Source organism: Caproicibacterium amylolyticum, assembly GCF_014467055.1.
GTDB classification, from domain to species: Bacteria; Bacillota; Clostridia; order Oscillospirales; family Acutalibacteraceae; genus Caproicibacterium; species Caproicibacterium amylolyticum.
On sequence record NZ_CP060696.1, the window covers coordinates 1,433,177 to 1,548,519 of the forward strand.

General features: G+C 46.5%; 106 protein-coding genes and 1 riboswitch (2 of these 107 running past the window's edge). Of the genes, 22 read left to right on the forward strand and 84 right to left on the reverse strand.

Features of this window, described 5'->3' with window-relative positions; genetic code table 11:
* Window positions 1-222, forward strand: partial view of an L-serine ammonia-lyase, iron-sulfur-dependent, subunit alpha gene (gene sdaAA / locus H6X83_RS06890; protein WP_212508381.1) — the 3' end only. Its footprint begins 651 nt before the window's first position; 222 of the gene's 873 nt are visible here — the last part of the coding sequence; the start codon falls outside the window, past its left edge; the stop codon is at window positions 220-222.
* A 2-nt stretch (window positions 223-224) separates the two neighbouring features.
* On the opposite strand, the gene uvrA is transcribed toward sdaAA, so the two are convergent.
* The 3 genes from uvrA to H6X83_RS06905 are packed head-to-tail and all read right to left on the reverse strand — an operon-like array spanning window position 225 to window position 5,788.
* Entirely contained in the window at window positions 225-3,059 is a 2,835-nt protein-coding gene (gene uvrA / locus H6X83_RS06895) for an excinuclease ABC subunit UvrA (protein WP_212508382.1), read from the reverse strand.
* A 2-nt stretch (window positions 3,060-3,061) separates the two neighbouring features.
* Window positions 3,062-5,026, reverse strand: coding sequence for an excinuclease ABC subunit UvrB (gene uvrB, locus H6X83_RS06900; RefSeq protein WP_212508383.1), 1,965 nt, complete (start codon window positions 5,024-5,026; stop codon window positions 3,062-3,064).
* 3 nt (window positions 5,027-5,029) lie between these two features.
* Window positions 5,030-5,788: a JAB domain-containing protein gene (locus H6X83_RS06905; protein ID WP_212508384.1), complete on the reverse strand. Its 759-nt coding sequence runs from the start codon at window positions 5,786-5,788 to the stop codon at window positions 5,030-5,032.
* 208 nt (window positions 5,789-5,996) lie between these two features.
* Here H6X83_RS06905 and H6X83_RS06910 point away from each other — a divergent pair, with 208 nt between their 5' ends.
* Both H6X83_RS06910 and H6X83_RS06915 read left to right on the forward strand, forming a co-directional pair.
* Entirely contained in the window at window positions 5,997-6,956 is a 960-nt protein-coding gene (locus H6X83_RS06910) for an RluA family pseudouridine synthase (protein ID WP_212508385.1), read from the forward strand.
* Window positions 6,957-6,966: 10 nt separating this feature from the next.
* Complete coding sequence (locus H6X83_RS06915; RefSeq protein ID WP_212508386.1) at window positions 6,967-8,418, forward strand: J domain-containing protein; 1,452 nt, start codon at window positions 6,967-6,969, stop codon at window positions 8,416-8,418.
* A 58-nt stretch (window positions 8,419-8,476) separates the two neighbouring features.
* Here H6X83_RS06915 and hisE read toward each other — a convergent pair whose 3' ends face one another.
* The 18 genes from hisE to H6X83_RS07005 all read right to left on the reverse strand — a co-directional run bounded on the left by hisE (window position 8,477) and on the right by H6X83_RS07005 (window position 28,357).
* A complete protein-coding gene (gene hisE, locus H6X83_RS06920; RefSeq protein ID WP_212508387.1) occupies window positions 8,477-8,803 on the reverse strand; it encodes a phosphoribosyl-ATP diphosphatase in 327 nt (108 codons plus the stop codon).
* A complete protein-coding gene (gene hisI, locus H6X83_RS06925; protein ID WP_212508388.1) occupies window positions 8,796-9,149 on the reverse strand; it encodes a phosphoribosyl-AMP cyclohydrolase in 354 nt (117 codons plus the stop codon). The genes hisE and hisI overlap by 8 nt, the downstream gene beginning before the upstream one ends.
* Window positions 9,139-9,867, reverse strand: a complete 729-nt coding sequence (hisA, locus tag H6X83_RS06930) for a 1-(5-phosphoribosyl)-5-[(5-phosphoribosylamino)methylideneamino]imidazole-4-carboxamide isomerase (protein WP_212508389.1) — start codon at window positions 9,865-9,867, stop codon at window positions 9,139-9,141. Before hisA ends, hisI begins: the two co-directional genes overlap by 11 nt.
* Before the next feature lie 36 nt (window positions 9,868-9,903).
* Window positions 9,904-10,476, reverse strand: coding sequence for an imidazoleglycerol-phosphate dehydratase HisB (gene hisB, locus H6X83_RS06935; RefSeq protein WP_212508390.1), 573 nt, complete (start codon window positions 10,474-10,476; stop codon window positions 9,904-9,906).
* Window positions 10,476-11,543: a pyridoxal phosphate-dependent aminotransferase gene (locus tag H6X83_RS06940; protein ID WP_212508391.1), complete on the reverse strand. Its 1,068-nt coding sequence runs from the start codon at window positions 11,541-11,543 to the stop codon at window positions 10,476-10,478. The genes hisB and H6X83_RS06940 overlap by 1 nt, the downstream gene beginning before the upstream one ends.
* A 1-nt stretch (window position 11,544) precedes the next feature.
* Entirely contained in the window at window positions 11,545-12,828 is a 1,284-nt protein-coding gene (hisD, locus tag H6X83_RS06945; RefSeq protein ID WP_212508392.1) for a histidinol dehydrogenase, read from the reverse strand.
* Window positions 12,825-13,463 (reverse strand): ATP phosphoribosyltransferase, encoded by a 639-nt coding sequence (hisG, locus tag H6X83_RS06950; RefSeq protein ID WP_212508393.1) that lies wholly within the window; start codon window positions 13,461-13,463, stop codon window positions 12,825-12,827. Before hisG ends, hisD begins: the two co-directional genes overlap by 4 nt.
* The gene (gene hisZ, locus H6X83_RS06955) at window positions 13,460-14,653 is read right to left on the reverse strand and encodes an ATP phosphoribosyltransferase regulatory subunit (protein ID WP_212508394.1); all 1,194 of its coding nucleotides are present in this window, start codon (window positions 14,651-14,653) and stop codon (window positions 13,460-13,462) included. Before hisZ ends, hisG begins: the two co-directional genes overlap by 4 nt.
* Window positions 14,654-14,746: 93 nt before the next feature.
* Window positions 14,747-19,102: a PolC-type DNA polymerase III gene (locus H6X83_RS06960; protein WP_212508395.1), complete on the reverse strand. Its 4,356-nt coding sequence runs from the start codon at window positions 19,100-19,102 to the stop codon at window positions 14,747-14,749.
* Window positions 19,103-19,184: 82 nt separating this feature from the next.
* Complete coding sequence (ispG, locus tag H6X83_RS06965) at window positions 19,185-20,228, reverse strand: flavodoxin-dependent (E)-4-hydroxy-3-methylbut-2-enyl-diphosphate synthase (protein WP_212508396.1); 1,044 nt, start codon at window positions 20,226-20,228, stop codon at window positions 19,185-19,187.
* 3 nt (window positions 20,229-20,231) lie between these two features.
* Window positions 20,232-21,332: a M50 family metallopeptidase gene (locus tag H6X83_RS06970; protein WP_343063146.1), complete on the reverse strand. Its 1,101-nt coding sequence runs from the start codon at window positions 21,330-21,332 to the stop codon at window positions 20,232-20,234.
* Window positions 21,333-21,345: 13 nt separating this feature from the next.
* Window positions 21,346-22,488: a 1-deoxy-D-xylulose-5-phosphate reductoisomerase gene (locus H6X83_RS06975; RefSeq protein WP_212508397.1), complete on the reverse strand. Its 1,143-nt coding sequence runs from the start codon at window positions 22,486-22,488 to the stop codon at window positions 21,346-21,348.
* A 41-nt stretch (window positions 22,489-22,529) separates the two neighbouring features.
* The gene (locus H6X83_RS06980) at window positions 22,530-23,372 is read right to left on the reverse strand and encodes a phosphatidate cytidylyltransferase (RefSeq protein WP_246419569.1); all 843 of its coding nucleotides are present in this window, start codon (window positions 23,370-23,372) and stop codon (window positions 22,530-22,532) included.
* 2 nt (window positions 23,373-23,374) lie between these two features.
* Window positions 23,375-24,109, reverse strand: a complete 735-nt coding sequence (uppS, locus tag H6X83_RS06985; RefSeq protein WP_212508398.1) for an undecaprenyl pyrophosphate synthase — start codon at window positions 24,107-24,109, stop codon at window positions 23,375-23,377.
* 87 nt (window positions 24,110-24,196) lie between these two features.
* Entirely contained in the window at window positions 24,197-24,751 is a 555-nt protein-coding gene (gene frr / locus H6X83_RS06990) for a ribosome recycling factor (protein ID WP_212508399.1), read from the reverse strand.
* A complete protein-coding gene (pyrH, locus tag H6X83_RS06995) occupies window positions 24,748-25,467 on the reverse strand; it encodes a UMP kinase (RefSeq protein ID WP_212508400.1) in 720 nt (239 codons plus the stop codon). Before pyrH ends, frr begins: the two co-directional genes overlap by 4 nt.
* Before the next feature lie 159 nt (window positions 25,468-25,626).
* On the reverse strand, window positions 25,627-26,610 hold the full coding sequence (locus H6X83_RS07000) for a bile acid:sodium symporter family protein (RefSeq protein ID WP_246419572.1): 984 nt from the start codon (window positions 26,608-26,610) through the stop codon (window positions 25,627-25,629).
* A gap of 106 nt (window positions 26,611-26,716) precedes the next feature.
* Window positions 26,717-28,357, reverse strand: a complete 1,641-nt coding sequence (locus H6X83_RS07005; protein ID WP_212508401.1) for an SH3 domain-containing protein — start codon at window positions 28,355-28,357, stop codon at window positions 26,717-26,719.
* 274 nt (window positions 28,358-28,631) lie between these two features.
* On the opposite strand from H6X83_RS07005, the gene H6X83_RS07010 reads away from it, so the two are divergent.
* Window positions 28,632-29,048, forward strand: a complete 417-nt coding sequence (locus tag H6X83_RS07010) for a sigma-70 family RNA polymerase sigma factor (protein WP_212508402.1) — start codon at window positions 28,632-28,634, stop codon at window positions 29,046-29,048.
* On the opposite strand, the gene H6X83_RS07015 is transcribed toward H6X83_RS07010, so the two are convergent.
* Together H6X83_RS07015 and H6X83_RS07020 are read right to left on the reverse strand one after the other, a co-directional pair.
* Window positions 28,972-29,376, reverse strand: a complete 405-nt coding sequence (locus H6X83_RS07015; protein WP_212508403.1) for a carboxymuconolactone decarboxylase family protein — start codon at window positions 29,374-29,376, stop codon at window positions 28,972-28,974. The genes H6X83_RS07010 and H6X83_RS07015 overlap by 77 nt on opposite strands.
* Before the next feature lie 102 nt (window positions 29,377-29,478).
* Window positions 29,479-29,964, reverse strand: a complete 486-nt coding sequence (locus tag H6X83_RS07020; protein ID WP_212508404.1) for a helix-turn-helix transcriptional regulator — start codon at window positions 29,962-29,964, stop codon at window positions 29,479-29,481.
* Between the two features lie 588 nt (window positions 29,965-30,552).
* Between H6X83_RS07020 and mgrA the strand changes: the two genes are divergently transcribed.
* Window positions 30,553-31,560, forward strand: a complete 1,008-nt coding sequence (gene mgrA / locus H6X83_RS07025) for an L-glyceraldehyde 3-phosphate reductase (protein ID WP_212508405.1) — start codon at window positions 30,553-30,555, stop codon at window positions 31,558-31,560.
* Window positions 31,561-31,845: 285 nt separating this feature from the next.
* On the opposite strand, the gene H6X83_RS14575 is transcribed toward mgrA, so the two are convergent.
* The 4 genes from H6X83_RS14575 to H6X83_RS07045 form a co-directional block, all read right to left on the reverse strand.
* A complete protein-coding gene (locus tag H6X83_RS14575; RefSeq protein ID WP_246419576.1) occupies window positions 31,846-33,417 on the reverse strand; it encodes a hypothetical protein in 1,572 nt (523 codons plus the stop codon).
* On the reverse strand, window positions 33,410-34,117 hold the full coding sequence (locus tag H6X83_RS07035; protein ID WP_212508406.1) for an ABC transporter ATP-binding protein: 708 nt from the start codon (window positions 34,115-34,117) through the stop codon (window positions 33,410-33,412). The genes H6X83_RS14575 and H6X83_RS07035 overlap by 8 nt, the downstream gene beginning before the upstream one ends.
* Window positions 34,118-34,333: 216 nt before the next feature.
* A complete protein-coding gene (locus H6X83_RS07040) occupies window positions 34,334-35,998 on the reverse strand; it encodes an alpha-glucosidase (protein ID WP_212508407.1) in 1,665 nt (554 codons plus the stop codon).
* Window positions 35,999-36,080: 82 nt separating this feature from the next.
* A complete protein-coding gene (locus H6X83_RS07045) occupies window positions 36,081-36,962 on the reverse strand; it encodes a helix-turn-helix domain-containing protein (RefSeq protein WP_212508408.1) in 882 nt (293 codons plus the stop codon).
* 367 nt (window positions 36,963-37,329) lie between these two features.
* Between H6X83_RS07045 and H6X83_RS07050 the strand changes: the two genes are divergently transcribed.
* The 3 genes from H6X83_RS07050 to pepT all read left to right on the forward strand — a co-directional run bounded on the left by H6X83_RS07050 (window position 37,330) and on the right by pepT (window position 40,739).
* Window positions 37,330-38,991: a recombinase family protein gene (locus tag H6X83_RS07050; RefSeq protein ID WP_246419579.1), complete on the forward strand. Its 1,662-nt coding sequence runs from the start codon at window positions 37,330-37,332 to the stop codon at window positions 38,989-38,991.
* Between the two features lie 7 nt (window positions 38,992-38,998).
* On the forward strand, window positions 38,999-39,340 hold the full coding sequence (locus H6X83_RS07055; protein WP_212508410.1) for a sigma-70 family RNA polymerase sigma factor: 342 nt from the start codon (window positions 38,999-39,001) through the stop codon (window positions 39,338-39,340).
* Between the two features lie 181 nt (window positions 39,341-39,521).
* Window positions 39,522-40,739: a peptidase T gene (gene pepT / locus H6X83_RS07060; protein WP_212508411.1), complete on the forward strand. Its 1,218-nt coding sequence runs from the start codon at window positions 39,522-39,524 to the stop codon at window positions 40,737-40,739.
* 56 nt (window positions 40,740-40,795) lie between these two features.
* On the opposite strand, the gene H6X83_RS07065 is transcribed toward pepT, so the two are convergent.
* The 17 genes from H6X83_RS07065 to H6X83_RS07145 form a co-directional block, all read right to left on the reverse strand.
* Complete coding sequence (locus H6X83_RS07065) at window positions 40,796-41,563, reverse strand: type 1 glutamine amidotransferase (RefSeq protein WP_212508412.1); 768 nt, start codon at window positions 41,561-41,563, stop codon at window positions 40,796-40,798.
* Window positions 41,564-41,573: 10 nt separating this feature from the next.
* Window positions 41,574-42,890: a MurT ligase domain-containing protein gene (locus tag H6X83_RS07070; protein WP_212508413.1), complete on the reverse strand. Its 1,317-nt coding sequence runs from the start codon at window positions 42,888-42,890 to the stop codon at window positions 41,574-41,576.
* A 58-nt stretch (window positions 42,891-42,948) separates the two neighbouring features.
* Window positions 42,949-43,917: a class B sortase gene (locus H6X83_RS07075; protein ID WP_212508414.1), complete on the reverse strand. Its 969-nt coding sequence runs from the start codon at window positions 43,915-43,917 to the stop codon at window positions 42,949-42,951.
* A 97-nt stretch (window positions 43,918-44,014) separates the two neighbouring features.
* A complete protein-coding gene (locus H6X83_RS07080; protein WP_212508415.1) occupies window positions 44,015-44,839 on the reverse strand; it encodes a DegV family protein in 825 nt (274 codons plus the stop codon).
* Entirely contained in the window at window positions 44,836-45,612 is a 777-nt protein-coding gene (locus H6X83_RS07085; protein ID WP_212508416.1) for an acetyl-CoA carboxylase carboxyltransferase subunit alpha, read from the reverse strand. The genes H6X83_RS07080 and H6X83_RS07085 overlap by 4 nt, the downstream gene beginning before the upstream one ends.
* 3 nt (window positions 45,613-45,615) lie before the next feature.
* Window positions 45,616-46,491, reverse strand: a complete 876-nt coding sequence (accD, locus tag H6X83_RS07090; protein ID WP_212508417.1) for an acetyl-CoA carboxylase, carboxyltransferase subunit beta — start codon at window positions 46,489-46,491, stop codon at window positions 45,616-45,618.
* The gene (accC, locus tag H6X83_RS07095) at window positions 46,485-47,828 is read right to left on the reverse strand and encodes an acetyl-CoA carboxylase biotin carboxylase subunit (RefSeq protein WP_212508418.1); all 1,344 of its coding nucleotides are present in this window, start codon (window positions 47,826-47,828) and stop codon (window positions 46,485-46,487) included. The genes accD and accC overlap by 7 nt, the downstream gene beginning before the upstream one ends.
* 25 nt (window positions 47,829-47,853) lie before the next feature.
* On the reverse strand, window positions 47,854-48,267 hold the full coding sequence (locus tag H6X83_RS07100; protein ID WP_212508419.1) for a 3-hydroxyacyl-ACP dehydratase FabZ family protein: 414 nt from the start codon (window positions 48,265-48,267) through the stop codon (window positions 47,854-47,856).
* 92 nt (window positions 48,268-48,359) lie between these two features.
* Window positions 48,360-48,809, reverse strand: coding sequence for an acetyl-CoA carboxylase biotin carboxyl carrier protein (gene accB, locus H6X83_RS07105; RefSeq protein WP_212508420.1), 450 nt, complete (start codon window positions 48,807-48,809; stop codon window positions 48,360-48,362).
* Window positions 48,810-48,812: 3 nt separating this feature from the next.
* On the reverse strand, window positions 48,813-50,045 hold the full coding sequence (gene fabF, locus H6X83_RS07110) for a beta-ketoacyl-ACP synthase II (protein ID WP_212508421.1): 1,233 nt from the start codon (window positions 50,043-50,045) through the stop codon (window positions 48,813-48,815).
* 18 nt (window positions 50,046-50,063) lie between these two features.
* Entirely contained in the window at window positions 50,064-50,807 is a 744-nt protein-coding gene (gene fabG / locus H6X83_RS07115) for a 3-oxoacyl-[acyl-carrier-protein] reductase (protein ID WP_212508422.1), read from the reverse strand.
* 86 nt (window positions 50,808-50,893) lie between these two features.
* Window positions 50,894-51,811 carry an ACP S-malonyltransferase gene (locus tag H6X83_RS07120; protein WP_212508423.1) on the reverse strand — a complete coding sequence of 306 codons (918 nt, stop codon included), beginning with the start codon at window positions 51,809-51,811 and terminating at the stop codon, window positions 50,894-50,896.
* Complete coding sequence (gene fabK / locus H6X83_RS07125; protein WP_212508424.1) at window positions 51,799-52,746, reverse strand: enoyl-[acyl-carrier-protein] reductase FabK; 948 nt, start codon at window positions 52,744-52,746, stop codon at window positions 51,799-51,801. Before fabK ends, H6X83_RS07120 begins: the two co-directional genes overlap by 13 nt.
* A 2-nt stretch (window positions 52,747-52,748) precedes the next feature.
* The gene (locus H6X83_RS07130) at window positions 52,749-52,985 is read right to left on the reverse strand and encodes an acyl carrier protein (protein ID WP_212508425.1); all 237 of its coding nucleotides are present in this window, start codon (window positions 52,983-52,985) and stop codon (window positions 52,749-52,751) included.
* A 38-nt stretch (window positions 52,986-53,023) separates the two neighbouring features.
* Window positions 53,024-53,983: a beta-ketoacyl-ACP synthase III gene (locus H6X83_RS07135; RefSeq protein ID WP_212508426.1), complete on the reverse strand. Its 960-nt coding sequence runs from the start codon at window positions 53,981-53,983 to the stop codon at window positions 53,024-53,026.
* Window positions 53,980-54,390 carry a MarR family winged helix-turn-helix transcriptional regulator gene (locus H6X83_RS07140; RefSeq protein WP_212508427.1) on the reverse strand — a complete coding sequence of 137 codons (411 nt, stop codon included), beginning with the start codon at window positions 54,388-54,390 and terminating at the stop codon, window positions 53,980-53,982. Before H6X83_RS07140 ends, H6X83_RS07135 begins: the two co-directional genes overlap by 4 nt.
* A 179-nt stretch (window positions 54,391-54,569) precedes the next feature.
* Window positions 54,570-56,111, reverse strand: coding sequence for a VanZ family protein (locus H6X83_RS07145; protein WP_212508428.1), 1,542 nt, complete (start codon window positions 56,109-56,111; stop codon window positions 54,570-54,572).
* 241 nt (window positions 56,112-56,352) lie between these two features.
* Between H6X83_RS07145 and H6X83_RS07150 the strand changes: the two genes are divergently transcribed.
* Entirely contained in the window at window positions 56,353-57,543 is a 1,191-nt protein-coding gene (locus tag H6X83_RS07150) for a patatin-like phospholipase family protein (RefSeq protein WP_212508429.1), read from the forward strand.
* Window positions 57,544-57,591: 48 nt separating this feature from the next.
* Here H6X83_RS07150 and dhaS read toward each other — a convergent pair whose 3' ends face one another.
* From dhaS to H6X83_RS07165, 3 genes are all read right to left on the reverse strand, one after another.
* On the reverse strand, window positions 57,592-58,152 hold the full coding sequence (gene dhaS / locus H6X83_RS07155) for a dihydroxyacetone kinase transcriptional activator DhaS (RefSeq protein WP_212508430.1): 561 nt from the start codon (window positions 58,150-58,152) through the stop codon (window positions 57,592-57,594).
* A gap of 42 nt (window positions 58,153-58,194) precedes the next feature.
* Window positions 58,195-59,844, reverse strand: coding sequence for a dihydroxy-acid dehydratase (gene ilvD / locus H6X83_RS07160; RefSeq protein WP_212508431.1), 1,650 nt, complete (start codon window positions 59,842-59,844; stop codon window positions 58,195-58,197).
* A gap of 404 nt (window positions 59,845-60,248) precedes the next feature.
* Window positions 60,249-61,085, reverse strand: a complete 837-nt coding sequence (locus H6X83_RS07165) for an AraC family transcriptional regulator (protein WP_212508432.1) — start codon at window positions 61,083-61,085, stop codon at window positions 60,249-60,251.
* A gap of 332 nt (window positions 61,086-61,417) precedes the next feature.
* Here H6X83_RS07165 and H6X83_RS07170 point away from each other — a divergent pair, with 332 nt between their 5' ends.
* The 5 genes from H6X83_RS07170 to H6X83_RS07190 all read left to right on the forward strand — a co-directional run bounded on the left by H6X83_RS07170 (window position 61,418) and on the right by H6X83_RS07190 (window position 67,352).
* Window positions 61,418-63,604: an alpha-galactosidase gene (locus H6X83_RS07170; protein ID WP_212508433.1), complete on the forward strand. Its 2,187-nt coding sequence runs from the start codon at window positions 61,418-61,420 to the stop codon at window positions 63,602-63,604.
* A gap of 82 nt (window positions 63,605-63,686) precedes the next feature.
* The gene (locus H6X83_RS07175; protein ID WP_212508434.1) at window positions 63,687-64,991 is read left to right on the forward strand and encodes an ABC transporter substrate-binding protein; all 1,305 of its coding nucleotides are present in this window, start codon (window positions 63,687-63,689) and stop codon (window positions 64,989-64,991) included.
* A 46-nt stretch (window positions 64,992-65,037) separates the two neighbouring features.
* Window positions 65,038-65,901, forward strand: coding sequence for a carbohydrate ABC transporter permease (locus H6X83_RS07180; RefSeq protein WP_343063147.1), 864 nt, complete (start codon window positions 65,038-65,040; stop codon window positions 65,899-65,901).
* A complete protein-coding gene (locus tag H6X83_RS07185; RefSeq protein WP_212505829.1) occupies window positions 65,898-66,752 on the forward strand; it encodes a carbohydrate ABC transporter permease in 855 nt (284 codons plus the stop codon). Before H6X83_RS07180 ends, H6X83_RS07185 begins: the two co-directional genes overlap by 4 nt.
* A gap of 138 nt (window positions 66,753-66,890) precedes the next feature.
* Complete coding sequence (locus H6X83_RS07190; protein ID WP_212505830.1) at window positions 66,891-67,352, forward strand: hypothetical protein; 462 nt, start codon at window positions 66,891-66,893, stop codon at window positions 67,350-67,352.
* Window positions 67,353-67,757: 405 nt separating this feature from the next.
* Here H6X83_RS07190 and spo0A read toward each other — a convergent pair whose 3' ends face one another.
* The 7 genes from spo0A to H6X83_RS07225 form a co-directional block, all read right to left on the reverse strand.
* On the reverse strand, window positions 67,758-68,513 hold the full coding sequence (gene spo0A / locus H6X83_RS07195; RefSeq protein ID WP_212505831.1) for a sporulation transcription factor Spo0A: 756 nt from the start codon (window positions 68,511-68,513) through the stop codon (window positions 67,758-67,760).
* A 110-nt stretch (window positions 68,514-68,623) separates the two neighbouring features.
* Entirely contained in the window at window positions 68,624-69,679 is a 1,056-nt protein-coding gene (gene spoIVB / locus H6X83_RS07200) for a SpoIVB peptidase (protein ID WP_212505832.1), read from the reverse strand.
* A gap of 216 nt (window positions 69,680-69,895) precedes the next feature.
* On the reverse strand, window positions 69,896-70,276 hold the full coding sequence (locus H6X83_RS07205; protein ID WP_212505833.1) for a hypothetical protein: 381 nt from the start codon (window positions 70,274-70,276) through the stop codon (window positions 69,896-69,898).
* A 151-nt stretch (window positions 70,277-70,427) separates the two neighbouring features.
* Window positions 70,428-71,795: a UDP-N-acetylmuramoyl-tripeptide--D-alanyl-D-alanine ligase gene (locus tag H6X83_RS07210; RefSeq protein WP_212505834.1), complete on the reverse strand. Its 1,368-nt coding sequence runs from the start codon at window positions 71,793-71,795 to the stop codon at window positions 70,428-70,430.
* A gap of 76 nt (window positions 71,796-71,871) precedes the next feature.
* On the reverse strand, window positions 71,872-73,344 hold the full coding sequence (locus H6X83_RS07215; RefSeq protein WP_212505835.1) for a UDP-N-acetylmuramoyl-L-alanyl-D-glutamate--2,6-diaminopimelate ligase: 1,473 nt from the start codon (window positions 73,342-73,344) through the stop codon (window positions 71,872-71,874).
* 19 nt (window positions 73,345-73,363) lie between these two features.
* Complete coding sequence (locus H6X83_RS07220) at window positions 73,364-74,578, reverse strand: glycosyltransferase (RefSeq protein ID WP_212505836.1); 1,215 nt, start codon at window positions 74,576-74,578, stop codon at window positions 73,364-73,366.
* Between the two features lie 10 nt (window positions 74,579-74,588).
* The gene (locus tag H6X83_RS07225) at window positions 74,589-75,653 is read right to left on the reverse strand and encodes a glycosyltransferase family 2 protein (RefSeq protein ID WP_212505837.1); all 1,065 of its coding nucleotides are present in this window, start codon (window positions 75,651-75,653) and stop codon (window positions 74,589-74,591) included.
* 257 nt (window positions 75,654-75,910) lie between these two features.
* On the opposite strand from H6X83_RS07225, the gene H6X83_RS07230 reads away from it, so the two are divergent.
* The 3 genes from H6X83_RS07230 (at window position 75,911) to H6X83_RS07240 (ending at window position 78,320) form a co-directional block, all read left to right on the forward strand.
* Window positions 75,911-77,164: a glycosyltransferase gene (locus tag H6X83_RS07230; RefSeq protein WP_212505838.1), complete on the forward strand. Its 1,254-nt coding sequence runs from the start codon at window positions 75,911-75,913 to the stop codon at window positions 77,162-77,164.
* A 164-nt stretch (window positions 77,165-77,328) separates the two neighbouring features.
* Window positions 77,329-77,943, forward strand: coding sequence for a DUF421 domain-containing protein (locus H6X83_RS07235; protein ID WP_246419057.1), 615 nt, complete (start codon window positions 77,329-77,331; stop codon window positions 77,941-77,943).
* On the forward strand, window positions 77,940-78,320 hold the full coding sequence (locus tag H6X83_RS07240) for a DUF4363 family protein (RefSeq protein ID WP_212505840.1): 381 nt from the start codon (window positions 77,940-77,942) through the stop codon (window positions 78,318-78,320). The genes H6X83_RS07235 and H6X83_RS07240 overlap by 4 nt, the downstream gene beginning before the upstream one ends.
* Window positions 78,321-78,363: 43 nt before the next feature.
* Here the strand turns inward: H6X83_RS07240 and nrdR are convergent, their stop codons facing one another.
* Genes nrdR through H6X83_RS07255 form a run of 3 tightly spaced genes read right to left on the reverse strand, consistent with a single transcriptional unit; the run spans window position 78,364 to window position 80,771 of the window.
* On the reverse strand, window positions 78,364-78,840 hold the full coding sequence (gene nrdR / locus H6X83_RS07245) for a transcriptional regulator NrdR (RefSeq protein ID WP_212505841.1): 477 nt from the start codon (window positions 78,838-78,840) through the stop codon (window positions 78,364-78,366).
* A 56-nt stretch (window positions 78,841-78,896) separates the two neighbouring features.
* On the reverse strand, window positions 78,897-79,742 hold the full coding sequence (locus H6X83_RS07250; RefSeq protein ID WP_246419059.1) for a sugar phosphate isomerase/epimerase family protein: 846 nt from the start codon (window positions 79,740-79,742) through the stop codon (window positions 78,897-78,899).
* Window positions 79,743-79,787: 45 nt separating this feature from the next.
* Window positions 79,788-80,771 (reverse strand): asparaginase, encoded by a 984-nt coding sequence (locus tag H6X83_RS07255; RefSeq protein WP_212505842.1) that lies wholly within the window; start codon window positions 80,769-80,771, stop codon window positions 79,788-79,790.
* 131 nt (window positions 80,772-80,902) lie between these two features.
* On the opposite strand from H6X83_RS07255, the gene H6X83_RS07260 reads away from it, so the two are divergent.
* Window positions 80,903-81,337: a hypothetical protein gene (locus H6X83_RS07260; protein ID WP_212505843.1), complete on the forward strand. Its 435-nt coding sequence runs from the start codon at window positions 80,903-80,905 to the stop codon at window positions 81,335-81,337.
* Window positions 81,338-81,444: 107 nt separating this feature from the next.
* Complete coding sequence (gene abc-f / locus H6X83_RS07265) at window positions 81,445-83,370, forward strand: ribosomal protection-like ABC-F family protein (RefSeq protein WP_212505844.1); 1,926 nt, start codon at window positions 81,445-81,447, stop codon at window positions 83,368-83,370.
* Window positions 83,371-83,400: 30 nt separating this feature from the next.
* On the opposite strand, the gene H6X83_RS07270 is transcribed toward abc-f, so the two are convergent.
* Complete coding sequence (locus H6X83_RS07270) at window positions 83,401-83,637, reverse strand: HPr family phosphocarrier protein (protein ID WP_212505845.1); 237 nt, start codon at window positions 83,635-83,637, stop codon at window positions 83,401-83,403.
* A 182-nt stretch (window positions 83,638-83,819) separates the two neighbouring features.
* Here H6X83_RS07270 and mtaB point away from each other — a divergent pair, with 182 nt between their 5' ends.
* Window positions 83,820-85,103, forward strand: coding sequence for a tRNA (N(6)-L-threonylcarbamoyladenosine(37)-C(2))-methylthiotransferase MtaB (gene mtaB / locus H6X83_RS07275; RefSeq protein ID WP_212505846.1), 1,284 nt, complete (start codon window positions 83,820-83,822; stop codon window positions 85,101-85,103).
* A gap of 1 nt (window position 85,104) precedes the next feature.
* On the opposite strand, the gene H6X83_RS07280 is transcribed toward mtaB, so the two are convergent.
* Entirely contained in the window at window positions 85,105-86,409 is a 1,305-nt protein-coding gene (locus H6X83_RS07280) for a glycoside hydrolase family 10-like protein (protein ID WP_212505847.1), read from the reverse strand.
* Between the two features lie 87 nt (window positions 86,410-86,496).
* Between H6X83_RS07280 and H6X83_RS07285 the strand changes: the two genes are divergently transcribed.
* The gene (locus H6X83_RS07285) at window positions 86,497-86,778 is read left to right on the forward strand and encodes a DUF1294 domain-containing protein (protein WP_212505848.1); all 282 of its coding nucleotides are present in this window, start codon (window positions 86,497-86,499) and stop codon (window positions 86,776-86,778) included.
* 61 nt (window positions 86,779-86,839) lie between these two features.
* Here the strand turns inward: H6X83_RS07285 and leuS are convergent, their stop codons facing one another.
* The 16 genes from leuS to H6X83_RS07365 all read right to left on the reverse strand — a co-directional run bounded on the left by leuS (window position 86,840) and on the right by H6X83_RS07365 (window position 102,654).
* Window positions 86,840-89,251, reverse strand: a complete 2,412-nt coding sequence (leuS, locus tag H6X83_RS07290) for a leucine--tRNA ligase (protein WP_212505849.1) — start codon at window positions 89,249-89,251, stop codon at window positions 86,840-86,842.
* Between the two features lie 34 nt (window positions 89,252-89,285).
* Window positions 89,286-89,645: a ribosome silencing factor gene (gene rsfS, locus H6X83_RS07295; RefSeq protein ID WP_212505850.1), complete on the reverse strand. Its 360-nt coding sequence runs from the start codon at window positions 89,643-89,645 to the stop codon at window positions 89,286-89,288.
* A gap of 5 nt (window positions 89,646-89,650) precedes the next feature.
* On the reverse strand, window positions 89,651-90,232 hold the full coding sequence (gene yqeK, locus H6X83_RS07300; RefSeq protein WP_212505851.1) for a bis(5'-nucleosyl)-tetraphosphatase (symmetrical) YqeK: 582 nt from the start codon (window positions 90,230-90,232) through the stop codon (window positions 89,651-89,653).
* The gene (nadD, locus tag H6X83_RS07305) at window positions 90,232-90,837 is read right to left on the reverse strand and encodes a nicotinate (nicotinamide) nucleotide adenylyltransferase (protein ID WP_212505852.1); all 606 of its coding nucleotides are present in this window, start codon (window positions 90,835-90,837) and stop codon (window positions 90,232-90,234) included. The genes yqeK and nadD overlap by 1 nt, the downstream gene beginning before the upstream one ends.
* Window positions 90,838-90,899: 62 nt before the next feature.
* A complete protein-coding gene (locus H6X83_RS07310; RefSeq protein WP_212505853.1) occupies window positions 90,900-91,208 on the reverse strand; it encodes a YhbY family RNA-binding protein in 309 nt (102 codons plus the stop codon).
* Window positions 91,209-91,234: 26 nt separating this feature from the next.
* On the reverse strand, window positions 91,235-93,214 hold the full coding sequence (gene ligA / locus H6X83_RS07315) for an NAD-dependent DNA ligase LigA (protein WP_484484185.1): 1,980 nt from the start codon (window positions 93,212-93,214) through the stop codon (window positions 91,235-91,237).
* A 72-nt stretch (window positions 93,215-93,286) separates the two neighbouring features.
* The gene (gene yunB / locus H6X83_RS07320; RefSeq protein ID WP_212505855.1) at window positions 93,287-93,931 is read right to left on the reverse strand and encodes a sporulation protein YunB; all 645 of its coding nucleotides are present in this window, start codon (window positions 93,929-93,931) and stop codon (window positions 93,287-93,289) included.
* 142 nt (window positions 93,932-94,073) lie between these two features.
* Window positions 94,074-96,047: a bifunctional 4-hydroxy-3-methylbut-2-enyl diphosphate reductase/30S ribosomal protein S1 gene (locus H6X83_RS07325; RefSeq protein ID WP_212505856.1), complete on the reverse strand. Its 1,974-nt coding sequence runs from the start codon at window positions 96,045-96,047 to the stop codon at window positions 94,074-94,076.
* Complete coding sequence (locus H6X83_RS07330; RefSeq protein ID WP_212505857.1) at window positions 96,044-96,676, reverse strand: lysophospholipid acyltransferase family protein; 633 nt, start codon at window positions 96,674-96,676, stop codon at window positions 96,044-96,046. The genes H6X83_RS07325 and H6X83_RS07330 overlap by 4 nt, the downstream gene beginning before the upstream one ends.
* The gene (locus tag H6X83_RS07335; protein WP_212505858.1) at window positions 96,673-97,326 is read right to left on the reverse strand and encodes a lysophospholipid acyltransferase family protein; all 654 of its coding nucleotides are present in this window, start codon (window positions 97,324-97,326) and stop codon (window positions 96,673-96,675) included. The genes H6X83_RS07330 and H6X83_RS07335 overlap by 4 nt, the downstream gene beginning before the upstream one ends.
* The gene (cmk, locus tag H6X83_RS07340; RefSeq protein WP_212505859.1) at window positions 97,323-97,991 is read right to left on the reverse strand and encodes a (d)CMP kinase; all 669 of its coding nucleotides are present in this window, start codon (window positions 97,989-97,991) and stop codon (window positions 97,323-97,325) included. The genes H6X83_RS07335 and cmk overlap by 4 nt, the downstream gene beginning before the upstream one ends.
* A 107-nt stretch (window positions 97,992-98,098) precedes the next feature.
* Window positions 98,099-99,340 (reverse strand): BaiN/RdsA family NAD(P)/FAD-dependent oxidoreductase, encoded by a 1,242-nt coding sequence (locus H6X83_RS07345; RefSeq protein ID WP_212505860.1) that lies wholly within the window; start codon window positions 99,338-99,340, stop codon window positions 98,099-98,101.
* The gene (locus H6X83_RS07350) at window positions 99,327-100,223 is read right to left on the reverse strand and encodes a MurR/RpiR family transcriptional regulator (protein ID WP_212505861.1); all 897 of its coding nucleotides are present in this window, start codon (window positions 100,221-100,223) and stop codon (window positions 99,327-99,329) included. Before H6X83_RS07350 ends, H6X83_RS07345 begins: the two co-directional genes overlap by 14 nt.
* 335 nt (window positions 100,224-100,558) lie before the next feature.
* Window positions 100,559-101,110 carry a hypothetical protein gene (locus H6X83_RS07355; RefSeq protein ID WP_212505862.1) on the reverse strand — a complete coding sequence of 184 codons (552 nt, stop codon included), beginning with the start codon at window positions 101,108-101,110 and terminating at the stop codon, window positions 100,559-100,561.
* Between the two features lie 17 nt (window positions 101,111-101,127).
* Window positions 101,128-101,778, reverse strand: a complete 651-nt coding sequence (locus H6X83_RS07360) for a DnaJ domain-containing protein (protein ID WP_212505863.1) — start codon at window positions 101,776-101,778, stop codon at window positions 101,128-101,130.
* A complete protein-coding gene (locus H6X83_RS07365; RefSeq protein WP_212505864.1) occupies window positions 101,779-102,654 on the reverse strand; it encodes a DUF5685 family protein in 876 nt (291 codons plus the stop codon).
* Window positions 102,655-102,972: 318 nt separating this feature from the next.
* On the opposite strand from H6X83_RS07365, the gene H6X83_RS07370 reads away from it, so the two are divergent.
* Window positions 102,973-104,175, forward strand: coding sequence for a hypothetical protein (locus H6X83_RS07370; protein WP_212505865.1), 1,203 nt, complete (start codon window positions 102,973-102,975; stop codon window positions 104,173-104,175).
* A 97-nt stretch (window positions 104,176-104,272) separates the two neighbouring features.
* Here H6X83_RS07370 and H6X83_RS07375 read toward each other — a convergent pair whose 3' ends face one another.
* The 9 genes from H6X83_RS07375 to H6X83_RS07415 all read right to left on the reverse strand — a co-directional run.
* Window positions 104,273-105,223, reverse strand: coding sequence for a hypothetical protein (locus H6X83_RS07375; RefSeq protein ID WP_212505866.1), 951 nt, complete (start codon window positions 105,221-105,223; stop codon window positions 104,273-104,275).
* 47 nt (window positions 105,224-105,270) lie between these two features.
* The gene (locus H6X83_RS07380) at window positions 105,271-106,296 is read right to left on the reverse strand and encodes a TasA family protein (protein ID WP_212505867.1); all 1,026 of its coding nucleotides are present in this window, start codon (window positions 106,294-106,296) and stop codon (window positions 105,271-105,273) included.
* Between the two features lie 53 nt (window positions 106,297-106,349).
* Window positions 106,350-106,886, reverse strand: a complete 537-nt coding sequence (locus H6X83_RS07385) for a signal peptidase I (RefSeq protein WP_212505868.1) — start codon at window positions 106,884-106,886, stop codon at window positions 106,350-106,352.
* A gap of 18 nt (window positions 106,887-106,904) precedes the next feature.
* Window positions 106,905-107,537, reverse strand: coding sequence for a BsaA family SipW-dependent biofilm matrix protein (locus H6X83_RS07390; protein ID WP_212505869.1), 633 nt, complete (start codon window positions 107,535-107,537; stop codon window positions 106,905-106,907).
* A 49-nt stretch (window positions 107,538-107,586) separates the two neighbouring features.
* Entirely contained in the window at window positions 107,587-110,994 is a 3,408-nt protein-coding gene (locus tag H6X83_RS07395; RefSeq protein WP_212505870.1) for a hypothetical protein, read from the reverse strand.
* Window positions 110,995-111,072: 78 nt separating this feature from the next.
* A riboswitch (cyclic di-GMP riboswitch) is annotated at window positions 111,073-111,157 on the reverse strand.
* A gap of 242 nt (window positions 111,158-111,399) precedes the next feature.
* On the reverse strand, window positions 111,400-112,053 hold the full coding sequence (locus H6X83_RS07400) for a Crp/Fnr family transcriptional regulator (RefSeq protein WP_212505871.1): 654 nt from the start codon (window positions 112,051-112,053) through the stop codon (window positions 111,400-111,402).
* Window positions 112,054-112,225: 172 nt separating this feature from the next.
* On the reverse strand, window positions 112,226-113,107 hold the full coding sequence (locus tag H6X83_RS07405) for an energy-coupling factor transporter transmembrane component T (RefSeq protein WP_212505872.1): 882 nt from the start codon (window positions 113,105-113,107) through the stop codon (window positions 112,226-112,228).
* Window positions 113,097-113,822, reverse strand: a complete 726-nt coding sequence (locus H6X83_RS07410; RefSeq protein ID WP_212505873.1) for an ECF transporter S component — start codon at window positions 113,820-113,822, stop codon at window positions 113,097-113,099. The genes H6X83_RS07405 and H6X83_RS07410 overlap by 11 nt, the downstream gene beginning before the upstream one ends.
* Window positions 113,801-115,343: the 3' portion of an ABC transporter ATP-binding protein gene (locus tag H6X83_RS07415; RefSeq protein WP_212505874.1), read on the reverse strand. The gene runs 137 nt beyond the window's last position; 1,543 of the gene's 1,680 nt are visible here — the last part of the coding sequence; its start codon lies off the right edge, out of view; its stop codon occupies window positions 113,801-113,803. The genes H6X83_RS07410 and H6X83_RS07415 overlap by 22 nt, the downstream gene beginning before the upstream one ends.

Here is a 115,343-nt window from a genome sequence, read left to right on the forward strand (position 1 = left end):
GTTCCATGCGTACAGCGAAACGTGGCAGGTGCCTTGAACGCAGTTGGCGCTGCAAATATGGCACTTTCCGGCGTAGTCTGCCGAATTCCAGCGGATGAAGTGATTGACGCAATGGGAGAAATCGGCGATCAAATGTCTGCTGATTTACGGGAAACCGGCCGCGGCGGTCTGGCAGCTACCCCTACCGGAAAGAAAATCGCTGCAGAATTATTAAGGCACTAATTTTATTCTTGACAGGCAGGCAGCATGCGGCGCAGATACTGGCCAGTGTAGGATTCCTTTACGTTGGCAACTTGCTCCGGTGTTCCCTCGGCAATAATAGTACCGCCGGCATCGCCGCCTTCTGGACCGATGTCAATAATCCAGTCGGCAGTCTTAATTAAGTCAAGGTTATGCTCGATGACTACCACGGTGTTTCCGTTGTCCACAAGCTTCTGCAGCACTTCAATCAACTTGTGTACATCCGCGATATGCAAGCCGGTAGTCGGTTCGTCTAAAATATAAATGGTTCGTCCAGTCGGGCGCTTGCTAAGTTCAGCGGCCAGTTTGACACGTTGTGCTTCACCACCGGAAAGTGTGGTTGCAGGCTGCCCGATTTTAACATATCCAAGGCCAACATCCTGCAGAGTTTGCAGGCGGCGGGCAATGCGCGGAATCGCGCCGAAAAATTCAACGCCCTCTTCTACGGTCATTTCCAGTACGTCATAGATTGACTTGCCTTTATATTTGATTTCCAGCGTTTCACGGTTGTAGCGTTTTCCGTGGCAGACGTCGCAGGGTACGTAAACGTCAGGCAGAAAATGCATTTCAATTTTGATAATACCATCGCCTTCGCATGCTTCGCAGCGCCCGCCCTTTACGTTAAAAGAAAACCGGCTGGAAGTGTAGCCGCGCAATTTGGCGTCCTGCGTGCTGGCGAAAAGGTTGCGAATATCAGTAAAAACACCCGTGTAGGTCGCCGGGTTGGAGCGGGGTGTGCGGCCGATTGGACTTTGGTCAATTTGAATTACTTTGTCCAGAGCGGAAAGTCCGCGGATTTCTTTAAACTTACCGGGATGCTGTTTGGCACCGTTCAGCTTACAGGCAAGGTATTTGTACAGAATTTCATTTACCAGAGAGGACTTACCAGAACCGGAAACACCGGTAACGCACACAAATTCGCCAAGTGGAATACTCACATTTACATTTTTTAGGTTGTTTTGTGCTGCACCGACAATTTTTAGAAATTTTCCGTTGCCTGTGCGGCGGCTTCCCGGCACCTCTACCCTGCATTTCCCGCTTAGGTACTGTCCGGTAATTGATTTTTCACAGTTTACGATTTCAGAAGGTGTACCATTAAAAACAACCTCACCGCCGTGCACACCTGCGCCTGGGCCAATATCTACAATATGGTCTGCTGCACGCATGGTGTCCTCGTCATGTTCCACAACGATTACGGTGTTTCCCTGGTCGCGCAAATGCTTCAGCGTTGCAAGCAACTTGTCATTGTCGCGTTGGTGCAGACCAATGCTGGGTTCGTCCAAAATATAGACAACACCCATCAAGGAAGAACCAATTTGTGTTGCTAGGCGGATTCGCTGGCTCTCGCCGCCTGAAAGTGTGCCTGCTGCACGGGAAAGCGTCAAATAACCAAGACCAACGCTTTTTAGAAAGCCTAATCGGGAGCGGATTTCTTTTAAAATCGGCTTTGCAATCACAGCATTTCGACCGGTAAGCTCCAGCTTGTCCAGAAAGTCGAGCGCCTGTATTACCGATAAACCGCAGAAATCCGAAATATTCATATCCCCTACGGTAACCGCAAGGCTCATTGGATTCAAACGCCTGCCATGGCAGGCATCGCAGGGAATGGCACTCATATAAGATTCAATTTCTTCTTTAATCCAGCTGCTGGAGGTTCCATGGAATCGGCGCTCCAGATTATTGATAACGCCCTCAAAAACTGTTTGATATTTGCTGGTGCCAAAACCGCTGTTGCGCTCTACTTCAATCTTTTCTCCTTTTGTACCGTAAAGGATGATGTCGATTATTTCGGGCGGAAGATCTTCGATAGGCGTGTCCAATGAAAAATGATAATGGTTTGCAAGGCCAGTCATATACATGGCGGCAATCGTGCTGCCCTCCATGGCCCAGCCGCCACCTTTCACACCGCCTTTGCGAATGCTGAGGGATTTGTCCGGCAGAATCAAATCGGGGTCAATTTTCATGAACACACCCAGACCTGTACACTTGGGGCAGGCACCAGCAGGGTTATTAAAAGAAAACATTTGCGGTGCCAGTTCATCCACGCCAAGTCCGTGCTCAGGGCAGGCGTAATTCTGACTGAACAAAATGTCATCCTGCCCAGTTGGACTGACAACAAGAATGCCGCCGGTCAGTGACGCTGCTGTTTCCACACTGTCCGCAAGTCGTGAGCGAATGTCTTCTTTGACAATCAGACGATCGACCACAATTTCAATGGTGTGCTTTTTGTTTTTTTCCAGTTCAATTTTTTCAGAGAGGTCGTACAAAATTCCATCCACGCGCGCGCGAACAAAGCCGCTTTTCCGCGCAGCCTCAAATTCTTTAACGTGAGTGCCTTTTCGTGCCCGTACGACCGGCGCCAAAATCTGTATTTTGGTTTTTTCGGGCAGTGCCATAACTTTGTCGACAATCTGATCTATCGTCTGCTGCTGAATTTCGCGGCCGCATACCGGGCAGTGCGGCACACCGACACGCGCATACAAAAGACGCAGGTAATCATAGATTTCGGTAACGGTACCAACGGTAGAACGCGGGTTTTTGGAGGTCGTTTTCTGGTCAATGGAAATTGCCGGGGAAAGTCCGTCAATATAATCCACATCAGGTTTCTCCATCTGCCCTAAAAACTGCCGTGCATAGGAGGAAAGGGATTCCATGTAACGGCGCTGTCCCTCTGCGTAAATAGTGTCAAATGCAAGGCTGCTTTTGCCGGAGCCGGAAAGTCCGGTAAAAACAATGAACTTGTCACGCGGGATTTCCAAATCAATATTTTTAAGATTATGTTCTCTGGCACCTTTGATGAAAATGTTTTTTGCCGGCATTGTTATTTTCCTTTCTTCAGGTCCGCAATGCGGTCGCGCAGAGACGCGGCACGCTCAAATTCCAGCTGTTTTGCAGCAGCTTTCATTTCTTTTGTCAAGCGCTCAATTTCCTGCTCCCGTTCAATCGGAGACAATCGCTTTTTCTGTCTGCGGCCCTTTTTCTCCTCTTTATTAGAAGAAATCTCAAGGACCTCTGCGACTTTTTTCGTAATTGTTTTCGGCGTAATTCCATGTTCAGTATTATAGGTTTCCTGCAAACTGCGGCGGCGGTTGGTTTCACGAATAGCGGCTTCCATACTGGGTGTTACCGTATCCGCATACATAATGACATGTCCTTCCGCGTTTCGCGCTGCGCGGCCGATGGTCTGAATCAAACTTCGTTCGCTGCGCAGAAAACCTTCTTTATCAGCGTCCAGAATTGCTACTAAGCTGACTTCCGGAATGTCCAGACCCTCACGCAGCAAATTGATGCCGACCAGTACGTCAAATTCTCCAAGCCGCAGGTCGCGAATGATTTCCTGACGTTCCACTGTGTCAATGTCATGGTGCATATACCGCACACGAATGCCCATATTTTCCAAATATGAAGTTAAGTCTTCTGCCATCTTTTTAGTCAGAGTCGTTACCAGTACACGCTGCTTTTTCTCAGTGCGAAGATTGATTTCCGAAATCAGGTCATCTATCTGTCCGTCTGTTGGCCGTACGTCAATTTCGGGATCAAGCAGACCGGTTGGACGAATCACTTGCTCAACGACCTGCGCCGCCTTTTCCAATTCCATGTTTCCGGGTGTTGCGCTGACAAAAATGGCTTGATTAATGTGACTGTAAAACTCATCAAAATTGAGCGGACGGTTGTCATAAGCACTGGGCAGCCGGAAACCAAAGTCAATTAAATTTTTCTTGCGGGCGCGGTCACCGCCAAACATGCCGCCGACCTGTGGCAGAGTAACGTGAGATTCGTCCACAAACATTAAAAAATCATCAGGGAAATAATCCAGCAGCGTAAACGGCGCACTGCCTGCCGGTCGGCCGGACATTACCCGTGAATAGTTTTCAATGCCTTTGCAGAAGCCAATTTCCTGCAGCATCTCCATATCATACGTTGTTCGTTCCCGAATTCGCTGGGCTTCTATCAGCTTTCCGTGTTCTTCAAAGAATTTCACGCGTTCATTCATTTCCGCTTCGATATCAGAAAGAGCATGCTCCATTTTTTCGCGCGGAACAATGTAGTGTGAAGCAGGATAAATGGCAACATGTTTTAACTCCGCCTTTAATTCTCCCGTAACAGAATTCAGCTCGCTGATGCGGTCTATCTCGTCGCCGAAAAACTCCACCCGAATTACGGTATCGTTGGAGTAGGAAGGAAAAATTTCTACGACATCCCCGCGCGCACGGAACTTGTTTCGAGAAAGTTCAATATCATTGCGTTCATACTGCAGTTCCACCAGCTTTTTCAGCAGTTCGTCACGGTCCTTTTCCATGCCTGGACGCAGGGAAACTACCATGCTGCGGTAATCGATTGGGTCACCCAATGAGTAAATGCAGCTGACACTTGCCACTATGATAACATCTCGCCGTTCTGAGAGCGCAGAGGTTGCAGAGTGGCGCAGCTTATCAATTTCATCATTTACGGCGGAGTCTTTTTCAATGTAGGTATCTGTTTGTGCGATGTATGCTTCCGGCTGATAGTAATCATAGTAGCTTACAAAATATTCTACGGAATTATTCGGGAAGAATGCGCGGAATTCGGAGCACAGCTGTGCAGCCAGTGTTTTGTTGTGTGCCAGAACTAATGTAGGGCGGTTGACCTTTGCAATAACATTTGCCATAGTAAAAGTTTTGCCGGAACCGGTAACGCCCTTGAGCACTTGTTCTCTATCCCCAGCTTGTAAACCGTGAATCAGCTTGTCTATAGCCTGCGGCTGGTCACCCGTAGCAGTATAAGGGGAAACTAATTGGAAGTCCATGCTTTACTCCTGTTCTGTGCTTGGGTCGGCAACATTTCGTTCCGTATCAGATGCTGTACCCAGCCCGATTGCATAATCAAAATATTCACTTTGACTGAGTGAAAGATAATCATTCTGCGAAACAATAATATGATCAACCAACTGCACTTCCACACTGGCCAATGCGTCATAAATCAATTTTGTTGCATGCAGATCCTGCACAGAGGGCAGCAACTCCCCACTGGGATGATTGTGTGCCACAAAGGCAAAAGTTGCTTCATACTGTACAGCAGTCTGCACAATTTTGCGGATGTAAATATTAGCGGTGGTTGCTGTGCCTTCGTTTACGGTGTCGCAAAACAGAAGGCGGTGCCTTGCATCCAGAAGCATCAGCAGCACAAATTCATGTGTGCGTCCAACAAACCAGTTTTGCAGGTAATCAGCAGCGTCAGTTTCGCCGGCAATATAGGTCACCTTTTTTTGCAGGCTGATTTGATACCTGCGGTAAACAGATGGCAGTATTTTTAACAGGAAGGCAGTATTTTCTCCTATTCCTTTAACTTTTTGCAGTTCTTCTTCTGGCGCATCCAGTACACCGGCCAGCGAACCGAATCGCTGCAGCAAACGATGCGCCAACAGATTGGTATCCTGATATGGAATAGCATAAAACAACAGAAGTTCTAAAACTTCATGTTCCTCAAAACTGTCCAGACCATCCTTGCGGCACCGCGCACGCAGCCGTTCACGGTGACCATTATGCAGATTATCCCCTTTCGCCGCCATAGCGAATCTCCTTTTTGTCTTGCCATATTATGCTTCCTATTATACATGAAACGAAGTGCTTTGAAAAGCTTTTTTCGAAAGGATGTTCTTATATTGTGCACATTTTTTTCACAGAGCTGCTCTGAACTTCAATTTTTAGGCAAAATACTTTTTCTTTCTTATACTTTATGCTATAATAATAAAGATAATATTTTGAAGAGGTTACTACATGAAGACAGTTACCATCGAAAAAAATGACGCTGGTCAAAGGCTGGACAAATTTCTTACAAAGTCTTACCCTAATTTGCCGCAGTCAATGCTTTATAAAGCTATCCGAAAAAAAGACATTAAACTTGGCGGCAAGCGCTGTGAAATCAGCACCCGTCTGCAGGAAGGGGATGTCCTTTCCCTTTACCTGAAAGATGAGTTTCTGCAGCAGCAGCCTGAGCAGTTTGACTTTTTAAAGGCACCGGAAAAATTGAACATTTTATACGAGGATGATAATATCCTGTTGCTTGACAAGAAGCCAGGACTGATTGTTCACCCAGATGAACACTATCACTTCGATTCTCTGATTGCCCGCGTACAACATTACCTTTATACTAAAGGTGAGTACAGTCCACATGATGAGAACAGCTTTGCACCGGCTTTGGTCAACCGAATTGATCGAAACACAGGCGGCATTGTTATGGCAGCTAAAAACGCAGAGGCACTGCGCATCTTGAACCAGAAAGTTAAGGATCGTGAGCTTTGCAAGCTGTATCTCTGCCTTGTCGATGGGCACTTGAAATCCAGTGAAGGGATTCTTGAAGGGTACCTTGAAAAGAACGAGAAACAAAACCGTGTCTATATTCATTCTCATCCTGCGCCGGGAGCGCGAACCATCCGTACGAAATACCGTGTTTTACAGGAAAAAAAGAATGCTTCATTGGTCGAAGTAGATCTTTTAACTGGACGTACGCATCAGATACGCGCACATATGGCGAGCATTGGTCATCCACTCTTGGGAGATGGAAAATATGGCACTAATGCAATTAACAAAGCTTGCGGGCTAAAATATCAGGCACTGTATTCCTATAAACTGCGGTTTGATTTTACAACAGAATCCGGCATCCTTTCCTACTTGAATGGGAAAGAATTTGAAGCAAAGGAGATTTGGTTCCTGCCCATTTTTCAGCAGTGGCCCTAAATAAAGGCTTATGGAAAATTATTATGATTTGTTGGGTTTGCAGCCCGGATGCAGCAAAAGGCAGCTGAAAAAGGCATATCATGCGGCAATCCGGCGTTTGGAAACAGGCGACCTGATTGGTGAAGAACGTCTTGAGCAGGCCTACAGAAATATTAATGCTGACAGAAAACATCAAAAACTCGAGAAAAAGAAACATGGTTTTTGGAAAACCTCAAAAGAATCCCGTGCGCGTTTTACAGGGCCGCGCGGCAGTGAAGCTGCTATAAACGTTATTAAGCGGTTTGGATTTCGGGAATTGATATGTGCGCTAGGTGTAATTTTAATTTCTTGGGCATTTTATTTACTTTGTTCTTTCGTAACCCCGAATTTGTTCCCTGTCAGCCAATATCCGCTTCTTGCGAAAACTTTCAGCCAGCGACTAGTTGCTGCTGTTACACAGTTGACGCTATATGTAGTATTGGTTATTGCGTATATCTGTCATTCTCTGCGCCGGCGAACAAATGGACTGCGCAGGTTACGGCTTGGCTTCATTTTTGGCTGTGCCTTATTGATTGTAGCGTTTTTTGTTCCGCAAAACCAAATTGGAAACACAGTTTCTTTGCTAAGGGACATGAAGCCACTCAAGCAGAATACTTTTGCTGTTACAAATAATATCCTGCTTGAAGATGCTTTTTTACAGACTAAAAATTCATTTGGCAACCTGTATACTTATAAAGCTGGAAAATCTAATAAGGTATTCATCCCGGAAAGCCTTTTGGAAGATCCGGAGGGCACAGTCCATCAGGCTGTTGTAACATTTTTGCCGCATACACACGCTGCGGCAAAAGTGAATGTGCGTGCAATGGAAAATCATATGTTTGGCAGTATCGGTGACTGTTTCTTCTTGGATTTTCCTACAAATAAAAACATTAAAAGTATCTATTTGCGCCGCAGCGATGCTACTTTAGTTATAGAGCGTACGGACAGCATTGGTGTGGTAAAGGCAAAACTGAGTGAACTTGATTTAAAGGATAAAAACGGGCAGCCGGTACCATTTACAATTACGGCAGATAAAATGGCAGCTGCGATACTTCCTGATGACCGTTTATTAGTGAGTTTTACAGTGGAAGATGATGATGGGCACAATACTTGTGTAGCGGCAGTAATTGACCAGATAACCGGGGCAATTATGGGCCATTGGCGGTTAAAAGGTGAGTTTCCATTCAAACTGTTTTCCTGTGCGGACAAGTATTATTTATTCACGCAGTCGCTTGTGAAAACCTCGTTTGTTGATCGCGTGTACTATATGCAGATTTATGATCCTGCACAGAACAAGATTGTTCATACAGCTCCGGAAAGCTATTCCCTTGGTTCCGCGCCGCACATCGGTTCTTTTGACAGCAACTGCGTTTGGATTTCCAAGCATAGCAATGGTGAAGACCCAATCGGAAAGTTTACGGTGCCCAAAGATCTGATGAACTAAAAAAGCAGTTCCTGACAATGCAAGATACACCGCATTGTCAGGAACTGCTTTTTATAGTTCAACTGTTGTGGTTAACCTGATGGAACTGCTTTAGATTCCCGGTCTTTTCCGCGCGTTTGTCGAGTTCGGCTTTTACATCGTCTAAGGCGATATTTTCGTTTACCATCATGACCATCAGATGATAAAGTAAATCGGAGATTTCACCGACGGTTTCTTCTTTAACACCGTTTTTGGCAGCAATGATGGTTTCGCTGCATTCCTCCCCGACTTTTTTCAAAATTTTATCGAGTCCTTTTTCAAAAAGGTAGCAGGTGTAGGACCCCTCCTCTTCTGCATCTTTTCGACTAATAACAGTGTCATATAATTCCTGAAATGTATCATGCATTGTCAGTAACCTCCATAATTTTGTGAAAAAAGCAGCTGTGATGTCCTGTGTGGCAGGCTGCGCCGGTTTGAATGACTTTTACCAGCAGCGTATCATCATCACAGTCGCTGGTAATGGAAACGATTTTTTGCAAATGGCCGGAAGTAGCTCCTTTGTTCCACAGTTCCTGTCGGGAACGTGACCAGAACCAAGTATAACCTGTTTCCAGCGTTTTCTGCAGGGATTCCCGGTTCATATAAGCCAGCATTAAGACTTCATTGGTGCTGTATTCCTGTACAACTGCGGGAAGAAGTTCACTTTTCTGAAAATATGTGTTGTAATCAAATGTCTGCAAATCAGGCTTCATTTTGCCCTCCTGCGGCAGCAACCGCATCGGCAAGCTTTAGCGTACCGGAGTACAGGGATTTACCGCAGATAGCACCGTATAGCCCCAGCTTCCGCAGTGCAGTAATATCCTTTGCGTTGCGGATACCGCCGCTGGCAACGATATTGCAGGAAACCGCTCGGTTTAACTTGTCCAGCATTTCAAGATTGGGGCCGGAAAGCATGCCGTCCCGTGAAATATCCGTAAAAATAATGGTTTGTGCGCCAAGCTGCTCCATCTGTTTTGCAAACGCAATATAATCTACAGAAGACGTTTCCAACCAACCCTCTGCTGCCACAAATCCATCCCTTGCGTCAATTCCAATGACGATTTTATCTCCATAGGTGCGAATCGCTTCGGTTGTAAAATCGGGATTGTTCAGTGCGGCGGAACCAAGAATTACGCGGGCAATACCGCTGTTCAGGTAGTATTCAATTGTGTCCATGCGGCGGATGCCGCCGCCGATTTCCACTTTTAATCCGGTATTCTGCGCCACTTGAAATACCAAAGAAGCATTGACGGGATGAGCATCCTTTGCACCGTTCAAATCTACCATATGCAGCCATTTTGCCCCATCGGCTTCAAAGGACTGCGCAGCTTGCAATGCGTTTTCAGCGACTTTCTGTGCAGTTGCATAGTCACCGCGGCGTAGCCGGACGCATTCGCCGTCTTTCATATCAATAGCCGGAAAAATCAGCATATATTTTTCATCCTTTGCTGTGGTATGGAATCTGTTTTACAGAACACCTTTTGTAGAAAGGGTTCCATCACGCTTAGTAACGGCCTGCTGCAGAGCATGACCAAGGGATTTGAAAACAGCTTCAATTTCATGGTGTGCATTTGCCCCGTAAAGGACACTGGTGTGCAGTGTGATGCCGGAGTTGACAGCAAACGCGCGCAGAAATTCTTCGGTCATGCAGCTATCAAAGTCCCCAACGCGTTCCTGTTCAAATTCGCCGTGAAACACCAGATACGGTCTGCCGCTGACATCCAGGCTGGTAAAGGCAAGCGCTTCATCCATCGGAATGTAAAAAGAACCATAGCGGGCAATGCCACTTTTATCCCCCAATGCCTCGGCAAAAGCTTTGCCAAGTACAATCCCGGTATCTTCAACAGTGTGATGGCAATCTACAAACAAATCTCCTTCTGCATGCAGTTTCAGGCCAAATCCGCCGTGTACTGCAAACGCGGTAAGCATATGGTCAAAAAAGCCGATGCCGGTGGATACTTCTACAGAACCGCCGTCCAGGCAGAGTTCAACTGTAATATTTGTTTCTTTGGTTTTGCGGGTTTGTTTTGCTGTACACATCAGGTTTCCTCCTGAAAGAAATTTTCCAGTGCAGTTAAGTACGCAGTGTTTTCTTCTTTGCTGCCCGCCGTTACGCGCAGGAAACCAGGAAACTTCCGCACGGAAATGTTGCGTTCCATAAGATAGGCATGCAGCTCGGCAGCAGGCGGCAGGCGCAGAGTAACAAAATTAGTGCAGCTTTTGTAAAGTTGAAACGCATTTGGGTGGTGTTCAAGTACAGCACTCATGCCAGCCTGCAGTTCATCCCGCGCACTTTTGATTGCTTCTGTGTTCGATTTTAAAGTGTCCTGTTCGCGCAAAGCCAACGCACCGATACGCTGAGTGAGTGTGTTGACATTGTAAGGCGATTTGGCGGAGTGGAAAACGCCGGTCAGCTTTTCGTTTGCAACAGCAAAGCCAAGCCGGATTGCTGCCAAACCCATTTTAGAGCAGGTTTTTAAAATCATCAAATTGTCGTATTGCGATTCTTCACCCAATACAGACTGTGATGCATGCCAAAAGTCCATATAAGCTTCGTCAACTACAACCAATGCGTTCACATTTTGTACTACCTGCAGTACTTGTTCTTTGGTAAGTCCAAGCGAAGTTGGATTGCAGGGGTTACTGAAAAGAAGCATTCGTGCATTGGTTTCTTTTACTTTTTGAATCAATTCTTCCGGTGTTACAGTGAAGCCGTCTCCCTTGCAAACCTCAACACAGTTGGTTTCAGCAAGCTTTGGGTAGAAAGTATACATGGAAAAGTCAGGCGCGGTTGTAACGACGGTTTCCCCTTTCATCAAAAAGTTGGAAACCAGAATGCTGATTAACTCATCAGACCCATTCCCCGCTGTAACATGTGCTGCATCCACATGATAATAATCCGCGAATGCCTCGCACAATTCACCGGCATATGGGTCAGGGTAACGGTTAAAAGAAGTTTGCAGCACAGATTCAGAAGCCTTTTGCAGCAATGCCTGCGGCAGATTCAAGAAAGATTCATTTGCATCCAGATGTATGATTCCGGCAGTTTCTTCTACCGGAATATATGGCTCCAGTCTGCTCAGTTTTTCATTCAGTTGATAGGCCATATTATTTCCTCACTTTAATGCTGTTGGCGTGTGCAGTCAGACCCTCTGTTTGAGCGAGTTTCATGATGTCATCGCTGACCGGTGCCAGTGCTTCTTTTGTGTAATAAATAAAGCTGGATTTTTTGACAAAGCTGTCAACGGAAAGCGGTGAGAAAAAGCGTGCAGTACCGCTGGTGGGAAGCACATGGTTCGGGCCGGCGAAGTAGTCACCCAGCGGTTCCGGCGAATAATTGCCGAGGAAAACACTGCCAGCATTGTCGATTTTGCCGATATACTCCATTGGATTCTTTGCGCACAGTTCCAAATGTTCCGGTGCAAGGTCGTTAGCAAATTCCACAGCTTCATCCATGCTGCTGCAGAGAATGACCGCGCCGAAATGATCCAGCGAATCCTCAATTATGTCTTTGCGAGAAAGTGTTTCAATCTGCTGGTACAACTCTTTTACGGTTTCATCCGCAATCTTTTCACTGGTAGTCAGCAGCACTGCAGAGGCCATGCGGTCATGTTCTGCCTGACTCATCAGGTCAGCTGCAAGGTAAGCGGGCTTCGCAGTTTCATCAGCAACAATTAAAATTTCGCTGGGGCCTGCCACCATATCGATATCTACTGTGCCGTACAGCTGGCGCTTAGCGGTTGCCACATAAATATTGCCGGGGCCAACAATTTTGTCAACTTTTGGGATGGCTTCAGTTCCATAAGCCAATGCAGCCACTGCCTGAGCGCCGCCAACCAGAAAAACACGGTCTACACCGGCGGTCAGTGCGGCGGCCATAATGTTGGGGTTCGGCTTGCCGCCTTTGCCGGGCGGCGTTACCATGATCAGTTCCTCTACGCCGGCAATTTTCGCAGGAATGGCATTCATCAGCACACTGCTGGGATATGCCGCCGTGCCGCCGGGTACATAAAGGCCGACGCGGTGCAAACCACGAATGCGCTGCCCCATCATAACGCCGTCTGCACGCGGCTGAAGCCAGCTCTGCTGTTTTTGGCGGGCGTGAAAATCTTCGATGTTTTTCGCGGCTTTTTGCAGTGCGGAAAGAAATGCGGGGTCACATTCTTTTACCAGTTGTTCCATTTGAGCATGGCTGACTTCTACAGTTTCTGGTATGGAGCCGTCAAATTTCAATGTATACTCACGAACTGCCGCATCACCATTTGCTTTGACATTTTCAAGGATCGCTGCAACAGTGGCGTCTACTTTTTTTCCGGCAGCTTCACTGCGAGAACGGAATTTTTGTACGAAATCGCGGGCAAAGTCACCGCCCTGCCTGACAACCTGAATCATTTCTGTTCCTCCTTTGCCTTTTCCATGCGGGACACCAAATCTTCAATTTCCGCTTTCCGAAGTTTTAGACTGGCAGAATTTGCAATAAGCCGCGCGGAAATGCGGCAAATTGTGTCAATAACCGCGAGTCCGTTTTCTTTCAGTGTTGTGCCTGTTTCCACAATATCAACGATTGCATCGGAAAGGCCCAGAAGCGGGGCAAGTTCCACACTTCCCTCTATCTTGATAATGCGGACATTCATTGCCTTCCCCTCAAAATAGCTGTGAGCTACATTGGGGTACTTGCTGGCAATGATTTTTGTATGATAGCCTGCAAAAAAATCTCGGTCAACTGGACCTGCCAATGCAAACCGGCACTTGCCAAAACCCAAATCGAGCAGTTCATAAAAACTGCCGCCAGCTTCCAAAATTGTGTCTTTGCCAACTACACCAAGGTCACATACACCATGGTTCACATAGGTAATTACATCGGCAGCTTTTGCCAGCACAACTTCAATGGAGCCGTCCCCCACCGGAAGAATCAGTTTGCGGCCTTTGTTGCGGACCGAGTCACAGTTAATTCCGATTTGATCAAGCAGTGCAACGGTATCCTGCTCCAGTCTGCCTTTTGTCAATGCAATGCGAAGCGGTTTCATAAAAGCACCTCCGTAATCTTTGCGCCGACAACGTCAAGTCTGCGTATGCCGATAGAGTGGGCATATGCTTCTGCTTCTGCCTGCGTTTCAGCAACACTGGTTTCGCAGCGCAGCCCCTGCTTCGTGAGCGCGCGTGCGTGGGAAAGTGCTTTAATAGAATAACCATTTTCGCTGTAAACAAGTATCTGAGCGGCTGGCGGTGCACTGAAATGACCGTGTGCCAGTGCTATACGGGTCAGTGCATCTACATTGATGCCAAAGCCGATAGCCGGCATAGGGCAGTTAAAGTGTGCCAACAGATTGTCATATCTGCCACCCATCAGAATCGAGTCGCCATAACCTTCTGTGTAGGCGGTAAAAATAATATCTGTATAGTAGTCGTTGCGCTGCACAAGTCCTAAGTCCACAATGACGCGATTACCTAATCCGAGGTCCTGAACAGCATGGTAAATTTTGTGTAAGTATGAGAGTGTCATTTTTGCTGTTTCGGTTGGGCAAACTTCCTGTGCCTGTTCAAACACTTCTTCCCCACCGAAAAGCCGCGGCAGGCGACGCATTCCGGCCACCGCGGCAGTCTGCGGAATGGCATCCAAAGTGGTATCCAGTGCGGCATAATTTTTCGTTTCGATTGCACTGCGGATGTCTTCCCTCTGTTCTTCTGTAATGGGAAGCTGACGTGCCAGTTCACGGAAGAAGCCCGCATGGCCAAGTTCCAGCCGGAAGTCCGGTGAGCAGGCAGAAAGTGCCTCAACTGCGGTTGTCAAAACCTCCAAGTCAGCACGAATGCCAGAGGCTCCCATCAGTTCGATGCCTGCCTGCGCGTTTTCATCCAGCCGACCGGCAAGGCCGGGATTGCTGCGGTAAACCGGCTGTGTATAAAACAACCGCAGCGGCAGCTGATGATTCTGCAGACGCGTGGCAACAAGGCGCGCAATCGGCATAGTGGAATCAGGCCGCATTACAAGTAAACGACCGCGGCGGTCTGACATCTTATACATTTCTTCCGGACTGATACCGGAGGATTCCGGGTCAAAAACATCATAAAACTCCAAACCGGAGGTCATGACTTCATTGTATCCGCGTGTACGAAATGCGGCAGTCAGTTTGTTTTCCACTGCGCGGCGGGCAAGACATTCCTCAAAGAGAAGGTCACGCGTACCCTCTGGCGTAATCATGTTGTTCTTTTTCATTCAGCCCTCAATCCTTACTTTACTTGCTTTAGCATGCTAATATAATACCATGTTAAATCTTTGCTGTCAACAAGAATTTCATTGTGATGATACTCAGCCGAAAAGGGTCATTTGGCTGCTTTGCGGCAGGCCGTTCAAAGCGCCGGCTTCCTGCAGATTTTCAATCACAGATTTGCTTACTTTACTGCGTGCCTGCAGGTCATCAATCGAAATATACGCGCCGCCGTCTTTTGCTGCTGCCAGCGCGTTTGCCGCCGATTCCCCAACGCCGCTGATAGAAGCGAACGGTAGGCGGATCTGACCGTCTTCCACCAGATACTTTCGCGCGTCGGATTTGTACAAATCAATGGGCAGAACACCTATGCCGCGTGCCAGCATTTCATTGACAATTTGAAGTGTGCCAAATGCGGCTTCTTCCTTGGCACTCGCCTCCTTGCCTTTCTGCTGAATTTCATGCATACGCTGGCGCACCGCGGAGCGCCCCTTTACAACGGTTGCACCGTCAAAATCTTCGCCGCGAACCGTAAAGTAAGCAGCGTAATACTCTACGGGTTTGTGTACTTTGTACCAGCCCAGCCGCAGGGCGGCAATCATGTAAGCCGCCGCATGTGCTTTCGGGAACATATATTTAATTTTGAAGCAGGAATTAATGTACCACTGCGGCACATTATGTTCTTTCATAGCATTGATATGGTCATCTGTCAGCAATTTTGTTGCTTTGCCTTTTCGGGTAATCTCCATGATTTTAAATGCCATCTTCGGTTCCAAACCTTTTTGCAGCAGATAAGTCATAATGGAATCTCGTGTTCCGATTACTTCAGAAATGGTGCAGGTACCGTCCTTAATCAAATCCTGCGCATTGCCCAGCCACACATCTGTACCATGAGACAAGCCGGAAACCTGTAAAAGGTCGGTAAACGTTTTTGGCTGTGAATCCATCAGCATCTGGCGCACAAACGGTGTGCCAAGCTCCGGCATGGAAAAAGTGCCGGTCTGGCAGTCGATATCTTCTTCAGCGATACCGAGTGCGGCAGGAGAATGGAACAGGCTCATTACTTTCGGGTCACTCATGGAAACGGACATTACCGGAATGCCGGTGTATTCTTCCAGATAGCGGTAAATGGTCGGCACATCATGTCCTAGTTCGTCCAATTTACAGATCGTATCATGGATAGAATGGAAATCAAAATGTGTGGTAACATTGTCGTTTTTCTGGTCATTTGCCGGATGCTGCACTGGACAGAAATCATAGATTTCAAAGCCGCGCGGTACAACAACCATGCCGCCTGGGTGCTGGCCGGTAGTACGCTTAATGCCGGTGCAGCCCTGTGCTAAACGCAGTTCTTCGGCATTGTTCAGCGTAACAGAATTAAGTTCCTGATATTTTTTTACATAGCCGTAAGCGGTTTTGTCCGCCACTGTTGCAATGGTGCCTGCCTTGAACACGTGGTCTTTACCAAACAGGGTTTCTGTGTAGCGGTGCGCTCCGGACTGATATTCGCCGGAGAAGTTCAGGTCGATATCCGGCGTTTTATCGCCATCAAAGCCGAGAAAAGTTTCAAACGGAATATTGTGGCCGTCCTGCCGCAGAGGCGAACCACATACCGGGCAGGTTTTTGGCGGCAGGTCAAAGCCGGAACCATAGCTGCCGTCTGTAATGAATTCGCTGTACTTACAGTAAGGGCAGATATAGTGCGGCGCCAGCGGGTTTACTTCAGAAATACCGGACATACTGGCAACAAAGGAGGAGCCGACGGAACCACGCGAGCCAACCAGATAGCCATGGGCTTCGCTGTCGGCAACTAGCTTCTGTGCGGTCATATACAGCACAGAGAAACCGTGCTTGTTAATGGAACCCAGCTCACGGTCGAGACGCGCTTTCACAATTTCAGGCAGCGGTTCACCGTAAATCTGCTTTGCACGCTTCCAGCAAATGTCATTCAGTTGCTGCTCCGCACCATCAATGAACGGCGGAAAAACACCGCTCGGAATCGGCTGAATTTCTTCACACATATCGGCAATCAGATTCGTGTTCTTAACAACCACTTCATAAGCAAGTTCTTTGCCAAGATAAGCGAATTCTTTCAGCATTTCCGCGGTGGTGCGCAGGTAAAGCGGCGCCTGCTCCTCACTGGAATCAAAACCCTGCGCTGTCTGCAGGATTTTTCGGTAATCCGCATCCTTCGGGTCAAGAAAATGCACGTCACAGGTGGCAACTACCGGTTTGTGCAGTGCCTTTGCCAACTTAATAATGGTTTTATTGAACTCTTGCAGTTTTTCTACATTTGGCACGGAGCCGTTTCGAACCATGAACATATTGTTGCCGTTCGGCTGTATTTCAAGATAATCGTAAAAATCTGCAATTTCCAGAAGCTGATTCCAAGGTTTTCCGGCGAAAATAGCACGGTACAGTTCGCCCGCTTCGCAGGCGCTGCCAATCAGCAGTCCCTCTCGGTATTTTACCAGCTCGCTTTTGGGTATACGCGGGTTGCGGTAGTAATACTGCAGATGCGCCATGGAAATCAGCTTGTACAGATTTTTCAGGCCAGTCTGATTCTTTACCAGAATAATCTGATGGTATGAGCGAATCTTTTTCGCACTGCCCTTATTGTGGTAGGCTGCTAAACTGGTGTTAATTTCTTTAACCGTTTTTGCTTTGGTATCTTCTTTCAAGCGCTGCAGCAGCGTAATAAAAATCTGCCCCAGCATTGCCGCATCGTCGCAGGCACGGTGGTGGTTAAAGTTACCAAGATTCAGATACTTTGCGACGGTGTCTAGTTTATAGTTTTTAATGTCCACCAGCATAGCACGGCACATGGGAATCGAATCAATATAAACATATGGGAAATCCATATTATGACGTTCCGCTGAAACTCGAAGAAAGGAAGTATCAAAATCCGCGTTGTGTGCGACCAGCACCGCGTCTTTACCACAAAAATCATAGAACTGCTGGATGGCTGCGTCTTCGCTGGGTGCACCGGAAACCATTTCATCTGTAATTCCGGTCAGCTGTGTGATCTTTGGTGGAATCGGCCGCTCCGGATCAACAAATGTGTCGAAGCTTTCCACAATTTCGCCGTTGCGGATGCGCACAGCACCAATTTCCGTAATACGCTCTTGGTTGGGAGAAAGTCCGGTTGTTTCAAGGTCAAATGAAATAAATTCGCCGTCAAGTTCCCGCTCACTCTCCCCTGTTACTGCGGGAACAAGGTCATTTACAAAGTAGGCTTCTGTACCGTAAATTACTTTGATGTGTTTACCAGCTTTTTTCAAAGCAGCAGCGGTATTCATCGCTTCCGGGAAAGCCTGTGCAACACCGTGGTCAGTAATCGCAACGGCGGGATGCCCCCACTCTGCTGCACGGGTGATTAAGTCGGAAGCGGAATTGACAGCATCCATCTGTGACATATTGGTATGCAGATGCAGCTCTACTCGTTTTGCAGGTGCTTTGTCCTCCACCTGCACCTGTTTGACGGTACCAATTCCGCGCGGCCGCATAACAATTTCATGGTCATATTTATCATACTCAACGTCTCCGCGCACAATCACTGACATTCCGTTGTGCAGCGTATCCAGAGTTTTGCAGTCCTGGACGCTTTCAAATACTTTCAGCGTAATAGAACTGGTGTAGTCCGTAATAGCAATAGAAAAGATTTTATGCTGTTTGTCCCGGGTAAGGCGGGATTCAATAGAAAAAATTTCGCCCCAGACAGTTAAAGAACCAATATCCGGTGTAATGGTGCTGATAGGTGCAGGCTTCGCTTTCGGCAGCGTTTTATAAAGCGCACGGGCTGTGTCTGGCAGAATTGTTGGACGCAGGGTTTCTCCCTCACGTACTTCAATTACGCGTGGTTCAGTAGTGTGCGCCAAAGAATTTTCGTAATCTTCCTGCTGCGCAACAATTTCCTGCCGATATACTTTTTCTGTCTGGTGTGCCTGCATTTCTTTATAATGTTCGCCTTCGCCATCGACTTCCAGCCGCCCAGTAAATGTGACACGAATATTCATGCCGAATTCTTCACGAATCAACTGTGAAAGGATACGGTCAGCGTGGCGGGAATTCAGCAAATTTGCACCACCATGTTTCAGCTCGATTGTCAACGTATCATTTTCCAGAGCTGCGGTAGAACCAAGCAGGGTTCCATTAATTGTCGCCTCCCTGCGCTTTAATTCAACAACCAGTTCTGGATAATAGTCAATGCTGAAAAGATTGGAATCGTATTTCGGCAGAATCTGTGCACGTGAAAGATTCAGCTGCTTACAGGCGGAAATTCGTTTTTCTGCGTCATACAGTACTTTACGCATGACAATGCCGTCCAGTGCTACTTCCGCAGTAATTCCCCGTTCTTTTGCGTTGATATGCAGCTGCTTCAGTTCACCGGAAAGCAAGTGTTCCGGCAAATTGGAACAGTCAATGTATGTACCAAAGAAATTGCCAAAGGTGTTCATGAATGCCTCAGTTCTTTTTCGCTAGTTTTAATGTGCGGACAACGATACCCCGCCTGAAAATTTCCGGCAGGGTATCCTGTAATTACAATTTTTCGATTTCTTCCATCAAAGCAGCTACCAGCTGATTTTCGGGAACTTTGCGGATGATTTCTCCTTTTTTAAACAAAAGGCCGACTCTATCCCCTCCGGCTATACCGATATCCGCTTCCCGCGCTTCTCCGGGGCCGTTGACTGCACAGCCCATAACGGCAACCGTAATTTCTTTTGTACAGCCACGCAGCTTTTCTTCCACTTCTTGTGCAATCGAAATCAGGTCAATGCGTGTACGTCCGCAGGTTGGGCAGGAAACCAGCTTTGGGCCGGGCTTGCCCATATCCAATGCGTGCAGAATATCATAACCTGCATACACTTCCCGAACAGGGTCCGCAGTTAAAGACACACGAATCGTATCACCAATGCCTCGCTGCAGCAACGAACCGATTCCGACTGCAGACTTTATCAGTCCCATGCGCTCTGTTCCGGCTTCTGTAACACCCAGATGCAGTGGGTAAGAACATTTTTGCGCACAGAGTTCATAAGCTTTGATAGTTGTATCCACGCTGGAAGATTTGATGGAAATGACGATGTCAGTAAAGTCGTACTTTTCCAGCAGTGCAGCATGGCCAAGTGCACTTTCCACCAGTGCTTCTGGGGTGGGGCCGCCGCATTTTTGCAGCAGGTCTTTTTCCAGCGAACCGGAATTCACACCAATTCGGATTGGAATGTGTTTTTCTGTACATTTCTTAACCACCGCTTGAACACGGTCTTCCCCGCCAATATTGCCGGGGTTAATGCGGATTGCATCAATTCCGGCATCTGCCGCCGCAAGTGCTAAACGATAGTCAAAGTGAATGTCCGCCACAAGCGGAATGTTTACAGCGGAACGAATTGCAGGAATGAGTGCAACAGCATCCATATCCGGTATGGCAGCGCGGAGAATCTGGCAGCCAGCCTTTTCCAACTCGACTGCCTGCTCAACACTGCCGTTTATATCAGTTGAAGGCACGTTCAGCATAGACTGAACAGTGACAGGAGCGCCGCCTCCAACTGCTGTGCTGCCGACCATTACTTGCTTGCTGTTTCTCATTTTTTACCCTCCAATGCCGTGACCCGTGGTAATACGCATTACGTCGCTGACTGCTACAATCGCCATAAAAGCCAGCAGCAACGCAAAAAACGCTGATTCCACGATTGCCGCATACTTAGGATTCAGCGGTTTGCGGCGGATTGCTTCAATTAACAGAAACAGAATTTTTCCGCCGTCCAAAGCCGGAATCGGCAACAGATTTACAATACCGAGGTTTACTGTGATAATCATAATTACGTAAACAATATTATTGACCGCAGCCAAAAAGCTCTGCTGCAAGCCGGCGCTTGCAGACTGACTAATGACCTGCACCAGACCGACCGGCCCGGTCATATCGTTTAAGCCAAATCTGCCGGTTACCAGTCCTGCAAGGCTGGCCCAAACCTGCCGCACAACAGAAACAGTATCTGAAAAAGTTTTTTGCACCAGTGTTAATGGATTCTTTTGAATCGGCTGAACATAAAAGTCAAGCTGTGTGAGCTTTTTACCATTGGTACCAGTAACTGTTTTCAACTTTACATTATTGAATTCAACTGTTTTGCCATTCCGATTCACCTGAAAATTCACAGAATCCGGATTAGCCAGCGCCAACGCAAACGTAAGGTCTTTGTCTGTGTGAATTTTATAGCCGTTAATGTTTGTAAAACGGTCGCCGGCCTGTATGCCTGCACTCTGCAGCGCAGAATTGCTGCTGAATTTGCTGATTGTAGTAGAAGTAAAAGCAGTTTCCTGCCCCAGCAAAATTGCCATTAAAACCAGCCCAAGCACAATATTCATGGTGGCACCCATCACTAACACCAAAAAACGCTGCCATTTTGGTTTGTTGCAAAAAGCGCGCGGGTCAGTACAAGGCTTTCCATCTTCATCTTGTCCATCTTCGCCTGGCATGGAGCAAAATCCACCAATCGGCAACAGGCGGATAGAATAATCCGTTTCCCCCTTATGAAAGTGGGCAAGCCTTGGCCCCATGCCGATGGAAAACTCATCTACACGGATGCCGCAGGCTTTCGCAGTAAAAAAGTGCCCGGCTTCATGGATAATGATGCTCAGGCAGAATAAAAGGACCCCGATGATGATCAGAAAAATAATTTCGACTGCTCTGATGGTAAATCACTCCTTACACATGGGTCAGTACATAGTTGCGTGCAGCAGCATCTGCGTGCAGCACAGCGTCCAATGTCAGTAGTGGAACATCAGGCTGCGCGTCCATTGCCGCACATACCAAATCTCCAATTTGCAGGAAAGAAATCTTTTTTTGTAAAAAGAGCTGAACGGCCGCTTCATTTGCACCATTTACAGCAGCAGGAGCAACGCCGCCCCGCTCCATCGCTTTCAGGCAGGCTGCAAAGCAGGTAAATGTCTGTTTGTCCAGTTCATAAAACGTAAGATGTGCTGTTTTCAGCAGGTCGAGTTCCTGAACAGGGCCTTTTACACGTTCCGGATAAGTCAGCGCATACTGAATTGGGAGCCGCATATCTGCAGTGCCAAGCTGAGCCAAGATAGCATTATCTGCAAACTCCACCATAGAATGAATAAGGCTTTCCCGATGTACTACAACTTGAATCTGCGAAAGCGGTACATGAAACAACCAGCCGGCTTCCATAACTTCCAGTCCTTTGTTCATCAAAGTAGCAGAGTCGATGGTGACTTTAGCACCCATGTTCCAGTTAGGATGCTTCAGCGCCTGCTCCGGTTCAATATCCGCAAGCTCTGCCCTGCTTTTCCTAAAAAATGGGCCGCCGGAAGCGGTCAGAATAATTTTTTTCAATGACTTGCTAGGTGTGCCCTGCAAGCACTGAAAAATGGCGCTGTGTTCACTGTCAACTGGTACCAGATGTCCTTTATGATTTTGCAGCGCGTCCATAACCAGTGCACCGCCTGCAACAAGTGTTTCTTTATTTGCAAGCGCAATGTCTTTATTTGCTTCAATGGCAGCGAGAGTTGGCCGAAGTCCGACCATGCCGACTACCGCGTTTAAAATAACATCTGCATCGGGAATGCAGGCCGCCGTGCATAAACCGTCCATCCCGCAAAGCACTTTCGTATCGGTATCCGCAACTCGTTTTTTCAGTTCTACGGCAGCGGCTTCTTTGTACGCAACTGCAATTTGCGGATGAAATTCACGAATTTGCTTTTCAAGCAGTTCAATATTACTATGTGCGGCCAATGCACAAACATGCAGACCTAAACTGCGGACAACTTCAAGCGTCTGCGTTCCTATCGAACCGGTGGAACCTAAAAGAGAAATGCATTTTTTCATTATTAGCCTTCTAACAACCTGATAAAGTGGAATTTTTCCGGTTAAGCATATACCATTGGAAAAATTCTAACGAAAAGGCACACAAACGGTGCAACAAAAATCACACTGTCGAAACGGTCCAGTATACCGCCATGCCCCGGAATCAATTCACTGAAATCTTTGATGTGGCAGCTCCGCTTGATAATGGAGAAACTGAGATCACCCAACATAGACAGCAACGCGCCGAACAGGCCGATTGCTGCCAGCACAAAGAAGTTGACATGAACTGTTTTATTCCAGTAAAAGTCCTGAAAAATCAGGCCGAAAAGCAGCATAATCAGAATATCTGCCACAATGCCACCGATGGCCCCCTCTACAGTCTTTTTCGGGCTGATGTTTGGGCACAGTTTATGTTTGCCAAATAAACTGCCAAAAATATACGCACCTGCATCCGCAACCCATGCAGAGAAAATGGCAACAATGACATGAAACATGCCATGGCTGCTGCCAAAGTCGCGCAGCAATACAAGCGCCTGCAGCGCAGTGGGAATCAGCAGCGACATGCTGTAAATAATTGCTACTTCCCGGAACGTAATGACCGAATGATACAAAATCATTGCACTGAACAGGACAACAGTATAAATGAACAAGCCCATCCCTTGTGCAAATAGACCAGTTAAAAACGGCAGAACAGCAGCTAAAATCATGCTTGGTACCATCAGCGCTATTTGCCGGGTCATTTGCAGTGCAGCGGTAATTTCCCACACAGCCATCACGCTGATCATAGCGATTACAATATTCAGTGCAGCCGGAAATCTGGCATTGCACAATACAACCGCAGCCATTAGGATCAGAATTGCAAGTGCTGAAGTCAGCCGTTCTTTAATTGAATTCAGTACCTTCATGATTAAATACCTCCAAATCTGCGGCTCCGATGCGCGAATTCCTTTAAAGCGCGATTCAAGTCGTTCGGTGTAAAATCAGGCCATAAAACATCCATGGGAAGAAACTCCGCATAAGCAGACTGCCACAGCAAAAAATTAGAGAGCCGTTCTTCCCCGCTAGGCCGTATAATCAAATCAACATCCGGCTGACCTGCAGTGTATAATTCATCTGCAATGGTTTGCTCTGAAATTTCCTCTGGCCGCAGTTTACCGGCTGCCACTTTTTCAGCAATTTGGCTGACAGCCCTAACCAGTTCCGCTCTGCCGCCGTAATTCATGGCAATATTCAGCACCATACCCTGCCTGTCTCTGCAAACTTCCTTTGTTTCTGCAATCAAACTCTGCAAAGTTGCCGGAAATCTTGAAGTATCACCGATAAAGTTCACTTTGATATCATCATTGCGGAAATCACGCAGGGAATCCTGAAGATACTGCTTGAACAGCACCATCAGGGCACCGACCTCCTCCGGGGGACGTGTCCAGTTTTCAGTAGAAAAAGCATAGACCGTCAGGTATCGAATACCAATCGTGCTGCAGTATCGGGCAATCTTTTTAAATACAGCGGCACCGGCGGTGTGACCGGCTGAACGCGGCATGCCGTGCTGCTTTGCCCAACGGCCGTTCCCATCCATAATAATGCCCAGATGTTTGGGCAGAAATTCCGGAGATAAGGCAATTCTCTGCGTAGCTTCTTTCATACAAACCCTCTATATGGTATTTGCTCCCTTGCCGGTACTGGAAAGGGAGCAAATAGTATTTCAATTTGAGCATGGGACTGCTGAATTTTACAGTTCCATAATTTCTTTTTTCTTTGTAGAGCAAAGCTCATCTGCTTCTTTGCAGTACTTATCTGTCAAATCCTGTGTTTTCTTTTCAGCCGTCTTCAGGTCATCTTCCGTAATATCACCGTCTTTTTTCATGACTTTCAGCTTATCCATGGCATCGCGGCGAATCGAGCGAACTGCCACCTTGCCTTCTTCTGCCATTTTGCTGATATCCTTTGCGATATCTTTACGGCGATCCTCTGTCAAAGCTGGGAATACCATGCGGATGATTTTTCCGTCAGACTGCGGATTAATACCAATATCTGAAGTCTGGATTGCCTTTTCAATCAGGCGGCAGACAGACGGATCCCACGGCTGAACAGTCAGTACGCGTGCTTCAGAAACAGCAACGGCAGCTAGCTGATTAATAGGTGTCGGAGCACCGTAGTAATCCACCATTACCTTATTCAAAACATTGGGATTTGCACGTCCAGCACGGATTTCAATATATTCTTCCTTTAAAACGCTGATAGTTTTCTGCATTTTGGACTCAGCAGTTTTCAAAACTTCTTTCATACAGTTGTATCCTCCTTAACGATTGTGCCAATGGACTGGCCGCAAATTACTCTTTCAATATTTTCGGGGTCATCCAGACTGAAAACGCAAATTGGAATGTGATTGTCACGGCACATGGAAGCAGCGGTGCTGTCCATAACCTTTAAATCTTTGTTTAGAACATCCATAAAAGAAAGTGTATCAAATTTCTTGGCATTCGGATTTACTTTCGGATCGGAATCGTAAACGCCATCTACCATAGTCGCCTTCAGAATAATATCGGCCTCAATTTCAGCAGCACGCAAAGAAGCGGCTGTGTCAGTTGAGAAAAACGGGTTGCCGGTTCCACAGGCAAAAACAACAACGCGCCCTTTTTCCAAATGACGCACAGCGCGGTTGCGAATATAAGGTTCTGCAACCTCCTGCATGCTGATGGCTGTTTGGACGCGAACCTGTACACCCAGCTGTTCCAGTGCATCTGCAACGCCGAGGGCATTAATGGCAGTAGCGAGCATACCCATGTGGTCAGCACGAGTACGATCCATTTGGCCGCTAGAACGGCCACGCCAGAAATTGCCGCCTCCAACAACGATGGCAATCTGCACACCCATCAAAGAGCAGGTCTTAATGGGACGGCAGATCCTCAGGACGGTATCAAAATCAATTCCATGGCCTTCATTTCCTGCCAGAGATTCTCCACTTAACTTCAGAAGAACGCGTTTATACTTTGGCTGCATTTGAAATACACTCCTAAAATCCAATTCAGTTTTTGCCGCAAATTAATTATCAGGTCTATTTTACAATATTTCTGTGAAATTTACAACCCCTGAAAGGTAAACTGCACAGCAGCTATACAAAATTCACATATGAAATCAGGCGAAAATTATACTTCCTGATCAAGCAGAAGCCTGACGGTTTTTGTCAGCGTCTTCCACCGCTTCACCAAACTTTTTCTTAATCAACAGACCATAAAGCGAAGCGAGTACCTGCTGAAACAGGGTCCCAATCATGACTGGAAACATTACTTCTGCAGGGAAATACGCACCGGCAAGCACTGCTCCGGCGCTGATGTTGCGCATACCGCTGTTGTAAGTCATGGAAATTAGCGTTTCGCGAGGTTGATGAAGCAGCTTTGCCGCAAGCCAGCCCCACAAATAGCCTGATGCAGCAATGCATAAAATGAGCAGCGCAACGCCGACCAATGTTGGTGTCAGATGCCTGATAAATGGCGCTACACGGCTGGAATTTCCGGAAACAACAAGGATTAAGGCTAACTTGCTGAATGGTGCCAAGGCAGGTTTTACAGTGGTGTTTGCTCTCCCGTGACTCAAATGATTGACTGCCATGCCGAGCACTGCAGGCACTGCAACCATAAAAGCCATATCTTTCATCATATCGACTGCATTGATTTGTACAGAAGTGCCGAGAAGAATCTGCAGACTGACCGGAACAAATATCGGGGCCAGCACAGTATCAATTAAGATGGTGGACAAAGTAAGGGCACCATTACCACGGTAAATAGATACCCACATAAAACTGACAATACCAGTTGGAACTACATACTCAAGTACAATTCCGGCAACCAGACTTTTGTCAAAGCCAAATGCAACACCGCCGATAAAACGCGCGAGGCACGGAATCCAAACATGCAGCAAAAGGAGTATCACAATCATTGGCAGCGGATGACGAAACACGCGTGCAACCTGCCGAAAATCCGAGCCAAGGCTGCCCTGAAAGGTCATAAAGGCAAACAGAATTGTAACAAATGGCAGGAAGTGGCCGGTTATCTGTGGAAAAAGTACGCCGAGTGCTAAACAGGATGGCGTAATAATGGGCATGAATCTTTCAATCGTTTTATTTGTTCTGTTAAGGAATTCCAAATTGTGTCACCTAAATCATTGTGGTTTTTATCATATTTTATGCATGAAAAGAGGGCTGCTGCAAAATATGCAGCAGCCCTCTTTGGCATTTCACACATGACTGCGATTAATATGTACGGAAAACACGGCCAGACGGAAATTGGCTAATATAATCTGCCAAAGTGTAGTTGTCGTATCCCGGATCATTGACCAAGAACATCGATGCGTCTAAAGAGGTCGGATTTCCTGAGGAATCCAGCGGAACATTTTTATAGCCCTTAATTACAACCCAATGCGGTGACTGTGAATTCGCGCCACCCACAATGACCGGCTTGTCCGCTTTTAACTGCTGAAACACCTTTGCAAGATTTGAATCGCTTACACCGGACATTTCAGTGTAATTTTCCGGCCAATAAAGGCCGCCCCCATCGGTAAACTGGCACTGCGTTTTAATATCATTTGGAGTTACGGTACTGCTGGTACGGTAACTTTCTGTCATTGCTACACAAGTAACCAGACAGCCAATTGTGCCAATCGTACCACCGTTGCTCCCACCAATATAAGTATTTGCCCATAAAGAATCCTTTTGTTTAAAGGAGGGCAAACCACTTAGCGTTTTGCTGGCACCAATGGTTTCTTCAGAATTTCCACTATTGCCGGCAACCAAATAATCGGAACTGCAATAACCCTTTACACCGTCAGTAGTCTGGATATGAGACCAACCGTTTGCGGCATCCAATACGGTCACAGACTGCCCATTTGAAAGTTGCCCGATTACTGTACTGCTTGTACTTGGTGCAGAGCGAAAATTCAATGTACCGCTGCTGACCTTCACAACGGCTGCTTGTGGTGTATCTGTTTTTGAATTGTTGTTTGCGGGTTTGGAACTATCGAGTTGGACGTAATCGCTGCAACAGTAGCCGGTCAGTCCTGCAGCAGTTTTAATTTTAACCCAGCCGCTGGCTACGTCCTCAAGGACAGTAACTTTTTCGCCATTTGAAAGCTGACCAATAATATTGCCGTTTGAATTAGGCTGGGCACGCAAATTTAATGAATCGCTGACCTTGATCGTTGCATTTCCTCCAACAGTTGTACCATTGGAATTATTTCCCTGCCCTGCAGAAGTTGCTGTAAAAACGCGATAGTTTTTCTTTCCTACCGTAACGTATACACCGGCTGAACCATTTTTCTTCCCTGTGAATTTAAAATAATAATTCGTTTTGCCATTTACAGTTTGCTTGCCGGCAGTCTGGGTAGAAAACACGGAACCGTCAGTGGTATAAAATGTGACATAATCATTCGTATTCTGCGGCGTTATCCGAAAAGTGTAAGAATTGCCGGAAGGAATGTTGACTGCCATTGTGGTGTCAGAGTCAAATGGCCGAGCTGTAATGTTCACAATGAACAGCTTACTGCTGGAATCATTGTTTGCATAAACCCCTACAGAGGAGTTCACACTGCCGAGTGCATAAATCGAATATGTAGAAGATCCGCTGTTAAAGGGCTTTTTCACGGATATTTCAAGTTTCTTGCTGTCGGCGGTATGAAAAGGCAGCGCGCTGCTGGACTGCAGGTTTACATCCAAAACAGTGGACTGTTCCATATTGATAGTTTGAATTGCTGCAGCGGGCAGTGTAATGGTTTTGCCATTCACTGTGCATGATACCCCACTGGCAGCCGCAACCGGAACAGCAGCAGAACCGATGATGAATGCCGCTGTAACCGCGGCTGCTGCAATTCGGCTGACTGGATAGTGCTTTTCTTTCATCAGCTGTACTCCTTTTCATTTTGAGAGTGCTTTGATAGAATTTGCAATATTCCGTTTACAATCATTACAAAATTGTAAGCATTGTTATTATAGCACACTCTTTTTGAAAATGCGACCCCATTTTATAAAAAATGTTGAAGTGCGGAAAGTTCATCTCAAATATGTTTAAGAAGGCGAAAGAAAAACCACCGTCACACACCCGTGGACTTGCAACAAAACTCCCTGTGTCAGCATAAAATATAAAATATTGTACTCTGAAAAAAGGAGAATGTATATGCTGGAATCACTTTTGTCCGGGCTGTTTTCTGGTTTGCTGTTTTTTATCCTGCATGTAACTGGCTCAGGATCTTTTCCACGTGCACTGACTGCAGCGCAGGAAAAGGACTGTCTGGAACGCCTTGCTAAGGGAGATGAAGATGCGCGGGATACGCTGATTGCACACAATCTAAGGCTGGTTGCACACATCATTAAAAAATACAGTTCTGGAAATACAGATCAGGAAGATTTAATCTCGATTGGCACAATCGGGCTGATTAAGGCAGTAAACACCTTTGATCAGAGCAAAGGCATCCGTCTTTCCAGCTACGCTGCCAGATGTATTGAAAATGCAATCCTCACTCGACGGCAGAAACAGGCTTCTCCCCTGCCCTTATTGCAAGTTCTGCTGCTTTTTCCTCAGCAGCATGGATAGCTTCCACACCGGCTTTGCACAAGACATTGATGCCCTTTACAATCGTTACAATTACAAATGCTTCGGTCAGTTCCTGTACAGTCATGCCTGCTTCCACCGCCGCGGTAGCATGCGACCTGGCACCGCTGACCTCATTGTCCAAGCTGTCCAGAATCATAAAAATCAGTTCGCGTGTTTTAGCGGGAAGATGCCCCTGCTGTACGGACTCTCGCATGGTTAAGTAACCTTTTAATCCATCCGGAGCATATTTTGACAGTGCTTGTGCAAATGGCGGATCCCATTTTAAAACATTTTTATAGTAGTCTAACATTTTTTCGCAGTCATCCATATTTTGTTTGCCTCCAAGTTATAAAAATATCGTCATTTCAGAATGAACAACCGCAATTATAGGCTCATGTTTTCACCAAGTCAAGGCTCGTATAAGTGCACTTCACCGTTTTGCAAACTGCCGCGGTGTCATACCTGTTTTTTTATGAAATACCCGGCTAAAGTAATACTCATCCCGAAAACCAGTCTGTACAGCGATTTCAAACAGCTTTTTGTTGCCTGCCATCAGCATGTCCTTTGCATGGTTCAGCCGGATGGAACATAGGTAATCAAAGATTGTAATACCGGTGTTCGCTTTAAAAATGCGGTTGAGATAGTCGAAATTCATGCCAAACTGTTCGCTGATACTTTCGCTGGTCAGGTGATTCGCATATTCATGATGGATAAAGTCAAGAATTTCCTGTACTTTTTGTGCTGTCATGTTCTTGTGGGTGGGAATGACCGTTTCAGAAATATCAGTCGAGATGGCAGATAAAATTTCCAGCAGCCTGCAGGAACATAGAATTTTATACTGCTCCAGATGCATATTGGAAGCCTGAACGGCTTCTGTAAGCAAATTTGTCACTTTTAAATAAGTTGCTTTGCTCATATGAAAATCCTGACACAAAATAAATTTAGCTCGGTTATATAAGTCTTTTAAAAATGGGTCACAGCTATAAAAAAGATTGCGGTTTTGCTGAATAATAGCTTCTATCTCCAATTTGTTGCTACAGTCAAATTCTGTAATGGGAATATCAGTAAAATGAATGCAGCAGTACTCACATCCTTTTTCCAGTGTTGCTGAGTAAGATATATCTGGTTTTAAAAAGAAACCACTTTCTGCAGCAATCGTACAAGATCCCGCACTTGCTGCATGTAACTGCAGGTTTAAACTTCCGGAATCTACAAATACCAAAATACATTCGCTGCTGATTCTTTCAAATTCTACTGTTTTATCGAAAATTTTCACACGGTTCATGTAACTGACTTTTGGCAGACAATTTGTGTTCACAGCATAATACAAAACCTTATCCTCTTTCTGGTTTCATTCATCAATTTTCTGTAATTATAATTTAGTTATTGAAAAAAATCAAATTGGTCGCTAAAGTACAAATACTAAAAAGTTTATTGCATTTACACAAGTTCAGATTACATGTATACTCACAACAGAAAAACAAATAGAAAGGAAGTCAAGAACATGGAACTAAAAACACGATATATGGCAAAAGATACACGTTATGATGAAATGGCCTACTTCCGATGTGGAAACAGCGGACTGAAGCTGCCTGCGGTTTCTCTTGGTCTATGGCACAATTTCGGCAGCAAAGATAATTTTGACAATATGCGGGAAATGTGCTTTACTGCATTTGACAACGGCATTACGCATTTTGACCTTGCGAACAATTACGGCCCGGTGTATGGCAGTGCAGAGGAAAACTTCGGCAGGATCCTGAATCAGGATTTAAAAGCTTACCGCGATGAAATAATTGTCAGCACAAAAGCTGGATTTGATATGTGGAAAGGTCCTTACGGAGACGGCGGCAGCCGAAAATATTTGTTGGCAAGCCTTGACCAGAGTCTCAAACGATTGGGGCTTGACTATGTGGATATTTTTTATCACCACCGTATGGATCCGGAAACGCCACTGGAAGAAAGCATGATGGCACTGAACACTGCTGTAAAAAGCGGCAAGGCGCTGTATGCCGGTATTTCCAACTATGATGCGGAAACAACAAAAAAGGCTATGGATATTTTGACTGACTTAAAATGCCCGTTTATTATTAACCAGAGTCGATACAACATTTTTGACCGTACAATCGAGAAAAACGGTTTGAAACATTTCGCGGCACAGAACGGCTGTGGAATCATCGTTTTCAGTCCACTGGCCCAGGGTATGCTGACGAACAAATATCTGCATGGTATTCCGGCTGACAGCCGTATTGCCAGAGACGGCAGATTCTTGAAAGCATCTGATTTAACAGAAGAACGCTTGAAACAAATTCGCGAACTGAATGAGATTGCTCAAAATCGTGGACAAACACTTGCGCAGATGGCACTTTCATGGATCCTGCGCGACGGTGAAGTGACCAGTGTGCTGATTGGTGCTTCAAAGCCGCAGCAGATTGTGGAAAATCTCGGTATCATTCATAAAACACACTTTACAAAAGAAGAATTGGCAGATATTGAATGCGTTTCCGGCAAATAATAAACACAAAAGAAAAAAGGTGGTTCGGTAACCGCAAAATAGATAAAATCTGTCTGCTATCGATGCCATAGAAAATTTTGGGAGCAAAAATATCAGGCATTAGTGAGGCCATGAAAACTTCCAACAGCATCATGCAGGGAGCCAGCAGTGCACCAACCAGTGCTGTGCCGTGTAAAATGTTTCGTATTAAGCAAACGTTTGTCCTGCTTCTTCGCCTCGGAAAATCCTCCTAATGTAAGTATAAAAGAAAAGCCGATGCATTTTTTGAATGCATTGGCTTTTCTTTTATGGTCTTAGTTTAAAGGTTTTCGGTGCCAGCCGATAAGCCAGAATCAGCGCAATCATTACATAAAGTATGCTGAATATCGTTATTACCGTACCAAAAATCAAAGTTGGTATTTGCTTTCCAATCGCAATATAGCAGACCAAATAAGTTAAGCCGCTGATAACGGCATAGGTACTGTTTTTCATTTCAATATTTACATTGTAAGGCTGGAGCAGATAATACAAAACCATATAATGAACTGAAAAAAATATAGACATGGCAATAATAGAGATGAATAGCAGAAAATAGTTTAGCGGTGTGTCTGTTCCGCCTGAGCAGAATAAAATCAGTGGCAGCCCTGCTGCAATCACCACCGCAGGCAGTAAATTGATTTTAATAACCGATTTCAGGCGTTCTGTAAACAATCCCAAGATCACTTTTGGCTGCCGATAAAACCGATATGCCAGCATACTGTGGTCACAGTTCATAAACATTGCTTTTGTAACGACCTGTCCGCGATTAATTAAGTACATAACAAAAAGAAAATATGGCAAGAATGTCAGTGTCAATTCATTTAAACTCGTTTTCGCATCTTTGTTCACAGCACATAAGACCAACAAAAGAACAACCACACAGGCACTGATAAGCGTGATACGCTTTGCAGATTTCATTAAAATCCTGCGGTGACGCTTCATAAACAGCTCATTGAAGTACTGATATCCTTCCCCTCTGCTGGTTACACCGTCGGTCAAATCAATTTTCTTCTGCATAGCAGTTTGCTGTAAATTTCCCGTATTTGCAACTGCCATAACCGTATTTTCTGTCAGCAAATCTTTGTAAACACCACGGTAGTTTTCAAAAATGACGATGTACCGGCCGGCAAAAACAGCAGCAATTGTGGCTGCTGCTGTGAAAAGGGCAAACACAATACCGTTCAATGCAATGCCGAAAATTGGCGGCAGGTAGGCGGCAGCAAGCAGTCCGCCTACTATTGCCCAAATAACCGGATCCGGCAGATTTTCGTTGGCAGCTTTACCCTTGTGCGCGTAATTTTTCAGGAGCAGTGCACCACAAATCAACTTGACAGCAATTACATAGACGGGCGTCAGAAGGCACAATCCAAGCGGAACGCCGGCTGCTAGGCCAAAGAGAATAGTGAACGGCAGAAAGCCGACCAGCATTTTCAACAGAAAATAACAGTAGTTAGAAAGTGTGTAAGCCTTAGCGTCCATGCGCATTAAAACCAACGCATAATATTTGTCTTTTGTAGGTTCAAACATATGCGTATTCAGCACACCGCCCACAAGTGTCAGAAACAAAAACAGGTGCAGCATGGTGTCAGGCTTTGGCGACTTCATAAAAGAAAGTACCGAAAAAATCATAGCGGCAAGGTAAATGAGTTTTCCTAAAAATACAGAAACAAACTCCACAATGCCGCTGATAACGCCTGCAAAAATTTTTAGCCCATAGCAGGAATAAAGCGAATCCGGCAGCAGTTTCTTTAATATGGGAAATTGCTTGAGAGAATATAGGATACTGTTCGTACGGTATGTGTTTTTTAGACGAAAAGAGATTTTAAATGCTTCAAACATCTTCTTCTCCTTTCAGTGCAGCGATGATTTTATCTTTAAACTCTGTATTATCCAGATTTTCTTTCTGAATTTCCTCCAAAACGCCTTGATTCAGAATTACAATTTCATCGCATAGATCCAAAGCCAGTTCCATAATGTGCGTGGAAAAAATAATAATGTGGTCTTTTTTAATTTGCCGCAGCAGCAGCTTCATTTCGTCTGCAACCACCACATCAAATGAAGTGAGCGGTTCATCCAGAAGCAGGATAGCAGGATTGGCAATGAAATTCACCAGCATCTGCATTTTATTTTTCATGCCATGCGAATAGTCTTTCAACAGTTTGTCACGGTCATCTTTCGCAATCTTCATCAGGTCGAAGTAGTCATCCAGTGATTTTTTGTTTGGAATTCTTTTGGAGTTAATGTCCGTAAAGAATTTTAAGAATTCTCTGCCCGTTAAAAACTCTGGAACAACGGGTGTGGAAAGTACATAACCGATATCTTCAGCCTGTACAGTACGTTCATTACCGTTTTCCTCAATGAAAAAAGAACCGCCGTCCGGCTTTAAATCTTCATTTATACAATTAAAAAAAGTTGTTTTGCCTGCGCCATTTCGCCCCAGCAGACCATAGATCTTTCCTCTTTCAAAGGTAAAACTAACCCTTTTCAAAACTTCTTTATTGTCAAAATTCTTTTTTAAATCCCGAATAATTAGTTGCATTTTATAAATCCTTCCACATTCTTCCCGGCTTTCCGGTGCCTCTCTTTTTGCTGTTTCCTCTGCTAAATCGCAATTACAGTATGGAATTTAACAAGTAAAATTCACATAACTTTACTATGATAACAAAATAACCGGTGATTATCAAGAACCAAAAAGGCAAAAAATTCCCGGCCGACTAGTAAAAATCGTCAGCCAGGAATTTTAGATTTGCAAAGATTAAAAAGCGATAACGGCACTGCTGCAGGACGGCAGAAGCAGATTTGTACCGATGGATTTAACTGCTTCCATATTTTTCAGCAAAAGTTCTTCTGCCGGTGCAATCAAAGGAAGTGTTACAGAATCCACCCCAAAGTTTGCGGCTACCAGAACACAGGTGTCCCCCACTTTGCGGTAGTACGCAAATACAGATGGCTGGTCCTGATAAGCTGGTGCAAAGCGTCCTTCTGTAAAGACCTCTTTCCAGCGGTCAGATTTGTGCAGGGCAATCAGCCGACGGTAATAATTCAGTACAGAGTCCGCTCTGCCAGTCTGCTCTGCCACATTGATTTCTGTATAGTTTGGATTCACTTTCAGCCACGGTTTGCCGGAAGTAAAACCGGAATTTACGCTGCTGCACCACTGCATAGGGGTACGTGCATTGTCACGGCTCTTGTGGAAGCAGGCGTTTAAAGCATCTTCAGCAGATACGCCGTCTGCCAATGCTGCAGTATATTGATTTTTTGTACCAATGTCATCGTAGTCCTCGATGGAACCCATTGGACAGTTTCGCATGCCGATTTCCTGACCCTGATACAGGAACGGGATACCCCGCAGCAGCAGGTTTACCGTTGCCAGCATTTTTACGCCCGCTTCATTTTGTGCGTAATCCGGGAGGAAGCGGCTGGCGCCTCGCGGTTCGTCGTGATTTTCAATGATATTGGCAAGGAAGCAGATGTCCTGACACTTCAGTTGTGAAGCAAAGACTGCGTTCCGCAGAGCATGAAAATCGACCGGACTGGTGTCCAGCCATGTACGATTTCCGGCTACACACTCTGCAGAAAAGTCGAACATCGTGGAGAAATGGCCGCTTTCACCGACAAATTCCCGCAGCTCATCTTCTTTCATATTAAATACTTCTGCAACTGTGAAAGCATCCTGCTTCGCAAAAGTATGTTCTTTAAGTTCTTCCAGCAGTTCCCCTACTCCGCTGACTTCGTCAATCATTTTGGATACGGCAGCAAGTCCATCATTGCCGTCCGGCGGAAAACTAGGAAAAGCCGTGTCTTTTTTTATATTGATAATTGCATCTATACGGAACCCGGCAACGCCTTTATTAAGCCACCAATTTACCATATCATAAATTTTTTGCTTAACAGTTGGATTTTCCCAATTTAGATCTGGTTGTTCTTTTGCGAACATATGCAGATAATACTTATCCGTACCGGGAATCGGCTCCCATGCACTGCCGCCAAAGTAAGAGCGGTAGTTGCTTGGCGGATTTCCGTTTTTGCCTTTTACAAAGTAAAAGTAATCCGCATATTTCCCGTCTGGTTCGGCCAGTGCTTTCTGAAACCACTCATGCTTATCAGAGCAGTGGTTGACAACCAGATCCATAATTAGGTACATTCCGCGCTTTTTGGTTTCTTCCAGCAGTTCGTCAAAGTCTTCCATTGTGCCAAACTCCGGCGCAATCTTGTAGTAATCGGAAATATCATAGCCCTCGTCAACAAACGGCGAAGCGTAAATTGGGGAAAGCCAGAGGATATCAATGCCAAGTTCCTTTAAATAGTCCAGCTTATTGATAATGCCACGCAAATCGCCAATGCCGTCTCCGTTTGTGTCGCAAAAGCTTTTCGGATAAATCTGATATGCTACTTTATCATGCCACCACTTTTTTTCCATGTGTTACAACCCCTTTCTGTGATAATTACAGTATACCCGTACAGAAAGCGACTTTCTTCCGCAATCTTGAGAAAAAGTTACGCTATTTTGACCTCTTTGCCTGCTTGCGAAAAGCGGAGGGCGGCATTCCCGCCATATCTTGAAAGCGCTTAATGAAGTAACCAATGTTTTCATATCCGCAGCAGGCAGCGATATCAATGACTTTGCTGTCCGTTTCCAGTAGAAGCTGTTTAGCATGCTCAACGCGTATTGTGTTGAGATAGGCAGTCAGTGTGCAGCCGGTCATTTTGCGAAAATAGCGGCAGAAATACTGCGGATTCATTCCGGCGATTTTTGCGGCATCCTCTACGGTGATTTTTTGTGAATAGGAACCACGCAAAAAGGTCAAAACCTTTTTAATTGTTTCAATCTGATACGTGTCGTTTTTCTTTGGCCGTGATTCCTGCTGAAAGCAGTTCTGTTCGTAAAGGCAGGCGATCATTTGATAAAGTCCGGCCTTTACCTGTAAACATGCGCCAATGCCCTCTTTTTCTGATGCGTACAGTGCATGGAGATATGCGGCAGCCAGCTGATTCCACACAGGGCTGTTTGCCTGAACCAAGCGCGGGAACTGAATTTGATTTTCAATCAGCGGATGAATAATTTTATACTGGACTGCATCAAAATTTTCAAAGCTCAGCATTTTCAGATCAAAAACGAAAGCACTTTCGCGCAGTCCCCGTACCAGCCGGAGAGAATGAATTTCTTCCGGCATGAGAAACAGCATCGCCGGTGCTTCCACTCTGTATGTCTGCATATTTACGTTCATCTCAAAAGCGCCTTCATGCAAAAAAATAATTTCTGCTTCATTGTGCCAGTGCAGCGTTACATCCAGTCGGTTTTCTCCATTCCACCGGTAGCTGGCAAACGGAAAGCTGACAGTTCCGTGCGGTGTCTGCTCTTTTAGAGACTGTTTGTTTTCCATTATGGCTCTTTCTGCCGCAAAGGCGGCAATATCTTTTTTTATATTCTAATAAAAGAAAAGTGTCAAGTCAAGAATGCATAACGGACAATCCGGTATACATAAAACTTTTATGAAGGAAAGGAGGAAACAGCGCTGGTACATATCCATATACACAAACCGGTAGATTTAAAAGCTGCACAGGAACTGCAAAAGAAAGCCGCGATGTTGCATGCACACGCGGCGGCAGCATATCTGCAAAGGCAAAAGTGGACGGACACGCAAAAAGAACAGATATGGAATGCTCTTGCTGAAAAAGCAAAACAGTAAAAGAAAAACCGGCGCCCTTTTGCTGCCGGCTTTTCTTTTACGGAAAGGTGGATTGGCAAAGGTGCCTGTGGAAATTGCGGTTTATTCGCGAAAATCCCGTTTTACCGGAAAAGGCGAAAGTATCGAAAACCAAATAGGGCTTTGCCGCCAATATATCCAACTGCATTTCGGTGATAACGTGCGTCTGCACATTTACGAAGACGAAGGATATTCTGGTGGAAATACTGACCGCCCGATGTTTAAGCAAATGATCAGGGATGCCAAAAATAAAGTCTTTGCGATTTTGGTTTGTTATCGCCTGGATCGTATCAGCCGCAGCGTAGGAGATTTTGCAGAATTAATAAAAGAGTTGGAACAACTGCAGATTCAATTTGTATCTATCAGGGAGCAGTTCGACACCTCTTCCCCTATGGGCCGAGCCATGATGTATATTTCATCTGTGTTCTCACAGCTGGAGCGCGAAACCACTGCGGAGCGGATTCGTGACAATATGCATGAACTAGCAAAAACCGGCCGCTGGCTTGGCGGCACAACCCCCACCGGATACTGTTCCAAAGCTGTTGCAAAAGTAACGGTTGATGGAAAGACCCGGCAGGCATATAAACTGGAAATTGTGCCAGCAGAAGCTGAAATCGTGTGCAGTATTTTTCGGGACTTTTTGCAAACCGGCTCTCTTGTTCAGGTAACGGAAAATTTAAAACAATACGGCGCAGTAACTAAAAATCAAAAGGAATTTACGCGTTTTGCCGTGCGAAACATTTTGCAAAATCCAGTATATATGACAGCGGACCAAGATGCTTATTCCTATTTCAGAGAAAACGCTGTGGAAATCTACGCCGAAAAAGAAGACTTTAACGGAAAATTCGCAATTATGGCCTACAATAAAACACTCCAAAAACACGGCCGGCACCCCATGCTGCGGAATATGCAGGAATGGATTGTTGCACTCGGCAAACACCAGGGATTAATTTCCGGCACAGACTGGGTGCGTGTACAAAACATTTTAAAAAGTAATTGTTCTAAAACTTATCGAAAGCCAAAGAGCAATATTGCTCTTTTGAGCAGTCTGCTGCATTGTGCCGTCTGCAAAAGCTATATGCGGCCAAAATCGGCAGGCGTTCGCACAAAAGATGGTCTCATTCATTTCTATTATGTTTGCCGTGAAAAAGAAAAAAGCAAACGGCAGAGCTGCAGCTGTGCAAATGCAGACGGCAGTCAGTTAGACGCGTCTGTATGCGAAGCAGTCCTGAATATTACAGAAGACTACGAAATCTTTCTCAGCACGTTGAAAAGCTGCTGTAGCCTCTGGAAAAGCGGTGGTAACAATCCGCACAAGACACTGCAAAGTACAGAAAAGGCAATTCAGACGCTGATTTGTTCTTTGCAGGCTACTAATGGGTCCGCTGCAGAACCGCATATTTTAGAGCAGATTGTAAAGCTGGACAGTCAGGTAAAAAAACTGCGCAGCCAAATATTGCAAGAGGAGCAGAACAAAACAACAGTAAAGTTTTCAAATTCTGAGCTGCAGACTATATGTGATAAACTTTACAGTTTCCCTGCTTTATTTGAAGAAATGAATGTGGCAGAAAAAAGAGAAATTTTGCGTTCACTTATAAATTATATTGATTGGGACGGAAAAACAGCCAATGTGTGGATGCACGGAGTTTTTCCTGTACAGGTGACCACTGCGGCTTCATTGCCGCTGCGTGAGGATAGTAAATGAAATACTCATGTACTTCCGCAGTACCAAAAAATCGGCGCAGGATGTCTCTATGAATGAGCCAATTGACAGCGACAAGGACGGCAGTGCCTTAACTTTAATGGATGTTCTGGCTACAGAGGATAATATTTTTGACAATCTTGACCGAAAGATCAAGTGTGAGCAGCTCTATACATATTTAAGGAAGCTCTCCCCCCGCGAACAGACAATTTTAGTGCTTCGATATGGGCTGAGCGGAGGTGAACCTCAAACCCAGCGGGAAGTTGCCCAGTCACTTGGCATTTCACGCAGCTATGTTTCCCGCATTGAAAAAAAAGCACTGGAAACGCTGCACAAGCATTTTGAGCAATGACGATATTCTACTGTAAAACCGCACAGACGTTAAAAGCCAGCAGGCAGCTCTCACACCAATACTGGCGAGAGCTGCCTGCTGGTTTGCAACAATTTTGAAAAGCTCTGTTGCTTGCGTCCACGGACGAAACAGCGTATACTAAAAAGCAGTTGTAAAATCTGACTGAAAGAAGGAGAATTAAATGAAAGCAGCACATCGACTTTTAAAGTATATAAAGGTGTGTACAACGTCGGATGAAAATTCCACTTCTGTACCATCCGCACAGCGTGAATTTGACCTTGCCAATCAGCTGGCAGAGGAAATGCGTAATATTGGGATAACGGACGTGCGTGTGACAGATACCTGCTACGTTTACGGTGAGATTCCGGCTACAGCGGGTAAAGAGCAGATACCGGCATTAGGATTTATTTCTCACATGGACACCGCTCCGGATTTTAACGGTGAGGCCGTCAATCCACAGATTATCGAAAATTATGACGGTGAAAATGTGGAACTTGGTACGAGTGGCCGGGTACTTTCTCCCAGAGAATTCCCGCATCTTGCGCAGTTACGAGGAAAGACGCTAATTACAACAGACGGCACTACTTTGCTGGGTGCTGACGACAAGGCCGGTATTGCAGAAATCCTGACTGCATGTGAAACCATTCTGCAAAAAAATATGCCACATGGCCGTATTCGCATTGGTTTTACACCGGACGAAGAAGTTGGCAGCGGTGCCGATCATTTTGATGTTCCCGGCTTTGGCGCCGACTTTGCCTACACGGTTGACGGTGGGGATTCCAGCGAAATCAGTTATGAGAATTTCAACGCTGCCGGTGCTAAACTCACTTTTTCAGGGTTTAATGTGCATCCCGGTGACGCAAAGGATACTATGAAAAATGCTTCCCTGATTGCTATGGAAGCCAACGCCATGCTTCCGGCTGCGGAAACACCTGCACACACACAGGGGCGAGAGGGGTTTTTCCATTTGTGTAATATGAGCGGAAATATTGAAGAAGCAAAACTGGAATATATTATCCGCGACCATTCCAAGGAGCATTTTGAAATTCGAAAGGACATGCTGCACAAAATTGCAGATATCCTGAATGAGAAGTACGGAAAAGATACTGTTCAGTTAGAAATCAAAGACCAGTATGAAAATATGCTGCAATATATTAAACCTTATCCGCAGCTTATTGAAAATGCGCGCAAGGCCATGACTGCTTTGGGTGTTGCACCCTGTGAACTGCCGATTCGCGGCGGTACAGACGGTGCGAAACTAAGCGTCAGCGGACTTCCCTGCCCTAACCTTGGTACCGGCGGCCATGCTTTTCACGGTCCTTATGAGCATATTGCCGCAGAAGATATGGATTTAAGCACCGAAATTATTGTTGGAATTATTGAACAGTTTGCAAAATAATAAGAAACATAAAAACAGCCTGCCTATAAAAACATAGGCAGGCCGTTTTTATTCAATCAGCTTCTTCCGCGTGCGCTGACCTGTACTTTGTTAACAACATTCGCTTTCAGCCGTTCCTGCATTACAAGATTGGCATTATTTTCAATGGTATCATCCAAATCCGGGAAATCAAATTCACTGCCGTAACGGCGGGCAAGTGCGGTTTTTAAAAGGTAATCACACACCTGCGGATTTTTGGGCAGTAATGGGCCGTGCAGATAAGTACCGATTACGTTTTTATAGTGAACACCTTCGTATCCATCTGTTCCATTATTGCCGTATCCACCAGCGGAAGTAACTTTCCCAAGTGGCTCGCAATCGCCGAGGTAAGTTCGGCCGCCATGATTTTCATAGCCGACAATCGGCATTTTGCAAATATCACTTTCAATCATGACGTTGCCAATTAGTCGACCCTCCCCACGCTCTGTTTTCAGGTCAATAACGCCAACGCCTTCAACCAGTTCATCGCCCAGCAGATAATTGTGTCCTAACAGTTGGTAACCGCCGCAGACCGCCAGCAGTACACCTCCGGCTTCCACATAATCGTGAAGCTGCTGTTTCACCGCCAAAAGTTCACTGCATACGATTTTTTGTTCACGGTCGGTTCCCCCGCCCACAAAAATAATATCCGTGTTTCCAAAGTCAACGGAATCACCGGCATGGATTTGGTCAACCTTTACGAAAATACCGCGCCAATCACAGCGTTTCTGTATGCAGATAATGTTCCCGCCATCTCCATACAGATTCAGCAGTTCGGGGAAAAGGTGTGCAATACGAATTTCCATTGTGATTTTATCACTCCTGCCTGCTTAGCGTGCGCAATTCCCGCTGAGCAGGAACAAGCGCCGAATAATTTGTCAGTACATATAATTTGTGCTCTGTCGGCAGTTCGCGAGTCCTTTTTGCCGCATCTGCAACGCTTTCTACCAACTGTGCATCAATGCCTGCATACTTCAGCCTAACCTGCAGGTCATTCATACGCCGCCCCCCTGCATAGACAACCATATTTTGTTCTTCGGACAGACGCTCAAAGTCAACATCCCACAACCACGAAATATCATTGCCGTCATTGTCATTGTCATTGATAATAAAGTAAACCGCTTTTGCACCTTTATCTTGCAGCAGTAATGCCATATTTTGATTAAATCCAGTCGGATTCTTTGCAAGATTGAGAACAATCGGGTGGCCCTGTACATCAAATTCCTGCAGGCGCCCATTCTTTGGCTGATACTGGTCAATCGTTTTTTGAAAAACATCTGTACTGCAGCCAAGTGACCATGCCGCAGAAAATGCTGCAAGAAGGTTGTACACCATATAAACGCCGTTGTAGCATGTGTGAATCCGTGTTTCACCTACTGAAAATGAAATGCCATCTGTAAATGTAATGTGCATTGCTGCAAAGTCAAGCGGTGCCCGCCCAAAATCACACTTCGGACAATGAAAAGCACCAAGCTGACCATACTGATGATAATCATATTCCATAAGTGTGCCGCATTTCAGGCAGAAACGGCCGCCCGTTACACGATCCTGCGGAAGATGTAAATCTTCTCCGATGCCAAATGTTATTGTGCGTTTGACGTGAGAAGCGATGAATGAACAAAACGGGTCATCTGCATTATAAATCAACGTGGTTTCAGGTGATTGTTCAAGCGCAGAAATAATAGCCTGCATAACAGTATCAATTTCACCGCAGCGGTCAAGCTGATCTCGAAAAATATTCAGCAACACCATATATTTAGGTTTTAAAAACGGTACAATCTTTGGTGTGGAAAGCTCATCTACCTCCAGCACACCCCAGTCAGCTTTTTTTCCGGGCAGTAAAGCAGTAACAACGCCAGAATCCATGTTTGCTCCGGCGTAATTGCACAGAACTGTGTTTCCACTATCCTCTACAATCTGACAAATTACATTATTGGTCGTAGTTTTACCGTTTGTTCCGCAAACAACGATAGAACCTTTTTTTAGCTTTGCAGACAGCGCGCTGATAAGATGCGGATCAAGGCGCAGTGCAATTCGGCCGGGCATTGCGCTGGCACCCACATGCAGGATACGCCTTTCCACCCAACTGACTGCACGGGCAACCAATATAGCAAATGAACTTCTTAACCGCATTCTTTGATTCCTCCAACCGCTCAAGCGGTAATCTAAATTTGCAGTGCCGTAAATACCTTTAAGCCGCAGGCCATGGCAATTCCTTCTTCTTTGCAGCTTCCGTATAAGTCGCAGGCCAGTTTGGTTTTGTTTCCCCATGGGAAACATACCAGCAGTCCGGGTATAGCGGTTTTGTTGATTGAGTGATTGCAGAGGAATCCACTGTATTGGATTCCTCTGTACGCACCCGCCTGGCTGCCAATACCGAACGAAAGTCACTAAATTCGTAGGAACAGGTAGAAAACAACAGCAATTGATCCCCTGCCCGCACATCAACTGGAAAGCGGTAAATTGAACGAATGGCCAGATCATAGCCAAACTGCAGAAAATCACTGTTGGTTTGCAGCTTTGGTGCAGTGTAGTTAAAAGGCTTCCCCTGTGATGATTGGGTGTTTGTTTTTAAGTATGCAAATATTTTATATGCCTGCGCCCCACTGCCTGTGTCAAAATATACGAGAGGCTGTTGTTTAAGCTGGTCAAGTGTTAATTCCGCAATACAGTGAAACATCTGGCCGTCTTTCATGTTGTGACCATAGAGCAAAAGACTTTTTGCAGTTACAGGGCTGGTACCTTTTGGAAGAAAAATACTGCCATGATTGGAGTCTTCTTTTAAATAATTGTGATGCAGATAAAAATCAGGCGATTCCGTAGGCTCAGTTACAACTGGATAGTCAATTACAGTTTCTGGATACTGCACCCAGCCGACAATGTCAGAATTAAGTTTTTTTAGATTAGACAGTGTGTTTTTCACTGTAGTCGGGGAAACTGAGGATACCGGACCTGTGGCAGATGCACTTTCCGATAAATAGGAAGCAGTTAGCTGTTGGTGATAAATTTTCTGCACATTCTGCATAGCAGAAGTATTCTGATTCGGGTAAATGACCATTTGTTGAATCAAGTATACCGCAGAAATGGCCGCGACTGCTGCGAAAATTAAAATCAGAATATCCAGCAAAATGTGTTTCTTTTTCATCCGCTGGTGCGGCACCAAACATTCCTCCAATCAAAAACAGCAGGAGATGCCTTAGCATCTGCTGCTGTTCGCATTAGTAGAATTATAACAGTTTTTTGCGCATTTGTAAACCTTAATCTAAACACCAAGATACCGCAAGGGCCTGCGCGCCAATGTGAATACTGAGCACTGGACCAAGCTCACGATGCAGAATTTCTATCTGTGGAAATTGCCGCTGAAGCATTCTTGACAAACTTCCTTCTATCGGAGCATTGCCAAACCCCTGCACCATGATTCTTTTTGCATCTTTTGGCACAAGAGCCGCCAGCATTCGAACCCGTTCCCCACGTCCGTGTGCAAGATTTTTGCAAACAATGCCGCCGTCCTCCAGCAAAAAAACTGGGCGGCGATTCAAAATCGTATTCACTGATTGATTCATCAGGCCCAACCGACGACTGCGGCGCAAAGCCCCCATTTCTTCTACAGAAAATGCAACGTTTGTAACTTTGTCAAGCTGTTTGCACTGATCTGTCAGTTCATTTAAGGACAATCCGGAATCTGCAAGTTCTCTTGCTCGTATGATTTGATAGTACAAAGCCCCCGCAGTTGCATGAGAATCTACCACTGCAATTTTTGAACTGCCAATTTCCCTAGCTGCTGTGACCGCACTAGTCCACGCACCGCTCAGTCTGGACGAAATCACCAAGCAGAGAACATCATAGCCCTGCGCCAGCAGCTGCCGAAAAGCAGTTGCAAAAGCTGCTGCGGTACTTTGTCCGGTTGCTGCATTTGTTCCGGCAGCCAAAAGCCGCTTTGTATAACTTTCATTCTTATCTGTGTAATTTTCAAGGTAAGCGATTCCATTTGTCATATAGCTGTGCGGCACTACACAAATGCCATACAGTTTCGCCTCTTTTTGCGTAATGGGCGCTGTACTGTCTGTTACAATTGCAATCATTCGCCGTACACCCCCATCTTGCGAAAACGCTGGTAACGTGCTTCACACAGTTCAGTACAAGGCAACTCCTTTAACTGTGTGAATTTTTTATCCAATTCCATAGGTAAAGTATGCCACAGTGCTTCCAAATCACCTTCTGGCAAAATACGCTCAATAATACCCAGCTGCAGCAAATCTTCCGGCCGCATGTGCAGGCTGTCGCTGGCTTCACGTACTTTACTGGAATCCTTCCAGAGAATACTGGCGCACCCTTCAGGACTGATTACAGAATACACTGCATTTTCCAGCATCCACACTTCATTTGCAACAGCAAGCGCAAGTGCACCGCCACTGCCGCCTTCACCGATAAAAACGGAGAGAATTGGCGTTTTCAATGTCATCATTTCTGAAAGATTTTCTGCAATAGCCTCACCCTGCCCACGCTCCTCGGCACCTGTGCCGCAGAAAGCACCGGAAGTATCTACAAAACACAGTACAGGGCGGCCAAATTTTTCTGCCAGTTCCATCTGCCGAAGCGCTTTTCGATAGCCTTCCGGGTGTGCACTGCCAAAATTGCGGGTGGTACGTTCTTTCATGGTGTGCCCTTTTTCCTGAGCAATCACTGTAACCGGCTTACCACACAATCGGCCGACTCCAGCAACAATGGCCGGATCATCCGCAAAGCGGCGGTCGCCATGCATTTCAAAGAAATCAGTAACAACATGTTCAATAAAATCCAAGCCGGTCGGCCTGCCTGATTTGCGGGCAAGCTGAAGTTTTTTATATGCTTCCATCAGTCAGCCCTCCTGTTCATGCAGTTTCAGCAGCTGCGACAAAACTACCCGCATATCCGTGCGGGGAATGACGGCGTCCAAAAAGCCTTTTTCCAAAAGAAATTCAGCACTCTGAAAACCTTTCGGCAGTTTCTGTCGCATTGTCTGTTCAATTACACGCGGCCCGGCAAAAGCAATCAGCGCAGCCGGTTCGGAAAGCAAAATATCACCTTCCATTGCAAAGCTGGCAGTTACCCCGCCGGTCGTCGGATTTGTCAACACGGTAATGTACAGCAGTCCCGCATCGCTGTGACGCTTGACGGCACCGCTGGTTTTAGCCATTTGCATGAGGGAAATAGTACCTTCCTGCATCCGTGCTCCTCCGGAAAGGGTAAAACCGATTACGGGAAGATGCTGCTCAGTTGCCCGCTCGAAAACGCGAGTAATCTTTTCACCAACCACACTGCCCATGCTGCCCATCATGAAACGACTATCCATGGCAAATAATGCGCATGGAGAATTTTCAATTTTCCCACAGCCGGAAACGACCGCTTCATTTTCGCGGCTGTTCAAACGACTGCTTTTCAGTTTTACGGCATAACCGGGAAAATTCAAAAAGTCTTTGCTGAAAAGCGAAGCATCCCATTCAGTAAAGGAATCGTCGTCACAAAGAGTAAACAGGCGGCGCCGGGCCGGTATTTTGAAATGGTAGCCACAGTCCGGGCAAACGCTGGAATTTTTCTTCACATCATCTGTAAAAATCATTTTGCCGCAGCCGGGGCATTTTACGCAAAGCTGATCCGGTATCTGCGGCTGCTCAGAAACGCCGCTGCCTGCAGTGGCAACGTCGATATTTTCCAACTGGTTGCGGCTTGGCTTAAAGTTTGCCCTTTTCAGCACAGCTTTTCCCTCTTTTCCATAAAGTCCGTGTGGTAGCTTCCGTCAAGGAAACTAGGGTCAGACAAAATATCCATTTGGAGTTCTGCTGTATGGTTAACTCCATCAATCACCAGCTCCGCAAGGGCAGCCTGCATTTTTCGCACAGCCTCCTCACGTGTTGGTGCATGTACAATCAGTTTGCCAAGCAGGGAATCATAAAATGGCGGAACAGAATATTCCTGATAGAGTGCAGTGTCAAAGCGAACCCACGGGCCGCCAGGAATGTGCAGCAAGCTGATTTTTCCGCAACTGGGTGCAAAACCATTGTCAGGGTCCTCAGCATTAATGCGGCATTCAATTGCGTGGCCGGAAAGTGAAATATCTTTTTGTTCAAATGGTAGTTTTGTTCCGGCAGCAGCACGAATTTGCCATTTTACCAGATCCAAACCTGTAACCATTTCCGTTACTGGATGTTCCACCTGCAAGCGGGTGTTCATTTCCATAAAATAGAAATTGTGATGATTGTCCATCAGGAATTCAATGGTTCCAAGGCTGCGGTAATGCACTGCATTTGCAGCACGCTGCGCGGCCTCTATCATTTTTGTACGAAGTTCCTGCGTTACACACACTGCTGGACTTTCCTCCAACAGCTTTTGATGTTTGCGTTGAACAGAACATTCCCGCTCACCTAGGCAAAGAACATTATCGTAATTGTCGCACAGAATCTGCATTTCAATGTGTTTTACTGGGTCAAGATATTTTTCAAGATAACAGGCACCATCCCCGAAAGCACTTGCAGCCTCTTGAGAAGATGCTTGGAACGCAGGAATTAATTCTTCTTCACTGCTAACAAGGCGGATGCCGCGCCCGCCGCCGCCAGCACGCGCTTTTACTAAAAGTGGAAAACCAATTTCTTTGGCGGCAGTTAAAGCCGCTTTTTCATCCGGAATCAAGTCGCTGCCGGGGACCACTGGCACACCTGCTGCACGCATGGTGCGCTTTGCTTCGTCTTTGTCGCCAAGCTTGGAAATCAATTCTGCATTTGGCCCAATGAAATGTATGTGGCATTCCTCACACAGATGTGCAAATCGTGCATTTTCGCTTAGCAGACCGTAACCGGGGTGAATTGCCTGCGCTCCAGTTTTTACAGCTGCGGACAAAATTGCCGGCATATTCAGGTAGCTGTCCTGTACCCGCGCAGGCCCAATGCAGACACTTTCATCCGCTAAACTCACATGCAGGGCTTCCCGGTCAGCTTCACTGAAAACAGCCACGGTTGCAATGCCCATTTCCTTGCACGCACGAATAATCCGCACTGCAATTTCGCCGCGGTTTGCAATCAGGATTTTTGAAAACAAAATTGCTCCACCTCTTTTTTGGATTTCAGCCAACTACCGCGAAGCTGAGGTCGCCCACAACTGCTGTTTTTCCGTTTACCGCACCTTTACACTTTGTAAAGTAAAAATCTTTAAAGACGCGAGAAATCTGGCAGGTGATATTTAGAATATCACCCGGCTTAACAGTGTGATGAAATTTCACCTTATCAATACCGGTGAAATATGGCGTTTTACCTTTTAACTGTTCAGCTATCATCACACAGCAGGCCTGCCCCATCATTTCGCAGAGAATAACGCCTGGAACCGTTGGATTTCCGGGGAAATGCCCTTTGAGGAACCACTCATCACCCCGCACAGTATAACTGCCCTGCGCAGAACCGTCTGGCAGTAGGCTGGCTTCATCAATCAGCAACATGGGTTCTCTGTGCGGAAGAATTTTCTTCAATTCTTCTTTATTCAAATTAATCATTCCCCTTTTCGCATTTTCATCGAAGCAAGTCACTTGCTTTACATGCATTTAGACATATAAAAAATTGTAAAGCAAAATACTTGTCAAAATATTTTAAACAGGCATTGACCATATTCGACTAGCTGACCATCTTCTACGCAAATGTCAACAATCTCCCCGGACTGCGGAGCTGTGAATTCATTCATCAGTTTCATTGCTTCAATGACGCAGAGGACCTGCCCTTTTTTGACCTTATCCCCTACCTGTACAAATGGGTCTGCCCCGGGAGAAGGAGCAACGTAAACAGTGCCAACCATTGGGGATTTTACTTCTGTTACGTCATTAAAATTTACCACACCACTGCTTTCCGGAGCAGCTGATACCGCTGAAACCGGTGCTGCCGCTGGAATGGATGCAGCAACAGATGCAATGGGCGCCGGAGCCACAGCTTCTTTTTTTAGGCAGATTCGCTGCCCATCCTGCTCAACCTCTATCGAGGTTAGGCCCTTTTCTTCTAGAAGCTGTGCCAGCTCTTTTACAGCCTGCAAATCCATGCTTTATGCCTCCTCTGCTTTTCCAAAAACAATGCAGCCGTTGTGGCCGCCAAAGCCCATATTGGTGGAGACAGCAGTCTGGATTTCTATGTGTGCAGCCTTATCAGGTGTATAGTCAAGGTCACACTCCGGGTCTGCTTTTGTCAGCCCGATTGTAGGCGGGACAATGCCGGTATTCAATGCTTTCAGACAGATGATTGCTTCTACAGCACCGGTGGCTCCCAGCAAGTGGCCCATCATACTTTTCGTACTGCTGATTTTAATCTGATGTGCTGTTTCCTCGCCAAACGCCTGCTTAAAAGCCAACGTTTCGATTTTGTCATTGAGCAGCGTGCTGGTTCCGTGTGCATTGATATAAGTGTTTTTGCCGATTTGAACGTCCGCTTCCTGCACAGCCAGACGAATGCAACGGGTAATTCCCTCTGCATCGGGTGAAGGCGCAGTAATATGGTAAGCGTCACTGGTGTTCGCATATCCAAGCACTTCACCGTAAATTTTTGCGCCGCGTGCCTTTGCGTGCTCGTATTCTTCCAGAATCACAACACCGGCACCCTCGCCCAAAACAAAGCCGTCACGGTTTTTATCAAATGGGCGGCAAGCCGTCTGCGGGTCTGGATTTGTGCTGAGTGCTTTAATGCTGGAAAAGCCAGAAACTGTCAAAGTATTAACAGCTGCCTCACTGCCGCCAGCGATAATCGCATCTGCATAACCACCGCGAATGCAATGAAACGCTTCGCCAATGGTGTGCGTACTGGTAGTGCATGCTGTTACAATCGGCACACAGGGGCCTTTTGCATTAAATCGAATGGAGATCACACCTGCTGCCATATTGACGATCATGCTTGGAATCATGTAAGGCGATACGTGTTTATCCTGCAAAAGTTTTTCGTAGTTATCAAGTGTTGTGGAAATACCGCCGATACCACTACCCATATAGATGCCAAAACGCTCCGGCTCAATTTTCTCCTGAATTCCGCTGTCACGGACTGCCTGCTCAGATGCGGCAACCGCATACAGGGTGAACAGGTCATTTTTACGAAGGTCACTTTTTTCAAAATACTGCAGCGGGTCAAAGTCCTTTACCTCTCCTGCAATATGAACTCTCATTTTAGAGGAATCGAACCGAGTGATTTCGCCGATTCCGTTTTTGCCGTGAATCAGGCTTTCCCACATTTCTTCAACGTGGTTGCCTACAGGGGTCACAGCACCCATGCCTGTAACAACTACTCTGCGCATAAAAATTTCCTTCCTTCCTTACATACCCAGTCCGCCGTCTACACGAAGCACTTCACCAGTAATGTACGCTGCACTGTCGCTGGCCAGAAAAGCAATCGCCTGCGCCACATCCTCAGGCAGACCGGGTCTGCCTAGCGGAATAGTAGCGATAGCTACGTCACGCGCTTTTTCCGGCATCGCATTGGTCATATCGGATTGGATAAAGCCTGGAGCTACTGCGTTGCAGGTCACATTGCGACCGGCAAGTTCTTTTGCTATACTTTTTGTTAAACCGATAACACCTGCTTTGGCAGCAGCGTAGCTGGTCTGACCGGCGTTTCCATGCAGCCCGACAACCGAAGAAACATTAATGATGCGGCCTGCACGTTTTTTCATAAAATTCCGGTACAAAGCCTGAATCATATGAAAAGCGCCTTTCAGACTGACACTAAGCACACGCTCCAGATCCTCCTCTTTTGCAGACAACAGCAAACCATCATGTGTGACCCCAGCGTTATTTACCAGAACGTCGACACCGCCAAAGTCATTCAGCACCTGCTGCACAGTTGTTTTGACTGCTTCCGAGTCTGCCACGTTGCATTGATAGGCTTTCGCTTCAGCACCCAATGCTTGTAGCTGTTGAAGTGTTTCCTCGGCGGCCTGTGTATTCCCTGCAAAAACAATGGCAACGTTCATTCCGCCTTTTGCAAGTGCCAGCGCTGCAGCCCGTCCGATGCCGCGGCTGCCGCCGGTGACCAGTGCAGTTTTCTTTTCAATACTCATTTTTTTGTTTCCTTTCTGTAGTACGCGGTCCGCATGTATAAGAGACCATTAGGCAAATCAGGCAAATTTTGCAATAACTAATTGTATCAGCCTTTTAAAGAATCTGCAACTGTTTTTACATCTTCGAAGGTATCTGCACGTAGAATTACTGCCTGCGGTACAATGCGTTTAACAAGGCCGGAAAGGGTTTTGCCGGGACCTACTTCGACAAATGTATCAAACCCGTCAGCCGTCATTTGCTCAATGGTTTGCTGCCAGCGAACAGGATTTTCAATCTGCCGCGCAAGCAGAACCGTAAAGGAACTTTCATAAGGCTTTGCCGAATAATTTGCATATACCGGGAATGCCGGCAGTTTCATTCCGAATTGTTCCAGCAGGATTTCAAAAGCAGCAGAGGCTTTTCTCATCAATGGTGAGTGGAATCCGCCGCCGACAGCCAGCATTTTAGCACGTCCGCCCGCTTCTGCAACAGCAGTACAGAAAGGCTCCATTTCTGACCGCACACCTGCTGCTACCAGCTGACCTGGGCAGTTGTAATTCACCGCATATACCTGAGGAAATTCCGAACAGATTTTTTCGACCTGTTCATTGGAAAGTTTCAAAACCGCAGCCATCGCCCCGGGATTTTCTTCATTTGCCTTCTGCATCAGGTTTCCACGCTCTGTTACCAATGAGAAACCTGCCGCATCATCGGCAAATGCTTCTGCAAAAGTCAGCGCAGCCACTTCACCTAAAGAGAATCCTGCTGCACCCTTTGCGTGAACACCTGCTTCTTCCAGTGCACGTGCGGCAGCAAGATCAACACAGAACACGCATGGCTGCGTGTTGGAAGTTTTCGTTAGTTCTTCTTTTGTACCCGCAAAGCATTGCTGCAAAGTACCAGGACGTTCTGCTTCAGCTGTGTCAAAGACAGCTTTGGCGGCTGGACTGTTTTCATATAGGGATTTTCCCATGCCGGGATACTGTGCTCCTTGCCCTGCAAATAAAAAAGCTATCTTGCCCATTTGGCTGCTCCTTTCAGCAGTTCTTCCGCCTGCATGCAGACCTCACTGATGATTTCTGCAGCTGGCTGCTCTTTTTTGACCAAACCGGCAATCTGCCCTGCTAAGAAACATCCATTGATTTCGTCGCCTTCAACTGCGGCACGACGCAAAGCACCGACACCACGCTTTTCCAGCTCTTCAACGGTGCTTTCCGGGTTCATTTCTTCTTTTGCAAAGTCACGGCTGAAACGGTTTTTCAGGCTGCGAGTTGCATCTCCCTGCCGGCGGCCTGTAACAATCGTATCGATGTCTTTTGCTTTCAGCACACGTTTTTTATAATTTTCGTGTACGTTGCATTCACTTGCAACCAGAAAGCGAGTACCCATTTGCACGCCGCAGGCTCCTAGCATCAGCGCAGCCGCCATACCGCGGCCATCCGCAATGCCGCCAGCGGCAATGACCGGAATAGAAACCGCGTCACAGACCTGCGGTACCAAAGTCATTGTGGTGGACTCACCAATGTGGCCGCCACTTTCACTGCCTTCCGCAACAACAGCTGCAGCACCACTGCGCTCCATCATGCGGGCAAGGCCAACACTTGCAACGACCGGAATTACCTGAATTCCGACTGCTTTCCATGCTGCTATGAATTTTCCCGGATTGCCGGCACCGGTTGTCAGGATCTTCACGCCTTCTTCAACAACAACCTTAGCGACTTCTTCTGCAAAAGGACTCATCAGCATGATATTGACACCAAACGGTTTGTCCGTCAGCTCTTTTGCTTTGCGAATCTGACCGCGAAGCCACTCGCCGTTTGCATTCATGGCAGAAATAATGCCTAGGCCGCCGCCATTACTGACCGCTGCGGCCAATTCTGCATCTGCTATCCATGCCATTCCGCCCTGAAATACAGGGTACTGAATTCCCAACACATCACAAATTTGTGACTGAAGCATTTTTACGCCTCCGTTTTCTCAATCAGGTTCAGCAGATCCTGAACAGTTTTCAGTTCAGCATCCTCTGGAATCTGCACACCAAACTCATCTTCACACGCCATCATCAAATCGACAACGTCCAGAGAATCGAAATCCAGTTCTTCAAAAGTCGTTTCTGGTTTCAGTTCGCCCGGCTTCAGGTCATCTTTGTAGTCATGAAAAATTTTCTCGAGTTTTTCCAGTGTTTCTGTATGATTCATTGTTGTAATCCCCTTAAATTCTTGTTGATTAAAAATTTTCAGTCAAGTTCCCATTGAAGGACGGCTGTACCGCTGGTCAGTCCCGCACCAAATGCACACAGCATCAATGTTTCGCCGCGGTGTAAATGTCCTTTGCTTACTTCTGAATCCAGCAGAATCGGCACGCTGGCAGCCGACGTATTAGCTGTCTGTGCAATGGTTGTCGGTATTTTTTCTGGCGGCAAATTCAGCTTTTTCGCTGCAGCATCCAGAATTCGCTGATTTGCTTGATGCAGTATGAAGTGGTCCACTTTTTCCAGCGGAATTCCGGTTGCTTCACTTGCCTTTTGCAGTTCTTCACAAATCGTGTGAACCGCAAAGCGATACACTTCCTTGCCGTCCATCCGCAGTCCCGGTGTCAGAGATTCAAGCTGACAGTACGGAGATTCTCCTGCAGGACCAGGTACATGAATTGCCAAGGAACCCTCTGCAGTCAGATGAATATACTGCAAAGCATTCCCCTCACCCAGAACAGCGGCCCCGGCCCCGTCACCAAACAGCACACAAGTGGAACGGTCATGCCAATTGAGTAAACGGCTGATGCCTTCAACTGCCGCTACAAGGATTTTTTTTGCTTTCTTTCTGACAAACCAGCCGTCGGCAGCATCCAGGCCATACATGAAACCGCTGCAAGCTGCATTAATGTCAAAAGCAGGGCAGGAAGCCCCTAACTCTTTCTGTACCATACAGGCCGTGCTTGGAGAAATCCAGTCGCCAACAGCCGTTGGGCAAATGATACAGTCCAGCTCTTCCGGACGTGTGCCAGACATCTCCAGTGCTTTTCGAGCAGCATGCACAGTCAGTTCTGTTACCGTTTCAGTTGTGAGAACATGACGTTTGCGTATGCCTGTGCGGGAACTGATCCATTCATCACTCGTATCCAGAAATTCGGTTAAATCATCATTGGTCACAGTACGCGCCGGCAGAGCACTGCCTGTACCCAGTATTGTAAAACTCAAGGCTTTCCCTCTTCCCGATGCAGTTTATCTGCAAAAAATTGATTCAGTTTGCGAACACCTTTCAACATTGCTTCCTGTTCTTCCGCATTCAGCGCGCGGCTGACTGAACGAACCATTCGCGTGTGAAAGTAGCGGTGCGCAGTCGTAGCTTTCTTCCCAAGCCGGGTCAGGGTAACATGCACCACCCTGCCGTCTTGTGGAGATTTTTGCTTTTCCACGTATCCTTTGTGCGCCAGTTTGTTAACGGCAGCTGTCACACTGGGAAGGCTGACACGCTGATTTGCTGACAGCGTGCTGATGGTACATGCCAAACCAATTTCTTCAACTGCCTGCAACAGATGCATTTCCGAAATGGAAAGGTTTAGGCCCTGGCTGCTTTTCAACATATCTTCTTCAATTTCTTCCACTGAACGGTAGGCCAGCGTTAACAAATCATTCAGTTCTGTTTCCAGCGGTGTAATATGGGTTCCCTCCTTCCGGAAAACAACAAAATTAAATTAATTAGTTTACCTAATTAATTATTATACAGAAAAAGTGCCACCCTGTCAAGTTGCGCAGGGCAGCAGATAATGATCAATCATTTATGTCACGGCACCACAGATACTGCTTGAGAAGGAACAGCACTCTGCTGAGATGCAACTGAAGAAACTGAAGTTTGCGCAGAAACAGCCGAAGATGAAACAGCTGAAGAAACGGGCGGCAATGATGGCGTAGCAGAAGGAGCACTCGGAATACTTGCCATTGCTGTGGACAGCATTACAAACTGCTGTGTCTGTGCTTTACTGCCATCCAGTGTAACAGAAAGCAACCCCGTACCGTTCGGTGAAAACTGCCCGCTTATTTGCGTTTTACTGCTCAGAAGTGAAATTTCGCCTGTTTCTGAAATAGAACCGGAAATCTGCCTGCTGTCTGTACTCCCCGCAGGGATGTAATAGGCTGTCATGTTTCCGGCACTGCAGGTCTCAATAATTAATGCATTACCGCCTGCATCATTCCATGTGCCAGTCAGTTTCCAAGTATCAACTCCCCAAGAAGTAACAACAGGATTCTCTTCTTTTACAGCGGAGGAAGCAACAGCATCTCCAGACACAGCCGAAGATGCTGGATTGGCCATCGGAAAACGAATCTGCATATGCAGAATTGCCATCGCTTTCGTTACCGTGAACTGTACAATCGCAGAATCTTCCAGTGTCTGCGTGTCCACTTTGATGCCGCTGATCTCCGACTCAGCCACAGCGAATGCTTGAAATCCGCTTTTCTGCACAGCCGCAGCTAAATCTGCGGCTGTATAGGTCTGCACAGTTTTCTGTGGAAGTATTGGTGTGTGTGAGGAGCTTTCTCCTTCCTGCGAAGAAGCTGTATTGGAAAAGAGCTGCTGCCATGGCCAAACACCCCGTTCCTGATGCCACGCAATTGAAAGTCCAGCGGCAACAGCAACCAAACACAGAAAAATAATGAGTATTACAAGAGGTGCCTTGGATTTCTGCTCCGGCACTTCTTCCTCCTCATATGGTTCGTACACATCCGGCTCGCTCAAATCGACTTTTTCGTCGTCCTCCGGCGGAAAAAGGGCTTTGTTATCCACTAGCGGTTCGCCGCATTTGATGCAGCAAATCACATCATCGGCATTATCATACCCACAGTTTGGGCATATCATAGATGCACCTCCCCTTCTGTTATGAAAATGATGAAAAATATGTAGCAGCAACAGCACAAGCAAGGCACCAGTCAACGCTCCAAACGTATCCAGCAAAACATCCTGCAGGGCCGGAGAACGCTGGGCGGTAAATGACTGGTGAAATTCGTCACTGGCGGCATACAGTGCACAAAAAGCGACCGTTACCGGAAGCCATGCAGCAGCAGACCAGTGAAAGCCGGAAGTCCATCCGGAAGCAAAGACTGCCAGCAGCAGATAAATCAAAAAATGAGCTGCTTTGCGCACAAAATGATTTGCCTGCACGTCTGTCAGTGGTAAATGCAGATTTTGCCGCAGCCAATCCGCAATCGGCATACTCATACCATCGCTGGAAGTGCCGTTTTGTGCAGAAAAGAAAAATATAGTAAGCATGCAACACACAGCCAGTAAAAAGCAAATCCACTGGCGAACGCGAAGTCCCGTATTTTTCATCTGCAGCCACCGCCTTTTGTGCAGTCAGCAGTACAGAAGTTTGGATGGAAAAACATCCAGTACACCTACCCCATTTTAAAATCGACAGGAATGGTCATAGTATACCACATTTTTCCCACACTGCAAAGCTTTGTTCACCGTAGCCTTACCAACAGCTTGTCAATACAGGCACTAAGGTTTATAATAGCATATAGATTATGGATTATTTTGTAATATTTTGGGTGATTCGAGGCGATAATTCTTGAAAATTGGAATTGTGCTGGAAGGCGGCGGAATGCGCGGTATTTTCTCTGCAGGGGTTTTACAGGCGTTCCTGCAAGAACATTTTATGGCAGACGAAGTTGTGGGTGTTTCGGCTGGTGCTTCTATTGGCATTTCTTATGTTTCCAGACAAAGTGACCGTGGCTTACGAACTACAATTAATTATGCTTCAGATAAAAAATATTTGAGTTTAGAAAACTACATAAAAACAGGTTCTCTGTTCGGCATGGACTTTATTTTCAGTGATATTCCAGAAAAGCTGGATCCATTTGATTATGATGCTTTTCAAAAAAACCCATGCGAATATTATGCAGGTGTAACTGACGTTCACACTGGTGAAACTATATATTTTGGCAAGAAAGACATTGCTCCTCCCTATACCGTCCTGCGGGCTTCCTGCTCTATGCCTGTTTGTGCTCCGATCGTCCACTTTCAGGGGGGCGATTACCTTGACGGCGGGATGCGCGCTCCAATTCCAATGCAAAAGGCACTTGCCGATGGTTGTGACAAATTGATTGTCGTTCTGACCCGAGAACGCGGATACCAAAAAAAGCCGCAGCGCGGCCGTCTTATTTACGCAAATAAATATCACGATTATCCGGCAGTAGTTCATTTGCTTGACACACGCCATAAAATTTATAACTCCGCTTTGCAAACACTGCAGAACATGGAGCATCGTGGGAATGTAATCATTGCAGCACCAGATAAACCGCTGCCTATGGACCGTTTTGGCACGAAAACGAATCAGCTGATGGCTTCCTATAGAATTGGAATTGAAAAAGGTACGGAAGCACTGAAACGGGCAAAGAATCAGTGGGGACTTCCCCTTCCCAATCAATATTTACCCAGTAAACATTCTATTACCGTAAAAATTGACCGCCCACTTGGCAGTGCACATCCCGAACATCCGGATATGATTTATCCGGTCAATTATGGTTATATCCCAGAAAGTTTAGCACCGGATGGCGAAGAACAGGATGTTTATGTACTTGGCGTAAAGGAACCTGTAGACTCCTTTACCGGCGAACTGGTTGCTATTATCCATCGAAAAGACGATATAGAAGATAAATGGGTAGCTGCACCAACTAATTCAAAGTGGACACCGGAACAAATTATGAAGGAAGTTTCATTTACGGAGCAGTATTTTGATGCTTCTGTAGAGATGTTATAAAAAATCAAAAACATCCTGCTGATAATTTCAAAATCAGCAGGATGTTTTTTAAGAATTCTGTTTTCTCTGCTCGTCATCTAAAATACAGCGTGCTGCACACACAACTGCGTTATGAACCAATTTCACAAACTTTTCTGGAGGTAAATTTGACTGGTCGGTCAGCCAACGACAAATTCCAGACTTACAAGCATCCGTAAAAAGCTGTACATAAAAATCCATGTTCGCTTCATCGCTGCTGAAAATTTCTTCAAAATACGGCTGCACAATCGCCCGCATAACATCTGCAAAATATTCCGTAAAGGAATTTTGCCCCGTTACCTGCAGTGCATTTACGTAAAACGACCGATTTGCGTAAAAATAGCTGCAAACATCCAAAAGCAAGTTCCAACCGCTGGTAGGTGCGTGTGCACACAAATGATCAATTAGTTCCGTATAAAAAATCCAGTTAACCAAATCATATTTATCCCGAAAATGATAATAAAAGCTCTGTCGGTTCATGGAACAGCGCGTACAAATATCGCTGATACTGATTTTTGCAAAGGACTTTTCCGCCATAAGTGATTTCATAGCATCTGCAAGAGCCTTTTTGGTGATATTAGAATCCGCCATTCCACTCCCCTCTCTCTGCGGCTGAGCTTCACTTTAACCCAATTACAAAGACAGCACTGCGCCCTTGCTTCCAGAAGTTACCAGTGCCGCGTAGCGGGCAAGATAACCCGTTACATTCTGCTTCTTGGGTTCCCATGCAGCACGGCGGGCAGCAAGCTCGGTTTCCGGTAGATCGACCTTGATGGAGTGGGAGGGAATGTCAATCTCAATTATATCGCCATCGCGAATCAAGGCAATTGGGCCGCCGACCGCGGCTTCCGGAGAAATATGCCCGATAGCAGCACCACGGGTTGCACCACTGAAACGGCCGTCTGTAATCAGAGCAACACTTTCGCCAAGGCCACTGCCCATAATCGCAGAGGTCGGGTTCAGCATCTCACGCATGCCAGGGCCACCCTTCGGGCCTTCATACCGGATAACTACAACATCATTGGCATGGATCTTGCCGTCGAGGATAGCCGCCATGGCATCTTCTTCACTTTCAAAAACACGCGCGGGGCCACTGTGTTTCAGCATATTCGGTGCAACTGCACTGCGCTTTACAACACAGCCGTCCGGCGCAAGATTGCCGCGAAGAACTGCAATGCCGCCTGTTTTACTGTAAGCATTATCAATTGCACGAATCACTTCTGGATTCTTATTAATGCAGCCGTTAATATTTTCTGCAACTGACTTGCCGGTGCAGGTCAGGCAGTCTGTGTGCAGCAGACCCGCATCTGCCAGTTCCTTCATAACCGCATAAACGCCGCCTGCCTCATTAAGGTCTTCAATATAAGTATGGCCTGCGGGTGCCAGATGGCAAAGGTTCGGCGTTTTTTCGCTGATATTATTTAGAATGTCCAGATTCAGTTCCAAACCGCATTCATGTGCGATTGCCGGCAGATGCAGTGCGCTGTTAGTGCTGCAGCCAAGTGCCATATCTACTGTCAGCGCATTTTCAAAGGCATCCATTGTCATAATGTCACGCGGGCGGATATCTTGTTTAATCAGTTCCATAATCTGCATGCCTGCGTGCTTTGCCAGCTGCAGACGGGCGGAATAAACTGCAGGCACGGTACCGTTGCCCTTAAGTCCCATACCAAGTGCTTCTGTCAAACAGTTCATGCTGTTTGCAGTGTACATGCCGGAACAGGAACCGCAGGTTGGGCAGGTATTCGCCTCATATTCATCCAACACTTCTTTGCTGATTTTTCCAGCCGCATATTGCCCAACCGCTTCACTGGCACTTGAAAAACTTGTTTTGCAGCCCTGCACACGGCCGGCAAGCATTGGACCGCCGCTGACAAAAATTGCAGGAACATTTAAGCGAGCCGCAGCCATAAGCAGACCAGGAACATTTTTATCGCAGTTCGGCACAAGGACCAATGCATCCAGTGCATGTGCAATGGTCATTGCTTCCGTAGAATCGGCAATCAACTCACGGGTTACCAAACTGTACTTCATGCCGCGGTGTCCCATAGCAATGCCGTCGCAGACTGCAATGGCTGGGAAGGTAAGCGGCGTGCCGCCGGCCATGGAAACGCCGGTTTTCACAGCCTGTACAATTTTGTCAATGTTCATATGTCCCGGAACAATCTCATTGTAAGAGCTGACGATTCCCACCAATGGGCGGTCAATTTCCTCATCTGTAAGGCCTAACGCGTGAAATAATGCACGTTTCGGCACATCTTTTTTGATTGCGTCACTATTCATGTCTGTTCCCTCCATTGTAACAAGCCTGCTGAATTTATGTATATTTATTTATTATAAAGAATAACAACAGAACTGTCAAACACTTTCGTAAAAATGTCCGAAAGCAAAATCCCCTGCGGCAGAGATTAACTGCCAAAAGGACAAAACAGAAAGAAATACTGAAAATAAACTGAGCGGGCAACTGTAAAGGATATCATGTAATTAAGTTTGCAAAAAAAAGACATAGATAAAGCATTAGGGCTCCCATAAAATGAATGGTGCTTAAGAAACAAATAGTGAAAAAGAGACCTCCTGTTGTAGAAAAGGAACTACGACAGAAGGTCATATTATACCCAGAAAATATACAAAAGCAGACAAAAGGAAATAATGTTCGCTATTTTGCATATTTTGAACAGATATGAAATTCAGCCGCCTGCCGAATCCCTATACGCGGAGGGCGTCAACCCGAAATGCTCTTTAAACAACCGAAAAAAATGTGACGGATACTCAAATCCAACCATAGCTGCTACCTCATTAAAAGTCAGGTCTGTGGTACAGATTAGAATGCCTGCACAGTCCATCCGGTAATTTGTCAGGTACTGTTTTGGTGAAATATGCACTGCTTCCTCAAAAATACGATACACCTGGGAACGGTCCAGCGACAGGCAGTCCGCGATATCCGTTACTTTAATGTTCTTCATATAGTTTTGCTGAATATAGTGTGCAGCCACGGAGAAATAATCTCGTTTTCCTGCTCTTGTTTCCGATTCGGCCAACTGCATCTGCCCTTGCAGTTGGCCGAGTAAAAGCAGCAGGTAACCAGCGCTGGCCGCGCCGCTTGTCAAAAAATTTTTGCAGCACTCTATAAGATGAGCCAAACAATCCTTAAAGAAATCGTCTTTTTCGTAGTGGAAAACAAGGTTGCCACCAGTCAGCCCGGCCTGTTCCAGCAGTGTCCGTGCGGCTGCGCCATTGAAACCTACCCACCGATACGTCCACGGATCTGTATCCGAGGCTTTGTAAAACGTATTAACATTGGGCTGGATAAGAAAACCATCGCCGACTTTCAAATGATAAACCCGGTCGCGCACGTGATACTCTCCGCTGCCGGAAATAATGTAATGAATCAGGTAATGCGCTCGAGCAGAATAACCGAAGTAGTGTCCCGGTGAGCAGACCTGTTCTCCAGCATGCAGCACTTGCAGCCCCAACTGAGAGTGCCTGTCCTCTTTGATATAATAATCCTTTGGCTGTGTTTCCATGGACATTTCCCCACTTTTCTGCTTTGCGCGGCTTCATTTCTACACTTTCATGCACCATTTCTATAACAATTTCATCAAATATTTATTTTTTCCTATGCAGTCATTGTTTATAATGAATTTGTAAAAAGCAACAAATAGTTTTAATATAAAAACAATATTTTAAACATTTGCATTGAACTATTTTTGCTTTTTCCCTGTAAAACCTGGCTTTTTAGTTTACCGGAAAAAACATTCCGGACGGCCACAGCAACATGATTTTGTTTCACTTTTCTCATCATTTTTATAGTATATCAGAATGTACCGCAAAGCGCAACGAAAAGGAGGCAGCCTTAATGCCCATTTCCTACAACGAACAGGAACGTGTGTTCCACCTTGCTAACGAGCGAACTAGCTATGTACTGCAAATCACCGAAGAAGGATATCTGTTTCACAAATACTGGGGGAAAAAGTTGCGGGCATTCCACGAAAGCGCACCGCATGTCTACATGGATCGTGCTTTCTCACCGAATCCGCACGGCGAAGACCGTACTTTCTCACTTGACAACATCCCACAGGAGTATCCGTCCTTTGGCAGCGGCGATTTCCGCACACCCGCTTTCGAGGCAGTTTATTCGGACGGCTCAACCGTGACCGACTTGCGCTACCAATCACACCGTGTCCTGAAGGGTAAGCCAAAACTTGTAGGTTTGCCCGCTGCTTATGTGGAATGCAATGACGAAGCACAAACGTTGGAAATCACCCTGCATGACAGCCTTTCCGGACTGGAAGTGGTGCTGCTCTATACCATTTTTTCAGGCAATGGCGCTTTAACCAGGAGTGCCCGCTTCGTGAACGGTGGGAAGGCAGACATTCAGTTGGTCCGTGCCTTAAGTGCCAGCGTTGATTTCACCGATGACCGCTTTGACTTGCTTACACTGGACGGCGCCCATGCCAACGAGCGGAACATGAACCGACGGCCGCTTGCACCGGGTACTCAGCTGGTGGACAGTGCCCGCGGTGCCAGCAGCCATCAGCACAACCCCTTCTTTGCTCTACTTCGACCCGGTACAGGAGAAGCCTCTGGAGAGGTCTACAGCATGAATCTGGTGTACAGCGGCAACTTTCTGGCAGAAGTGCAGGTTGACCAGCTGTGTACTGCGCGCATGAACTTGGGTATCAATCCCTTCGGCTTTGGTTGGAAACTGGAACCGGGCGAAGAATTCCAGACGCCAGAAGCAATTTTGGTTTATTCGGATGAAGGACTGGACGGTATGTCACAGATTTACCATCAACTGTACCGCCGCCGGCTCTGCCGTGGAAAATACCGTGACATTGAACGCCCCATTTTGGTAAACAGCTGGGAAGCCGCCTATTTCGATTTTAACGAGCAGAGCATTCTGAAGCTTGCAAAAGAGGCCAAGGACGTGGGCATTGAACTGCTGGTACTGGATGATGGCTGGTTCGGTAAGCGTGACGACGACAATTCTTCCCTGGGAGACTGGGTGGTAAACCGAAAGAAGCTGCCGGACGGACTGAACGGACTGGGCCAGAAAATTCACAGCTTGGAACTGAAATTCGGTGTATGGTTTGAGCCGGAAATGGTCAGTGAGAACAGCAACCTTTACCGAGCACATCCTGACTGGTGTTTACATATCAAAGGACGTAACCACACTAAGGGCCGCAACCAGCTGATTCTGGATCTGTCGCGTGAAGATGTGTGCCACTTCATTCTGGACACAATGAATGAAGTCCTCTCCAGTGCACCGATTGACTACGTCAAATGGGATATGAACCGCCACATGACAGAGGTCGGTTCGGCACTGCTGCCGCCCGGCCGTCAGTGCGAAACCGCGCATCGCTATATGCTCGGTCTTTACCATGTAATGGAGGAAATTACCACCCGATTCCCAGATGTGTTGTTTGAAAGCTGCTCCGGCGGCGGCGGACGCTTCGACCCTGGCTTCCTGTACTACATGCCACAAACCTGGGCCAGCGACAACACCGACGCCGTCTGCCGCCAAAAGATTGAGTATGCCACCAGTTTAGCCTACCCAGCCATTACTGTAGGCTCTCACGTTTCCATTTCTCCTAACGAACAGGTCGGCCGCATCACACCGCTGTCAACCCGCGGATATGTGGCCATGTCCGGAAATTTCGGTTATGAGTTGGACCTCGGCAAGCTCTCAGCAGACGAAAAGAATGAAATTCGCCAGCAAGTAGCGCTCTACAAGGAACTTCGTCCTATCATTCAATTTGGCACCCATCACCGCCTGCTCAGCCCTTTCGAAGGCAACGAAACTGCGTGGCTTTTTGTGTCGCAGGACAGCAGCGATGTAGTTGCTTTTTACTTCAAAATTTTGGGCGAGCCATCGACTCCAGTACGAATTTTACGGCTGCGCGGACTGGACCCGAATGCTGAGTACCAAGAAACAGCATCCGGCAAAATTTACGGCGGCGATGAACTGATGTATGTCGGTTTAACCGTACCGATCGCGTTCGGTGACTTCACCAGCCACATGTGGCGCTTTCATTGTCTGTAAAAAGCAAATTAATTGAAAAGGTTACCCGTTATAAATCCGCGAAAAAGGTTCGCGGAATGAAACAAATTATGGGAGGTTGGCAATGAAAAAGTATTTCAAACGCGCCCTTTCCCTGCTGCTCATCGTCGGCATGGCAATCAGTGTATGTGCTGTAGCCACCGGCTGTGAAAGTACAAATGGAAAAGTAACCATTGAACTTTTTGAGTACAAGCGGGAAGCAGTGGCGACTTTTGAAAAAATGGCCGCTGCTTTTAACAAGGAAAATCCAGGCATCAACTTGATCGTCTCGTCTCCTAACGACGCCATGACGGTTCTGAAGACCAGGCTCATCAAGAACGACACGCCAGACATCATTGGCATCGGCGGTGACATTAACTATTCCAATCTATTGGATGCCGACATGCTGGAAGACGTCAGTGACTATCAGGGGCTGAAAAACATCAAGTCCGTCTACAAAGAGATGGACAAGAACCTGGAACTGGTACCGAAAACCGGCACCTATGCCATACCTTACGCAGCGAATGCTTCCGGCATCCTTTACAACCGGAAAATCTTTAAGCAGAACGGCTGGAGTATTCCTACAACTTGGGAAGAAATGATGGCCCTGTGCAAAAAAATGCAGGATGCAAACATTACCCCATTCTACTTCGCCCTCAAGGATTCTTGGACAGCACTGGCTCCTTGGAATGCGATTGCTGTTGACCTGGTGCAGCCGAACATCACCCAGCAGGTCAATCTGGGCAACACCACCTTTAGCAAAGCTTACAGTGAAGTAGCAGAGAAAGAAAAGGTTCTGCTGCAGTATGGCCAAAAGGATGTCTTCGCCTATGGTTATAATGATGCCTGCACTGCTTTTGCAAAAGGTCAGTCTGCTATGATGCCAATTGGCAGTTATGCAGTGCCGCAGATTAAAACCGTAAACCCCAACATGGATATTGATTCCTTTGTGCTGCCCGCCAGCAGCGACGCTTCCAAAAACAAGCTGAATTCTGGCAATGACCTGCAGTTCAGCATTATGAAGGGCACTAAAGACAAAGCAGCCTGCTACCGCGTACTGGACTTCATGCTGACGGATAAAAACGTGCAGAGCTATGTAAATGACCAGAGTGCTGTGCCCTGTAAATCCGGGAACTTTACACTGCCGTCTATGCTGGACGGCATGAAGCCCTACATTCAGCAGGGAAAGATGGCGGATTATCAGGATCATCACTATCCAGCGGAAATGTCTGTGGATGCACTGATTCAGACTTATCTGTTGGGACAAAGCAAGACCGATTTTCTAAATGCTTTCGACACTAATTGGAAACGCTACAATCGTGATACCATTGCCAAGCTGAAGAAATATGAAGCCGAACATGGCTCTGCTTCCTTCAGCTCGAAGTCCTGAGAAAGGGGTACTGGGTGTAATGAATCGTCAAGCAACTAAACAGCCGATGAGCAGTCGGGAAAAATCTTTTCTAGCCATTTTGATGCCCATAATGGCGCTGTTCTTCCTTTTTAATACGCTGCCGCTCATACAGGGCTTTTTGTACAGCTTTACAAACTTCCGCGGCTTTGGCACTTACGACTGGATCGGCCTGCGCAACTACGCTGATCTATTTCAGGACAGCCGTGTGGGAAACTCCTACCGCTTTACTTTCCTGTTTGCAGTGGTTTCCACCGTACTGGTAAATGTACTGAGTCTGGTGCTTGCCTTGGGACTGAATGCAAAAATTTCTGCCAAATCTGCTTTGCGCGGTATCTACTTTATTCCGAACGTATTGGGCGGACTGGTGGTTGGCTATATATTCAGTTTCTTTTTCACCTACATTTTGCCTGCCTTTGGCACAGCCATCGGCCTCTCTGACCTCAGCTCCAGTTGGCTTGCACGCACCGACCGCGCATGGCTGGCTGTGGTGGTGGTAGCTGCATGGCAGTCAATCGCCATGAACACACTCATTTACATTTCCGGACTGCAGACCGTTCCGCTGGATGTGTATGAAGCTGGTGCCATTGACGGCGCGACTGGCTGGCGGCGCTTCCGCCACCTGACCCTGCCACTGATTATGCCGTTCATCACCATCAACATGGTTCTATGCATGAAAAATTCTCTCATGGTCTTTGACCAAATCATGGCTTTAACACAGGGAGGCCCCGCTCAGAGCACCGAATCGATTTCCTACCTCATCTACAGCAATGGCATGGGCGGTGGGCAATTCGGCTACCAAAGTGCTAATGCAGTTTTATTCTTCGTTGTCATTGTCGTCATTTCCGTTTTCCAAATGAAATTTCTGGGAAGCAAGGAGGAACAGCTATGAATTCGAAATCAACCTTCAAAATCGGCGGGTCCAAAAATGTGCCGATTACAGTTCTGCTTCTGATTGGCTGTCTTACTGTTTTCTTCCCGCTTTACATGACGGTTATCATTGCTTTCAAAAGACCTACTGAAATGACCAATGATATTTTTGGTGCACTGAAGCCACCGGCACAATGGAGCCTGGAAAACTTTTCGCAGGCCATGCAGATCACAGACTTCTGGCATTCGCTGTTGAACTCTCTGGTCATTACACTGTGCACCGTGGCATTGTGTGTGCTTATCCATCCACTGGCCGCCTATGCAATTGGCCGTAACATGAAGCGCCGCAAGCTATACAAATATGCTTATCTGTACCTGGTCAGCGGCATGTTTGTACCCTTTGCCATCCTGATGATGCCGGAGGCCAAGCAGACTGCCCTGCTGCACCTGGCAAACTGGGGCGGTGTCATTGTGCTTTACGTTGTCTTTTATCTGCCTATGAACCTGATGCTCTACACCGGTTACCTCAAAAATGTTCCCCTGTCGCTGGATGAAGCCGCCTATGTGGATGGTGCCAGTGTTTGGGCAGCTTACTGGCACATCATTTTTCCAAACATGAAACCAATGCACGCCACCGTAGCCGTGCTGGCCGCACTTGGTGCTTGGAATGACGTTATGACGCCATTGATTTTAATGGGCGGCAGCGGCAGCAACACATTGCCGCTGGCACAACTCAATTTTCAAAGCCAGTTTAGTACCAACTATAACCTCGCTTTCGCTTCCTATCTGCTGGCACTTATTCCGATTCTTATCTTTTACCTCATTTGCCAGAAACAGATTATCAATGGTGTTATTAACGGTGCCATTAAATAAGCCTGTCGCTCAAAAGTCATCTTTTTGCCTACAGAAAAGGGCCTGTAAACGCCGCGGAAAATTTTCCGCACGGTACAGGTCCTTTTCTGTTCTTTATACTTTTGCCACCCACATACTCTGCATAGAAGGTCAGTTTTGTTGTTTAAAAAATATGGGTTCCGCGCCGCCAGTGCTATCTTTGGTATTCTGCTGGTGGGCCTTGGTGTGGGACTGTTCCGCATGGCCGTTTCAGGTTGTGACCCCTTTACCACTATGAATCTTGGCATCAGTGGCCTGCTTGGACTGCAGTTCGGCACACTGCAACTTGGCGTCAGTGGCCTGCTTGGACTGCAGTTCGGCACACTGCAACTTGGCGTCAGCGTGGTACTTTTGCTGTTAATAGTGGTGTTTCGCCGCGGGTACGGCTTTCAATATGGTCTGTGTAGGCTACATTGCCGATTTCACTATGTTGCTGTTCCACTCTGCGGATACTGCGGAACCTGTCCTGTTGACACGCGCCGCGCTGTTTGCACGTCATGCCGCCCAGCAGCATACGAGGTAACTAGCGTGTATCAGCAGACGGAATTTCGTTCCACGTACTCCCTCTGCAGCTGCTTTTGAAAGAAATCGTCTATCAAGAGCATCTGGTCCTCTTGTGGACAAAGGATTTTAACCGCACTCAAAAACAGGCGATGCCAGTTTCTCCATTTTACGAGTGGAAACACCCTGCGCAAAGACTTCCTGAACAACTTAAATGAGTGCTGTTTCGCTGTACATGCGTTAGGTTTTGCCATTTGCAATAGTTCAGGAAATCGTCAATGTCATAATTGTATTGTTCCATAAAGGAAAAACTCCTTTGCTTTATTAGGTGTTGTTCGTACCCAATAAATCAAAGGAGTTTTATCGGCATGGAGAGAAAAAATTTATTGTAATGAGATTTTATTTCACAATGATTTTCATTTTTTTATCGCTACGGAATGATTCTTATTTTCGCCGAAAATCTGCATGGTTAAGCCATTCCTTCGTTTATCCTGCGGTTTTCATGTGGAGGCGCAAACGGTCGGAAATCATTGCAATAAATTCGCTGTTTGTAGGTTTGCCACGGGTATTATGAATCGTGTAGCCAAAGTAGGAATTCAGTATGTCCACATCTCCGCGGTCCCACGCAACCTCAATGGCATGGCGGATTGCACGCTCCACTCTGGAAGGTGTTGTGTCATACTTTTTCGCTACACCCGGGTAAAGCTGCTTTGTAACAGCATTAATAATGTCCGGGTCTTCAATCGCCATCAAAATGGAATCCCGCAAATAATGATACCCTTTGATATGTGCAGGTACTCCGATTTGATGCAGAATTTCTGTTACCTGTACTTCCAGTGTTTCTTGGCAGGGCACTGACGGGTTGTCCATAGCCAGTAGCTGGCGGATACGTTTTGCAAGTTGTGCCGTTTCATAAGGCTGCACTGCAAGGTAGCACGCTCCAGAAGAAAGTACCTCACGCTCAAGCGTAGGACTTGTAAAGTTGCTTTCCACAACAAACGTGGGAAGTTTCACGGTATGGTGTTCCTGCAAAGCATTCAACACACCAACCGCGTCAAGCCCCGGCATAAAAATGGGAGCCAGCACTGCATCCGGTCGCTGGGATTCAACTGCTTCCAGCAGACATCCGCCGTCTTTTGCCGTGTAAATAACCGTAAAGCCGTTCTCTTCAAAGATTTGGTTGTTTTCGCGCTGATATTCCGGGCTGTCGTTCGCAATCATGAGTTTTATAGTGTTCTCCATATTTAGTCCCCCTAAGATTTTTTACACCATTATATTACCATAAACTGGAAAAGATGGCAATACTTTTATTGAATTTTTTTGATTTAGGGGCAAAATTTTGAGAACATTAATTATGCTGCCGCTTTTTGTGCAGTACTTGCTTCACCTGCCAGCATGTGTTCTGCCAGAATTCCGTAACCTCTTGTAGGGTCATTTACAAAGACATGTGTAACTGCGCCAACTAGCTTTCCATTTTGCAAAATAGGGCTTCCGCTCATTCCCTGCACGATTCCGCCTGTTTTATTAAGCAGTTGTTTATCTGTAATATGCAGAATCATATTTTTGCTCTGCGCTGCGCGTGTGTTCAATAGCTCAATTTCCGCACTGAATTTTTGAGGGCCACTGGAATCTATTGTACAGAGAATCTCTACAGGGCCGGTCTTTACTTGGTCAGATGGGCAAACTGGAATTGCTTCGCCATCCGGGGCGTGGTTCATTTTTCCAAAAACGCCCTGTACGCTGTTTGCATAAAGCGTTCCACTCGGGATATCAGACGAAAAGTATCCCTGCAGTTCGCCTGGAATGCCCTGAACACCTTTTTGAACACCGGAAATGATGACTGGAACAATATCACCGCATCCGAATGGCATGATTTCATTGGTATCGGGATCTGTAATTCCGTGCCCAAGACCTGCAAACATTTCATTGCGCGGGTCATAATAAGTCAGCGTACCTACTCCAGCAGCACTGTCACGTACCCACAGTCCGGCACGGTAACATCCTGTGCTTTGCACTGGGGAAAGCTTAGCTGCTACTTTTTGCCCGCTTCTGTCAATTTCCAAATTTAGAGACCGCCCGCTGCAGTTTAGCACTGCCTTTGAAAGCTGTTCATTACTGGTGACTTGTTGCCCATCTATCGACAGAATTACGTCGCCTGTACGCACATCTGCTTCCTTCGCCGGATTTACCGTACCCCCACTTGTTTCTAAGTCTGCGGTACCTACCACAACGACTCCGTTGGTGAACAGTTTGATGCCAAAGGGCAGGCCGCACGGGATGAGCATCACTGGACTAGACGTGCTGACTGGCTGTACCACAGGCTCCGCTGCACCTGCAGATATTCCGCCCAAAAACATCGCTGCTGCCAAAGCCACCGCTGTTTGTTTGAAAATTGAACGATTTTTCATAAGCGCACCTCCTCGCCGCTTCGTTAACTTTCCACGGTGAGGTGCGTTTTAAATTGGGAATTCTATAGTACTACGGCACTATCTGGCTAGGATAAAAACGTAGTGCCGCAGTGGATGCGGTTCAGAAAATTCAGGTACTCTATTTTCAAATAACTACATAAAAAAAGCCCTGTATATTCAGACAGATCTTTCCTTATCATTCCGTTATTTTCCTTTTTATCTGACAATAACGCCATTCTGATGGCTGCGTTCAGAGCCAAGAGCAATTGGTAAACTCTGCTGATTACTGTGGCGGATATAGAAAAAAACAGCAACTCCAGAAAGTACCGCACTGAGCAGCACCAGCAAAAAGCCAAATCCGCCTGCCGTTTGCTCACGCATCGTGTTTGCTGTGACTGTTCCCGCTGCCTGCGCTGCCGGTACAGACGCTGAAAAGGTCTGCTTTGACAAATCTGCTGACGCTGTTTTTGGTAAATATGAAGCAGTTTCACTTTCGGCAGCGGCAGCTCCTGCTTTAAAACTGAAAGCTGAAAACAGAAAAACGAAAAAAAGCAGCGCAGTCAGCAACACTGGCAACAGTCCTCTTCGTTTCTTCAAAGGCAATTCCCCCTTTGCAAAAATCGAAAGCCATCTATTGGTAACATATTTGTTTCCAATAGTAACAAACTAGTTACAGCTTAACACAGAAACACAAAAGATGCAAGCAGAAGCGATAAACTACTCCGCAAAAGTATATTGTAAAATACCTTTATGCATAATTTTTTAAAAGAAACGCAACAACTTTTTCCATATGCATTCCGCGTGAACCTTTTACAAGAATCGTATCGTCCGGCTGAATTGCCCTTTTTAAAACCTGAACAGCTTCCGTATTATCGCCGCAGTGTATGCTGGGCAGTGCAGGATTTTCACTTTTTGCGCCCTCCGTGATCGCTGCAGCTTCTTGACCAACTGTAATCAGCAGATCGACGCCGGCTTTGGCTGCGTACTGACCGCAGCTTTTGTGTGCTTCATGAGAAACCCTGCCAAGTTCCAACATATCTCCGAGTATGGCCACCCTGCGATGTGGAAAACTGCACAGCACATTCAAGGCACCGCGCACAGCATCTGGGCTGGCGTTGTAGGAATCATCAATGATGGTAATGCCTCCCACCTTGTGAATCTGCTGCCGCATGGCGAGCGGTTTGTAAGTTGCCAGCGCTGCCGCAGCAGCCTGCAAGTCAACATGAAGGACATCTGCCATTGCAAGCGCAGAAAGCGCATTGGTGACCTGATGTGTTCCCAAAACCGGCAGAACAACTGGTAGTCTCCTGCTCTCATGTTCCATTACAAAATAGGTCTTTCCCTCTTGGCTTTCAATCTGCACTGCGCGGTAGTCGCACCAAGGAGCGGTACCAACAAAGAGTGTATTAAACAGCATTTTGCCACGCAGCGTTGCAAGCATTTTATCATCTCCATTGAGAACCAGCACAGATTCCGGAATGAAACCGTCCGTAATATGCAGTTTTTCCTGCATGATGTTTTCCTGCGTATGCAGATTTTCAATGTGGGAAACACCGATATTTGTCATAACCGCAAACTGTGGTGCAGCGATTTTTGCAAGTCGTGCCATTTCACCAAATTGGCTCATGCCCATTTCGATCACAGCTGCTTCTGTATCTTCCTCAAATTGGAACATTGTTTGCGGCACGCCTACCTGGCTGTTCTGATTCCCCTGCGTTTTCATTACACAATACCGGGCAGAAAGGGCAAGCGCAACCATTTCTTTGGTAGTGGTTTTCCCAACGCTGCCGGTAATTCCGACGACCGGGCCGGTGAAACGACGACGATAAGCTGCACCCAACTGCTGAAGAGCATCAGCTGTATCCGGCACAGCGATCAGTGCACCCTCCAACGGCAGTTCCACTGATTCCTGTGTAAAAGCAGCCGCTGCACCTGCCGCAAAAACTGCTGGAATAAAGATGTGCGCGTCAGTACGCTCTCCTTTCAGCGGAACAAAAAGCGAACCCGGGCCTGCCTGCCTGCTGTCAGTACAGACGTTTGTAATTGTATTTTCAGGGTTCCCACATAGCAGTTTTCCACCACAGAGCTCTGCTGCTTCCCCTATTGTTATCTGCATTTTTCTGCACAACCTTTCACTTGTCTGTGGACACCAAAAAGGCACGGCGGCTGCCGTACCTTTTCATAGGTTTATTTTAAGATTTTTGTGGAAGCTTTCCTTCTGCTGAAAGTATTTTGTGAATTACTTCACGCTCGTCAAAAGGATACTTCACTCCCTTAATCTCCTGATAATCTTCATGTCCCTTTCCTGCCAAAACAACTACATCGCCGTCTTGCGCGTTGTCCATGCAGAACTGAATGGCCTCTCTGCGGTCTGGAATAACAACATATTTACCATCTGTTTTATGCAGACCGACTTCAATATCCGCAAGAATATCCATGACGTTCTCATCACGGGAATTATCTGCAGTAATTACAGACAGGTCAGCCAGTTTACCGCTCATTTCTCCCATTTCATAGCGGCGCAGCTTCGGGCGGTTTCCGCCTGCTCCAAACAAGCACACCAAACGGTGCGGATTGTATTCCCGCAGCGTAGTCAAAATATTCTCCATGCTGACAGCATTGTGTGCATAGTCAATAAGCAGTGTATAATTTCCGGGTACATTTACAGGTTCTACTCGGCCTTTTACCTTAACGGTATCCAGCCCTTTCTGCACATCCGCTAAAGAAGCACCCAACTGCTGACAAACTGCGGTAGCTCCCAATGCATTGTACACATTGAATTTACCGGAAATATCCACGCACACATGGCCCTGCATACTGCCGCACAGATCAAACTCCACTCCCAGATAGCCTGGACGGGAAATCAGGCGGTCATTTTCTGCGCGCAGCTGTGCGTCCATACTGAAACCATAGCTTATAAGACTGCAGATGTGCCCTTCCGTAACTCCCTGCCAGTGTCCGTCATCTACGTTTACAACACCAAGGCGACACTTTTTAAACAGAAGTGCTTTGCAGGCAAGATATTCCTGCATATTCTTGTGTTCTGACCCGCCAATGTGATCTTCACTGAAATTTGTGAATAGTCCGATGTCAAATGTAAAACCATCCACACGGTGGTCGCGCAAACCTATAGAGCTGGCCTCCAGTACGCACGCGCGGCATCCGGCATCTACCATCATGCGCATGAACTTCTGTATATCATAAGATTCCGGTGTTGTATTATTGGTCTTAATCAGCTGTGTGCCAATTACCGTGCCAATCGTGCCGATAATTCCGGTTGGAATACCCGCAGCTTCCAAAATAGAATGAATCATATAAGTAGAAGTTGTTTTGCCCTTGGTACCAGTCACGCCAATAACTTTCAGTTTTTCCGCGGGATGGCCAAACCATGCCGCAGAAAGCAGTGCAAGTGCTTCACGTGTATCTTTTACACGAATCTCCGTACAGGAAACCGTTTCTATCTCATGCTGTGTTACCACTGCGGCAGCACCACTCTGTGCAGCCTGTGCTGCAAATGCATGACTGTCGGTTTTGCTGCCGACAAGACAAACAAACACACTGCCCGGTTTTACTTTTCGAGAGTCATAAACAATGCCGGTCACTTCAGCATTGCAATCGCCGGTAACTTGGCATGATATATCTTTCAGCAATTCTTTAATTGTCATATTAAGCACCTCGTTTTCTTCATTCAGCCGGGGTTTCCTGCGTGGAAACACCATCTATCAGCGCATACAGTTTGAAAATCTCATCTTCATTGGAGTAGTCATGTGCCGCAAGCTCATTTTCCAACCTGTTCCGCAGAGCCGCATTTGTAAGCAGCCGTTCCAAACCGTCCGCGACTCCCTCCGACGTCATGGGAACAATCAAACCAGTTTTCCCATCTGTAATCTGGTCTCTCGCTGTAGAAAAATCTGTGAGCAGAATTGGTTTGCACAAAGCCATTGCTTCATCCACAGCAATGCTCTTTCCCTCAAAGCGGGACGGCTGCATATAAACATCGCTGATTTTTACAAATGGATACGGATTCCCCTGCTCCCCCAAGAAAACGACATCATTCTGAATACCCAGTTCCTGAATTTGAGCCTGCAGTGCTTCCTTTTCCGGCCCAATACCGATAATGTACCAACGAAAATTCATTCCTTTTTTACGCAGCTGACTAACAGCGGGCAAAGCAATGTCCAACCCTTTTTGCTGGGAAAGGCGTGCAATCGTCAGCACGCGCATTCCTTGATAATGATCTGAGACCGACGTCGGTTCTTCTGCCATTTTTCGCAAAAATTTCGGGGAAAGGATATTATACTGCACATGAAATTTTTCTGCGAACTGGGGAAAAGTTTTAACAAGTGCGTCTTTGCAGGATTCGGAAACGGTACAGACCGCATCCATCTTGGCAAAATACGGTTCATCAAACGTGCGGTCAAGCCCCATTGCGGTATAGTCACCATGAATAAAGCCGATTTTTCGTTTTGCACTGACGTTATCCGCACAGTAATAGATTGGCTGTCCCTCCATAAAAGCAATCGCCGCGTCATATTGCTTTGGACTTTTACGCACAAATTTTCTTTCGACCTTCCACATTTTCACCAACCGCTCACCCATTGTTCCGCGCAGTCCGGCAAAAGTTACGCCGGCGCGGCAAAGAGCGGTCAGCGGATGGCCCTGCCGCAGCAATGTAGGCAGTGCCTGCCGGATATTGAGTTTATATTCCTTTGGAAACAATGGGGGCAGTAAATGAACCTGTTTCGGCACACGCGGCAAAAACAGGCCATCATTTGCAAAAAGCTGTAGGTCTACATCATATTTTTCGTAATCAAACAAAGACAGCAGCGTAACCAGACTTTTCTCGATTCCGCCACTGTGCAAGCTGTAATTCAGAAAAAGGACCTTCTTTTTTGACATTTATGGTCTCCTATTGGTTCTCAGCATTTTTGTGCAGGTGCTTGGCATATTGGCTGTAAAAAAGATAAGCCAATCCAACGGAACCGGATTTGATGACCCAACGAATAATGCGGTCAGCGCGAGTGCCGTTCTGCAGATAATCGCTCTGCGCAGCACGCTGCAAAATTGGGTCGGCTAGAATCCCTCGGATTTCTTCTTTTTTTCCATCTCTATCTTTTAAATTGCCCTTGCTGAACACATTGACCAGTGCGCCGTGTCCGGCACTGCGCAAATACCATGCCAAATGGCGTGGCTCAAGGTCTGCATAAGCATGCTTTCCTTTTAAAAATTCCGCTATCATGGTAAAGCAACGGGAAAGTTTCTGTATTTTATCTGCCCGGTAGCGTGTACTCAGCGAATTTCCGTTGAAGCGGTAATGATAGACCGGTACATCCAAAAAGAGTGTTTTCTGTGAGTAAAAGTGTGCCTGAATACTGACTGGTAAATCCTCCAGCATGACTTCCTCTTCATTTGGATAAGTAAGAGCATGCTCCATAAACCATTCCCGGCGATACAAACGGCGCCATGCACTGCCTATCATTTCAACACTGCGCCACGGCGTGCCGACTGCGTCTGGCCCAGTCAATTCTTCCAGCATTTTACGGTTATCTTCCGCGCAGTCGGATGGGCAGGCAATCGGCAGCCCACTGAAGCGGCTGATACCACCGGTTTCATTTTCCCGCACAAAGTCAAAAACTGTGAGGTCAGCACAGGCGGCAAGCGTCGGCTCCATAACTGCGGCCAGAGTATCTTTCCCAAGCCAGTCGTCTGCATCTACAAACAGCAGGTAATCTCCCTGTGCGCGCTGTGCACCGAAATTGCGGGTGTCACCAAGCCCTCCATGCGGTTTGTCATAAACCGTAACTCTCTGATCTCGGCGTTCCAGAGCATGCGCTGCCTCCAGCGATTTATCCGGAGAAGCATCGTTTACCAGCAGCAGTTCGTAGTCCTGAAAAGGCTGTGCCAAAATGCTTTCCACACAGGTTTTCAGGTATTCCTCCGCATTATACACGGGTACAATAATCGACAGCTTCAAAATCACAGGCTCCTTCATTTACGTTTTTCAGCAGCAGCTGTACAACGACAGCCTGCCAAACAAAAATTGGAAGTTTCTGCAGTTGAGCAGGCTGCAGATATTCCTGATTTGTTTATTATACCATTCTGTGTACCTCAATACAACGAAAATTTACCAGACACCGAATGCGTTCCTTGTAAATTATCGGAAAGTATGCTATTCTGTATGCAGTATAATGTAATTTTTATGCTTTCAAATGCATAATAGGAGGTAAGCGGATGAAGGACTGTCTGGTCATGCTGACTAAAGTATATCCGTTTGATAAAGGCGAGGAATTTATAGAAGACGAAATACCGGTACTGGCGCAGGCTTTCAGCCAGGTTATTGTAATTGCCACCAGCGCAGCAGACAATGCGGTAGCAACTCGAACTGTGCCGGGAAATGTAACAGTACACCGCATTGCCGCAAGCACGGTTCGCAAACAGATTCCCGCTGCCACTGCACGCCTTCTGTTTTCCCGCAGCCGGCACGGCTTTGTTGGAAATGATGAACGAAAAGCGGCACATATTTCTCCAAAGGCATGGGCTTTTCTTTTGTACTTCACTGCAAAAAGTGAACAGGTTTTTGAAGCTTGCCGTCGCATCCTGCTGCCCCACCATCTAGAGGAATGTGATGGTGTTACATTTTATGCTTATTGGTTTTATGATGTGGCGGTTGCTGCGAGCCAGCTAAAAAAATACTGTACCGCGAAATCCTGCAAAGCAGTTTGCCGTGCGCATGGCTATGATTTATACAAAGAACGGCAGTCCTGCAGTTATCTTCCTCTGCGCCCCTATCTGCTGAAAAATCTGGATGCTGTTTATCCATGCAGTCAGAACGGTACACAATACATTTTAAAAAATTGGCCGGGATTTGAAAACAAGGTTCATACCGCTTATTTGGGTACACAGGATTACGGTTTAGGCCCTGTTCCACAGGACAAGCCATTTCATATTGTCAGCTGCTGCCACATTGTACCTCTCAAGCGTGTCGAACTGCTTGCACAGGCACTTGCGCTGCTTCAGGACAGTGGCCTTACCTTAAAGTGGACACATATCGGCGGCGGGGATGCGCTGGAATCTCTGCGTACTTATGCAGCAGAACGCCTTTCATTTATGCAAACAGATTTGCTCGGCGCACTGCCAAATGCAGAGCTGATGAAATTGTATCAGTCCACCGCTGTAAATGTGTTTGTCAATACCAGCAGCAGTGAAGGACTTCCGGTTTCTATTATGGAAGCCTCGTCTTTTGGTATACCGACGATTGCAACAGATGTCGGCGGTAGCAGCGAACTTGTGCATACAAACGAAACTGGTTGGCTGCTGCCCGCCGACCTGACACCGGAAGCGTTGGCAAACGCAATTCGGAAAGCAGCAGCCCAGCCAGCTGACAAAGTTGATACCATGCGCAGTCAATGCCGGACACAGTGGGAAGTTCAGTTTGACGGAAAAAAGAATTTTGCAAAGTTTGCTGAAAGTATTCGGCCTTTCTAGCAGTTCAGAAAAGGGACAGTCGTTAAAAGCGGCTATCCCTTTTCTTGTTTTCAGGTATTTTCTGAAAACACACAGCAAATACTACTTTACGGTGATGTAAATTGACGATTTCATTTATTCGTACGCTGTTGCTATACATACTCATTATAGCAGCAGTACGGTTAATGGGAAAACGACAGATCAGCGAGCTGCAAACCAGCGAGTTAGTTGTAACCCTGCTAATTTCCAACATTGCGGCAATTCCTATGCAGGATAGCGGCCAGCCGCTGGTCAGCGGTGTTCTGCCTATTGCGGTGCTGATTGTCTGCGAACTTTTTGCTTCATGGTTTATGATGAAGAGCAGCAAATTCCGCAGGATGGTCTGCGGCAAACCAGTCATTATTATTTTGAACGGCATTGTGCAGCAGCAGGAAATGAAAAAGTTGCGTCTGACTACAGAAGATTTATTTGAAGAACTGCGGGAAAAAGACGTATTTTCACTAAAAGACGTTGCATATGCCATTGTGGAAACCAATGGGCGCATCAGCATCATCAAAAAGCCGGACCGGGAACAGCCAACCGCCGGTATGCTGGGGGTGGCTGTTCCAAACAGCGGAATTGAAGCCGTTGTGATAAGTGACGGCGTCATCAGCAACGCATCGCTCCAATTGTGCGGAAAAAGTCAAAAATGGCTGGAAGAAACCCTTCGGGACCAAAACATCAATGTTTCGGATATTTTTATAATGACTGCCAACACAAACGGAGATTATCAAATCATTCCAAGGGAGGCAACTGTATGAAACGAATGACAGCAGCATTCGTACTGTTGGCGGCTTCCATTGCACTCTGCATTAGCGGCAGCTGCGTAACAGAAAATTTGACAAACCATTTGGCTTCGACACTTGGTGCTGCCAAGAACGCAGCTCAGAAAAATGACCGTGCAGCTGCCTACCAGTTAAGTGTGCAAGCCGGGCAGGATTGGGAAAACGCCCATCAGGTACTTTGCACTTTTCAGCCGCACAGCCGTTTGGAAACTGTAGATCAGACTTTGGCAATTCTCCCTGACCTTGCGAAGTGCGAAAGTTTAGAGCAATTTGCAGGTGAATGTGCTCGTGGGCAGATGCTGGCTCAAAACCTGCAGGAAGGCGAACTGCCGCTGATACAAAATATTCTGTAAAAAGCAAGCCACAGGGACAACAAACTTTTCCTTGCGGCTTGCTTTATTTTTCAGAAGATGATTTCTGCCGTGCCTGAATAATTTCATTTAGCTCATCCATAAATGTGTTAATGTCCTGAAACTGCCGATAAACGGACGCAAACCGAACATAAGCTACCTCGTCAATGTGCTTGAGCTTTTCCATAGCATATTCGCCAATTTTAGAGGACTCTACTTCCCTGTCCAGTGAGTTTTGCAGGCTGACTTCAATTTCGTCCACCAAATGTTCCAGCGTAACCAGCGACACCGGGCGCTTTTCGCAGGCACGCAGCAGGCCGCGCAGCAACTTATCCCGGTCAAAAGCTTCTCGGGATTTATCTTTCTTAATTACAATGACCGGAACAGTTTCAATGACTTCATAAGTAGTAAAGCGCTTGCCACATTTCAGGCACTCGCGTCGGCGGCGAATGCGCTCTCCCTCGTCTGTTGGGCGCGAATCAATGACCTTGCTTTCCTCGTGGCCGCAAAAAGGACATTTCATAATTTCACCTCAAAATCATTTTACACGAAAGATTTATATTCCTTACTATTTAATAATTATATCATATTGAAAGGTTTGCCTGCAAACACTGGATTTATGGCAGTCAGTTTGTGAAACTGACGCTGAAAATGCTCCATTACCTGCTTTGCCTGCAGCAGTTCGGCAGGGTCATCAAAATTACCGCGGTACACCTCAATTATACAGTCACCTGAAAAATTCTGCTCTGCAAGCTGCTGCATAAGCCGTGCATAGTCCATTTCCCCACAGCCGGGCAGCAGGCAGGTCTTACCCGGTTTGTTATCGTTAATGTGGACGTGAACCAGCCGCTCCCCCATCGCAGTACAGGTTTCAAACGGACTGTGTCCCGCACGGACCGATTGCTTGACATCCAGTACGAACGCACAGTCGTTATGCAGGTAAGCACGCATCCTGCGCAGGAAATTTGGTTCACTGCTTCGGAACTTATCAACGTTTTCCTGAGCAGTTGAAATGCCGAAAGCCCGCCCAGTTTCCAGCAGACGGTGATAGTGCTCGAAATAACCTTCTTCGGGCATATCACCCTGTTTCTCAATTCGCTGACCATGCAGCACCAGCAGCTTTGCACCCAATAAATCTGCTGCTTCAAAATAATGCTTGTAAAACTCCAGTGTATCTTCAAAGCGTCGCTCATAACCGGAAAACAGCAGCAGGCTCTCATAACCGGAAGTAAAGGGATGCACGCTTTTGACAGTCGCGTGGTACTCCTGTAGCATGTGTGCAAGACTTTTTACATAGCTAGGTTCTAGCTCACTAAATGTGTTGATGAAAAATTCAAAATGCCGAAAACCAAGTTTCAGCAGTTTGGCAAGACTCTTTTCGAGCAGTGCCGGGTAAAGGCACGCTGTGGAAATTCCGATTTTCAAACGGACACCCCCTCATTTTTACCGGAGTTTTATAAAAGTAAAAACTTAATTGACCCATAAAATATCGTGATTGACCGTGCAGTAAAACAGCTTCCGCACCTCTTTCGGCTCATGCGCCTGTGCTAGAACCCACATCAGCTTTGTTACTGTTGACTCCAGTGTCATATCATACGTTTCCAAAAGGCCAAAACGCTCTTTTGCCAGATGTCCCACCTGATAGACTGCCATGTCACTGCCCTCATGCGGTACTTGCGTGGCCACAACGATTACTTTTCCTATATGAGAAAGTTCCGCAAGTGCTTCATTGTAGATTTCCGGCACACCGCCCACGCCGTAGCTTTCTATAATCAGTCCATCACACAGCCGTCCCACCGCTAAAAAGGCTTCTGCCGGCAGGCCGGGTGTCAGCTTCAAAGCAGAAACATTGGTGTTAAGTGCTGCTGAAAATTTCACACCCTGTGACGATGCATCATGTATGTACCGCACAATGCGGTCATCTCGTATTACCGCCAGTTCCGGGAAATTGATACTGGAAAACGCATTGTAGCTTTTGGAACGGCTCTTTCGCGCTCTGGTGCCGGCAATTACCCGGCCGCCAAAAACAATGCATACCCCTGGCTCCCCCGCACTTGCCCAGCGCAGGCTGTCCATTAGATTTGTTTTGGCATCTGTTACATCCATATCGATTGGTCTTTGCGAACCTGTGATAACGATTGGCTTATCCGGTTCCTGAATCAAATAGGACAGCGCCGCAGCAGTATACGCCATAGTGTCGGTTCCATGACAAACGACAAAGCCGTCATATACTTCATAATGTTCCTGAATTATATGCGCAATCAGCAGCCAGTGCTGTGGCTGAATATTAGTGCTGTCAATGTTGAGTACCTGCAGCGTATCCGTCTTACAAAAATTTGCTGCTTCCGGTACATAGGAAAGCAGCACCTCCGGTGTCAGCTGCGGAACCAAACCGTCTTCAGTTTTACGGGAAGCAATAGTACCTCCGGTTGCAATCAGCAGAATTTTTTTCATATGTTGCCTTTCAGCAGAATCAAATTTTTAGAATTACAAAAAACACTTTATAAGTATAACACAAAAAAGGCCGCTGCGTCCAGATTATACAGTTCTGCTTGGGGAACACTACGCCTATGGAGGCGAATAACATGCAGGGTGAAAATACCGATATTTTAAATGAAGTCTACAAGGCAAGTACAATGGGAGCAGAAGCAGCGGAAATGCTGCTTCCAAAGGTGCACGATCAAAAAATACGCAGTCAAATCAGCAGCCAGCAGCAAAATTACGAAGCATCTGCGCACAAAGCGGCACAAATGCTTGAGGAAAAAGGTGACAAGCCCAAGGTTGCCACCCAGCCTATGCAAAAGGCTATGCTTTGGGGCAGCATCCAGATGAATACACTAGCTAACAGCACCCCTGAACATCTTGCAGAAATGATGATTCAAGGAACTACGATGGGTATTATCGACATTCAAAAGCGGCTGAATGAGCTGCCGCAGGCTGACAGTGACTCCCGCAAACTGGCGGAGGACTTTTTGAAAGGCGAACAGCAAAACATCGATGAACTTAAGAAACTCCTGTAAACTTGCTTTTACAGCCGGGTTTCAGTATAATTAAAGTCATTGGGCCGAAAGGCCCTTACATAAATCTGACTTTCAGAACCACTTTACATATATTGGAGACGAAACACATGGCATTACTCAGTACCAGCAATCTGGAAAAGAGCTTTGGCACCGACGTTATTTTTCATGGTGTATCCTTTGAGGTACAGCAAAGTGACCGTATTGGCTTGGTCGGTGTGAACGGCTCTGGAAAAACCACCCTGTTCAAAACTATAACAGGTGAATACACGCCGGATGGGGGAAACATTTATCAGGCAAAAAGCACGGTGCTCGGCTATATGGAGCAGCACGTCTGCAAAGATCTTGACCGCACCGCTTACGCGGAAGTGCTTACAGTCTTTTCTAATCTGCTCAATATGGAAAAAGAACTGAATGAACTCAATAATGAAATTTCAGCACACCCAACAGATCAGCTGATTGAACGGCAGATACTTCTAAATGACCAGTTTGTACAGCTTGGCGGCCTTACCTGCCGAGCACGCGCACGCAGCGCTCTACTTGGCCTTGGCTTTACTGATGAACAGATGGGGCAGGTTGTCGGCGTATTAAGCGGCGGACAAAAAGCAAAATTGCAGCTTGCCAAGATGCTGCTTTCCGGTGCAAACCTTCTGCTTTTGGATGAACCGACCAACCATTTAGACATTCAAAGTGTGGAGTGGCTGGAGGACTTTCTGCGCAGTTGGAATGGTGCCTTTATTGTTATCTCCCATGACCGGTACTTTCTGGACAGACTGTGCGGACGCATTTTTGAAATGGGAAACGGTCATTTGACTACCTACAAAGGCAATTATACTGCTTTTCAGGAACAAAAAGACCTAGCTGAACTTTCTGCACAACGTCAATATGACAACACCCAGCACGAAATCAAGCGCATGGAAGACATGGTTACACAGCTTCGCCGGTGGAACCGAGAAAAAAGCATCCGCAAAGCTGAAAGTAAGGAAAAAGCGATTGCTAAATTGGAAAGCACCCTCGTTGTTCCGGAAGCAAGGCAGGAAACAATGCACTTTCAATTTCCTGTTGCACAGCGCAGTGGTAATGACGTGTTAAAAGTGGAAAATCTTGCGCTCGCTTTTGAGGGACGCATCTTGTTCCAAAATGTCGATTTAGAGTTGCACCGCAGTGAACGCGTATTTCTGCTTGGCCCCAATGGCTGCGGGAAAACCTCCTTATTTAAAACGCTGCTCGGACAATATGAGCAGATGGAAGGCAAAGTAAAGTTTGGCGCAAATATCGATTTGGGATACTACGACCAGCTTCAAACTGGCCTGCACATGGAAAAACGTGTGATAGATGAAATTTGGGACACCTACCCGCACATGACTGAAACAGAAGTACGTTCTGCGTTAGCAATTTTCCTTTTTCACGGCGAAGATGTTTTTAAACCAGTAGCTGCACTTTCCGGCGGTGAGCGTGCGCGCGTTCTGCTGCTGCGCCTGATGCTCAGCAAGGCGAATTTTCTGCTGCTGGATGAACCGACTAACCATTTGGATATCGCCTCGAGTGAAGCATTAGAGGCCGCACTGCAAAGTTATGAAGGCACTCTCTTTATTGTTTCGCATGACCGGTACCTAATTAACAAACTCGCGGACCGCATTTACTGGCTTACACCGGAAGGTGCTGTTTCCTATATTGGCAGCTACGATAGCTTTTTGGAACAGCGTAAAGCACAGCAGGCGAAAAATCAGGAAACACAACAGCAGGAGCAGCCGAAAGAAAATACGTACCAGCAGCGTAAGGCACAGCAAGCCGTCCTGCGCAAACAAAAAGCCCGCCTGCACCGTGTAGAGGACCGCATTGAAGAACTGGAAAGCCTAACAAACATTTTGAATGATCAGCTCTCCAATCCGGAACTTGCAAGCGACTTCGAAAAAGCCATGGAACTGACGCAACAATTGGAAACCGCCCGCAAGGAAAGCGACAACCTGTTGGAAGAATGGGAAAAGCTTTCACAGGCTGTCGAGGAAAGCACCGCACCATCTGCTGAAAAATAAAAAAGAGCCGAAAGGCTCTTTTTGTCTTCCTTATTTTGCTTTCGGCTGGAATACTTTCAGCTTTTCCATAAAGGCTTCTGCTTTGTCCGCTTCTACCTCAACTGTTACCGGCTGGCTCAAATCCAGGCTAAAAACGCCCATAATGGATTTTGCATCAATCTTGTATTTTTCATTGGTCAGATTAATGTCAAAATCACACTGGTTGGTCAGGTTTACAAAATTGCGTACATCCTCAATGCTGGAAAGCATAATTTGTGCAGTGTACATTTCATTTCCCTCCTGATAAATCGCTTTGATTATTCCGCATATTCACGTAAAAAATTTGTTGTTATTTAGGTGAACGCAATTATAATACAGCAGATTAACAAAATTTTCAAGCCCCCATTTATGAATTATTTACAAACAATTTGACGCTTCTTTATTTTTGTCTAAAGAAAGAGGAATTATGAATGAAAGTTTCAGCCATAACGCTCGGCTGTAAAGTCAATCAATATGAAACGCAGGCCATGCTTAAGCAACTGGAGCATGCCGGTTTTACGCTCTGCGACGGTGCAGCAGATGTTGTACTGATTAACTCCTGCACTGTAACCGCACAAAGCGACCATAAAGTTCGCCAAACGCTGCACCGTGCCCGCCGTGAGAATCCGACCGCCATACTTGTCCTTACAGGTTGTATGCCGCAGGCTTTTCCGGAGCAGGCCGCTTCCCTTTCTGACGCAGATATCGTATTAGGCAACTCCAACCGTGCATCACTTGCCCAGCATATTTTAAACTACCTTTCCACGCATCAACGGATTGTTGACATCGAACCGCACGGTCAGAAGTTTGAGGAAATGCAGGTCACGGATTTCTATGAACGTACACGCGCCTTTGTAAAAATAGAGGACGGCTGCAACCGCTTTTGTTCCTATTGCATCATTCCCTACGCACGCGGGCGTGTTCGTTCTAAACCTTTGGCAGACCTGCGTGCAGAGCTGGAAACGCTGGGACAGCACGGCTACAAAGAAGTTGTACTAACCGGCATTAATTTGCCCGCATACGGTCAGGACTTGGGGTTAACACTGTGTGATGCAGTGGAAGCCGCCTGTGCGGTTCCCGGTATTCAGCGTGTCCGACTTGGTTCATTGGAGCCGGAACAGCTTTCACCGGAAGTAATTGAACGGCTGGCGGCACAAAAAAAGTTGTGCCCACAATTTCATCTTTCGCTGCAAAGCGGCTGCACCGAAACACTGAAGCGCATGAACCGCCACTATACAGCGGACGAATACCGTACAATTATACACAATCTGCGTGCTACCTTTGACAATGCTGCAATGACCACGGACATTATGGTCGGTTTTGCCGGTGAAACGGAAGAGGAATTTCAGGCAAGCCTGCGCTTTGCAAAAGAAATCGCTTTTGCAAAAGTACACGTTTTTGCTTACTCCCGCCGTCCCGGTACTCGTGCTGCAGACTTCCCCGGTCAAATGACCAATGCCGAAAAAGAACGCCGCAGTCATTTAATGACTGCGGCGGCAGAAGAAACTCGTCAGGCATTTCTGAAAGATCAGATTGGCAAAATTGAACCGGTACTGTTTGAGCAGCGGCGGGAAGCCGGTGTTTTTGAAGGGTACACACCAAACTACACGCCCGTTCTCACTGCAACCGGAGAAGATCTTTCCGGTCAAATTCTTTCGGTAAAAATCACGGATGTAATTGGCGACTGCTGCAAGGGAATTCTTTGCAGCGAATAATTTACTGGAACAACTTTACTACGTTTTGTATTTCCTGCTGCCGGTTCTGGGACATCATATCATCATAGGCGTAGAACATAAAGCCATCGCACTTCTGGGCGCGGCCGGTCTGTATCTGCCTTGCAATAATGTCTACGCTGTTTTTCCAAGAACCGCTGTCCACATCCGTATCTGTTTTGTAAACACCTAAGCCAAAGTACAGCTTCACGTTTTTGGCGGTTACAAGGCTTTTCCAGGTCTGTACTGCCTTGTCATAAGGCAGTACAGGGTTATCGTAGTTGTAGTAAAGCTGTGGGCACACATAATCCACGTAGCCCTGTGCCTGGCACCACGCGGCGGCATCCGCACCGATTTTTCTGTCATTACTTAAATTTCCCTGCGGTGAAACACCGAACACCGCGGCGGCTCGGTTCTCCTTTACTGCCCGATAAGTGCGCGAAATCAAGTCATTGATGTTGGCACAGCGCCAGTCGGCTAGGCTCAATACCTCTCCATCTTTTTTACCGGTGCAATAAGCCCCGTAAGAAGCTTTATCAAAGTCCGCTCCTTCATCTGGATAAAAGTAATCATCAAACTGTACACCATCCACTGCATAATTTTTCACAATTTCTGCGACACTGTCTGCTATGTACCGCCGCACACCGTCCCAGCCTGGATCCAGGTATTTTCCGTTTTTATAGGAAACCGCCCAGTTCGATTTTGCAGAATCATTGTGAAAGGTATTCCACGGGTTGTTTTGTGCCAAAATAGACGGTGTATTTTCCAGCTGAATCCGCAGGGGATTTACCCACGCGTGAAACTGCAACCCTGCTTTATGCGTAATGTCTACCATATCTTTCAATGGATCATAACCCGGATTTACGCCCTGCGTATTTCCGGTAAGGTTTGACCACGGGTAGTATTTGGAGGGATATAACGCATCTCCAAATGCACGCACATGAACAATTAAAGTGTTCATCCCCTTTGCTTTTGCATTTTGCACAATTTGCGTAAACATACTGATGAAAGCCGCTTCGCTTTTGTCGGACTGCGCGCTTCTGTCTAGTGTCATGTACGGTACCCAAACCGCCCGCATTTCATTTTTGGCGGCTGCTGCCGCAGTCGTCGCCGGTACGGACTGTGCCGGTGCCCCGGATGTGCTTGCTGCGGCGTTGACTGCAGTCTGCCCGGAAATTGCAGTTTGCACTGTCGCCACAGGCTTTTCCCCACTATCCAGCCGATTGACCGCCATTGTAATCAGCACCACTGCAGCCAACATCATCACAGCAACAATCTGCCGATGTTTGTGAAAAAATGAAATGACCATGCTTTCCATCCCCTGTCCATTATCTTTCCTGCTTTTGTAACCAATCTGTAATGATTATAGAAAATAAAGGAGAAGAAAAAGCGCAAAATGTCAGTGTTTCAGAAATTTTTACTTATTTACTTCTGCGTAATCAGCATGACAGCTGTTATAGTTACTATACATGACAAACGCGCAGCCATCCGGCACCGCCGCCGTGTGCCGGAGCGAACACTACTGTTGCTTTCTACTTTAGGCGGCAGTGCCGCCATGTACTTGACTATGCAGTGCATCCGGCACAAAACGAAACACGCGAAATTTATGGTCAGAATTCCGGTCATTATACTTTTGCAAGTGCTGCTTGGTCTGCTTTGGTATTTTCACTTCGTTTAATTACACAAAAAGCCGGTTTTCTTACTGTGAGAGTAAGGAAACCGGCTTTCATTGTATTGAATTAACCTTTTGCAACAAGATTGATTAACTTGCCCGGAACATATATTTCTTTAACCAAGTTTTTCCCGGAAATCTCCCCTGCAATCTTTTCGTTTGCTTTTGCAGCAGCAAGTGCATCTTCTTTGGACACATCCGCAGGCACAGAAACGCGCGCACGCACCTTTCCGTTTACCTGCACCGCAATTTCAACGGTTGCGTCTTTGCATTTGCTTTCATCAAAGTCAGGCCATGCCTGCTGACAGGCCATTTGATCATTGAACTGTTGTACAGCCCAAACTTCTTCGGCCACATGGGGCGCAAACGGGTCAAGCAAAATTGTGAAAATGCGCAGTTCTTCCCGTGTGATGGAACCGCTGGCCGCAATTTCATTCAGCAAAGACATCAGCGCTGCAATCGCAGTATTGAATTTTAAATTCTCGATATCTTCGCTTACCTTTTTAATGGTCTTGTTAAATGAAATCTCCATTTCCGTGCGAATGCTGTCACCGGGTACAGTAATATCCTGCAAAGCAAAGTAACGCTCAATAAAGCGGCGGCAGCCTTTCATACTGGAAGTGCTCCACGGCGCGGCTTTTTCAAAGTCGCCAATGAACATTTCGTACAGGCGCAAAGTATCCGCACCGTACTCTGCAACCACGTCATCCGGATTCACGACATTGCCGCGGGATTTGCTCATTTTTTCGCCGTTTTCGCCCAGAATCATGCCATGGCTGGTACGCTTTGCATACGGCTCCGGCGTGGGTACTTCACCAATGTCATACAAGAATTTGTGCCAGAAGCGGCTGTACAGCAAATGCAGCGTGGTATGCTCCATACCGCCGTTGTACCAATCTACTGGCAGCCAGTAATCCATTGCTTCTTTGCTGGCAAAAGCTTTGTCGTTGTGCGGGTCAGTATAGCGCAGGAAGTACCAGGAAGAGCCGGCCCACTGCGGCATGGTATCCGTTTCACGCTTAGCAGGGCCGCCGCAGTGCGGGCAGGTTGTGTTGACCCAGTCGGTCATCTTGGCAATTGGTGATTCGCCGTCGTCCGTCGGTTCGTAGCTTTCCACCTCCGGCAGACGCAGCGGCAGCTGGTCCTCCGGCAGCGGCACATAGCCGCATTTGTCGCAGTGGACAATCGGAATCGGTTCCCCCCAGTAGCGCTGACGTGCAAAGACCCAGTCGCGCAGTTTATAATTTACCTTTTTGTGACCAAAGCCTTTTTCTTCCATGTAATCTTTGATTTTTGCCTTTGCTTCTTCAACGGTCAGACCATTCAGGAAGCCGGAATTGACCATCACACCGGTCGCACAGTCGGTAAAGGCTTCCTTTTCAACGTCGCCGCCTTTTACAACTTCAATGACCGGTAAGCCAAATTTGCGGGCAAAGGCCCAGTCGCGGGTATCATGTGCCGGTACAGCCATAATTGCACCAGTGCCATAGGTCATAAGCACGTAATCCGAAATAAAAATCGGAATTTCTTTGCCGTTTACCGGGTTGATTGCCGCAACACCCTCCAGCCGAACGCCGGTTTTATCTTTTGCAACCTCAGCACGTTCGAATTCACTTTTGCGGGCAGCTTTTGCCTGATAGTCCCGAATTGCGTCCATATTAGAAAGCTTGTCCTGCCATTTTTCAATGTTTGGATGCTCCGGTGAAATAACCATATAAGTAGCACCGAAAAGGGTGTCCGGACGCGTTGTGTAAACGGTGAGCACGTCGCCGGCTGTGGTCTGAAAATCGACTTCTGCGCCCTCACTGCGGCCAATCCAGTTTTTCTGCTGTGCTTTCACACGGTCAGGATAGTCTACATCGTCCAGTCCGTCAATCAGTTTCTGCGCGTAATCTGTGATTTTGAGCATCCACTGGCTTTTTTCCTTGTGAATAACAGGGCTGCCGCAACGCTCGCAAACACCTTCTACAACTTCCTCATTTGCCAGTACGCATTTGCAGCCTGTGCACCAGTTTACATTCATTTCCTTTTTGTAAGCCAAGCCCTTTTTGAAGAGCTGCAGGAAAATCCACTGTGTCCATTTATAATATTCAGGGTCGGTTGTGTTGATTTCACGGCTCCAGTCAAAGGAAATGCCTAAGCTTTTAATCTGTTCCTTAAAACGGGCAACGTTTTTCTTCGTCACCTGTGCCGGATGAATATGATTTTTAATGGCATAGTTTTCCGTTGGCAGACCGAAAGCATCCCAACCAATTGGGTAAAGCACATTGTAACCCTGCAGGCGGCGCTTGCGTGCAATAATATCCAGAGCGGTATAGGGGCGCGGATGACCTACATGCAGTCCCTGCCCGGATGGATAGGGAAACTCAACAAGGGCAAAGTACTTTGGCTTTGTGCTGTTGTTCTCTGCGTGAAAAACGCCCGCTTTTTCCCATGCGTCCTGCCATTTCTTTTCGATTCCTTTATGGTCGTATTTCATGTTCTAACCCTCTATTCCTAAAAACTTCTGAAAGTTATTCCTCTGTCAGCAGTGCCGAAATATCCACGGTTTCGCCGTCCTGCCACATGCGGTCCAAATCATAAAATTCACGTGCATCCTTCGTGAAGACATGAACAATGACTGAACCGTAGTCCAACAGAATCCAGGAGTTGCTGCGGTATCCTTCTGTATGATTTGGAGCAGTTCCCTCTTCTTTCAACTGAAATTCTACTTCGTCTGCAAGTGCTTTCACATGCGTGCTGCTGGTACCAGTAGCAAGGACAAAATAATCAGCCAAACTGGAAACATTGGTGATGCCAATGAGCTTCAGGGACTTTGCCTTCTTTTTATCTAAAATTTTTACGGCCTTTTCGGCCAGTTCTCTCGGTTCCATGCTTATCAGCCTTCCTTATTTGAAATAATTTCCAGTGAAACTTCATTATACGCTGCAAGTGTATCTGGATGGATTGGAATACCATCCTTAGCCAAACTTTCAATGGTGTAGGCAAGTTCCGCATGCATAACCTTGGGCAGACTTTCCTTTGCCATTTTGCGGAATTTTTTAACGCCATCATAAGTGCGGTCTGCTGAAATGAAGTCCGCGGTAAATATAATTTTATCCATCAGCGTCATGTGAGCGCGACCGGTGGTGTGGTACCGAACCGCATCCAGCAGTTCCGGGTCACTGATGCCCAGCACATGGTGCAGGTAAGCGGCACCCAATATTGCATGCCAGAGCTTTGGCGCGTGCAGTTCTACATCGGTCAATACAACGCCGTACTCCTCCATACGTTTCAACTGTTCTTCGTGCGGAATATCTTTCATAACGTCATGCAGGATACCTGCCATCTGCGCCTTGTCCTCATCCGCACCATACTGTCTGGCAAGCTCGCAGGCTGCGTCGCTGACACATACGGAATGGTGAAAACGGTAATCACCCAGCAGCGGCCGTATAATTCTCCTGTATTCTGTAATATTCATTACTTCGGCTCCCTATACAAAGAATTCTGTGCAATATAAGCTGCAACCGCAGGAGGTACAAGTGACTGCACATCCCGGTGTGTCTGCACAGCACTGCGTACCTGTGTAGAGGACACCGGCAGGTACTGCACATCCCGTACCAGTGCCTTGCCGCCTTCCTGCCGGATTTTTTCCGCATAAGCCAGAAGCCTGTCCAGACCGGAAGTACTCCGCGGTGCAGCGCAAATTGTCGCATACTTCAAAATGCGTGCAGGATCGTGCCAAGAAAGCAGTGTAAGGAACATATCCTCTCCGGTTACGAAGTAAAGTTTGGTATCTGGAAACTCAGCAGAAAGCTGTTCCAATGTATCCGCCGTATAGCTTGGGGAAGCCCTTCGAATTTCCATGTCACTGACCTGCCAGCCGCGGCCTTTTGCCGCGAGCCTGCACATAGCAAGCCGGTGTTCTGCAGAAACCAAACCATTTACTTCCTTGTGCGGCGGTACACGGGTCGGCACCAGCAAAACCTTTTGCGCACCTGTAATTTTTTCAAAGCAGGCCGCAAGGTGCACATGCCCGTTGTGAATCGGGTTAAAGGTACCGCCATACACCAAAAGTTTGTCCATCGTGCATCCCCTTGTTTTTACAGCCCACTTTCATAGAAAACTGTTATACAAATTCTATTGTATTACTTTTTCGGCGCTTTGGGAAGAGTGATTTTCGGTTCTTTCTGGTTTTTCCTGTATAAAATGAACCGAGAGCCGATTACCTGCACCACTTCAGAGTGAGTTTCACCGGCTAAAGTTTCGGCCGCTTCTTTGGAAGAAACCGGGCAGGTTTCCGGTAAAACACGTCCTTTAATCAGTTCCCGCTTTTCCAGAGCTGCATCGGCCTGATACACAATGTCAGAGGATAAGCCGCCTTTTCCCACCATTAGGATGGTTTCGAGCGGGTTGGCAAGGCTGCGCAGATATGCGCGCTGTTTGCTGGTGAGCATATGAATCTCCTTAAAATTTTATAGTTTTACTTCAGCAGTTCCTCAAAGTCCGATTCTGAAAGGATTGGTACACCGAGGGTCTGCGCTTTTGTCAGCTTGCTGCCGGCTTCTTTTCCGGCAAGGACATAGCTTGTCTTTTTGCTGACGCTGCCGCTCACTTTTCCGCCGAACTTTTCTATGACTTCTGCCGCTTGTACACGAGTCATGTTCGGCAAAGTACCGGTCAATACAAAAGTCTTTCCGGAAAAACGGGTGTCCTGCACCTGCTGCTGACTTTCCATGTTCACACCAGCATCGCGCAGGCGTGCCACCAGTTCAGCAGTAGCAGTCAGGCTGAAAAACTCCTGAACGCTTTCCGCCATGATTTCGCCGTAGCCGTCTATTTCGGCAATTTCCTCCGCAGTAGCTTTAAAGACGTTGGTCATGCTGCCGAAACGCGCCGCCAGTAGTTTTGCTGCTTTCTGGCCGATATGTGGGATGCCCATAGCAAACAAAAGGTGTGAAAGATCATTTTGTTTGCTTCGTTCAATACCGTCCAGCAGATTTTGCGCTGATTTTTCTCCCATACGCTCTATCAGTGTCAGCTGCGCAAGCGTCAGAGTATATAAATCTGCAGGCGACTTTACAAGTTTCTCTGCAATCAGCTGTTCCAAAACTGCAGGGCCGCAGCCGTCGATGCCCATTGCATCGCGGCTGACAAAGTGAATCAGGTGACGGGCAAGCTGTGCGGGGCAGGCAGCATTGGTACAGCGTACAGCCGACTCCCCTTCCTCCCGCACAACCGGGCTGCCGCAGGATGGGCAGACTTCCGGCAGCTGATATGGAGCAGAATCTTCAGCATGGGAAACCACGCTAACCACTTCCGGAATGATTTCACCCGCTTTGCGCAGTTTTACCGTATCACCGACGCGAATATCTTTTTCTGTGATATAATCCTGATTGTGCAGCGTTGCACGGCTGACGGTAGTACCTGCCAGTGAAACCGGCTCAAACACGCCGGTCGGTGTCAGCACACCGGTTCTGCCGACATTCACCTCAATATTCAGCAGCTTCGTTTCTTTTTCTTCCGGCGGATATTTAAATGCTTCCGCCCATTTGGGGAACTTCGCGGTACTGCCCAGTTCCTGCCGCTGCGCAAAGCTGTTCACCTTAATTACCGCACCGTCTATAGAGTAGCCCAAGCTGCCCCGCAGACCGCCAATACGCTCCACTTCCTCAATTGCTTCGTCAATCGTTTGGCAGGTTTTAAAGAAAGGTGTTACGGTAAAACCTAAGTCTTTCAGGTAATTCAGTGCTTCATCATGACTGTGCAGTGTGTCTCCGCTTATCTGCTGTACATTAAAAACAAAAATATCCAGCACGCGGGCTGCCGTTATGCGGCTGTCTTTCTGCCGCAGGGAACCGGCGGCAGCGTTGCGTGGATTTTTGAAAGCTTTTTCACCGGCGAGCTCCTGCTGCGCACACAGCTTGAAAAAACTTTCGTGTGACATATAAACTTCTCCGCGCACTTCCAGAAACGGCACCGGGCGCTTCAGCATTTTAGGAATTGTACGGATGGTACGCAGATTTTCTGTAACATCCTCGCCGACGGTACCATCACCGCGGGTTGAACCGCGGGTAAAAACACCGTCACGGTATTCCAGTGAAACGGAAAGGCCGTCGAACTTCGGCTCAACAACATATGTCACATCTGCCGCTGTTTCCCGAACGCGGCGGTCAAAGTCACGCAGTTCCGCGTGGGAAAAGGAATCATGCAGACTTTCCATAACAACTTCGTGCCGCACTTTGCTGAACTGCGCAAGGGGTGCGCCGCCAACCTGCTGTGTAGGCGAATCTGCTGTACGCAGCTGTGGAAACTGTTCTTCCAGATTCTGCAGTTCTCTGTACAGCATGTCGTACTCAAAATCGTCTATTTCCGGAGCGTCTTCCACATAGTATTTCCGGTTGTGATACCGAATCTGTTCGCGCAGTTGTGCGGCGCGCGCTTTTGCTTCATTCTGCTGCAATATAGTTCCTCTCATTCTGTACATTTCCTGTACCGAATTTTTTATGCAATCTTGCGGGGCGTATGGAAAGAATCAGCTGCTGGCCTTAGCAGCATACTGCGACAATGCAACACTGGGTACTTCCCCAACGATTACCGTCTCTGCAACCGGCACATCCACTGTAACCTGCTGGTCGGCGTTTTTCCCAAGCATATAAGTGTACAGCGAAACTGTGACACGCAGAAACAGCCTGTGACGCGTCTGATTGATACCGGCACTGTCAAAGTTGCTCTGCAACTGCGCCTGCACACAGCCTGACAGCGTGATTTTCAGTGGCAAACTAGGACCGCGGCCATGCAGTATGGAACTGCTAGTCAGCGTACCGACTGGAATATTCACCGTTGTATGGGACTGTTCCTGAATCGCTTTCTGCACAGTTTGAGTTAGCTGCGCCTGCAAAGTATTCTGCGCTTCAATATTGCTGCTGATTGATTGTACTGCACCGTCACTTGCCCGTGTAATCTGCACCAAATTATCATAGTTCACGCTTTTTGCCGCAAGTTCGCTCTGTACGGCAAAATTTACTGTTTGCACCGCATAGTTTTTCGCTTCATAGCCCGCAACCGCGTACATATAGGGCTTCAGTGCAGTGTCCAGACCAATAAAACCAATGATCAAGGCTGCCGCCAATACCAGCGGCCCCCATGCGATTGGTCTGCCACGATAATGCCTTCTCATACATCCACCCCATTTTTCCGAAAAAGATTTCTCTTTCTGCCACCAGTATAAGCAGCATGTGGAAAAATGGTTCCTGCAAAGCACAATGAAAAAAGCGCACAAAGAAACCGAGGGTCTCTTTGCGCGCTTCGCGTTTCAAAAATTATTCAGCAGACTCGTCGGCTGTGTTGGATTCTTCGCTGTTTTCCAGCAGCTGACGGATAGACAGGCTGACACGGTGACGGTCAAAGTCAATGTCAGTAATGACAGCTTTCACTGTCTGGCCAATCTGCAGCTCGTCCTGCGGCTTCTCAATGCGGTGGTCAGCAATCTGAGAAATATGAATCAGGCCGTCAATGCCGGGGATAATACGGGCAAATGCGCCAAATGTTGTCATGCCAACAACAGTAGCCTCAACAACCGTACCAACCGGATAATCGCGCTTCAGTACTTCCCACGGGCTGTCCTCGGGACGCTTGTATCCCAAAGAAATCTTGCCCTTTTCGTGGTCAAGGCCCTTAATGTACACATGAACCTTATCACCAACGCTGACAACCTCACTCGGATGCTTAATGCGAGTCCAAGACAACTCACTGATGTGAATCATGCCATCAATGCCGCCCAAATCAACGAAAGCGCCATAGGAAGTCAGCGACTTCACAACACCGTCGTATTCCTTGCCCTCTTCTGCGGTTTCCCAGAACTTTTCAGCCAGCTTCTTCTGCTGATCCTTCAGGACAGAGCGGATGGAACCAACTGCGCGACGACGGCCACGGTTCACTTCGATGATGCGGAAATCAACTTCCTTCTTCAGCAGAGCGTCCAGCGGATCGCTGCGGGAAGCAGTTGCCTGAGAAGCAGGGATAAAGATGCGAACACCCTTTGTTACAGCAATCACGCCGCCCTTAACAACTTCAACAACTGTACCGGTCAGGATTTCCTGATTTTCTTCGGCTGCAACAACTTCATCCCAGCCCTTGGCAGCATCCAAACGGCGCTTGGAAAGCATAATGGTGCCCTCCTGGTCGTTTGTACGCATGATGAGCAGATCCATTTCGTCGCCGATTTTTACCAAGTCATCTGTTTTGGCACCGGGGTCTGCGGTCAACTCGGAAAGCGGAACAAAACCAGACTGTTTACGGCCAACATCTACAAGGACTTCTGTCGGGGTAATGCCAACGACAATGCCGTGAACCTTTTCATCTGTATTTAAACTTTTCAGAGACTCCTCGAGCATCTCTGCAAAGTTGTCACCGCTTTCTGCGGTCTCCGGGCTGTGCACGCCCTCATTAATTTCTGCCATGGTAACTAGTACCTCCTTTATAATGCTTGCCGGTGTGGAGGCACCGGCAGTAATACCTAAATGATGCACCCCAGCGAAAAGCTCACGGGGAATTTCGGCTGCCGACTGTGCAAAAATAGTTTGCGTGTGCCTACTGCACACTTCATACAGCTTGGCCGTATTGGAACTTTGCCGACCGCCTAGGACAATCATGGCATCGCAGGTGCAGGCCAGTGATTCCGCCTCAGACTGACGGCTAGCAGTCGCATTACATATTGTATCAAAAATTTTGGCGTTTGTATATACCTTTTTCAGGATTTCTAGACAATTTCGCCATTCTGCAACACTAAATGTGGTTTGTGCCACAACAGATACAGCACTATTCTGTGAAAATTGCCATCTTTCGATGCCCTTTTCAAGTTCTTTTGCAGTTGGGAAGACAAATGCCGTACCGGTGCAGTGCCCTAAAATCCCCTGAACCTCCGGGTGTTCAGGATTTCCGGCAATTAATACGATACGGCCCGCCTGCCCCTGTTCCGCTACAATACGGTGGATTTTTTCTACAAACGGGCAGGTTGCATCGGCACATTCAATCGGAAGCCGTGCAATTTGCTCCTCTACGCTGCGGGAAACGCCATGACTGCGAACAACCAGTGTACTGCCGGGAGGTACCTGTTCCGGTTCTTCCACAATGCGTGCGCCCAACTTTTCCAAGTGTGCAAGCGTCTGTGGATTATGGATAATTGGGCCTAATGTGCAGACCTTTTTCCCCTGCCTCAATAAATCTTCAACCAACGTAACCGCGCGGTTTACTCCAAAACAAAAGCCGGCAGATTTTGCTACTTCAATTTTCAAAAGCCGTGTCCCTCTTCCAGTTGATGATTAATCCTGTCCGCCAGTAGTTTTGCTGATTCATGCAGCAACTTGCGGCTCTTTTCTGAACCAGAGAAAATTTGTGCAGGCAGCATTTGTCCCACACGAACTGTAACGCGCTTTCCAAACCGCCATGCGCCTTTGCACCAAATGGAAACCGGCAAAATCGGCATACCTGTGCGCGCGGCAATCAGCGCCGCACCCGCCTTAGGACGAAATGATGTGTTGTCAAACACAACCCGACCCTGCGGAAAGATTGCCAGTGCATCGCCTCGTTTGAGGATCTCCTCGGCACTGCGCAGGCTTTGTATGTCTGCACTGTCCCGTTGAACTGGGAACGCGCCCATGGCATGCAAAAAGCCGGAAGCCAGCGGGCCGTGATCTGTAAAAAGCTCACGTTTCGCCATAAAATACAAGTGCTGCGGAACAGCCATTGCTATCATATAGGGATCAATTACACTGCGGTGATTGCAGCAAAGAATGTATGGCCCTTTTTTGGGTACATTCCTCAAACCATGGAACCGAATACGCAGCAGCAACACTCCAAAAGGTGATGTTACACGCAGTAAAAACTGATAAATCAATCGAAACAGAAACAGAGGGCGCTTCATTTTCGAAACTCCTTCAAATCCTTTTCGCGGATTTCTTTGATTTTGTCCATAATCATGTGACTTGCTGAGCGAAATTCACTTGTTTTACCGTTGACAAGGCCAAGTTCCTCGGGCATAACCGGTTTTCCGTAGGTCACACAGCATTTTTCAAAAGACTTTGGCAGACGTCCATCTTTCGCCGTAATACAGCACGGTATCACCGGGACATGATAGCGCCACGCCAGCATGGCAGCACCAGCTTTTGGCTGACCCAAAGAGCCGTCCTTGCTGCGGGTGCCTTCAATAAAAACACCAAGCAAATCACCATTTTGCAAATGCTGACCGGCAGAATTGATAGCACCGACATCACCATGACCACGCTGCACTGGAATAACACCAACACAGCGCAGAACCCAACCTACAAATTTATTTTCAAATAACTCGGATTTTCCAAGAAAAAAAATCTGGCGGTGACAGGAAAGGAACATTCTTACAGCATCGGAATTTCGCATATGATTAATACAGATAATCGCTGCACCGCTTTTCGGAATATTTTCTTTTCCGTGCACACAGTTCGGCAGAATTGGTCTGGCAAACCACTGCGGTACAACTTTTGCCAGTCGGTACATGGGCGTCATTTTCATAGCAGGTTTTGTCCTTTCCCGTTTCACAATCCCAGTTTTTCCCGAATTACTCCGCGCAGCAGTGCAATGCTCTGTTCCAGTGTATTTCCGGTAGTGTCAATTTTCACTGCATCATCTGCCTGCTTCAGCGGTGCTGTAGCACGGTGCATATCCTGATAATCACGCTGACGAATGTCATCTAAAACCTGCCGGTAATCTGCAGGCTGACTTTTTACCTGTAATTCTTCAAAACGGCGCTGTGCGCGGTCCTCTGCAGAAGCAGTCAGAAAAATTTTCAACTGCGCATTAGGCAGCACTACAGTTCCGATATCTCGGCCGTCCATGATGATGTTGCTTTCCAATGCAATTTTGCGCTGCAAATCAAATAAGAACTCCCGCACCTGTGGGATTGCCGAAACACCGGACGCAGCCATGCTGACTGCCGGTGTACGGATTGCTTCTGAAACATCTTCATTATTAAGGAAAACTTTCTGAACACCATTTTCAAACCGCAGGGAAAGTTCAATCTGCGGCAGCAGTGCCGTCACTGCCGCTGCATCATGCGTTTCAGCGTGACTGCGAAGCGCAAACAAGCCGACTGCACGGTAAAGGGCGCCCGTGTCGACATAAATAAAGCCAATTTGTGCAGCCAGCCGACGTGCAATTGTACTTTTGCCGGCACCGGCCGGACCATCAATCGCAATATGGATCATGAACAGACCTCCGAAGAACAAATTCACTGTACCGCAAAAATGCGCGCAGCATATACAGTTAAGTATACTACAAACGCGCACAAATTCAAATCCTTTTTTGTGTTTTTTCAGACTTGCTGCACATTTTCACCGGCCATGTGGCCCGTTGCAAATGCAATCTGCAGGTTATACCCGCCTGTATAAGCATCCACATCCAGCATTTCACCCGCAAAGTACAGCCCCGGGATTTTTTTAGACTGCATCGTTTTGGGGTCAACTTCATTCACTGCAACACCGCCGCTGGTTACGATTGCTTCTTCGATTGGACGAAAGCCGGTAACCGTAAATGGAAATTTTTTCAGTAATTCGCCGAAGGCATGGCGTTGCACACGTGTAACTTCGCTGCACTTTGTCTGTGGATCAATACCGGAATGCTTCACTGCAATCGGAATCAATTTGTGCGGCAGCAGTGCAGTCAGCGAATTCGCAAACGCACGGTTTGGATGCTCTCCCAAATCACGAATTAAGCGTGCGTCCAGTTTTTCCGGACTCAGTGCAGGTTTTAGGTCTATCTCAATTCGGTAACGCCCTGCTGCCATATTTCGCAAATGTGCACTTGCACTAAGGATAACTGGCCCGGATACGCCGAAATGTGTAAAAAGCATTTCACCGAACTCTTCATGAATGACTTTTTTCTTAACACAGTCATAAAATCTGCAGGAAATATTGCGCAGGGACAGCCCCATCATGTCCCTGCACTCTTCCCCCGCGCAGGTCAGCGGTACCAGTGAGGGATACAATGGATGTATGGTATGCCCCGCTTCGGCAGCAATTTTATATCCTGCGCCTGTAGAACCGGTAGTTGGATATGATGCTCCGCCGCAGCAGAGGACGACCTGCTGTGCTTCAATTTCCCGCCCATCTGAAAGGCGAACTCCAGCAGCCCTGCCCGCACGGGTCAGCAAGCGACTGACGCTGCCGCGAATTATGCTGACTCCGCCGTCAACTGTCCAATCTGTCAATGCATTTACAATATCTTCAGCCTTGTCAGATTGTGGAAAGACTCTGCGTCCGCGTTCTGTTTTCAGTGGAACGCCAAGTCCTTCAAAAAAAGCTTTCGTATCCTCTGGGCTGAAGCGGTTCAGAGCACCATAAAGAAAGCGCGGATTGGTCGGAACATTTTCAAGGAATTCCTGCACACTGCAGTCATTTGTCAGGTTGCAGCGACCCTTCCCTGTAATTGCAAGTTTTTTCCCGGTCTGTGCATTTTTTTCAACCAGCCATACCGTTAGTCCACGGTGTGCAGCTGTTCCGGCAGCCATTAACCCCGCGGCTCCTGCCCCAACAACGACAACATCAGGCGTCTGCATTTTTTGCATCATCCTCAGCAGTATTATCTACTTTTTCGTAGACATGATATTCTTCCCAAATATTTTCCAAACGATCAAAGGTTTTGTCCATGCTGTTTTCCTTTTTCAGGGACAGCGTAACAATCAGCGCATCAATCAGGCTGAGCGGCGCCACCAGCGAATCCACAATAGCAGCAATGTCACTGCGGGCAAGCAGTGCATAATCCGCGTACTGCGCGAGCGGAGAAACCGCTGTATCTGTAATGGCAATTACTTTTGCACCGCAGTTGTGCGCGAATTGCATAGCCTTCGCCGCTTTGCGCGAGTAACGCGGAAAGCTGATGCCAATCACTACATCCTGCGCATTAATATGAATCAGCTGTTGAAAAATCTCCGCTTCACTGGTCGCCTGCACCAGCATAACGTCCTCCAGCAGAAGCCCGCAGTAGTAAGACAGGAAAGACGCCAATGCCTGGCAGCTGCGCGCACCCAGAATATAAACTTTGCGAGAAGTGAGGATTGCATCCACAGCCATGTAAAAATCTTGATGAGAAGTATATTCCATCGTGCGGCGGATAATATCGCTGTCCTGATTCAGCACCGCATCCAGTATGTCATTCTGGCCAATGCGTTCCCGCGTTACTTCCATGCGCTGCACAATGGTCAGTTTGCTGCGAATCATTTCCTGCATAGCTCGCTGCAGTTCCGGGTAACCTGCATAGCCAATTTCTGTAGCGAAACGCACTACTGTGGATTCGCTGACCCCCACTGTAGTACCCAAACGCGAAGCAGTCATAAATGCGACCTTGTCGTAATGCTCCATGATATAATTAGCAATCAGGCGCTGACCTTTTGAGAAGGTACCCATCTTCTCTTGAATTCGCGTAGTTAAAAAGTCATTCATTTTATCAACTCCCGGTAACAAGTTTAAAGCCTTGAGCCCCAAAAAGCAAGTAAAAACTGAGAATCCTGCATTTTACTTTGAAAAGGTCTGATTTTTCAAAGTATTTCAGGAATTATGCCCTGCTTTGCTTTTCATTCGTGCTCTTAAGCGGTACAGATCTCGTTCCGTGTAATTTCAAGTGGTTTTATGTAAGTCATAAATTTCCAAAAAGTGGATATTTTTTTCCGCAACGGCAATAAAAAACTTCTAGAAACCGCAAAATGGGAGCTGCTGCAAAACACTGAAAATGTTTTACAGCAGCTCCAAATATGCAGGAACTTCTATTTTCAGAGCACTCAAAATTTTGTGGAAAGCCATTTTCTGACAAAAGGATGCAGTCTTCGAAAATAATATACAACCACGCCGCTGACTGCGTAATCATACAGTAAAAACACAACATTGCCGCCCAGTAAAAGGATACCCGGCAGATAAACACCCGCAATGGTGAAGGACTGCAGCGGAACCGAAAGCAAATTCACACTGATAAAGAAAGCAAGGATCACCGCAACATTAAACAAAGCCAGCTTCACAGCCAAGCGAGCCAAACGGCTCTGCAGGCGGCGCTCAATCAGTGCTTTCACAATCGGGTAGTAACCCAGCAGCATTACATACACCAGCACTGCGTCTTTATCCGGGCCAATCAAAGTACCGAGTACGGATGATGCAGCAAAAACAGGCCATGCCCATGCAGGCCCCAGCTCAGCAACAATCGGTATCAGCATCAGGCCAGCCAAGCCGGGCATTGCATAGGTCATGATTGGGATAAGACCGCCCAAGCAGATAAACACCAGTGCCAGTGCAGTCATAATACCACAGAAAGCGATTTTCAGGGTATGATTCTGCTTCACAAGAAAGCCTCCTTGGTTTACCGACACCCAATGCAGGGGCACAAGTCACCGCCCATGCATTCACAGCACGCATCTGCACAGACCAGATTGCCGCAGCAGTTGCACGCCTGATTCATACTATCATTGTTGTTGCGCATTGCTGGGTCATAGCCGCCATAGTAGCCGGTTCGCTGGTTGCTGATCTGGTTAAATGCCGCACGGTATTCCATATTGCCGGGGTCCATCTGGCACGCATGCCCTAAGTAAGAAGCTGCCTGCTCCAACTGACCGCGTTTGTAAAGGACAGTTCCTTTCAAAAAATACCATTCTGCATTTCTGCTTTCCGCCGGAACACCGTCCAATATCTGTTCTGCATCAGCGATACGCCCATTCATAATAAAAGAACGTACATCCGAAAAACCGGAAGCAGGATTCTGCCGCGGCCCGGTGTAACCACCTTGATAAGGACTGCCGCCAAACGGATTACCCTGCGTACGGTTTTTCCGCTGGCTCATAATGTTGTCGTATGCTTCATTGACTTCCTTCATCTTCTCGCTTGCAAGGTCGGCCAGCGGACTGTCCGCATAATTGTCGGGGTGATACTTCTTTGCGAGATTGCGATATGCAGTTTTTACTTCATCATCGGTTGCATTTGGGGACACGCCCAAGACCTGATACGGATCAGCCATTTATTTTTTCTCCTTTTTAAAAAGCAGCTGTTTTTGCATTTCCGGAAGCCCCTGTTCCACAATATTCTGCAGAATCGGAGCAAACGTTTTCATATCCAATAATTCAAAAGCTGCGCACAAGCGAGACATCGTTAGGTTTAAACACCCATTTGCCTGCTCACGTGCGTTAGCAAGGTCATCCTCATCACTATCCTGTGTAATGCCATATTGCCTTACAAACCAGTTGAAGTCTCCGCTTTTGGCATCCTTCTGCATATCATCTGCCGCATCAATCAAATAAATCCATCGGCCAAGGAAATAACCGATCTCCCACAGGACACGGCGCTCTGGCTTTTCTTCCTGTGCTTCATGCGCAAAAATTTCCGCGAGCATTTCCGCACTTGGCGCCGCGCAAGAATCCAAATTTACATCCGGCTGAAGTTCTGCCGCAGACTGCTTCTCCATATATGTCTGTACGATTTTTTCCATCCAAGGATAATCTGCTGCCGCTTTGCGGTGTGCATGATGCGTTAATGGCAACAAGAAGCGCGCACGAATGTGTCCTTTTCCGTGATCTTTTAAGTCATCCCACAATTTTTGAACCGTCAGTAGTACGCAAAGAGCAGCCGCCTGCCGCAGCAGCGGTTCAGTACCCATGCAAAAAGTACATTTTTTCAGTGGATTGGCAACACAGCGTCCAGACTGAAAATCAGGGCAGTTACCGTTCAAGGCAAACAAAAAGATTGCGTAAAAGGTGCTGTCATAACTCAGTGACAATCTGGAAACCGCACCGTAGCTGTTTCCCAGTTCTTTGCATACCCCACAGTAAATTCCGCGGTAGGCTTCATATTCGCGTACCAGAAGTTCAGATTTTTTCGGTCTGATATAACCAAACAAGCCAAACCGTCCTTTTAGCACTCATTATTTCTGTCTATCATATTTTACTATAGTTCCACTACAAATTTAATTAACAATTCATGAACAATGGTTTGAAATTCTTAAAACACTCTGAATATGAAATCCATAAAAGTTAATATATGTAATTCAAATTAAATTAATGATATAAAGCTCAGCATCTGTCTGCTAATACCCGGCATAAAAAATATTTCAGTATTGTAATTATTCCTATTTTTGGAATTGTTCACAACTTGTATCTTGATTTTTTTCGTAGAAGAGTTTATTATAATCCCAATAATTGTAAAATGGAGGTAAAATATGAAGAATCGAAAAATAAATAAGTTTGCAACAGTTTGCCTGCTTTCTGCCGCACTTCTCTGTTCCTCCGGGTGCAGTTTTGTAAAATTTTCAGTGCAGCCTGCTTCGAAAAAAACTTCATCAGCAGTTGTGCGTAAAACTCTGCTTCAAACAATACCGTCCTCAAGCAAAAGAGCTGCCGCTGCTGCACTCACAAAGCCGCAGCCACTGCGTAATGATGGCGTACGCAGTGTTATGCATCTGGATTTTCTGCGTCTGCAAAAGAAATACAATCTGGCGGCTGTTCCAACCTACGACGGTTCCAATCAATCCACACATCCCAAAATTTTGTATTTTCCAAACGGCTGGCATGGTTATCGTTACTGGATGTCAATTACACCCTATCCTGGAGGAAATGACGACTATGAAAACCCCTGCATTGTCGTTTCCAATGACATGACCAATTGGGTAACACCGCGTGGAATTCATAATCCGGTAACAGGTGTTCCAAAAGATGTACGGTACGGCGGGCATTACTCTGACTCACATCTGGTAATGTGCAAAAGCCGCATGGAACTTTGGTACCGCTATAATGCTGGAAACCGCAAAACAAGGCAGCCAAATTATGCAAAAGATTTTTACTATCGGATACTCAGTTCTGATGGCACTCACTGGTCTAACCCCCAGTTAATGCAGACTGCACCGCAAAACATGATGAGTTTAGCAGTAAACTATCAGAGTGGACAATATAAATTTTGGTACACTGACCGCTCCAATCGTTTGATGCATGCTGTCAGTACAGACGGAACGCATTGGTCGCAGGTAGTTCCCTGCCGTATTCCGCTGCCGGCCGGATATACTCCCTGGCATCAGGATGTTGTTTGTTGCAATAACACTTACTACCTGCTGCAAACCGGTCTTTATCACAAAAAGTATTCTTTTGCACTTTTCCTTTCGAAATCTACAGACGGGATTCACTTCACAAACGGTGTACCTTTTTATCCGAGTGCAAACCCGGTTATTCTTCATAATACTTGGCTTTACCGCAGCAGTTTCTTTGCTGACACACACAATACCTTTCAAATGATGATTTCGCTGCGGCTGCCGGGACAAAAATGGTTTATGACCAAATGTAGCATGCCCATTAGCCAATGGAACAAAGCCTGTTCCTCTCACCAAAAGGTTATTTTAAATTCTTCTTCGGCAACTGTTCGCAGAGTCTAAAAAAGCCGGTGCAGATAATCTGCACCGGCTTTTTGTTTACCGAAAAACAGCTCTAAACTGTAATTTTTTCAGTTCAGAGCTGTTTTACAGGATAAACTTATTTACGTTTCCTTCGCTGCCGCAGAAGTACCAATATTACTGCTTCAGCTGCGACAAAGACTGCCAGCGCACCTGCAATAGGCGCATCATCACCCGTTTTAAACACTTTGTTCAGGAACCCATTGGGTGTACTGCTGCCAGAACTGCCTCCACCACCATGTGAATTGGAAATCGTGCCATCCGCGCTTGGTGTATGCGAAGATGACGCCGAGGAACTTTCCTGGCCGCCGCCATTACTTGCCATACTGCTGGAATTTAATTGCGGCCCGCTGGATACAGAACCGCTGTCAGCTGAAGAAGAGCTGCCTGTTCCATTACTGGTCGTACCGGACGAGGTCGGTATTGGAGGAGTCGCTGAAGATGTCGGAGAACCGCTTGCTTCCGCATAAAACGTCCATGTGATTTTTCCGGAAGCATTCTGATACAAGTTTCCCAAAACAGAAGGTACAGCAAAAACTGCTTTTAAAATATGCTCTGAATTGCGCCTGATTGCACCGAGATTCAAATAAACGCCGCTGGGATAATTGCTGCCGGTATTGCCTGCTGGACGGAGCATGGTCCTTCCACTGCCATCCTCTGCACCATCTGCGGTGCCGTTGTAAATTTCTTTTCCGTCCAATGTCAGTGTAAGTTTCATTTGATGAATCAGATCCTGCGCACCAGATCCGCTGCCGGAGGGGGTTTCAGAATACAGATACAGCTGATAGGAAGCATAATTAGAAGTATTGTGTATCTTATAGGAGCCTTGCACGGTATCACCGGGCACCAGCTTATTTTGGTTTGCAAAATAACCGGGTTTTTCATCCGTTATCGTAAGACCTGTTACATTGCTGTCTGCATCGATAATCTGTGGATTAATTGGAGCATAATAGCTCTCGGCAAAAGCCGCAGAGGAACTAAACAGCATTACAGCACAAATCAATACTCCTGCTATCACTTTTTTCCACATATCAGCCCCTCCTCTCCCCTTTATTTTACTGCGCTTTTACACAATACTTAGGCTACAGAAGACGCTGCTTGAGAAACAGCAGAGGCTGTGGAAGATGCAGCCGGAACTTCACTTGCTGCCGAAATTGCGCCATAGGAAACAGTACCATTCTGATTGAAAGTTGCCTGCACTTTGAAAATGTCCTTAACTGCATCTACATTTGCCTGAGTAACTTCCATGGTAGGAGTCAGAGTATATGTAGCACCTGCAAAGCTATTGCCCAGCGTGCTGTCAAACTTGACATTAGAAACCAGATTAACAGTTTTGTCACCGGGATTCAGGACTTTATTGTAGTAGAAATAGCCGTCTGCATTATAAGTCCAGTCCTTTACATTCAGTCCCAACTGAATCAGTTTGTCGATGTTAGCCTTGTCGGTAACAGCCGCTGCCTGCTCTGCATTCTTTGTATAGAATTCGTACTTAACAGAAGCCGCAACAGCAGATGTTGTATCGGTTCCTGCTTTTGCTGGTGTATATTCGACAACCTGCTTGCCGTCTTTCACATCAAAGTATGCAAGGTAAGAGGTGCCCTTTTCGTTGCCCTTGGAAATATCCTTTGTATAAACATGCAGGCCGTTCTGGCTGAGTGCGGTATTCTCTGTGTAATCTACAGCAAGGGACTTCCAAGCAGTATCGCTGTATAAGACTGCAGTCTGATTTGCTGCAGCTGTCGTGGAATCTGCTTTTGTAATGACTGGACCATTTTCATCTGTGACAAGTGTCTGCAGCTTCTCGTTTAGCTTCATGCGTACAACAACCTTTGTCTGACCGTTGTTGACTGCACCGACTTCCTTAGTGATATCCGCGCCGGGGGTAACCGGAATCGGGTCATAAACATCTACAAGGCTAGTATTGAATGTATCAGTTGAAAATACGTTGTCTTTAGACTGTGTTTTTGTAAACCACGCAAATGTGCCAGCCAGCAGGCCCAGTGCACAAACTACGGAGGCTGCCCCCAAGACCTTCTTCTTTACAGATTTTTTCGGAGCTGCCTGAATCTCCTGCTCGGTTACGTTTGTGTTGTTTTCGTTCATTGTTGTTCTCCTTTCAATTTTGCAAAAAATTAATATGATTACTGTCTAATCTATCATTCAACTGTACTGGTGCGCTTTTTCCCAAAAATTAACTTCATACCGGAAACAAGCAGCAAAACAGCAACAGTGAATATCAAAACAATTAAAACGTGCTCTCTAACAAAATCCAAAATTCCGCCCACGTACCGCAGCTTTCCGACTGCAACACCAACAATCTGGCCTGCGGAAACGGGTTTGTCGGCAGTTGGGTTCGCATCACCCTGCGTAGTAAACACCGGTTGTTGGTCATTGCCTTTTTTAACCGCAGTTACACGATGCGTTACCACAGTTTTTCCAGTTGGATCACTGGAGGCAGCATAAGTAACAATGTCTCCAATCCTAATGTCCGCAGCAGAAGTCACCTTTACAAAAACCATATCGCCTTTGTAAATCGTCGGTGTCATACTGCCGGAAAGAACATTGTAAAAGCGATATCCCAAAAATGATTTATTCGGATTATTGCTCAGAGAAAACATCAGCACGCTAAAGACCAACGCTGCAATTGCCACGTAAAAAATGATGTTCCAAACTACCTTTAAAACTTTTTTCATATTTTTCTGACAATTCCTTTATGTTCCTTGGTATGCAGTCCAGCTCAAATTTGGGCTGCTGCCCGACGGCCGCATCTGCCAAACCTGCTGGGCTGCTTGAGGCAGCGACTGCACCGCTTCCACAGTAAATTTCAGTTGATATTGCGCATTTTGATAAGCTGCAAGATTCGGTACATTTTTATCTAACGTAACGGCATCCATGACCAAATCTGTTTTAGCACCGGGTTTTAAGGTTGCTTTGTAATAATAGTAATCACCGATTTGTGTCCATTCGTTTTTCCATGCGCTGGTATAGGATTTTGCAGCCACATCGTGTTTATCCTTATTCTGATCTATGTACTGGCTGCTCAAGTAGCCGCCATCAGCACCAGTCCAAATTTCGGCAGGCGCAGGAACCCGAAGATAAACATCCAACTGACCATAATTTGTAAAACAAACTTTTTTGGAAACGGGATCACCCGGATGCCAATTTGTTGGAGGTGTAAATTCTTCCGTAACCGCAACTTTATTTGTAGCAACGCTAAAGGTATTTGGTTCCTTTGCCGTTTTTGAAAACCATGCGAAAGTTGTGCCTGCCACAGCGACCGACAATGCCAATACAGCCCCCACGGCAACACTAATTTTCAACCGTTTTTGTTTTCTTTCGGTCATCTGTTTCAGTTTTGCCACCTCCTTTTACAGAGAATAAATCCAAGTATTTTTAGTTTGGCTTTTGAAAATCACCGGATGTTTGAAAGGTGTTAGTTTTTGAATCACCTGTGTAGAAATAAGAACTTGGCTGATAAGAATTCTTTACGGTAACATTGTAATCCTTTTGCTGTGCTGAAATTACGACCTGATAAGTGTTGGCAGCGGAATCTGCTAAAGTAGCGCCAGCCATTGATAGAAATTTATAATTCTGCGGAACCACTTCGTGAATTGTGTAGGTTCCTGGCTGCAAGTTAGTCAACTTCAAACCTGTCAAATTAGCAGCAGTCAACGGTAAGTCAACCGCGTAGCCGTTGCCACCCCGAACCTGTACGGTGAATTCTTTATTCTGGTCGCCACCGCCCTGCAATTCTTTATGCAGTGTGATAGTTCCGCTGCTTTCTACTTGAATATCAAGGGGCCTTATCTGATTGAAATCTCTTTCAACGACTTCACCGTTCGCATTTTTATACAGTCCAGCATTTATAACTTTTAAGTAATAAGTTGTATTTGCATTTGGTGAAACTGTCAGTGTTTTGCCAGACTGTGTGTACCATGCGGTACCATTGCTGGAAGTCGCCAACACTGTTTTCCGGTTTGTATCAAGCAGTTGCCAGGTAAAGCCTGTTAAAGTATTTGGTGTAGTTGTAAAGCCGGCCGTTGCTCCGTCTCCGTAACGACTTTTATCGCTGTTTGTAAATTTGCTCAAATTGCGCAGATTGACTTGTTCACCAAGTTTGATTTTCTGGGTACCACCAGTCACTACCGCATTACCTTCAATTTGCACCATTGGTAAAGGCGCAGTTGCCGTTTTTTGTGTCTTACTAATTGGATCCGTATAATTCAGCACTGCAGAAAGGTTTGTGGAAACTTTTTTCCCATCGGGATTTGCAAAATAGTCATTTCTTACAGTTGCCTGAAACTTTATATCTTGGGCAGCACCCAGCGTCAGGTTTTTCCATGTAATTGTAGTTGTATTGTCAGCGTTAACGGTAACAGTACTGTTGGGATAACTGCTGGCAATCGCTTTTTGTTGCCCTGCTGTCAGCATGAAATAAGCAGGCAGCGTATCAGTCAACGTTGTACTGTTATCAAAAGAATAAGAAAGAATGCCTTCTTCTATTTTTTTGAAAACATTATTCAATGCATCATCGTCTGTAACTTGCAAATAGTTTTCATCCGACGTGGCAAGTGCCCGCATAACCGCCTCGCCGCGGTCGCTGCTTCCGATAAATGCGCTGTAAACCACGGTATCATTTTGTCCGGAAATACCTTGCCTTGACATATACTGTTTTGCAAGCGACGCGCTGTTAGCTCCGTTGATGTCCGGCCCATTAGGCTCACCATCTGAAATGAAAATTACATATTTTTTCTTTCCATTCGTGTGATCTAATACGGAAGACACCTTATCAATTGCAGCATCCAGGCAAGTATACGGGGACGGGTAAAGATTAGCGATTTGATTTCCCGCTGCTGTCGGCGATGTAAATCCGTTTATGAAAGTACCCTCGAAGCTAGTGTTGTGGGGTCTATAGGAGTTATAATTGTACTCTTTTTCCCCATCTGCATTATGGACCGCGTTATAGTCCTGGGTATTCATCGGATCATCTTTTAAATAGGAAAAATAAGAATTGCCAACAGCTCTTTTCGTCCAACAGAATCCGCCATTTGCCACATCAATCTGTTTATCACTTGGCAGCAGCGTATTGATTTGCGTTAACTTACCCATGAATTTTGCAGCGGCGGACTTTAGAATTGCCAGTCTGGAATCCCCTGCATACTTTTTATAATTACTGCTTCCCTGATCCTCTGGATAGTCACCATCACTGTGCCAGTAATCACCACCGTGTTTTGTTCCGTCAACTGACAATTTCATACTGGTTGAGCGGTCTAGCATCATAATAACTTCTGACTTTGGAATAGACGTATAGCTGCTGATAGAACCGGTGGGCGTCAGTGTTATTTCTGCGGTGCGCCCATCTGACTGCATTTTAGCTGTCTTCTGCAATTTCACTTCTGCTGAAGGCGACGGTACTGTTACGACTGCCACACCAGAGCTTCCAACCTGAAAGGTCGCGCGCTTTAAGCCGCCGCCATTCGTAATGTTGACTTCATCCGCATAAACAGCACCTGTTATCAGGCAGTTCGATAATTGGACATCGGAAGTTGGTGCAAGAATGGTTCCCAACATGCCCGCTTGCGCTGAAGAATATATTTGAACATCCTTTGTAACCGTACCAAAGTTCCACAAGACTCTGCGTGCAACGGGATCGTATTGTGATCCTGGATTTACCCCGCCGATTCTGATTTCAGGCATATCTATATAGTCACAATTTTTATCAACGTTGAAATTGATTACCAGATACTGATCGTCAAAAAGGGAAATACCTTTATTTGCAAGGTCATTATAATCTCCATAGCCCAATGCGTTGCACAGAGCTGCTTTTATCTGCGAACTATATACAATATTTTCTCCAGACCAAAAATCATATTGGGACTGTAGGTTTAAATTAATGACCTTTACCTGCGCGTCCGCCGCCGAATCCGTGCATTGGCTTAACTGACTGGAAAGTTTACTTAAACTGTCATAAGTTTCTTTTGCAAACTCGTTTCCCTGTGCACCTAAAGAAACTGGGAATTTTTCTTGATTTGTAGTTGTAACAGACGAAAATTCGTCAACCAAATAGCGATATTGCTTTTTATTTTTAATATATCCCTGACCGGAGCCATTGCCAATCGGTTCTAATGAGCAGCTGTCCCCAAAATAAACTTTGCTGGGGCTTTCGGCAACACCTTTGACTTTAATGGTTGTGTCTGATTGGTAATTGACATCCTTTATGTAATTGATAGATGCATAATCATCAGAACTGGAGTGAGAAGTTGCAGTTAGTTTGGCACCTACTGCCGTGTTTACCTTGCCATTCTGTATCAAATAAGCATAATATGTTTTGTTGGGAGTCAGACCGGTAATGGTTTTCTGCACGGTGCCGTCCTTGTTGGGTTCTATCCAAAAAGGTTCACCCCGTAACTGCGTACCCGCTGCATCCTGATAGATGCCGAATTGGTAAGTACCCTGTGGTGCGCTGATGCTTAGTGTAACTGTACCGGAACCAGCGGAGGCCTTTCCCCAGCTTTTTACATTTCCTATTTCCCCTTGTGAGCCGGTGATATTTGCAACTGCAATGTTTGACTCAAAATTGAGAGCAGAACTGTTTCCCAGTTTATTCGCTAAAATGCCAAAGTATCTTGCACTGCCAAGTCCATCTTGAATATCCTGTGCAGTAACCGAAGCAGCACTTGCCGCGTTGGCATCCACTCCCGCAATCTCAATGGAAACAGCAGAGGAAAGGACGGTAAGGCACAAAACAGCACAAATAGACTTTTTAATTCTGCGTTTCAATGTTACGCCGTCAATCTTCATTGACTTTCCTCCCTTTGTTCCGCTTAAAAACAGGCAAAAAAAATGCCAAAACAACTGCGGATTGAAAATCCGCTTTGCTTTGGCAGCTGGCTGCCGCCTCAGTTAGCTGAGGGGCCCTTTAGCTTTGCGTCACCGATTCTCATCGGCTTTGCTTTTACAAGTGATAACTATTGGTTAATTACTTGATTGGAATTTATTTCTTCTTGGTGACAACAAATATGTTACCATCATTTTGCTAATTTGTATGTAACATAGTTACATTTATTGGACTTTGCTATTCTATTTGTAACTTTTTTGATGTTTTATCTGATATCTTATTTGTAATAAATAGATTTATTAATATTGAACCTCCAATTAGATAAAAGTAATAACTGGAATTTGGAATCTTTATCAGATGGATTTTATCTATATCAGTTTTTTCAACTTTTCTCTATCAGTAATCACAACTGCCCCACGATGCAAAATCAACATCTGCCGTTTCTGCAGATCCTTTAAAATTCGTGTAACAACTTCTCGCGCACTGCCCAGATGACAGGCAATTTCTTCATGTGTTATTTTCAGTTGATTTGTTCCGCAAAAGCTGCTTTCTTCCAACAGCAGCTTGGCGATGCGGCTGTCCAACCGCTTAGAAAGGATATCATTCACAACACCAGTAATCTTTCTGCAACAGTCGCGCTCAGATTCCATCTGTTCCTTTAAATAGGCCGCTGATTCTGTAAGCAGGGCTTCATGCAGCTGCACCGGAATACACAAGATTTCAGAATTACTTTCGGCCTGCAGCATAATTCCAATCTGTCCGTCTTCACTCAGGCAATCTTTCAGCATAAACGAACAGAGGGAATCCGGAACCATACGATAAAAAGTCACTTCCTTGCCATCCTCGGCAAGCATATAAACACGAATGCGCCCTTTTATCACGGCCAGCATTTGATAATTCTTTTCTTTTCCAAATGGATTCCGAGCACCCACCGGTACTTCTATGAGTTCCGCCTCACGGTGAATACTTTCCTTTTGTGCATCCGAAAGTGTATCCCAAAAGGATAAACAGGTCTCATACATATTAAATCTTCCTCTCCATCTTGCACCTAAATATACAGTATTTAGCAATTATCATTATAGCATTGCATTCCAAAATATCAATATGCAAAAATCATGCAAGTAAAAAGGACCTGCACTGTTTATGTTTACAGTGATTTACTGTAAGCAGTAAACAGTGCGGGCCCTTAAAAACTCATACATTGGATTCTTGCAAACGAAAATGTATCTGCGTAACTGCCTGCACAATCGCAGGCAGTAGGCACAGTAAACTGTACAGTACATAAAAGAGAATGGATATCGGTGTAATATCATTCCATACGATTTGTGGGTCATATTGAATTTGCATTTGGTCAAACATGGCTGCCGCCGCTGCTCCTGTAATCAGCGCGCAGAGAAAAATCACAAAAATACGGTCTCGGTTGTCAAAGCGATAAATGGAACAGGCTGTCCGCTTTTTTAGTGTGAAGCCCCTGCTTTTCATTGAATCGGATACTTGAATAAAATTTTCCAGTGTCCACGATATCAAAATTGAAATTTCCCGAAAAGCATGCCGCATCCGAAAGAAAAAGCTGCCCTGACATTTTCCTCTGCCAATGCCGCACTGTGCTGCGTTAATGCTGCTTTCTTCTGCTTTTATACGCGGAACCAGACGCAGACAGATGGACAGAAGCAGTGAAAATTTTGGTGCCACACGCCCAAACAAATAGATGATTTTATCAGACGGTACAGTAGCATGAAAGCAGGAAATCCACATTAGTACAGCCGCTGCTGTCAAACCAACTATGCTGCCATACAGCAGTGATTCTGCTGTAATACGATTTCCTATCCAATTAATAGACAAAGTGGTAACTCCAAAATGAGTGAACGAGGCATAAAATGCCGCAAATAAGCCAATACACGGTATTAAAACGATATTAAACACCAATGCCCGTGTTCCGTTTAACTGAAGCGAAAACAGAAATGCGCAAATCCACGAAATCAGTACGAATACTGGATGATTAGAACTGACAGTAAACGCGAAAATGGCTGTGAAAAACAAAAAGTTGACAGCCGGATGGAACGAATCAAACTTCACGGTCTGCCTCCATGATGCCATACTTCAGTTTTATGCGGTCCAACTTTTCAAACAGAGGCTGTGATACCAACAGCAGTGTTAAAAAAGTTGCAAGTGCATGGACTGCGTTGACCGGGAGACCGGAAAGATAAACTGCCGCCGCGCTTTCTTGCGTAACAGAGGCCGCTGTCATAAAGAGTGTACTGGTGTCCAGAATTGGTCCAATCAACACCAGCACAGCAATACCGCCAAAAATGGACAGCGGGATTCGTTTTTTGCTGAGAATTCCCTTGTTGCAGAGCAGACCAACCAAAAATCCGGCGATGCCGAATGCCAACATCTGCCACGGAGTCCATGGTCCCTGCCCAAAAAGGAAATTTGAAACAAACGCAGAAACCGCACCGGTCAGGAATCCAGCCTCCGCTCCAAATGCGGCACCAGCAATCATAATAATTGCCGTCATTGGCTTAAAATGCGGCAGCCAGATAAATACTGCCCGTGAAGCAACCGCCAGCGCACACATAACCGCCAGCGTAACCACTTCCCGTGCCTGCGGCTTTCTGCTTTCAAACGCCAGAAAGAATGGAACCATTGACAGTAGAATAACCATCAGACTAACTGCGTAATACTGCTGGTTTCCGAACACTCGCCCGCCGAATATCAAAAGCAAAATAACAGCGGCAATGCAAACGGCAGAAGCAATGCTGCTTTTTTTTATTTGAAATTTCTCCGCCATAACTCTATCACATCCTCATTGGTTACTGCATTTTCAAACAGATGACGGCTCATCCGGTTGGCAGCCGTCGTATAAAAGCTGTTCTGCACAAAAAAGTTTCTCGGCGCACTGGTAGTTAAAACCGCACCGTCAAAGAACATGGAAACGCTGTCCGCATACTGCGCACAGAATTCGACATCGTGTGTAACCATAATAATCGTCGTACCGGTTTCTTTCAGCATCTGAAAAATCCGTGCAAGCTGTATTTTATAAAAATTGTCGATACCCTTTGTCGGTTCGTCAAGCAGCAGTATTTTAGGCCGGCAGAGCAGAACCTTTGCCAAAGCAGCTTTCTGCTGCTCCCCGCCTGAAAGATCATAGGGGTGGGATTCCAATAGATTCGCAATACCGCATTGGGAAACAACCGTTTGAATCAATGTTTCTTTTTCCTGCTGCGGCAAATTTTCCTCTGCAAGCATTTCCCAAAGGTCTTCTTTTACAGTCTTTTTAACAAAAAGGCACTGCGGGTCCTGTGGAAGCATGGCAAGGCAGTTTTGAAAAAGTTCTGTGGTTTTGTATTTTTTCAGTGGCTTTCCGAAAATCTTGATTCTCCCGCGATACGGTTTGCAAATACCACAGGCCGCTTTCAGAGTTGTAGATTTTCCGGTGCCGTTACCGCCGACGATTGCAAACAGGCTGTTCGCTGGCACCTGTAAAGATACTCCTTTGAGTATGTCCGGAGCGTCCTTTTCATAGCGGAACCAAACATCTTTCATTTCCAGCACACCTGCAGCAGTTTCTTGTTCTGCGTTAGGCTTATCGATTCTGGTTATCTTCGGGGTTTCTCCATGGAAACTTTCAGAAAGCCAATTCCGACCTTCCCGAACCGTCAGCGGACACGGCAAAGTGCTTTTTTGAACACCATAATAAATCTGCATAGGCGCTGGCAGTGAAACAAACAGGTCGCTGTGCTCTCTTGCCAGCTTTTGCCCGATACTGCGTGGATTCCCATCTGCCAACACTTTGCCCTGCTCCATCACCACCACACGGTCAGCATTGGGAAAAATGTTCTCCAGCCTATGTTCCGAAAGAATCACCGTTGTGCCAAGCTCACGATTGATTTTGCAGACTGTATTCAAAAAATCAGCAGCTGCAATTGGGTCAAGCTGACTGGTTGGCTCGTCCAGAATCAGCACCTGCGGCTGCATTGCCATAATAGACGCTAAATTCAGCAGCTGCTTCTGTCCGCCGGAAAGTTCCCGCACATCCCTGTGAAACCAGGACTGTATGCCAAAGTAGCTTGCCATTTCCGCCACACGCAGACGCATGACACTTTGGTCAGTGCCGAGGCTTTCCAACCCAAAAGCCAATTCATGCCAAACTTTATCTGTTACAATCTGATTTTCCGGATTCTGCATGACAAAGCCAATTTTGCTGCTTTGATTGCGCAGAGTGACCGCTTCCAGTTCCTGTCCACAAAAAAGGACGTGACCGCTTTTCTTTCCATGTGGTGCTAAAACAGATTTCAAGTGACGCAGCAGA

What these genes read in the sequence shown, in the direction of transcription:
- uvrB (WP_212508383.1), bottom strand. Translation starts at nt 5,026, where the DNA reads ATGGACTTCCAATTAGTTTCCCCTTATACTGCTACGGGTGACCAGCCG.
- H6X83_RS07215 (WP_212505835.1), bottom strand. Translation starts at nt 73,344, where the DNA reads ATGACAATTAAAGAATTGCTGAAAGATATATCATGCCAAGTTACCGGC.
- fabG (WP_212508422.1), bottom strand. Translation starts at nt 50,807, where the DNA reads ATGAGTATTGAAAAGAAAACTGCACTGGTCACCGGCGGCAGCCGCGGC.
- H6X83_RS07255 (WP_212505842.1), bottom strand. Translation starts at nt 80,771, where the DNA reads ATGAAAAAAATTCTGCTGATTGCAACCGGAGGTACTATTGCTTCCCGT.
- H6X83_RS07120 (WP_212508423.1), bottom strand. Translation starts at nt 51,811, where the DNA reads ATGGGCAAGATAGCTTTTTTATTTGCAGGGCAAGGAGCACAGTATCCC.
- abc-f (WP_212505844.1), top strand. Translation starts at nt 81,445, where the DNA reads ATGGCATTACTCAGTACCAGCAATCTGGAAAAGAGCTTTGGCACCGAC.
- H6X83_RS07070 (WP_212508413.1), bottom strand. Translation starts at nt 42,890, where the DNA reads ATGCGGTTAAGAAGTTCATTTGCTATATTGGTTGCCCGTGCAGTCAGT.
- H6X83_RS07055 (WP_212508410.1), top strand. Translation starts at nt 38,999, where the DNA reads ATGTACTTCCGCAGTACCAAAAAATCGGCGCAGGATGTCTCTATGAAT.
- H6X83_RS07350 (WP_212505861.1), bottom strand. Translation starts at nt 100,223, where the DNA reads ATGAATGACTTTTTAACTACGCGAATTCAAGAGAAGATGGGTACCTTC.
- mtaB (WP_212505846.1), top strand. Translation starts at nt 83,820, where the DNA reads ATGAAAGTTTCAGCCATAACGCTCGGCTGTAAAGTCAATCAATATGAA.
- H6X83_RS07375 (WP_212505866.1), bottom strand. Translation starts at nt 105,223, where the DNA reads ATGTGGAAAAAAGTGATAGCAGGAGTATTGATTTGTGCTGTAATGCTG.
- H6X83_RS07370 (WP_212505865.1), top strand. Translation starts at nt 102,973, where the DNA reads ATGAAGAATCGAAAAATAAATAAGTTTGCAACAGTTTGCCTGCTTTCT.
- H6X83_RS07180 (WP_343063147.1), top strand. Translation starts at nt 65,038, where the DNA reads ATGAGCAGTCGGGAAAAATCTTTTCTAGCCATTTTGATGCCCATAATG.
- H6X83_RS14575 (WP_246419576.1), bottom strand. Translation starts at nt 33,417, where the DNA reads ATGTTTGAAGCATTTAAAATCTCTTTTCGTCTAAAAAACACATACCGT.
- hisB (WP_212508390.1), bottom strand. Translation starts at nt 10,476, where the DNA reads ATGTGTACAGCAAAACAAACCCGCAAAACCAAAGAAACAAATATTACA.
- H6X83_RS07080 (WP_212508415.1), bottom strand. Translation starts at nt 44,839, where the DNA reads ATGATTGCAATTGTAACAGACAGTACAGCGCCCATTACGCAAAAAGAG.
- ilvD (WP_212508431.1), bottom strand. Translation starts at nt 59,844, where the DNA reads ATGAATAGTGACGCAATCAAAAAAGATGTGCCGAAACGTGCATTATTT.
- H6X83_RS07045 (WP_212508408.1), bottom strand. Translation starts at nt 36,962, where the DNA reads ATGGAAAACAAACAGTCTCTAAAAGAGCAGACACCGCACGGAACTGTC.
- hisG (WP_212508393.1), bottom strand. Translation starts at nt 13,463, where the DNA reads ATGAAACCGCTTCGCATTGCATTGACAAAAGGCAGACTGGAGCAGGAT.
- spoIVB (WP_212505832.1), bottom strand. Translation starts at nt 69,679, where the DNA reads ATGAAAAATCGTTCAATTTTCAAACAAACAGCGGTGGCTTTGGCAGCA.
- H6X83_RS07385 (WP_212505868.1), bottom strand. Translation starts at nt 106,886, where the DNA reads ATGAAAAAAGTTTTAAAGGTAGTTTGGAACATCATTTTTTACGTGGCA.
- H6X83_RS07230 (WP_212505838.1), top strand. Translation starts at nt 75,911, where the DNA reads ATGAAGGACTGTCTGGTCATGCTGACTAAAGTATATCCGTTTGATAAA.
- H6X83_RS07085 (WP_212508416.1), bottom strand. Translation starts at nt 45,612, where the DNA reads ATGGAAGCATATAAAAAACTTCAGCTTGCCCGCAAATCAGGCAGGCCG.
- H6X83_RS06915 (WP_212508386.1), top strand. Translation starts at nt 6,967, where the DNA reads ATGGAAAATTATTATGATTTGTTGGGTTTGCAGCCCGGATGCAGCAAA.
- spo0A (WP_212505831.1), bottom strand. Translation starts at nt 68,513, where the DNA reads ATGGAGAACACTATAAAACTCATGATTGCGAACGACAGCCCGGAATAT.
- dhaS (WP_212508430.1), bottom strand. Translation starts at nt 58,152, where the DNA reads ATGGCGGATTCTAATATCACCAAAAAGGCTCTTGCAGATGCTATGAAA.
- H6X83_RS07360 (WP_212505863.1), bottom strand. Translation starts at nt 101,778, where the DNA reads ATGGCTGATCCGTATCAGGTCTTGGGCGTGTCCCCAAATGCAACCGAT.
- hisA (WP_212508389.1), bottom strand. Translation starts at nt 9,867, where the DNA reads ATGCTGATTTTTCCGGCTATTGATATGAAAGACGGCGAATGCGTCCGG.
- H6X83_RS07380 (WP_212505867.1), bottom strand. Translation starts at nt 106,296, where the DNA reads ATGAACGAAAACAACACAAACGTAACCGAGCAGGAGATTCAGGCAGCT.
- yqeK (WP_212505851.1), bottom strand. Translation starts at nt 90,232, where the DNA reads ATGAATATTACAGAATACAGGAGAATTATACGGCCGCTGCTGGGTGAT.
- H6X83_RS06975 (WP_212508397.1), bottom strand. Translation starts at nt 22,488, where the DNA reads ATGAAAAAATGCATTTCTCTTTTAGGTTCCACCGGTTCGATAGGAACG.
- uvrA (WP_212508382.1), bottom strand. Translation starts at nt 3,059, where the DNA reads ATGCCGGCAAAAAACATTTTCATCAAAGGTGCCAGAGAACATAATCTT.
- frr (WP_212508399.1), bottom strand. Translation starts at nt 24,751, where the DNA reads ATGAAAGAAGTTTTGAAAACTGCTGAGTCCAAAATGCAGAAAACTATC.
- H6X83_RS07260 (WP_212505843.1), top strand. Translation starts at nt 80,903, where the DNA reads ATGCAGGGTGAAAATACCGATATTTTAAATGAAGTCTACAAGGCAAGT.
- H6X83_RS07185 (WP_212505829.1), top strand. Translation starts at nt 65,898, where the DNA reads ATGAATTCGAAATCAACCTTCAAAATCGGCGGGTCCAAAAATGTGCCG.
- H6X83_RS07170 (WP_212508433.1), top strand. Translation starts at nt 61,418, where the DNA reads ATGCCCATTTCCTACAACGAACAGGAACGTGTGTTCCACCTTGCTAAC.
- H6X83_RS07165 (WP_212508432.1), bottom strand. Translation starts at nt 61,085, where the DNA reads ATGGAAACACAGCCAAAGGATTATTATATCAAAGAGGACAGGCACTCT.
- H6X83_RS06980 (WP_246419569.1), bottom strand. Translation starts at nt 23,372, where the DNA reads ATGAAGGTACTGAATTCAATTAAAGAACGGCTGACTTCAGCACTTGCA.
- nrdR (WP_212505841.1), bottom strand. Translation starts at nt 78,840, where the DNA reads ATGAAATGTCCTTTTTGCGGCCACGAGGAAAGCAAGGTCATTGATTCG.
- hisD (WP_212508392.1), bottom strand. Translation starts at nt 12,828, where the DNA reads ATGATTCAGGTTGTCAGGCAGGGCGGTGACTTTGCCCGCGATTTCGTA.
- H6X83_RS06960 (WP_212508395.1), bottom strand. Translation starts at nt 19,102, where the DNA reads ATGAACACCTTTGGCAATTTCTTTGGTACATACATTGACTGTTCCAAT.
- leuS (WP_212505849.1), bottom strand. Translation starts at nt 89,251, where the DNA reads ATGAAATACGACCATAAAGGAATCGAAAAGAAATGGCAGGACGCATGG.
- fabK (WP_212508424.1), bottom strand. Translation starts at nt 52,746, where the DNA reads ATGCTTCAGTCACAAATTTGTGATGTGTTGGGAATTCAGTACCCTGTA.
- accB (WP_212508420.1), bottom strand. Translation starts at nt 48,809, where the DNA reads ATGGATTTGCAGGCTGTAAAAGAGCTGGCACAGCTTCTAGAAGAAAAG.
- H6X83_RS06905 (WP_212508384.1), bottom strand. Translation starts at nt 5,788, where the DNA reads ATGGCGGCGAAAGGGGATAATCTGCATAATGGTCACCGTGAACGGCTG.
- H6X83_RS07400 (WP_212505871.1), bottom strand. Translation starts at nt 112,053, where the DNA reads ATGTATGAGACCTGTTTATCCTTTTGGGATACACTTTCGGATGCACAA.
- H6X83_RS07280 (WP_212505847.1), bottom strand. Translation starts at nt 86,409, where the DNA reads ATGGTCATTTCATTTTTTCACAAACATCGGCAGATTGTTGCTGTGATG.
- H6X83_RS06940 (WP_212508391.1), bottom strand. Translation starts at nt 11,543, where the DNA reads ATGGCCTATCAACTGAATGAAAAACTGAGCAGACTGGAGCCATATATT.
- pyrH (WP_212508400.1), bottom strand. Translation starts at nt 25,467, where the DNA reads ATGCAGCCAAAGTATAAACGCGTTCTTCTGAAGTTAAGTGGAGAATCT.
- H6X83_RS07345 (WP_212505860.1), bottom strand. Translation starts at nt 99,340, where the DNA reads ATGCAGACGCCTGATGTTGTCGTTGTTGGGGCAGGAGCCGCGGGGTTA.
- cmk (WP_212505859.1), bottom strand. Translation starts at nt 97,991, where the DNA reads ATGATCCATATTGCGATTGATGGTCCGGCCGGTGCCGGCAAAAGTACA.
- ispG (WP_212508396.1), bottom strand. Translation starts at nt 20,228, where the DNA reads ATGAGAAACAGCAAGCAAGTAATGGTCGGCAGCACAGCAGTTGGAGGC.
- hisZ (WP_212508394.1), bottom strand. Translation starts at nt 14,653, where the DNA reads ATGAAAAAGAACAACATGATTACGCCAGAGGGTACGCGTGACCTTCTC.
- H6X83_RS07270 (WP_212505845.1), bottom strand. Translation starts at nt 83,637, where the DNA reads ATGTACACTGCACAAATTATGCTTTCCAGCATTGAGGATGTACGCAAT.
- H6X83_RS07035 (WP_212508406.1), bottom strand. Translation starts at nt 34,117, where the DNA reads ATGCAACTAATTATTCGGGATTTAAAAAAGAATTTTGACAATAAAGAA.
- mgrA (WP_212508405.1), top strand. Translation starts at nt 30,553, where the DNA reads ATGGAACTAAAAACACGATATATGGCAAAAGATACACGTTATGATGAA.
- pepT (WP_212508411.1), top strand. Translation starts at nt 39,522, where the DNA reads ATGAAAGCAGCACATCGACTTTTAAAGTATATAAAGGTGTGTACAACG.
- H6X83_RS06910 (WP_212508385.1), top strand. Translation starts at nt 5,997, where the DNA reads ATGAAGACAGTTACCATCGAAAAAAATGACGCTGGTCAAAGGCTGGAC.
- H6X83_RS07015 (WP_212508403.1), bottom strand. Translation starts at nt 29,376, where the DNA reads ATGGATGACTGCGAAAAAATGTTAGACTACTATAAAAATGTTTTAAAA.
- hisE (WP_212508387.1), bottom strand. Translation starts at nt 8,803, where the DNA reads ATGCATGATACATTTCAGGAATTATATGACACTGTTATTAGTCGAAAA.
- H6X83_RS07130 (WP_212508425.1), bottom strand. Translation starts at nt 52,985, where the DNA reads ATGAATCATACAGAAACACTGGAAAAACTCGAGAAAATTTTTCATGAC.
- H6X83_RS07310 (WP_212505853.1), bottom strand. Translation starts at nt 91,208, where the DNA reads ATGCTCACCAGCAAACAGCGCGCATATCTGCGCAGCCTTGCCAACCCG.
- yunB (WP_212505855.1), bottom strand. Translation starts at nt 93,931, where the DNA reads ATGAGAAGGCATTATCGTGGCAGACCAATCGCATGGGGGCCGCTGGTA.
- H6X83_RS07285 (WP_212505848.1), top strand. Translation starts at nt 86,497, where the DNA reads ATGTCAGTGTTTCAGAAATTTTTACTTATTTACTTCTGCGTAATCAGC.
- H6X83_RS07220 (WP_212505836.1), bottom strand. Translation starts at nt 74,578, where the DNA reads ATGTCAAAAAAGAAGGTCCTTTTTCTGAATTACAGCTTGCACAGTGGC.
- uppS (WP_212508398.1), bottom strand. Translation starts at nt 24,109, where the DNA reads ATGAAAGAAGCTACGCAGAGAATTGCCTTATCTCCGGAATTTCTGCCC.
- H6X83_RS07020 (WP_212508404.1), bottom strand. Translation starts at nt 29,964, where the DNA reads ATGAGCAAAGCAACTTATTTAAAAGTGACAAATTTGCTTACAGAAGCC.
- H6X83_RS07065 (WP_212508412.1), bottom strand. Translation starts at nt 41,563, where the DNA reads ATGGAAATTCGTATTGCACACCTTTTCCCCGAACTGCTGAATCTGTAT.
- hisI (WP_212508388.1), bottom strand. Translation starts at nt 9,149, where the DNA reads ATGAAGCCTGATTTGCAGACATTTGATTACAACACATATTTTCAGAAA.
- H6X83_RS07410 (WP_212505873.1), bottom strand. Translation starts at nt 113,822, where the DNA reads ATGGCGGAGAAATTTCAAATAAAAAAAAGCAGCATTGCTTCTGCCGTT.
- fabF (WP_212508421.1), bottom strand. Translation starts at nt 50,045, where the DNA reads ATGCGCAGAGTAGTTGTTACAGGCATGGGTGCTGTGACCCCTGTAGGC.
- H6X83_RS07040 (WP_212508407.1), bottom strand. Translation starts at nt 35,998, where the DNA reads ATGGAAAAAAAGTGGTGGCATGATAAAGTAGCATATCAGATTTATCCG.
- H6X83_RS07010 (WP_212508402.1), top strand. Translation starts at nt 28,632, where the DNA reads ATGCTGGAATCACTTTTGTCCGGGCTGTTTTCTGGTTTGCTGTTTTTT.
- rsfS (WP_212505850.1), bottom strand. Translation starts at nt 89,645, where the DNA reads ATGGAACCGAGAGAACTGGCCGAAAAGGCCGTAAAAATTTTAGATAAA.
- H6X83_RS07395 (WP_212505870.1), bottom strand. Translation starts at nt 110,994, where the DNA reads ATGAAGATTGACGGCGTAACATTGAAACGCAGAATTAAAAAGTCTATT.
- H6X83_RS07145 (WP_212508428.1), bottom strand. Translation starts at nt 56,111, where the DNA reads ATGAAAAATACGGGACTTCGCGTTCGCCAGTGGATTTGCTTTTTACTG.
- nadD (WP_212505852.1), bottom strand. Translation starts at nt 90,837, where the DNA reads ATGGACAAACTTTTGGTGTATGGCGGTACCTTTAACCCGATTCACAAC.
- H6X83_RS07175 (WP_212508434.1), top strand. Translation starts at nt 63,687, where the DNA reads ATGAAAAAGTATTTCAAACGCGCCCTTTCCCTGCTGCTCATCGTCGGC.
- H6X83_RS07235 (WP_246419057.1), top strand. Translation starts at nt 77,329, where the DNA reads ATGGGAAAACGACAGATCAGCGAGCTGCAAACCAGCGAGTTAGTTGTA.
- H6X83_RS07240 (WP_212505840.1), top strand. Translation starts at nt 77,940, where the DNA reads ATGAAACGAATGACAGCAGCATTCGTACTGTTGGCGGCTTCCATTGCA.
- H6X83_RS07210 (WP_212505834.1), bottom strand. Translation starts at nt 71,795, where the DNA reads ATGCAGATAACAATAGGGGAAGCAGCAGAGCTCTGTGGTGGAAAACTG.
- H6X83_RS07005 (WP_212508401.1), bottom strand. Translation starts at nt 28,357, where the DNA reads ATGAAAGAAAAGCACTATCCAGTCAGCCGAATTGCAGCAGCCGCGGTT.
- H6X83_RS07330 (WP_212505857.1), bottom strand. Translation starts at nt 96,676, where the DNA reads ATGAAGCGCCCTCTGTTTCTGTTTCGATTGATTTATCAGTTTTTACTG.
- H6X83_RS07390 (WP_212505869.1), bottom strand. Translation starts at nt 107,537, where the DNA reads ATGACCGAAAGAAAACAAAAACGGTTGAAAATTAGTGTTGCCGTGGGG.